The organism is Mesorhizobium sp. M00.F.Ca.ET.216.01.1.1, from assembly GCF_004010325.2.
Taxonomy (GTDB): Bacteria; Pseudomonadota; Alphaproteobacteria; order Rhizobiales; family Rhizobiaceae; genus Mesorhizobium.
Genome location: NZ_SADR02000006.1, coordinates 172,031 through 262,137 on the forward strand (window position 1 = coordinate 172,031; position 90,107 = coordinate 262,137).

The window sequence follows — 90,107 nt, forward strand, 5'->3', positions numbered from 1 at the left end:
CTTGGCAACTCGTCATCAATACCGGCACGACGATCATCACCTTCCTGATGGTGTTTCTCATCCAGAATACCCAGAACCGCGACAGTGCGGCGATCCAGACGAAACTCGACGAGTTGATCCTGGTCAGCAGAGCCAAAAACACCTTTATCGGCATCGAGCACCTGACCGAATCCGAGGTCGAGGAGATCCGCGAAAAATGTGAACAGGCAGCGAAACGGCATGACCGGAAGGTCGCCGAGACAGCGGTCAAGAAAGCCATGGCGCAAAAGCGCGGCTCGAAGACGCATGCGGCGTGAGCGTCAGACTAGCTTTCAGCCGTCCATGAATGCCGCGAACGCCTCCTTGTGGTCCGGATGCCAGCGCGACAAAGCAGGGCGGTTCTCGATGATGTCGCCGATCGCCCAGGCCATGCGCTTTTCGTCCATGGACCGTGTCGCCTCGTTGTCGGGACACAGGATGTAGAAGTCGCCACGCACCAGCGAGGCCAGCATGAAATCGATGACCTGTTCACCCGTCCAGGCGCCGGCGGGCTTTTCCGTCGCCCCTTCGGTCAGGCCGGTGTAGGTGAAGCCGGGAATGAGCAGATGCGCTGCGACCTTTGCGCCAGGCTCGTTGCGCAGTGCATGCGCCAGGCCTTCGGTGAAGGTCTTCACGCCAGCCTTGGAGACGTTGTAGGCAAGGTTGCCAGGCGGCGTGGTGATGCCTTGCTTGGAGCCGGTGTTGACGATCAGGCCCGCCTTGCCGGCCGCCAGCATGCGCGGCGCAAAGGCCTCGACGCCATGGACGACACCCCAGAAATTGACGTCCAGCAGGCGCCTCCAGGCATCGCGGTTCTCCCAAGGTTTTCCAGGGTTGTTGCCGACGCCGGCATTGTTCATCAACAGCGACACCTCGCCGAAGGCTTCGAACGCCTTGTCAGCCAGCCGATCGAGTTCGCCGGACCTCGAGACATCGGTGGCGACAGCGAGCACCGCGCCGTTGCCACCAATGGCTGCGACGGCATTGCCAGCCTCATCGAGGCGCGCGCCGCCGATATCGGCCAGCACGATCTTCATGCCCATCGCCGCCAGCCGTTTGGCCGCGGCAAGGCCGACGCCGCTGGCAGCGCCGGTGATGACGGCGACGTTGCCGAAGGCAAGGGCTGGCAAGGCTGTCTGGATCTCGGCGTCGGCGGTCATGATTTTGTTCTCCTGTTCTGGCCGCGCCGAACTTAGCGCGGGAAGGGGCCAGTGCAAGCCCGCATCAATGCCTTCGGGTTGACCGCACCGCCAGGGGCTGCGCATGCTGCCGGCATATAAAGGAGATTTGCCGATTGACCGACTGGATCCAAATCCTGAAAGAACAGACCGCCATCGGCGACCAGATGAGCCGCGAAGTGCCGCAGATGCTTGCCAATCCCGACATCAGCGAAGCGCAAGTGAGAACGCTGTTCTCGGCGCTCGAAAAGCAGGCGGAATTCGTCGAGAAGCTGCGCATGGCGCTGGAAAAATTCGGCCATGATTTTTCGGTCATCAAGGCGGCCGAGCGGCTGGAGGAGCGCTATGCCGATCTCGCCGCGTCCGTCGCCGAAAAGCTGAAGGCGATGCGGAGTTAGCGACGCCTATTTCTGTTTTTCGATCAACCGTTCGAAACGCGTGTCCGGCACGAACCAGATCATGGCCACCAGCACGTAGATCGCGACGCCGATCCAGTGATTGAAAAAGGTCAGCAGGACGGCGGCAATGTAGAGCGCGAGTGAGATTCTCCCCTTGCGGTCACTGCCGATCGCACGGGCAAAGGTTGTTTCGTGGCCGTGCAGTCGGTGCAGCGCAACGACGAGGATGCTGTAGGCAGCGGCGCAGAGCGCAAGATCGATACCGTAGACGGCAACTGGTACCGGCGCGAAATGGTTCTCGCCCATGAAGGCCGTCGTCGCCGGCATCAGCGACAGCCAGAACAGCAGGTTGAGGTTTGCCCACAGCACCCACCCGTCGACCCGCTGCACGGTGTGGAACATGTTGTGCAGATTGTTCCAGTAGATGCCGACATAGATGAAGGACAAGACGTAGCTGAGGAAAACGGGCCACAACGGCGCCAGGGCGGAAAAATCCTCGCCATGCGGCACCTTCAGTTCCAGCACCATGATGGTGATGATGATGGCGACGACGCCATCGGTGAATGCCTCGACCCTGCTTTTGCCCATGGATTCTCCCCTGTCGATGAACCGAAGTTAGGGGAGGAAATCGCCGAGCGCCATACTGCCAAACTTGTCAGGAGCGGGTTTGGGCAAGGGAACGTCTATCACTAAATAAATAGGCGCCGGGCTGGCATTTCCCGAAAAGAAAAAGAAGAGGTCGAAATGGCCATCAATGCTCAAGCCATGACGCGCGACAACGAACTCGACGGCAATGCCGCAATGGCCGTCGCTGCCGCCATGATCGCGATCCTTTTCGCCGGCAGCACGGCGCTGACGCCGCTGTATGTCATCTACAAGCAGGCGTTCGCTTTCTCGCAGATCACGCTGGCGCTGGTCTATGCCGTCTATGTGATCGGCAATCTGGCGGCACTTTTGGTTTTCGGGCGGCTTTCCGACGTCGTCGGCCGCCGTCCCGCCGCCTTGGCATCGATGACAGTGGCCGTGGTCAGCGCGCTGTGCTTCCTCTTCGCCGAAAATGTCGCCTGGCTGGAGATCGCCCGGATCCTGAGCGGGCTGGGCATAGGCGTTGGTGCGGGAGCCGGCACCGCCTGGCTCGCCGAGCTGATCGAAAACGACGACAAGTCGCGCGCTGCCGTCATCGCCACCAGCACCAATTTTCTCAGGGCTAGGTCTTGGCGCGCTGGTCTCCGGGCTGCTTGCCGAATATGCGCCCTGGCCGCTCAGGCTGACGTTTGCCGTCTATCTGACGCTGCTTGTCCTGGTCACCGTGCTGATCTGGCGCACGCGGGAGACCGTTTCGCGGCCAGGAAAACTGGCTGAGGTCTCGATGCGGCCACGGCTTTCGGTTCCCGCAGACATCCGCGCGCGCTTCGTGCGCCCGCGGTGACCGGCTTCGGCGCCATGGCACTGGTCGGATTTTACGCTGCGCTCGCGCCAAGCATCCTGGCGCAGCAGCTGGACGTGACCAATCACGCCGAAGCGGGCGGGTTGTTCTTCGAATTGTCGATCGTAGCCATTGTGGCGACGACCCGTCTCTCGAGCCGCGCCACCATGCTGGCGGCGCTGGTGCTGATGATCCCGACTGTTGCCCTGATCGTTGCAGCCCAAGTCTTCGCGTCGATGGCCGTCATGATCGCCGGCACTGCATTGTGCGGGGTGGCGGCCGCGTTCGGCTATCGCGGCGGGCTGCAAGTGGTGAACCAGCTCGCACCGGCCGGCCGCCGCGCCGAGGTGGTGTCGGCCTTCTTCGTCTGCTGCTTTTGCGGCAACGCGCTGCCGGTCATCGGCATCGGCGTTCTGTCGAGCTGGACGAGCGCGACGACGGCAAGCCTGGCCTTTGCCGGTATGATCACGGTCTTTTCGCTGGTGGCGTTGGGGTTCGGCGCGAAATACGTGCGGTGAGCCACTGAAATCCGCTCAGCCGTTCGGTGTCTCGGGCGACAGATGCGCACGCTGGCGCGGCACGCCTAATCCAGTGTCCGGCGGCTCGCCGGCAGCGGGCCGGCCCTCGATCATGTGCATGCTGCGCCAGCGGCCGAAGCGATAATAGGCGGCCGCCAGCGCCAGTGAGGTGATCGAGCCGGCCGGGAAGCTCCACCACAGCGCTTCCTCGCCGATGACGCTTCGGAAGAAATAGGCAAAGCCTGTACGCACGATAAGCACCGAGATGACCAGGATGATCAACGGCGGCATCACCGCGCCGGTGGCGCGCACAGTAGCGAACAGCACGATGGTGACGCCGAATAGGATGAAGGACCATGACGCAACCTTGTTGATGTGGGCGGCGATGTCGATCGCGGCACTATCGGTGCTGAGGAAGAGGCTGAGCACCGCACGGTCGAAGACGAAAAGCAGCGCGACCAGCGCGCCGGTCAGGACGAGGTTGAAGCCGACGCCCGAGGCAGCGACCTGTCCGATCCGGTCCCAGCGTCCGGCGCCGACATTCTGCGCCGCCATCGAGGAGACCGCGGCGCCGATGGCGAGAGCCGGCATCTGGATGTAGGTCCAGAGCTGCGCGGCGATGCCGTAGGCGGCCGCGACCTGCGAGCCATAGGAATTGACGATGCCCATCACCGTCAACGCCGCGGCCGAGACCACGATCATCTGCAGGCCCATCGGCACGCCCTTGAAGACGACGGTGCGCAGCAGCGCCGGGTCCGGCCGCAGCAGGGCGAGATTGGCGCCGGCCAGGCGCAGCGGGTGCTTGCGCGCGTAGAGCACAATGAGGATGGCGATCACGCTCACCGTCTGGCCGATCAGCGTCGCGGTGGCCGATCCGGCAATGCCGAGTTCGGGGAATGGACCGATGCCGCGGATGAGCAGCGGGTTGAGTACGATGTCGAGCAGGACGGCGAGCGCCATGAAGACAAATGGTGTGCGCGAATCGCCGGCACCGCGCAGCACTGTCATGACGAAGGAGAGCAGATTCATCATCGGCACGGCGACGAAGATGATGCGCAGATAGGAGCGGGCCAGCGGCAGCGCGTCGGCCGGCGTGCCAAGCGTGTTGAGGATGGCATCGACCCAGACCCAGCCGCAGACCGCGAACACCACAGAGACCATGAAGAAGAAGGTGGCGCTGGTGCCGACGATGCGGCGGGCCTCGGGCAGGTCGCGGGCGCCAACCGATTGCGCAACGAGGATGGTGGCCGCCATGCCGATGCCGAACACCGTGCCGAGGATGAGAAACAGCACAAGATTGGCGTTGGAGGTTGCGGTCAGCGCCGCTTCACCGAGGAAGCGGCCGACCCAGACGGCATTGATCGCGCCGTTGAGCGACTGCAGCACGTTGGAACCGAGCACCGGCAGGGCGAACAGCAAAAGCGTGCGCGGGATGGGGCCGCTGGTGAGGTCGCCGGTTCGCCGGCGCGTGGGCATCTTCTCGTCCATGGCGGGGCAGTTCGGCAAAGGGCTCAATTGAATCAGGCCCGCGATGATATCGCAGGCCTGTCTCGCATGCAGCCTTTTGCAGGGTAGGGCGGGTTGCCAAGAGCACCCGCCCGCATGGCATTGCTACTTCGCGGCGAGGGTATTTCCCGAGAGGCCGGGGAGCGTCACCTGATAGACCAGGAACATGGTGTCGACATCGGCGCCGTCCTCGGCCTTGTAGGGCGCGCCGACCTGGAAGCCGTCCTGGGTGAGGAAGTCGTTGTCGTTGGCGACGAACAGGAAATAGTCGTCGGGCAGCTTCGGATCGAGCACGCTGACCACCGACATCGCCTCCCACTTCTCCGAGAGGTTGTCGCGGTCGTTGGGGGCGCCATTGTGCAGGCCGAAGCGGGCGAGTTCGCCCTTGTCGTTGATGTCGATGAACGGCATCAGCTTCGCCGGCGTCACCGACGGGTCGAGCACGCCCTTGGGCGCGACCGGCTTGTCGGCAGCGTCGAAGCCGCTGCCGACGATGTCGGTTGCGCCAGAGAGATCGACGACGGCGATTTCGCGATGGAGCGAGGTGTCGCCCTTCAGCCCCTGGCCGTTGCCGCTGTCGCGCGCCAGCATCAGGAAGGTTTTCTCCGACAGCGCCACGATCTCGCTCTGCGCCGCCACTTTGGTCTTGCCCTTGGCGTCGGTGAACACCGGCAGCGGCACGACATATTCATGCGCCAGCTTGAGGTGGGCGGGGTCGGAAGCATCATAGACCAACGCGCGCGTGTTCTGGCGCGTCGCGGGCGAATCGCCGCCATCCTGCCTCGGCGCCGACTGCAGCACCGCGATCAGGAACTTGCCGTCTGGCGTCAGCGCCATGCCTTCGAGGCCCTGATTGTTCTGGCGGCCGGTTTCAGGATCCTTCGGATCGGGCTCGGCAGCGCCGGGGCCCGGATTGTCCGAGGCGAAATTGGGCGCGCCATGGCGCATCGGCACCAAGGCGGCAGGCGGCTGTGTGGCCGACAGGAGATGGCCGTCGGCCGAGAAGCGGTAGATGTTCGGGCCATACTCGTCGGAGATGAACATGGTGCCGTCGGGCAGCCGAACGATCGCCTCGTTGTCGAGTGCGAGCTTGCCGTTGGCCTCGGGCAGCACCGGCATCTCATCGGTGGCGGCGCGCACACCGTTGAGCGGATCGAGGCCGGTGGCGTCCGCATTCTTGTCGTCGGTCAGCAGCATGGTGTCGGCAAGCGTCGCCTTGAGGCCCGATTGTTCCTGTCCGGCGGCCGCTGCTGCACCCGGTGCCGTCGGGGCCAGCTCGATGGCAATCGTGTTGAGGCGTGGCCGGTAGTCGGTGGTGCCGCCAACATTGTAGCCGCGGTCCGGCAGCAGCCAGAGCGAACCCTTGTAGCCGTCCGCGCCATGTGTCCAGCCGGCAGCGTCAATCGACATGCCGGAGCCGGAGCCAAAGGTTTCGCCGAACTTGTCTTTCTGGCCGGCCGGAATGCGGCCGACGCCGACCAGTCCCTTATTGACGAAAGCGACGCCGACGGCTCCGCGACTGCCGGCGGCGAGCGCCGGCGTCAAGGCGGTGAACAAAGCGAGTGCGGCGCCGAGCGCGGCGGTTCGGTTAAGATGTTTCATGGATATCCCCTTGTGACGAGCATGCCGGAGCGGCGAAAAACCTGAAAGGCGCCGCATCGACGGTGCCGCCGGCGCCTTTCCGTAAAGTGGTCTAGGACGCGAACATGATGCTTGCGTGACAAGCGCCGGTTCTTCCCTTCGCCCCTTGTGGGAGAAGGTGGCCGAGCGCAGCTCGGTTGCTGGAAGATCGCCGCGCTCAAGGCGTAAGCGCTTCAAATAATTCGATGTTTTCATGCTGAGTTTCTTCCAGCACCCCTCATCCGTCTCGGCGCTGACGCGCCGATCCACCTTCTCCCACAAGGGGCGAAGGAAGAGGCGCCCCGATCAATCGCTGTCGCGCGCGATCAGTTCCAGCGGCCAGACCTCGTGGATGATCCGCGCGCCATCGGTGCCGGCGTAGGCCGGGATCGACGCCAGTAGCATTTCGGCCAGCCGCCGCCCCATCGGCTCCAGCGGAGGGCGAAAGGCGGTCAGCGCCGGCGAGAAATAGCGGCAGAGCGGCGTGTCGACGATGACGATCACCGCGATGTCGTGGCCTGGCTTGATGCCGATCTCGGCCAGCGCCTTGCAGCCGCCGAGCGCCATCGCGTCATTGTTGAAGATGACAGCGGTCGGCGGGTCCTTGGAGTTCATCACCTGCGGCATCACTTCGTAGCCGCCGGCCTCGTTGATGAAGCCGTCGGCTATCAGCCCGGGGTCGACCTCGATGCCGTGCCGCTGCAAGGCCTTGCAGTAGCCGTCCAGGAACAGATAGCCGAAATTGAGGTTGAGAGAAGGGCGGATGGCGGCAATGCGGCGATGGCCGCGCGCCACCAGACGGTCGACCGCATCGGCGCCAGCCTTTTCGAAATCGAGGTCGAGCGAGGGATAGGACTTGCCGCCGGAAAGGCTGCGGCCGAGCGTCGCGAACGGGAAGCCGACCTCGCTGAGATAGTCGATGCGTTCATCCTCGCGCCGCGTCCAGGCCAGCACCACCGCATCGGCCCGACGCGTCTCGACGACGCGGCGCAGGCGCTCCTGCTGATAGTCGCCCGGCGCGCCCATCACCACGATCAGGTCGAGCCCGCTTTCGGCGAGCCTGGCCTGCAGCCCGGTCAGGAACGGAATGAAAAACGGCTCGCCATATTGCTGGTCGCCCGGATGCGGCTGCAGCATGAAAGCGATCGAATGGGTGGCACCGCGCCGCAAGCTGCGGCCTGACTGGTTCGGTGAATAGTTCAGCTTCTTTGCCGCATCGAGCACGCGCTGGCGCGTGTCGGCATTGACGTCGGCGCGGCCGTTGAGCGCGCGCGACACGGTGCCGATCGAAATGTTCAGGTGACGCGCAAGGTCGTGGATGCTGGACGCCAAAGGACGGTTCTCCTGCTTCTTGGCTATCATCGGCTGCTCTTCAGGCCAAGGCGACAAAGACGATTTTCGCTAATGGCCAATTGACATTCTACGCCTTCGGGTGTGTTCTCGTAAACGTTTACGGAAAATGTTTACGGCCATGCCGTGAATGCCGTGACGATCGGTCTGGAGGGACCGAACGGGAGGAGTGCCGGATGATGGATGCCGTCCTGGTCGGCTGTGGAGCGATGAGCAAGGCCTGGCTCGATGCGGCCAGGCAGATTGCCGGGCTTATCATTGTCGGCCTTGTCGATCTCGACGCCGACAGGGCGCGGGCGAGGGCGCGCGAATACGACCTCTCGGGCGCCGTCATCGGAACCAGCCTCGACGCGGTCCTGGACCAGACCAGGCCGCAGGCGGTGTTCGACGTTGTGGTTCCGGCCGCCCGCCGCGAGGTTGCGTTTTCCGCCTTTGCCCATCATTGCCACCTGCTGACCGAAAAGCCGCTCGCCGACAGCCACGACAATGCGCGCGCCATCGTCGAGGCGGCCCGCCGCGCCGGGCGTATTCACGCCGTCGTCCAGAACCGCCGCTATGTCGCCAATGTCAGGCGCATCCGGCGCTTTCTCGATTCGGGCGCCATCGGCGCGCCGACCAGCATCCACGCCGATTTCTTCGTCGCGCCGCATTTTGGCGGCTTTCGCGAGGAGATGCGCCATGTGCTGCTGCTCGACATGGCGATCCACACATTCGACGCCGCCCGCTATATGGTCGGCGGCGAGCCAGCCGGCGTCTATTGCCAGGAATGGGAGCCGGCCAACTCCTGGTACCGGCAGGGGTCATCGGCCACCGCCGTCTTCGATCTCGGCGGCAAGCTGTTCACCTATGCCGGCAGCTGGTGCGCCGACGGGTTCCGCACCAGCTGGGAGAGCACATGGCGCATCGTCGCCGAGCGCGGCAGCCTGGTCTGGGACGGCGAGGACACCTTGAAGGCGGAAGTCGTGCGGCCGGTCCGTGAAGGCCTGTTCGACCGCACCGAGCCGGTCGCCGTGTCGCCGCTCGACCCCACAGACCGCATCGGCGGCCATCTCGGCATCATCGAGGATTTCATGCGCGCCGTAGAAACCGGCAGCGAGCCGGAGACGCGCGGCTCCGACAACATCAAGAGCCTGGCCATGGTCTTCGCTGCGATCGAGAGCGCCGAAACCGGGCGCCGGGTCGCAATCGCACAGGAAGGACGATGATGCCAAACCCGCTTCTCGACATCAGGATCGGCACAATGGTGCGGGCCAACCTCGATGACCCGGCCGCCTATATCAAGGCGATCCTGCCGCTCGGCTTCGAGAGCATCCAGCCGTTCTTCTGGCAGACGCTGGGCGGCAAGGACCTTCCTCGCCTTGCCGGCCAGATCCGCGAGGCGATCGGCGATGCCGACGTCACCGTCTCCTCGATCGGTGTGTTCGGCAATCCGCTGGAGGACGGCGATGTCGATCGCGGCGTGATCGAGGCCTGGGAAACGGTCATCGACAATGCGCATCTGTTCGGCACCAGCACGGTCAGCGGCTTCACCGGCCGCATCCGCGGCAAGCCGCTGCCCGACAGCCTGCCGCGCTTCCGCGAGGTGTGGGGGCCGCTCGCCCGCCGCGCTGCCGACAAGGGCGTGCGCATCGCCTTCGAGAATTGCGCGATGGACGGCAACTGGGCGAGCGGCGACTGGAACATCGCCCACAATCCGGACGCCTGGGAGGTGATGTTCAACGAATTGCCAAACGACAATCTCGGCCTCGAATGGGAGCCCTGCCACCAGCTCGTCTATCTGATCGATCCGATCCCGCAGATCCGCAAATGGGCGCCGCGCATCTTCCATGTCCACGGCAAGGACGCGACGGTGCGCTGGGACGTGATCCGCGAGCATGGCGTGTTCGGCCGAATGCCGTTCGTGCAAATGCGCACGCCGGGCTTCGGCGACAGCGACTGGACAAGGGTGATCAGCGAATTGCGGCTGGCCGGCTACAAGGGCGCCATCGACATCGAGGGCTGGCACGACCCGGTCTACCGCGACGACCTCGAGATCACCGGCCAGGCGAGGGCACTGGAGTATCTGAAGCAATGCCGGGGAGGCGCGAGGTATCTGCCGAATCCGGTGTGAGAGCAGGCCGGCGGGGGGTGCTGGCCAGCGAAGATTGCGGCGAAAAGCCGAAGCGATCGTCGAAAAACCCTCGGCTTGCGAGGACAAAAGGGAGGAACGTGCATGAGCATCGCGAAGAGAACGACACTTCTGCGCTCGACCGTCGTGGCCGCCGCCACGGCGTTCTGCGCCATCGCCACCTTGCCCGCACAGGCGCTCGACGCCCAATGGTGCAAGGACGTCCACATCCGCTTCTTCGTCGGCGGCGCCGAGGGCGACGCCTTCGGCACCATCGTCTACAATGGCGCCAAGCAGGCGGCTGCCGACCTCGGGCCGAAGGTCGACTACATCTTCTCGGGCTGGGACGTCGAGAAGATGACGCAGCAGTTGCGCGAAGCGGTCGCGGTCAAGCCCGGCGGCATCGCCATGATGGGCCACCCGGGCGACGCTGCGATCATGCCGCTGGCCGAACAGGCGCACAAGGACGGCATCAAGATGATGTACCAGAACGTGCCGGTGCCGAAGGTGGTGGCGGCGTTCGGCGGCGGTTATGTCGGCGCCCAGCAGGAGCAACAGGGCCGCGCGCTCGGCGCCGAGGCGTTCAAGCTGGCCGGGCTCAAGGCCGGCGACAAGGCGATCATGATCGGCCCGTTCGAAAACGAGAACCGCGGCGCGCGCGAGCGCGGCACGGTCGCAGCCCTCAAGGGGGCCGGCGTCGAGGTCATCCAGCTTTCCTCGCCACCGAGCGGCGAATGGGCTTCCGACCCCAACCTGGCCATTCCGGTGATCACAGCGGCATTGCTCAACAACCCCGACGTCAAGGCGGTCGGCTATCCGGGCGGGCAGATGCTCGGCAACGTTGCCACCTACATGCAGGCGGCGGGACGGAAGCCAGGCGATATCTTCAATTTCGGCTTCGACACCAGCCCGCAGATCGTCGAGGGGTTCAAGGGCGGCTGGGTGCAGCTGACAGCCGACCAGCAGCCGTTCCTGCAGGGTTACCTGCCGATCCTCAGCCTCTGCCAGCAGGTGGTGCTCGGCCTGGCGCCGATGAATGTCGACACCGGCGCCGGCTTCGTCACGCCGCAGAATTACGAGATCGTCGCCGAGCTCGCCAAGCAGGCGCTGCGCTGACCTGTAACCTCGGCATGCCGGTCGGATAGGCCTGACCGGCAGCCGGAACCAAGCGAGGATAGCCATGGCCGAACGCCTCATCGAACTGCGCGACATCAGCAAATCCTACGGTCACGTCTATGCGCTCGGCGGGGTCAATCTCAGCGTCGACCGCGGCGAGGTGGTCGGCCTGATCGGCGACAACGGCGCCGGCAAGTCGACGCTGATCAAGATCCTCGCCGGCGTGGTCAAGCCGACCAGCGGCGAGATCCTCATCCGCGGCAAGCCGGTGACCGGATGGAGCGCGGCGCGCTCGCGCGACGCCGGCATCGAGACGGTGTTCCAGGACCGGGCTCTGGCCGTGCAGCAGACGATCGTGCGCAACATCTTCATGGGCCGCGAGCTGACGGGCTGGTTTGGCTGGCTGAAGGTCGGCAAGGAGATCGAGGAGGCGAGCCGGCTGATGCGCGAGATCGGCTTCACCTCGAAAGTGTTCACGCCGCAGTCGATCGTCGGTCAGCTCTCCGGCGGCGAACGCCAGGGCGTGGCGATCGCCCGCGCCATCTACAAGCAGGCGGACCTGATCATCCTCGACGAGCCGACGACGGCGCTGTCGCTGACCGAAACCGCCAAGGTCTTCCATTTCGTGCGCCAGGTGCGGGCGAGCGGCCGCTCGATCCTGTTCATCGGCCACAACATCCATCACGTCTACGACATTGCCGATCGCTTCGTCGTGCTGGACCGCGGCAAGGTCGCGCTCGCCGCCGACCGGAGCGAAGTCAAGTCGGCCGAAGACCTCATCAATTTCATGGAAGATGTCGCGCATCCGGGCGGATTGGCCGGACTGCACGACGCCGGCAACGCGAAGCAGGCAGCACGATGAGCAAGACAATGGAGCCGGACCTGCAGAACCCGCTTGGCAACTCGCACAGCGACGCCACCCGGAAGGAGTGGAAGCACCCATCCGATCACTGGATGCGCCGCTTCGTTCTCGATAATCGCGCCGCACTCGGCACGCTCGGCGTGTTCATCGTCATGATGGCGGTGTTCATGATCGCCAACCCAACCGTCTTCACCACCTGGTATCTCTACAGTTCCGTGCTCACCACGCTGCCGGTGGCGCTGTTCGTGGTGGTGCCGCTGGTCTTCGTCGTCACCTGCGGCGAGATCGACCTGTCGTTTCCGGCGACGATGGGCTTCGCCTCTTGGGTCTTCGCGGTGGTCGTGCAGGCCGGCTATGATCCGTTCCTCGGCATTGCTGCGGCACTCGTCACCGGCACGTTGCTCGGCTTCCTGGTCGGATCGCTGGTCGTCTATGGCGGGCTGTCGTCGCTGATCGCCACGCTCGGCATGAATTTCCTGCTGCGCGGCCTGATCCAGATCATCAACGAGGGCAAGTCGACCGCGCTGACCAGCCTTGCCGACAGTTGGGCCTACAAAATCTTTTCCAGCCAGATCTACGGAATTCCGGTGCAGATATTCTGGGCCATCGCCTTCGTTGTACTGTCGGCGCTGCTCTACAACAGGCATCGCTTCGGCGCGCAGGTGAAGGTGGTCGGCGACAATCCCGACAGCGCCCAGCAGATGGGCATCGACGTCAAGCGCGTCAGGGTCAAGGTGTTCGTCTTCGTCGGCATCGGCGCGGCGATCGCCGGCACCTTCTCGGTGATGATCAACTTCACCTGGTGGCCGACGGCGGGCGACGGCTATCTGCTGCCGGTGCTGGCGTCGGTATTCGTCGGCGGCACGCCGACCTGGGGCGGCATCGGCACCGTCGTCGGCGGCGCCATCGGCGCGGTCACCGTATCGTTCATCCAGACGGGCGTCGTCGCGGCGGGCTTGAGCGGCTTTTACGTGCAATTCTTCAACGGGCTGATCATCATCCTGTCGCTGCTCGGCCACAAATGGAACCAGGCGCGCTATCGCTGAGGGCGGGCTGACGGTCACACCCCAGTGACAAACCCGTCCAGAACGCGTTTCTGGCCGGCCTTGTCGAAGTCGATGGTCAGCTTGTTGCCGTCGATGGCCGAAATGTTGCCGTTGCCGAATTTCTGGTGGAAGACGCGGTCGCCCAGCTTGAAGGCGGACGGCGTGTCAGCGACGGATTTGGCGACCAGCTCGCCGTCGATGGTGCGGCCCTTGATCGATGTACGGCCGGCGCCGAAGCCGGAGTCGGTCTCGCCATAGCCGATGCGCTCGACCTGGTGGCCGGAGCGCGTGCCCCAGTTGCGGTCGGTCGCCTCGGTGCGGTTCTGTTGCGCGCGCTGCCAGCCCGGCGTCGCATAGCTGTTGGAGAAGGCGCCGGATTTCTCGGCGCCAATGTTGTCGAAGCGCGAAGCGCCATAGGGATTCTGGCGACCGCCACGTCCGGATGCGAATGATCCACCGCCATAGCCGCCGTAGTTGTTGCCGCTTTCGGCAACGTCGACATGGGCTTCCGGCAATTCATCGAGGAAGCGCGATGGGATGGTCGACTGCCACAGCCCGTGGATGCGGCGGTTGGAGACGAACCAGAGGTGCAGGTTCTTCTTGGCGCGGGTCAGCCCGACATAGGCCAGCCGGCGCTCCTCCTCCAGCCCGGAGCGGCCGCCCTCGTCAAGCGCGCGCTGGTGCGGGAACAGGCCTTCCTCCCAGCCAGGGAGAAAAACGGTCTCGAATTCGAGGCCCTTGGCCGAATGCAGCGTCATGATGTTGACGGCGTCGAGCTCTACGTTCTGCTCGGCGTCCATCACCAGCGCGACATGCTCGAGGAAGGAGCGCAGCGATTCGTACTCCTCCATGGAGCGGATCAGTTCCTTCAAATTCTCCAGCCGTCCCGGTGCTTCCGCCGAGCGGTCGTTCTTCCACATGTCGGTGTAACCGCTCTCCTCCAGAATGGTCTCGGCGAGCTCGGTGTGCGGCGTGGTTTCCAGTGCCTTTTGCCAGCGCTCGAAATTGGCGGCGACCTCGCGCAGTGCGGCGCGCGGCTTCGGCTTCAACTCGTCGCTCTCGGCGAGTTTGGCGGCGGCCTCCAGCATCGGGATGCGGAGCGCGCGCGCGGTATCGTGGATCTGGCGGATGGTGGCTTCGCCAAGGCCGCGCTTCGGCACGTTGACGATACGCTCGAAAGCGAGGTCGTCGGCGCCTTGCGCAACGACGCGGAAGAAGGCCAGCGCGTCGCGAATTTCGAGGCGCTCATAGAAGCGCGGGCCGCCGATGACACGGTAGTTGAGGCCGAGCGTGACGAAACGGTCCTCGAACTCGCGCATCTGGAAGGAGGCACGCACCAGGATCGCCATGTCGTTGAGATTGTGCTTTTGCCGCTGATAGGCCTCGATGGTCTCGCCGACGGCGCGAGCCTCCTCCTCGGAATCCCAGGCGGCATGGACGTGCACCTTGTCGTCCTCGGGCTCGTCGCGGTCGGTGAACAGCGTCTTGCCGAAGCGGCCCTCATTGTGGGCGATGAGGTGGGAGGCAGCACCCAGGATGTGCGCGGTGGAGCGGTAGTTGCGCTCCAGCCGGATGATGGTGGCGCCGGGAAAATCCTTGTCGAAGCGCAGGATGTTGTCGACCTCGGCGCCGCGCCAGCCATAGATCGACTGGTCGTCATCGCCGACGCAGCAAATATTCACTTTGCTTTCGCTCACGGCCGCGCGCTCGCTTCGCTCGCTGGCCTCCGCGAGGGCGGCCTGACCGGCCGACGCCCGGTCGGGCTTGCGGCCTTCGGCCGATCGCAGATCTGTCGATGAAGTGCGTCCGGCGTCCGACCGCTGCGCCAGCAGGCGCAGCCACATGTACTGAGCGGTGTTGGTGTCCTGATACTCGTCGACGAGGATGTACCTGAATTTGCGATGGTATTCCTTCAGCACGTCCGGACTAGCGCGGAAGATGTTGATCGGGTGGCACAGGAGATCGCCGAAGTCGCAGGCGTTCAGCGTCTTCAGCCGCTCCTGATAGGCCTTGTAGAGCTCGCGGCCCTTGCCGTTGGCGAAGCTGCGGGCATCGCCTTCGGGAATGTCGGCGGGGCCAAGCCCCTTGTTCTTCCAGCCGTCGATCATCTGGGAGAACTGCTTGGCCGGCCAACGCTTGTCGTCCAGCCCTTCGGCCTGGATGAGCTGCTTGATCAGGCGCACGACGTCGTCCGTGTCGAGGATGGTGAAGTCGGATTTGAGCCCGGCAAGCTCGGCATGCCTGCGAAGCAGCTTCACTCCAATGGAATGGAAGGTGCCGAGCCACGGCATGCCTTCGACATTGCCATCGCCGATCAAAAGGCCAATGCGCTGCTTCATCTCGCGCGCGGCCTTGTTGGTGAAAGTGACGGCAAGGATCTGCGAGGGGAAGGCCTTGCCGGTGGCGAGGATGTGGGCGATGCGAGTGGTCAGCACGCGCGTCTTGCCGGTGCCGGCGCCGGCCAGCACCAGAACCGGCCCTTCGGTGGTTTCCACCGCCAGCCGCTGCTCGGGGTTGAGACCCTTCAGATAGTCGGGCGCATTGTTGTGGCCGCTGCGGGCAGCCATGGCGCGCGCAGCAATGCCGGACGCGGGCCGCGCGTTCGGTTCGTCAAAAAAGGGCATGTCTTCCGAAAAGCCGGACATCTGCCCCGAATGTAGTGATTCGGCAGCGAAAGGCCAGAAGTGTCTCCGTTTTGTTCTCGATCCGGGCAGTGGACTCCCAAATCCGGTCGAACATCGGTCCACGACCTATTGCACCGCACTTGCTTGACAGCCACGGCGGCCCGGAGAAAGTTGCGTCCGGGGCAGGAACGCAATGCCGGGTTGCCCATGGCCGCGTCCCGGAGCGCGCACCAGTCGAAGGAGTATCATCTTGGCTGTCGTCATCACCTCCCTCATCCTTTTCCTTGTCGGCCTGGCGCTTGGCGGCGGCGGCATCTGGCTCGCGATACTGGGCGGCAGCTGGTATTATGTCGTCGCCGCTCTCGCCTTCGTCGTCGCCGCCTGGCTGCTCTACAGGCGCAAGTCCACGGCGCTGTGGCTCTACGCGGCGATCGTGCTCGGCACGCTCGTCTGGGCGGTCTGGGAAACCGGCTTTGACTGGTGGGAGCTTGGCCCGCGCGGCGGTGTCATCGTGCTGCTGGCGCTGTGGCTGCTTACGCCGTGGGCAAGGCGAGGGCTCACCGGCCCCGACGGGCGGGCGCCGCTCATCCTGGCCGTGCTCGCCTCGCTCGCAGTGGCCGGCTACTCGATGACAGTTGACCCGAAGGACATTGCGGGCGAGCTCAACGCCGACAAGATCACCCCGACGGCCGACCTCGGCGGCAATGTGCCTACCGGCGAGTGGCACTATTACGGCCGCACGCCATATGGCCAGCGCTATTCGCCGCTTGGTCAGATCACCACCGAAAACGTCGCCACGCTGCAGCCGGCCTGGACCTACCGCAGCGGTGACGTGAAGGGGCCGGACGACATCGGCGAAACCACCTACCAGGTGACGCCGCTGAAAATCGGCGATTCGCTTTTTATCTGCACGCCGCACAATTTCGCCATCGCCATCGATGCTGCGACAGGCGAGGAGAAATGGCGCTACGACCCCAAGGTCAAGCTGGACAAGGACCGCCAGCACCAGACCTGCCGCGGCGTGTCCTATTACGCTGACGCCAAGATCACCGCCGGCCAGCCCTGCGCGACGCGCGTCTATCTGCCGACATCCGACGCGCGGCTGATCGCGCTCGACGCCGCCAACGGGCGGGTCTGTCCGTCATTCGCCGAAGGCGGCACGCTGAACCTGCTTGCCAACATGCCCTATCCCAAGTCGGGTTATTATTATTCGACCTCGGCGCCGCTGATCGTCGGCGGCAAGATCATCGTCGGCGGCGCGGTCAACGACAATTATTCGACACAGGAGCCATCCGGCGTCATCCGCGCCTTCGACGTCGACACCGGCGCCCTGCTGTGGAACTGGGATTCCGGCAATCCGGACCAGACGAAACCGCTGGCGCCGGGCCAGATCTATACCAACAACTCGCCCAACATGTGGTCGACGGCGAGCGCCGACGAAAAGCTCGGCCTACTCTACGTGCCGCTCGGCAACCAGACGCCGGACCAGCTCGGTATGGGCCGCAGCGCCAATGTCGAGAAGTTTTCCTCGTCGATCACCGCGCTCGGTATCAACACCGGGCAATTGCGATGGGTGCGGCAGACCGTGCATCACGACCTGTGGGACATGGACGTGCCGGCGCAGCCGACGCTGGTCGACATCACCACGGCCAGCGGCGTCGTGCCGGCGCTTGTCGGACCGACCAAGCAGGGCGACCTCTATGTGCTCGACCGGCGCAGCGGCGAGCCGATCATCCCGGTCAAGGAAGTGCCGGCACCGGGCGGTGCGATCGAGGGCGACCATGCATCGCCGACGCAGCCGGCATCGGATTTGAGCTTCAATCCGAAGCCGCTGACCGGCGCCGACATGTGGGGCGTCACCATGTTCGACCAGTTGGCCTGCCGCATCGAATTCCTGAAGCTGCGCTACGAGGGGCGCTACACGCCGCCTTCGCTGCAGGGCTCGCTGATCTATCCCGGCAATTTCGGCATCTTCAACTGGGGCGGTGTGGCGGTCGATCCGGTCAGGCAGGTGATGTTCGGCATGCCGACCTATCTCGCCTTCACTTCCAGGCTTGTGCCTCGCGCCGACGTGCCGCCGCCAGGCGATGCCAAAGGCAGCGAGCAGGGGCTCAACCGCAACGAGGGTGCGCCTTACGCGGTGGTGATGGGACCGTTCCTGTCGCCGCTCGGCATCCCCTGCCAGTCGCCGCCCTGGGGCTATGTGGCGGGCGTCGATCTCAGGACCGGCAGGATCGTCTACAAGCACCGCAACGGCACCGTCCACGACATGACGCCGCTGCCGTTGCCGTTCAAGGTCGGCGTGCCGGGCATTGGTGGGCCAATGATCACGGCTGGCGGCGTCGCCTTCCTTGGTGCTGCGGTCGATGATTACTTGCGCGCCTATGATGTGACAACCGGCAGGCAGCTCTGGCAGACGCGGCTGCCGGCCGGCGGGCAGTCGACGCCGATGACCTATACGGTCGCAGACGGACGCCAGTTCGTGGTCATCGTCGCCGGCGGCCACGGCTCGGTCGGGACCAAGCCGGGGGACTATGTGATGGCCTACACGCTGCCGAAATAGGGCAGTTTTAAAGCCCAAGATGGGCCTTCAGGCTGGGTACCGAGCCGAGCACCTCGTTTGTCAGTTCGGGGCCGGCGGCAACCTCGGCCTGCTGGATCAGCGTCGTGCCGGCCTGGCGGATCTGCGCCATGTCGAGGCCCGACGCCTTGAGCACGGCGACGCCGTTAATCAGCGCGCCGGTCTTTTCGCCGAGAGCACCGCCAAGCACGCCCTCCAGCGACGACAGCAGGCCGCCACCGGAGCCGGCCGCGCCGGCAGCCATGACGTCATATTTCTGGGCGAGGCCGTCGGCGCCGGGAATCCTGGCGAAGAAGCCGGAGACGCTTGTGCCTTCCGCCTCGTGCTCAAGTACCGAGAAGATGGTGCCGACGACCTTTTCCGTCACGGCCTGGTCGAGGCCGGCCTTCTGCGAAACGGTATTCACGATGTCCTGGACATCCATGGTCCCTGCCCCCCGGTTTGGGTTTCGTGGTTGGTTTTCTAACGGCTGCCAGCAGGCCGGCGCCGGTCGCTGCGCACCTTGACCATCGATCGCCGGGTGGCAGTGAAAGCGGCGGACCGCAGTGCCACCAGGGCTGCGCCGGCAAGCACGAACGCGCTTGCCAGAATCGGGGTGGGCAGGGTCATCAGCATTGTTCCTTCTTGGTCGGGATGATGGAGGCGTCAGCGAAGGCTCGCATCAAGCAGTTTTTCTTCATATGGGGGCAAGACCATCAAGACTGCTAGAAATGACCAAAATGTGATGAAGACACTATGCAGAAGGCACTGTGTATTTCAGTCATCGCCTCACGCTGAGGCGAGCAAATAGGCTTTGGCGATCGGCCGACGCTTTCACTCACTATTGACTGGACCTTACAGGCTTGAACCCTATCTTGCCCCCCGGCGGGGAAATTCCCGAAGTCGAGGAGCGTGCCATGACAACACCTGCCGGACCCGCCAACAGCCATGAAATCGCCGAGCCTGCCATTGCGAAGCCTGTGATTACCCAAGCGATGATCGATGCCTATGACGAATACACGCATCTGACGCTCGATCGCCGCCGCTTCATGGAACAGCTGAGCAGGCTCGCCGGATCGGGCGCCGCCGCGGCGGCGATCGCGCCGCTGCTTGCCGCTGATACCGCCCAGGCGGCAATCGTCGCCGAGGATGATCCGCGTGTGAAAGCCGAGAACGTCACATATCCCGGCAGCGGCGGCGAGATGAAGGGCTATCTGGTCAAGCCGGCCGACGGGACAGGCAAGCTTGGCCCGGTCATCGTCGTACATGAGAACAGGGGGCTCAACCAGCATATCCGAGATGTGGCAAGGCGCGTGGCGCTGGAGGGTTTCATTGCGCTGGCGCCGGACTTCATGTCGCCGCTTGGCGGCACGCCCAGCGACGAGGACAAGGTGCGCGAGCTGTTTGCGACGCTCGATCCGGCGCAGGTCGCCGCCAACGCGGTTGCGACAGTCGCCTACCTGAAGGGTTATACGGACGGCAATGGCAAGGTCGGCGCGGTCGGCTTCTGCTGGGGCGGCGGCACGGTGAACACGCTGGCCGTCAATGCACCGGATCTCACCGCTGCTGTCGCCTACTACGGCATGCAACCGAAAGCCGACGATGTACCCAAGATCAAGGCAGCGTTGCTGCTGCACTATGCCGGTCTCGACACCCGCATCAATGCCGGCATCGATGCCTTCAAGAAAGAACTCGATGCTGCCGGCAAGGAATACACGGTCTATATCTATGAGGGCGCCAATCATGCCTTCAACAACGACACGTCGGCGGCGCGGTACGACAAGAAGGCGGCCGATCTCGCCTGGGGCCGTACGATCGCCTTCCTCAAGGAGAAACTGGCTTGAAGAAGAGGCTGGTGTAGCCGATCTGTCGTAGGTGCAGCAGATCAGCCCGGCGCCGGCTTGTGGAAGGCAACGCCGGCGACCACCAGCGTGATGCCGAGGCAGTCGGTGAGGCTAGGGATCTGCTGCAGCACAACAACGCCGATCAGCGTCGCCGTGACCGGCAGCAGCGACAGCATCAGGGCGAAGCTCGAGCGCGGCAGGCGCGACATGGCAAGCTGGTCGCAGATATAGGGGATGACCGACGAGCAGATGCCGACGCCGATGGCCGCGAGCAGCAACTGCGGTGCCGAAAAAGCCGGCAGCGCTTCGGTGAAGCCGACGGGCAGCACGACGAGGAAGGCGATCGTCATGGCCGCACCCAGGCCGGCGATGCCATCGCCTGCGCCGGCGCGGGCGACGCGGTGGCCGAGCACGATGTAGCCGACGAACAGCGCGCCATTGAGGAAAGCCCAGGACAGCCCCACAGGGTCGCTCGACCATTTGATGTCGATCAAAAGCAAGGTGCCGGCGACGGCTACAGCAAGGGCGACCAGATTGCGCGGGCTTCTGAGGCCGACGAGCGCGACACCGATGGTGCCAACGAACTCGATCGCCGCGACCAGCGAGATCGGCAGCCGGTCGAGCGCCAGATAGAACGAACAGTTCATCACTGCCAAGCAGGCACCGAAGGCCAGGAGCAGCAGTCGTGTCGAACGGTCGGCGCGGGCGAAGACTGTCCACGGCCGGGTCAGCGGCGCAAAGATGAGAGCGGCAGTGGCGATGCGCAGCCACGCCATGCCGAGCACGCCGACATGCGGGAAGAGCAGCACGGCGAAAGCCGGGCCGAGATAATGAAACACGGCGCTGACGCAGAACCAGACATGCGGCGGCAGCGAAGTTGCCAGATTTGCGAAGGCCGGGCCGGCGAGGGCAGGGCTTGCGGTAGGTGCTTGCGTTCGATCATCCATAGGGCCGTTGTCGCAGGCAGTTTCGCCGATTTATATGGTTGATGATCGGCCGAACCAGTCATTGTTTTTCCAAAACCCAGGAGTTTCCTGTGAAACGCCTTCGAAACGAAAATTCCGATCTGGATGCGGCGGACCTGAAGATCCTGCGCCTGCTGGAAAAGGATGCGCGCACCAGCACGGCAGAACTTGCGCGCTCGGTCGGCCTGTCGGCACCAAGCGTGGCAGAGCGCATCAAACGGCTGCAGGAAAACGGTGTGATAGAGGCCTATACGGTGCGACTCAATCCGGCCGCACTCGGCATGAAGCTGTCGGCATGGCTGCGGATCAGGCCGGTGCCGGGGCAATTGGCAACGGTCGCCGAGATCATCCGCGACCTGCCGGAGATCGCGCAATGTGACCGGGTGACCGGCGAGGATTGTTTCATCGCACTGGCGCATGTCGGCTCGGTGGCCGAGCTAGAGCGGACGATCGACCGCATCATCCCCTATGCGATGACCAATACCGCGATCATCCAGTCGTCACCGGTGGTGGCGCGCTCGCCGCTTGCGGCTGCGATCAAAGGCCGGCAGTGATTCTCATTCTTCTTGTTTGGCCATGATCTTTTCCGAAAACCGGTTCCCACTTTTCGGGATCATGGCCTAGGCGTGGCCGCGCTTCGAGCGCGCCTGTTTCAGGATGGCGCGCCAGCGGATCATGGCGAAAGGGATCGGCTCGTTGTTGTTGGCGATGTGAAAGATCTCGTTGTTGAGGTTCTTCAGTGAGCGCCAGAAATCATAGTCGGTGATGCGTGGGTCGGCTGCTAGCCTGTCCGCCTCGACCTTGATGTCGGTTTTCATGCACTTTCCTCGAACCGGCTTTCCGCCCGCCGCCCCTATCGCAACGCGATGCAGACAGTTTTCCAACGCCCCACTGAGTCGTTCAACGCCTCAATTCGGCTTGTTCACGGTTAGATTTGGTTAAGGTTAACGGCTGCCGGGTCCGGGTTCAAGCCGTCTTGCGGCGTATGCCGATCGAGCGGCCGGCGCGCTCCGGCATCGGCAGGGCGGCATGGGCGGCGCGCATCGCCTCCACCCTGGCAAGCACATCGGCGGGGAAGGGCGCCACCTTCGGCCCGGACATGTCGACATGCAAGGACAGCGTTTCGGACGTGGCGGCGAGCCAGCCGTCGAGATGGCGGATTTCCTGGTAGGCCCTCAGCCGCTTGTCGTCATGATCGATGAGCTGGAAAGAGACCGTGACCTTGTGGTCGAGATGCAGTTCCTTGACGTAGCAGACATGGACTTCCGCCGTGTAGATGGTGAGCCGCCGCTCCTTCACGTAGTCCAGTCCCATCCCCATCATTTCGAAGGCTTCGTCGGAGCAGCGGTCGAACAGCACGTTGTAATAGGCCATGTTGAGATGGCCGTTGTAGTCGATCCAATCCTTCTCGATGTCCATGATGCGAGAGACGAAAGGGGCAGGGATCGGCATCGAGAACTTCCTTCTCGTCATTGCTGGACAGAGCTTCGGCTGGACAGAGCGTGGGCTGGACAGAGCGTGGCTGGTAAGACTACGCATCCTTAGATGCATAACAAGGGTGGACGCTGGTCCATTCGCGGAGGAAAACATGGCTCTAAGCGACCTCAATCCGGTCGAGCGCAATGAAGAGGGCATCGCCGCCGTGCTCGGTATCCTCAAGCAGCAGCTTGGCGAGCGATTCCAAACCGGCCAGGCGATCCGTTCCCAGCATGCGCACACCACCACCTATATCCCGACGCAGGCGCCGGACGGCGTTGCCTTCCCCGAGACGACGGCCGAGGTGCAGGAGATCGTGCGTGCCTGCGCCACGCACCGCGTGCCGGTGATCGCCTTCGGTGTCGGGTCCTCGCTGGAGGGCCACACCAACGCGCCGGGCGGCGGCATCTCCCTTGATACGTCGCGAATGAACCGCATTATCGCGGTCAATCCGCAGGATCTCGACTGCACCGTCGAGCCGGGCGTGACGCGCGAGGACCTCAACTGGCATCTGCGCGACACCGGCCTGTTCTTCCCGATCGATCCCGGAGCGAACGCGTCGCTTGGCGGCATGGCGGCGACGCGAGCTTCCGGAACCAATGCTGTGCGCTACGGCACTATGCGCGAGAATGTGCTGTCGCTGACGGCGGTGATGGCTGACGGCGAGGCGGTGACAACCGGCAAGCGCGCGAAAAAGAGCTCGGCCGGCTACGACCTGACGCGGTTGCTGATTGGTTCGGAAGGCACGCTCGGCATCATAACCCAGCTGACGTTGAAGTTGCAGGGCATTCCGCAGGCGATTTCCGGCGGCGTCTGCCCGTTTCCCAGCGTCGAGGCGGCCTGCAATGCGGTGATCGCGACGATCCAGATGGGCATTCCGGTGGCGCGCATAGAACTGGTCAACGCGCTGCAGATGCGGGCAATGAAGAATTATTCGAAGCTCGATTATCCGGAGAGCCCGTGCCTGTTCGTCGAGTTCCATGGCAGCGATGCGGGCGTGGCCGAGCAGGCCGAGACTTTTGGTATGATCGCGGAAGAGAATGCCGGCGGGCCGTTCCTGTGGACCAGCGTGGCCGAGGAGCGGACGAAGCTATGGAAGGCCAGGCATGATGCCTACTGGTCATCGCTGACGCTGCGGCCGGGCGCCAAGGGGCTGTCGACCGATGTCTGTGTGCCGATTTCGCGTTTTGCCGAATGCGTCACCGAGACCGAAGCCGACATTGCCGAGATGGGCTTGATCGCGCCGATCGTCGGTCATGCCGGCGACGGCAATTTCCATGTGCTGGTGTTGATGGATGTCGACGATCCGAAGGAGATCGCGCTGTCGGAGGAATTCGTGACGCGGCTGAACATGCGGGCGATCGCCATGGAGGGAACCTGCACCGGTGAACATGGCATTGGCCAGGGCAAGATCGGCTTCCTGCGTCACGAACTCGGCCATGGCGTCGACATCATGCGCACGATCAAGCAGGCGCTCGATCCGCTGAATATCATGAATCCGGGCAAGATCCTGCCTCGTCATTAGTCAGCGGGTGGCGGCAATCGAATTGCCTCTTTATCGACACGCTATTGCGGGTAGAGTGCGACTGATTTTCACTCAACCGTTTCGGAGCTGATGCTCGCACGCCTGTTCGTGATCTTCGGTGGCCTTTTGGTGCTGGTGCTGTGCGCGGCGCTGGTGGTGCCGTATTTTGTCGACTGGGCAGGCTACCGCGCCGATTTCGAACGCGAGGCGAGTGCCATCCTGGGCCGCAAGGTGACTGTTCAGGGAGATGCGACGGCAAGGTTGCTGCCGTTCCCCTCGGTGACCTTCTCGAATGTCGCCGTTGCCGGCGGGCCTGAGGGCCAGCCGGCCATGACCGTCGAGACCTTTTCGATGGACGCCGAACTGGCGCCGTTCCTGCGCGGCGAAGTGCTGATCTTCGACATGCGGCTGGTGCGGCCGAAGGCGACGATCGACATCGCCACCGACGGCACGGTCGACTGGGCGATACGGCCGTCCTCGCCCTTCGATCCCAGCCAGATCTCGATCGAGAAGCTGACGGTGACGGAGGGAGAGATCACCTTGCGACACGCCGTCGGCGGCCGCAGCCACGTCATTTCCGAGATCAACTCGACCATCTCGGCCAAATCGCTGGCCGGGCCGTGGCGGATGGATGGTTCGCTGTTGCTGGACGGATTGCGTACAGCGGTCGCCGCCTCCACCGGCAGGGCCGGCGGCGACGGGCAGATGCGGCTTCGGTTCAAGGCCGATCCGGACGCCTATCCGCTAATCATCGAGACCGATGGTAATGCCGGCATCGTCAACGGTGCCGTGGTCTATTCGGGCCAGTTCAAGATCGCAGGCTCCGACAAGAATGGCGCCGACAAGGATGCTGCGCAGTTGCCCGGCGATGCTGCGCAGTTGCCCGGCGCCGATGGCGAGACGGTTAAGGTCAGCGCCGGTAAGCCGGATCCGGGGTTCAGGCTGAACGGCAAGTTCTCGCTCGATCACCAGAAGCTTGGCGTCGACGAATTCCGCTTCGAGACCGGGCCGCTCGACAATCCCTACACCGCCGACGGCAAGGCTTCCATCGACCTTGGGCTCGCCCCGCGCTTTTCGGTCGAGGCCAGTGGCGCACAGGTGCAATTCGACGAAGCTGTGGGCGCTGCTGCAGGCGCCGGGCTGACGCTGTCGCAGCGTACCGCTGCGCTGGAACGGGCGTTGCTCGGTCTGCCGAAGCCGACCATACCCGGCACCGTCGAGGTCAGGCTGCCGGCGGTGGTCGCCGGCGACACGACGGTTCGCGACGTGCATCTTTCCGCCGAGCCGGCGGCAGGCGGCTGGTCGGTGAAGTCGCTCGCTGCGACGCTGCCCGGTCGCGCCACGCTAGAGGCAAACGGGATGCTCAGCGTCGAGGATCATTTCGGCTTTGCCGGCTCGCTGCTGCTGGCCGTCGCCCAGCCTTCCGGCTTTGCCGCCTGGTTGTCGAACGATGTCGACGAGGCGATCCGCCGGCTGCCCGCCGCCGGCTTCAAGGCCAAGGTCGACCTCAGCGAAAAGCGCCAGGCGTTCAGCGAACTCGAGCTCATCCTCGGCAAGGCGAAGTTTTCCGGCCGCATCGATTCCAGCCAGCCAGACGATGCCAAACCGTCGGTGCTGATGCGCCTGGAAGGCGGCGAACTCGACGTAGACGGGCTGGCGGCGTTCGCCTCGATCTTCGTCAGCGACAAGGGCGCTAGCCGTTTTTCCGACCGTGACCTCGACTTCCAGATCAAGGCCGGGCCGGTCAGTGCCGGTGGGCTGACCGCCGACACGGTCGATACGGCGCTCAGGCTGCGCGACGGGCTGCTTGAAATCGACCGGCTGTCGGTCGGCGGGCTTGCCGGCGCTTCGATCAGCGCTACCGGCCGGATCAAGGATTTTCCTGCAAGCCCGACCGGCAAGCTCGACGCATCCGTGGTCTCCGTCGACCTCAAGCCGCTGATCGACGTCGCCGCGCAGCACTATCCGGACAACGCAGTGCTCAAGGGGCTGGCGACGCGTGCGGCCGCCTATCCCGAGCTGTTCCAGGACGCCCGCATCGATATGGTGACGAGCGCGGCCGACAATGGCGATGGCACGACAGGGCTGGCGGTGAGCGCACGAGGCGACGCCGGCGGCTCGGCCTTTTCGGCGTCGCTGTCCGGCAAGGGGGCGGCCGACCGGCTTTTGGAGGCGCCGGTGACGATGACCTTCACCGCCAGGAACTCCGACGCTGCCAAGCTGCTCGCGCTCTATGGGCTGCCAGCGCTGCCGCTTGGCATGCTCGGCGAGGCAACCACCGATGTCTCGGCGAAAGGCACGCTTGGCGGCGGTCTTGCGACAAGCTTCAGCCTTGCTGCCGACGACTTCAAGGCAGCGTTCGACGGCACGGTTGCCGACACCTCGCAAGGGGCTGCCGCCAAGGGCAAGGTCAGCCTCGATGCCGCCGATATCGAGCCATGGCTGATGACGACCGGCGTCGGGCTGCCAGGCATGGGGACGGGCACCTCGGCCTCGCTCGCCGCAGATGCCGATTTCGGCAGCGGCCTATTGGTGCTGAACGGCCTTAGCGGCGCCGTCAACGAAGCGGCGGTTTCCGGCGACGTCAATATCGATGTGAAGGACGGGCTGCCGCACCTGGCCGGGGCGCTGGCACTTGACGAACTAGACCTCGACCCGATGGCGGTGGCGCTGCTCGGCGACCAGTCCTTCCTTGCAACCAACAAGAACTGGCCGACAGCACCTTTCAGCCAGAAATCCAGCCTTCCGTTCACCGCCGACCTCGATTTGACCACGGCTGCCCTTGCCGCCGGTCCGTTCGCGACGGCCTATGACGCAATGCTGACGCTGAAGCTCGACCAGGAAGGCATCCATGTCTCGGATATCAAGGCAAAGCTTCTCGGCGGCGCGCTGTCCGGTCTGTTCGAGTTGAAGAACAACGAGGGCACCGGGCTTTTCTCCGGCCAGATGAAACTTTCAGGCGCCGATCTCGCGACCGTGCTGCCCGGCCCCGGCATGAGCGGAAGCGGCGATTTCTCGATGGCGCTGTCGACAAGCGGCAAATCGGTCGATGCGATGGTTGCGGCGTTGTCCGGCTCTGGCACGGCGGCGCTGAAAGGCCTGACCATTGCTGGCGTCAATCCCGATGCCTTCGGCGCCCTCATCGTCAAGGCCGATGCGATCGGACGCGACATCGACGCGGCGAAGACCGCCGGCTTCGCACCGCAGATTGCCGCGAACGGCAGTTTTTCGACGCAGGACACGGATCTCGCCTTTACCGTTGCCGGCGGCACGCTGCGGGCCCCGCCGATCACCCTCGAAAATCCGGCAGCGACGCTGTCCGCCGACATTTCAGCGGATCTTAACGCCAGCACCGTTGCTGCGAAGGGGTCGATTACCTATCGGCCCGGCGATGAAGCACTGGTCGGCTCGGAACCGACGGTGAATTTCAGCGTCGACGGACCTTTCGGCGCCACGAAGAGGGAGTTCGACAGCGAACCGCTGGCGCAGTTCCTGACCCAGCGGGCGCTGGAGAAAGAGCAGCAGCGGGTCGAGGCAATGCAGGCGGCGCTGCTTGAAAAACAGCGGTTGCGACGCGAGGTGCGCTACTACGCAGCCCTGCAAACCGAACGCGACAAGGCGGCCGAGGAATTGCGCAGGCAGGAGGAAGAGGCGCGGCTGAAAGCCGAGGCAGAAGCCCGGGCGAAAGCCGAAGCCGAGGCGCAGGCCGAAGCGGAAGCAGCAGCGAAAGCCAAGGCGGAAGCTGATGCCAAGGCTCAAGCCGAGGCTGACGCACGGGCCAGGGCTGATGCCGAAGCGAAGGCCAGAGCCGCGCAAGAGGCCGCCGACGCGGTGGCAAAAGCCGAAGAGCAGGAACGCCTGAAGGCGGAAGAGGCGATGCGGATCGCGTCGGAAGGGAAGGCAAAGTTCGACGCTGAACGCAAGGCTGCTGAGCAGGCGCCAAAGGTCGACCGGCCGCCAGCGCCTTCCGCCAACGACAATTCGCCGCCAGCGCCGTCGAATCCCAATCCGTTCTCGATCGACAATCTGTTGAAGTCGCTGGGTGGCGGCTAGTCTTGGTGGCCGAGGCTATTTCGGATCGTTCTCACTTTCTTCGGGTAATGACGGATAGCTCCGCGCCGTCGATGGCGTAGCGGGCATAGCGGAAATCACGGATGGCCAGAAGCTTGCCACCCCTCCATTCCAGCAGGACGAAGTAAGACGGCACGCCTGTCGAGCGGTCGCAGGCAATTGCAGCGGGGCGGCCTTCGACAAAGCCGATGACGAAGCGCCAATCCTGCGTCTGGGCATAGTTGTGGAAATAAGTGCCCACTTCCTTGCGCCCATTCATCCGGGTTTTAGCCACGAGCTCCAGCCTTACCTCGTCGGCCAGCATGTCGCGTATTGCGTCGAAATCGCGAGCGTTGAAGCGATCGACATAGGAGTCGAGCAGCGAACGTTGCGGCTCGCTCAAGGCGGGAACTGGACGATCGTCGGGTTCGTCGGCAAGTTCGCGCGGGCGGGTGCGGCCACGATGCAGCGCGGCCTTGATCGTCGGAATGCTGGTATCCAGAACGCTGCCGATTTCCTGCAACGAATAGCCCAGTACATCCATCAAAATGACGCTGCTTCGCTGTGCAACGGGAAGGCGCATGAAGGTATGCAGGCCTGCGGCAACAATCTGCCGATCGCCGGTCACGTTCACGGGGTCGGCAACCATGTTCATATCCTCATCGGAAAGCGTCGTTTGACTGCGCGCGCGGCGGCGCAGGAAATCGAGCGCCGTGTTGTGCGCTATGCGAAACAGCCAGCCCTCCGGATTGGCGATCGGGCCGGCGCCAGGCAAGGCCGCGAATGCCTTGGCGAGCGCGTCCTGAAGCACATCCTCGCCGTCGATGACCGAACCGGTCATGCGCGCGCAATAGCGGTGCAGTTTCGGGCGCAACGCGGCCAAAAGACGGTTGAAGCGTTCGCGAGTTTCCGCCTCTTCGGCAATCGGTGCGTTCACGCTGCCCACCACCTGATGATGTCCCATTTGCTCTATTCGCCCAGCATCCGGTAATTCCCGACGATGGTCACGTCATTCACTACAGGAAGCTCAGCGCACCGATCCTTGATGCCGCTTTGGAAGGAGCGGAATGCCTTGAGCTCCGGTAGGGTATTCCCGTGCTCCTTGGCCTCAACCTCAACGAAGTGGACGAAAGTACCGTCGCCGAGCCTCAATGACAGGTAACGAACGCCGTCTGGCGATTTCGCGTGCAATTCCTGGAAAACATCCTTGACCAATCGCTCGTTCTCGTCAGCCGTTTCCGGTTTCGTCTTGTAGCGTATCAGGTTCCGTTTCATCTCGAATGCTCCTTTGTCGAGCGTCGGCCCGCCACAGGCCGCTCATGCCCAAGACGCAATCGGACAGCCAAAGGATTCGGCTTCCGGGAAAAATAAACTTCGAATCCTTTCCAGCATCCGGCTCGTCTCGGTTGCGTGGGCCAGCATGGAGCCTCGAGAGGCCGATGGCTGGCATATGAGACAAACAGGAGAACAAAGATGCTGCTTCAGAACAAAACGGCCGTCGTCTACGGAGCCGGCGGCGCGGTCGGCAGCGCGGTGGCTCGCGCTTTTGCCAGCGAAGGCGCCACGGTTTTTTTGACCGGACGAAACGTCGCTCTGCTGGATAAGGTGGCGGCGGATATCATCGCCGAAGGTGGAAAAGCCGAGACCGCGACGGTCGACGCGCTTGACGAGGACGAGGTGGAGAAACACCTCGACGAGACGGTCGAGAAAACCGGAGGCATCGATGTTTCCTTCAATGCGATAGGCATTCCGCAGCAAGACATCCAGGGAACACGCTTGGCTGAACTTAACGCCGACAACTTCATGCTGCCGATCGCGACCTACGCCAAGGCCAATTTCCTGACAGCCCGGGGAGCCGGGCGACGCATGGCCGAAAGGCGTTCGGGGGTGATCCTGATGCACACGCCATCGCCTGCGCGCCTCGGAAATGCCTTGGTCGGTGGCATGGGGCCTGCCTGGGCAGCGATGGAGGCACTGTCGCGTGCACTCTCCTCCGAATTCGGCCCACAAGGCATCCGAGCCGTCTGCCTGCGTTCGACCGGAATTCCCGAAACGAAGACGATCGATGTCGTCTTTGGACTGCATGCAAAGGCGTTGGATATCAGTCGCCAGCAATTCCAGTCCTTCATTGAAGGCATGAGCCACAGGCGTCGCTCCACCACGCTGGCGGAACTGGCAAATGTGGCGACCTTCCTGGCTTCAGACCGAGCCGCAGCGATGACCGGGGCGGTCGCCAATCTGACAGGCGGGCTGATCGTCGACTAGGTCTGGGATATTCCTCAAAAACAGCGCGCTTGTCCGGCGCGCCGGCATCAAGCGCCACCTCTCCGCTTCGCCCACTCCAGCACATGGAGCCTGAGCGCGGAGGAGAGGTTGGCGTCGCGGGGGCGGGTTTCATCGATTTCCGCGACCAGCGCCGCCAGCGTCAGTTTTCGCGCCGCGGCAATGGTGACGAGATCGTCATAGAATGGCTTTTCGAGCGAATAGCTGGTGCGATGGCCGCGGATGGTCACCGAGCGTTTTTCGACCGGGCTCATCGCGTTTTAGGTTTCCGGATCGCCGGGCTTTTCGCGACGATGGCCGGTGACGAACTTTTCAGCCTTGTCCGCCGTCAAGCGGTCATGGTCACGATCGGCCTTGGAGCGGCCATGCAGCGCCTGGTTCTGGTTGGCCAGGCGTTCTTTCTCCACCCGCGCCTTTTGCTTGCGAGCCTGGCGGAGATTGACGACGTCGCCCATTTCGCAGCTCGCAAAATTACTTCTTGCGGAAAGCGTCGAGAGACACCACGTCGGCGCCCTTGCCGGCGGCGTCGGCCACCGCAGGTTTCTTCTCGGCCTCGGCGGCGGCCCTCTTCTTCGTCTCTGGCTTCTTCTCGGGGACGATGGCCAGCGGTTCGGGAGCAGGCTGGGTCGCCGGCTCGTCTTCTGCAGAGTCCGTCTTCACGTCGAACTCGAGTTCGAAATTGACGGACGGGTCATAGAAGCCGCGCACTGCAGAGAACGGGATCTCCAGCTTTTCCGGCACGTCGGAGAAAGACAGCCCGACCTCGAAGCCGGTATCGGTGACTTTCAGGTCCCAGTACTGGAACTGGATGACGATGGTCATCTGTTCAGGGTAGCGCTCGCGCAGCCGCGAAGACACGCGCACGCCGGGCGCGCCGGTGAGGAAGGTGATGAAGAAATGATGGTTGCCGGGAAGGCCAGTGCGCGCGACCTCGGCCAGGACCTTGCGCATGACGCCGCGCAACGCCTCCTGGGCCAGAATGTCGTAGCGGATGTGGTCGTCGGCCATGTGACGGTCAGGTTCCGTTGAATCGTCCGCATAGCTGTAATCAAGCTTGAGCGCGGCGTAAACCGGATATAGGAGCCGACCGTATCGATGCGAGAGGGGATGCCAGCGTTTTGATTGCTCAGGCGCTGGCGAGGGCGCCCTGTTTGGTCGCGTGAGGCGCAGGCTTTTGCCTGCCGAAGGCGCGCAGGAAGGTACGCACGCCGCTTGTAGCGGACTGCAGCACCTCATCGTCCTGCGGCGTGCCGCCGAGCATGAAGGTTGTCTGCAATTCGGCATTGGCAAGGGCGAGGAACTGACGCGCAGCCACATCGGGATCCTCGATCGACAGGAACCCGGCATAGGCGAGACGGGCGAAACGGGCGGCGAGAGCCGGCCATGTCCTGCCCGGCCCTTGTTCTCGCCATTCGGCGAAAAGTTCGGGATAGCGCTCGCCCTCGGTCTGGATCAGCTTGCGCAGGAACCTCCCGTCGCGATTGCAGATGCAATTGCGATTCATGCGCACGGCGAAGCCAATCAGGTCTGCCTCGAGATCCTTCGGCTGGTCGGGGAAGGTCGCAATGGTTGCAAAGATTCCAGCGTTGCAACGCTCGGTAAGATCGCGCACGATAGCGACGAAAAGTTTCTCCTTGTCGCCATGGTGGTTGTAGATGGTCTGGCGCGAAACGCCGGCTTCGGCGGCGATCAGGTCGATGTTGGCGCCGGAGAAGCCTTCGCGGCAGAAGACCGAGGCAGCGGCGTCAACGATCGATATGCGCTTGGCCTCGTGGCCGCGTGGCGGGAAAGTGTCAGGAGAAACGCGCAGCTTCATAAAATCTATATAGAGGTGATTGACGAATTAGACAAGACTGTCTAAATTTGTGGACATAACACAAAGAGATTTCACTCCGAAGCGGAGTCGGAATTTCGCGGGATGGAACGTCCTAGGGTTACACGCCGCTTGGCGGCGGCAACCAGATTGTGAAAGAAGCCTGCTATCATGAGTCCCAAATTCCTCCGCATCGCGGTCGTGCTCGGCTTGTTGTCTGCCATCGGTCCGTTCGCCATCGACATGTATCTTCCCGCGCTGCCTTCGATCGGCGAGGACCTGCAGGCTGGCACCGCCGCCGTGCAGATGAGCCTGTTGATCTTCTTCCTGTCCATGGGCTTCGGCCAGATCGTCGTCGGGCCGATCTCCGACATGGTCGGCCGCAAGCTGCCGCTCTATGGCGGCCTCGTGCTGTTCATGATCGGCGGCATCGGTTCGGCGCTGGCGCCGAGCATCGAGTGGCTAATCGCCTTCCGCTTCCTGCAAGGGCTCGGCGCCAGCGCCGGCATGGCGGTGCCGCGCGCCATCGTGCGCGACCTGCACACCGGCACCGAGGCCGCGAAGCTGATGTCGCTCCTGATGCTGGTGTTTTCCGTGTCGCCGATCCTGGCGCCGCTGACCGGCAGCCAGATCATCGAGAACTTCGGCTGGCGCGCCGTGTTCTGGACGGTGACGGGTGCGGCGCTTCTGGCGACGGTGCTGCTCGCAACCTCGCTCAAGGAGACGCGGCCGGTCGAAGAGCGCGCCGGCTCCTCCTTCGGCACTGCGCTTTCGGGCTACCGCTTCCTGATGGGCGATCGCAACTTCCTTGGCCTGACGGCGATCGCCGGCTTCGGCATTGCGAGCTTCTTCGTCTATCTGTCGAGCTCGTCCTTCATCCTGATCGACCATTACGGGCTGTCGCCTTCGGTCTACAGCGTGTTCTTCTCGATCAATGCGGTTGCCTTCATCGGCATGTCGCAGCTGACGGGGATGCTGGCGGAGCGGTTCGGGCTGAGGCGCGTGGTGCGTGTCGCGGTGACCGGCTATGCGACGACGATGGTGCTGCTGTTCGCAGTAATGGCATCAGGCGTCGACCGGCTCGACGTGATGGCGGCATTGCTGTTCGTTGGCTACGGCTTCCTCGGCCTGGTCATCCCGACCACTTCGGTGCTGGCTATGGAAGAGCACGGCGAGATCGCCGGCACGGCCTCAGCGCTGATGGGCACGCTGCACTTCGCCATCGGTGCACTCGCCATGGGTGTCGCTGGCGTGTTCTTCGACGGTACGCCGCTGCCGATGGTGGCCGGCATCACCCTTTGCGCGGTGATCTCCTTCACCCTGGCCAAGGTGACGCTCGGTCGCGGGCGGGAAGTCATCGAAGCGCCGGCCGAGTAGACGATATCCATTGAGTGCAAGAAGGCCGGGTCACATCCCGGCCTTTTCATATCTGAACTTCATATCTGAACCCGGTTACAATCCTGTCTCGGCCAGGATGAACCGCAATCGCGCTTCGACCGGCACCTGTGGCAGCGGGACCAATTCATAGCCCAACTCCGTGTAGACACCGGTCAGTGCATAATAGGTGCGTTCAGCTTCATCGAGCATCTGTTTCCGTTCGCTGTCCTGGCGAAAGATTTCCGGCCAGGGGGTGCGATGGAGACGTAACGAAAGCGTTCGGCGGCATTGCTGACGTGGTCGGACACCGGCAGGCCGGTCAGCCTAAGATAGCCAAGCGTGTCCGGAACGCCGCGACCGAAGAAGACGGGACCGGGCTGTTCGAGAGCAGCGTGATACGAGCGCAACTCCCAGGGCAGGGCCCGCCCGGCGATCGCCGACTGGTCGCGGATGATGCCGCGTCCAGCTTCGACCGAGGTGGCAAAGCCCGCCGATCTCAGCGCCTCTATCAGCGTGGTCTTGCCGGAACCCGGGCCGCCGGTCAGCACGAAGAACCGATCGGAATCGTTTTGCATTTTTTGCCTATGGAGTGAGTGCGTTGGGCGTGCGCAGCAACTCCTGGCCGCCGGAGCGTCAGGGGCCGAGCGCGTGAAAACCCGGCCGGCGAAGCCTGCTGCTGCTTATATTGGTAAAGGGGGGAAGTATTGGTAAAGGGGGGAAGTGGAGGTTTCTGTTGCCAGGTACCTCCGAACCCCGCCTAGAAGTGCGAACCACTAGGGCTTGAATTGAAGCTATCGCACCGCTTACGCGGCGAGACGTGCTTCCGCATAGTTGTCGTTGGCAACTATAAGTTTAGCCCGATAACGGTGGTACAATGCCGGGCAAAAGTACGATCTTTACACCTTCGTCGATCCTATTTCGCCCCCAGCAAAAGCCGCTCATCATCCAGAGCGGTTTTTGGTGGAGGCGCCGGGTACCGCCCCCGGGTCCGAACGGCTTATTTCATCGCCTGTTTATCGCCATAGTCGGTCAAGCCGACAGCCTGTATATAGGCGGCGGTGATGGAAAATGAAAGGCCGCAATGACGGTTTCTGGCTGTGTCAGACAGCATCGTAAAGGGTTGACTTGTGAGCGGTCTCAACCGAAGCTTTGCCTCGGTGAGGAGTTACCGACATAGCGCACAAGTTGCGTCAGCGCGCCACAACCCTCATCGATTGGAGCCGGTGGCGCCACGAGGGAAAATCTGATGGCCGACTATCTTGCGGATGTGAAGAAATACGACGCCGCGGCAAACGCCGACGCGGTCGAAAAGATCGTGAAGCATTTGGGCATTGCATTGCGCAACCGCGATTCCTCGCTGGTATCCTGCACGGACCCGAAGGAACTTGATCGTGTCAAGGCGAACTGGGTTGCCAAGAAGCTCGGCATCGCCGACGGCAGCAAGGCGGACGCGGCCATCGAAAAGGCCTGCAAGGCGATGGCGGCCGACAATACCAAGAGCCGGGTGACCTTCTACTATCTGGTAGCCAAGGACCTGGGCAAGCTCGGCTCTCTCTGACGACCACGTTCGATCACGCAGGAGCAGGGCATGATTTTCGCGCCTTCTCATGCTGCCGGATCGGCGCGATGAATCGAGAAGCCTTGTCGCTTTGGTGTGTTCGACCGACGGCCCGTCAGCTATCATCGGCCGACAACCCGAATCAAGGCGAAGCCGATGCGCCAGTATCTCGACCTGTTGAAGCATGTACTTGAAAACGGCGCCGACCGCGGCGACCGCACCGGCACCGGAACGCGCTCGGTGTTCGGCTACCAGATGCGCTTCGATCTGGCGCGCGGCTTTCCGGTCATCACCACCAAGAAGCTGCACCTGAGGTCGATCGTGCACGAGCTTTTGTGGTTCCTGGCCGGTGACACCAACATCAAATATCTCAACGACCACGGCGTCTCGATCTGGGACGAATGGGCCGACGAGAATGGCGATCTCGGCCCGGTCTATGGCAAACAATGGCGCTCGTGGCCGGACGGCCATGGTGGTGAGATCGACCAGATCGCAAATCTTCTTAAGGAGATACGCAGGAATCCTAACTCGCGCCGGCTGATCGTTTCGGCATGGAATCCGGCCGAGGTGGAGGCGATGACCCTGCCGCCCTGCCACTGTCTGTTCCAGTTCTACGTTTCGGAGGGCAGGCTATCCTGCCAACTCTACCAACGCTCCGGCGACATCTTTCTCGGCGTGCCGTTCAATATCGCCTCCTATGCGCTGCTGACCTTGATGGTGGCGCAGGTGACCGGGCTGAAGCCGGGCGATTTCATCCATACGCTCGGCGATGCGCATCTTTATTCGAACCATTTCGAGCAGGCGCGCGAGCAGCTGCGGCGCACGCCCAAGGCGTTGCCGACGATGTGGATCAATCCGGAGGTGAAGGATCTCTTTGCCTTCCGCTTCGAGGATTTCCGGCTCGAGAACTACCTCGCCGACGCGACTATCAAGGCGCCGATCGCGGTGTAGGCCGCAATACCGGCCTCTACCTATCCCAAATCGCCAGGCTGTGGCGGCGCGATCGGGTTCGAGTGGTTTGTCGTCCGCTCAGTCGACACCGACCATGACGTCCGACGCCTTGACCAGGGCATAAGCCTGCAAGGTCGCGCTGTATCTGACGAAGTCCAGCGTAGGCCACGATAATATCGAGGTACAAAGCTGGTACTGGGCAAACAGCCTTTCCTTGTTATGTCCATACGGATATATCGATGGGTGACTTTCGAGCTGAGCGAATTTCAAACCCGGGAGAGCTTCATGCTGACGCGCAGAGGTTTTGGATTGGCGAGTGCGATCGGCGGATTTGCGGCAATGCTGTTGGCTGTGGCTCCGGCCGCTCATGCGGGAGACAGAGTGGTGGTGTTTGCCGCCGCGAGCCTCAAGGATGGGCTCGACGCCGTGAACAAGGCCTGCGAGGCCGATGTCGGTGAAGCGGTGACCATTTCCTACGCTGCAAGCTCCGCATTGGCCAGGCAGATCGAAAGCGGCGCTCCAGCCGATGTCTTCATCTCGGCCGATCTCGACTGGATGAAATACCTCTCCGACAAGAAGCTGACCAAGCCGGACACCGAAGTGAAATTGCTCGGCAACGAAATCGTGCTCGTGGCGCCTAGGGATTCGAAGGCCGAGACCAAGATCGAAAAAGGGTTCGACCTCGCCGGGCTGCTCGGTGACGGCAGGCTTGCCATGGGCGATTTCAAGGCCGTTCCGGCCGGCAAGTATGGCAAGGCCGCACTTCAATCGCTCGGCGTCTGGCCGTCGGTCGAGGGCAAGGTAGCACAGGCCGAGAATGTGCGTGCGGCGCTCAAGCTGGTCTCGACCGGCGAAGCAGCACTCGGCATCGTCTATGCCACCGACGCGCACGCCGAGCCCGGCGTCAAGGTGGTCGGCACCTTCCCAGAGGATTCGCACCCGCCGATCATCTACCCCGTTGCCCAGACGGCGGATTCGAAGGACAAGGATACGCCGGCATTCCTGAAATGCCTGCAGTCTGCCAAGGCAGGCGAGCTCTTCAAGGCGCAGGGTTTTACGGTTCTCGCACCCACCAACTAAGGCAGTGCCCTGACGCATGAACTGGCTGCTGGATCTCACTCCCGACGAATGGAATGCGGTCCGGCTGTCGATCAAGGTGGCGACAGTAGCGATGATCGTCAGTCTGCCGCCGGGCATATTGATCGCGCTCGTGCTCGCCCGTGGCCAGTTTTGGGGCAAGACGCTGCTCAACGGGCTGGTGCATCTGCCGCTGATCCTGCCGCCCGTGGTGACCGGCTATCTGCTGCTGCTGACCTTCGGCAGGCGTGGACCGGCCGGCGCTTTCCTGGCCGAGCAGTTCGGCATTGTTTTCTCGTTTCGCTGGACTGGCGCTGCACTCGCTTGTGGCGTCATGGGCTTTCCCTTGATGGTGCGGGCGATCCGGCTGTCGATTGAGGCGGTCGACCGCAAGATGGAGGCGGCGGCCGGCACGCTCGGCGCCAATCCACTATGGGTGTTCGGCACAATCACGCTGCCGCTGATCCTGCCCGGGCTGATCGCCGGCGCGATCCTGTCCTTCGCCAAGGCGATGGGCGAATTCGGCGCGACGATCACCTTCGTCTCGAATATCCCGAACGAGACGCAGACGCTGCCGTCGGCGATCTACACGTTCACGCAAGTGCCGGGCGGCGACGCCGGTGCGCTCCGGCTGACGCTGATCTCGATCGTCGTCTCGATGGCTGCGCTGGTGGCTTCGGAAGTTTTGGCGCGGCACGTCGGCCGGCGGATGGATATAGAATGACGGTTTTCGTCGACATCGGCCATCGGCTTGGCGATTTCGGCATCGACGCTCGCTTCGAGAGCGCCGGGCGGCTGACCGCGTTGTTCGGGCCTTCGGGATCCGGCAAGACGACGCTGATCAATCTGATCGCCGGCCTCATCCGCCCTGACAGGGGGCGGATCGCAGTCGACGGCCGCGTGCTGGTCGACACCGATGCGGGTCTATTCGTGCCGAAGCACAAACGGCGGATCGGCATGGTGTTCCAGGACGCGCGACTGTTTCCGCATATGAGCGTGGCCGCCAATCTGCGCTACGGCCGCTGGTTCACGCCGGCAGCGGAACGCTATGCGGATATCAATGCCGTGGTCGACCTGCTGGGCATCGGTGCGCTGCTGGAGCGCCGGCCGGCGAAGCTCTCCGGCGGCGAGAAACAGCGCGTGGCGATCGGCCGGGCGCTGCTTGCCAGCCCGAAATTGCTGCTCATGGACGAGCCGCTGGCATCGCTCGACGAGGCGCGCAAGGCCGAAATCCTGCCCTATATCGAGCGGTTGCGCGACGAAACGAAAATCCCGATCGTCTATGTCAGCCATTCGATCGCCGAGGTGGCGCGGCTGGCAAGCGACGTGGTGGTGCTGGCGCAAGGCAAGGTTGCCGCTTCCGGGCCGACCGGGGCGATCATGCAACGGCTCGACCTTCTGCCGGCGGAAGAGCGCGGCGAGGGTGGTGGCGTGCTGGATACCGTCGTGCTGCGCCATGACGAAGCCTTTGGCATGACCGTGCTTGGCTCGGCGGCGGGCGAGATTCGTGTGCCGCGGCTGGTGATGCCGGCCGGTGCGCCGGTGCGCGTGCGTATTCGCGCCCGCGACGTGATGATCGCCACCGAACGGCCGATTGGCCTTAGCGCGCTCAACATATTGCCTGGCACGATTGTGGCGATGGAGCCGGGCGAAGGGGCCGTGGTCGAAGTGGGGATCGACTGCAACGGCGCAACCGTGCTTGCACGCATCACCGGACAGTCGCGGCAGGCGCTGAAGCTGCGGCTGGGTCGAAAGGTCTTCGCGGTTGTCAAGACGGTGAGCTTCGACAGCGCCAATACCGGCGTCGGCCTGCCGATCGAGGCAGATGGATGACGCGCTGATGCCCGTCGTTATATCATTTTGAAATAGCGCCATTGCAGGAGAGCTTCTACTATGGGCATGGGTGCTACTGCGGGGAGGAAAGGGAATGCCGTCGCTGAGTTTGCGGATAAACCTCGATCCTGATGGGCGTATCGGACCGGGCAAGATCGAGCTTCTGGAGCAGATTGCTGCCTTTGGTTCGATCTCGGCCGCGGCGCGCGGCATGGAAATGTCCTACAAGCACGCCTGGGACCTGGTCGAGGACATGAACCGGGTGTTCGGCAAGCCGCTGGTCGCGGCACAGACGGGCGGCAAGAAGGGCGGCGGCGCGCAATTGACCTCGGTGGGGCTTGCCGTGGTTAGCCGCTTTCGTGCCATCGAACGAGCGGCGACCTCTGCAGCGGCAACGCATATTGAGGCATTGCAAGCGGAAATCGACGCTGGCTGAATGCGGGGGAATCCCTGCAAACTGCGATCAACCGAGGAGCTGAAAGAAACTATTCCTCCGGCTCGCCGGGCTTGCGCAGCAGATAGGTGTCCATGATCCAGCCCTTTTTCCGGCGGGCCTCTTCGCGGGTCTTCACGATCTCGTCGCCGACATCGCCGAGACGGCCTGAAATGAGGACCTCGTCAGGCGTGCCGAGATAGGCGCCCCAGTAGATAACGGCGTCCTTGTCCTCAAGCGTCTTAAAAGCGCATTTGCCGTCGAGCATGACGACCGTGCTGCCGGCATTTCCGGGCAGACCTTCCTCGGCGAGGCGGCGACCGGTGGTGATCAGGACAGAATCGCCGATGCGATTGAGCGCCATCGTGTGGCTGGCGGCGAGCGCCTGGACAGCGGTTATGCCGGGAATGACCTCCAGCTCGAACTCGACATTGCCCCTCGATAACACGCGCTCCAGGATGCGCAGCGCACTGTCGTAGAGCGAGGGATCACCCCAGATCAGGAAAGCGCCGCAGCCGTCTGGCGAAAGCTCGTCGCGGATCAGGCCTTCATAGATTGCGGCGATTGCCTCGTGCCAGTCGTCGACGGTCGAGCGGTAGGACGGCGCCGGCTCGGCCCGAACCGGCACGTCGAATTCAACACGGCGCGAGTTCGGGTTGGAGACGAAACGATCGCAGATGTGGCGGCGCAGTTCGGCGAGATCGCTCTTTGTCGCGCCCTTGTCGGGAATGAACAGCACGTCGGCGCGGTTCAAGCCATCAATGGCCTGGACCGTCATGTGGTCGGGATTGCCGGCGCCGATGCCGATGACGAGAAGCTTGCGCATGAGCGAACTCCTGCCCGATCGGAAGGCCGGTGTCCAGACAACCAAGATCATGCATGCCAGCGTCAGCGAGCCCGCGGAAGGGCTTTGAAACGCCACATTGAAACGGCTAGAGTCATGCTGGCGTTTTCGCCGAAGGGGGGTCAATGTTCCGTTATGTCCTGACCGCAGCACTGGCGTTTTCGGCCGCGCCGGCATTTGCCAATGATTCGATCGCGGAATTAGGCACGGGCGGCCTGATCCTGTCGCGCAGCGATGCGGTCGCCATGGAGAGCGAAGATCTCTACATCTCGCCGGAGAAAGTGACGGTCGACTATGTCTTCCGCAACAACACCGACAAGGCTGTCGACACGATCGTCGCCTTTCCGATGCCTGACATCGAAGGCAATCCCGAAGAGATGCCGGCAATCCCCGAAGGGCAGAGCGACAATTTCCTCGGCTTCGAGGTGACGATCGACGGCGTCGCCGTAAAACCGCAGCTGCAGCAGAAGGTCTTCGCACTCGGCATCGACATCAGCGCCGACCTGACGGCCCAGAACGTGCCGTTCTATCCATTCGGCGACGCTGCGAAGGCGGCGCTGGCGAAGCTACCACAGGCGGTTGCGAAGGATTGGGAGAATCGCGGCATCATCATCGAAGACACCAGCGACGATGGCTCGGGCATGAAAACTGTCTATACGCCGTTCTGGCAGTTGCGCTCGACCTATTGGTGGCGCTCGACCTTCCCTGCCAACAAGGCGGTCCATGTCTCCCATCGCTACAAGCCCAGTGTCGGCGGCACGTCCTCGGTCAGCTTCTTCTACGACGGCCAGTTCCAGGGCCAATATGCCAGCTACAAGGGCCGATACTGCATGGACAATGCGTTCGAGAACGCAGTGCGCAAGGCGGCCAAGGACGATCCGGACGGCTACCCGAGATATTTCGAGAACAGAATCGCCTATATCCTGACCACCGGGGGCAACTGGGCTTCGGGCAGCATCGGCAAGTTCAAGCTGACCATCGACAAGGGCAATCCCAAGAGCCTGGTCTCGTTCTGCGGCGACAATGTCAGGAAGGTCGGGCCGACGACATTCGAGATGACGGCTCAAGATTTTTATCCCGAGCATGACATCGACATCCTGCTGCTGGAGCCGTCGGATGACATCGATGGTGACGGCGGGGACGGTGAAGGTGGCGGCAGTGAAGGCGGGAACGGCGGCTGATGGACATCGCAATCTACGTCGCCATCGCCGAGAACGGCGTGATCGGGCGCGACGGCGGCCTGCCATGGCGGCTTTCCTCCGATCTCAAGCGGTTCAAGGCCGACACGATGGGCAAGCCCATCATCATGGGCCGCAAGACCTATGAAGGCATCGGCCGGCCGCTGCCGGGCAGGCTCAACATCGTAGTGACCCGCGACAAGACCTGGCGCGCCGAGGGCATCGAAATCACGCATTCGCTCGATGAGGCGATCAAGCTTGCCAATGTGCGCGGGCGCTGCATGGCCGGCGCGAACGAAATCTGCGTGGTCGGTGGCAGTGAGATCTATGCCCAGGCGCTGCCGCTGGCCGATCGCCTGCATGTCACGCATGTCCTGGCCGCGGTCGATGGCGACGCGCGTTTTCCGCCGATCGATCCCGATTCATGGCGCATGGTCAGCTCGCAGGACGTTCCGGCCGGTGAAAAGGACAGCCACGCGACGCGCTATTCGGTTTACGAGCGACGCCGCCACGTGCATTGAAGACGACAAACGGTCGCGAACGGTCCAAAATAGAGATGCCGTCAGCGGATCGCGTTGAAAGCGAGCCGTCGCGTCCCTATAGAAGAGCTACGTGGGATTTGCGCCGTAGGCCGGTGCTGAGGGAATTCCAAGCGAAAGGACATTTATGCCCTGGAATGACAAGAGCGGTGGCGGCGGCCCATGGGGCGGCGGCGGCAATCAGGGGCCCTGGGGGCAGGGACCCAAGGGGCCTAGCGGCCCGCAAGGCTCGCCTCCCGATCTCGAAGATATCATCCGGCGCGGCCAGGACAGACTGCGGCGCGCCCTGCCAGGTGGTGGTGGCGCCAGCCCCGCGGTCCTCGGACTGATCGCCGCGGCACTTGTCGTGCTGTGGGCATTCAAGGCGGTCTACACCGTGCAGCCCGACGAAGTTGCGGTCGAACTGCGGTTCGGCATACCGAAGGCCGAACTCTCGCAGCCCGGTCTGCATTTCCATTGGTGGCCCGTCGAAACGGTCGAGACGGCCAACATCGCCGAGCAGCTCGTCGACATCGGCGGCGGCGCGACCAGCAGCAGTAGCAGCTCCGGGCTGATGCTTTCCGGCGACCAGAACATCGTCAACGTCCAGTTCTCGGTGGCCTATCAGGTTTCCGACCCGAGGGCCTATCTGTTCGACGTGTCCGATCCCGACGGCATGCTGCGGCAGGTTGCCGAAAGCGCCATGCGCGAAGCTGTTGGCCGGCGACCGGCCCAGGACATCTTCCGCGACGACCGCCAGGGCATTGCGGCATCGGTGCGTGAGATCATCCAGACGACGCTGGACGGCTACAAGGCCGGCCTCACCGTCAACGCCATCTCGATCGAGGATGCCGCGCCGCCGCGCGAAGTCGCCGATGCCTTCGACGAGGTGCAGCGCGCCGAACAGGACGAGGACAAGTTCGTCGAGCAGGCCAATCAGTATTCCAACCAGAAGCTCGGCCAGGCGCGTGGCGAAGCCGCACAGATCCGCGAGGATGCGGCCGCCTATAAGAACCGTGTCGTGCAGGAGGCCGAAGGCGAGGCGCAGCGCTTCATCTCGGTCTATGACGAATACGCCAAGGCGCCCGAGGTGACGCGCAGGCGGCTTTATCTTGAAACGATGGAGAGGGTTCTGAAGGATTCGAACAAGGTCATTGTCGAGCAAGGCAACGGGCAAGGGGTCGTTCCCTACCTGCCGCTGCCAGCGCTGCAGCAGAAGACGCCGCCAGCGCCGGTGCTGGGAGGAAACCAGTGATGACCAATCGTCTGCCCATCATCGCCGTCATCGCAGCAATCATCCTGTTCCTGCTCTATTCGTCGGTCTTCGTTGTCAATGCGCGCCAGCAGGCGCTCGTGCTTCGGTTCGGCGAGATCGTCGACGTCAAGAACCAGCCGGGCATCTATTTCAAGGCGCCGTTCGCGTTCTTCGATGCCGACAGCGTGCAATTGATCGAGAATCGGGTGCTGCGCTTCGACCTCGACAACATCCGCGTCCAGGTCTCGGGCGGCAAGTTCTACGAGGTCGATGCCTTTATCGCCTATCGCATCTCGGATCCGCGCATCTTCCGCGCCGCCGTCTCCGGTCAGATCGAGCTCGCCGAGGCACGGCTGAGGACGCGTCTCGATGCGGCGCTGCGCCGTGTCTACGGTTTGCGCGACTTCGAAGCGGCGCTCTCGGAAGAGCGGGCCGTGATGATGCGGGAAGTGCGCGACCAGCTCAGGCCCGACGCTACGTCGCTCGGCCTGCAGATCGAGGATGTGCGCATCCGCCGGACCGACCTGACGGCGGAGGTCTCGCAGCAGACCTTCGACCGCATGAAGGCCGAACGCCTGGCCGAAGCCGAGCGGCTGCGGGCGCGAGGCAACGAGGCGGCACAGCGCATCAAGGCCCGCGCCGACCGCGAAGTGGTGGAGATCGTCGCCGAAGCGCAGAAGGAATCGGAGATCCTGCGCGGCGAGGGCGAAGCCCAGCGCAGCGCCACCTTCGCGGCGGCCTACCAGCGCGATCCGGCCTTCTTCGATTTCTACCGCTCGATGAATGCCTACGGCACTGCGCTGGACAGCACCGGGACGACGATGGTGCTGTCGCCGAATTCCCAGTTCTTCCGCTTCTTCCGCGATCCGGACAGCAAGGAAACGCCGACGGCGCCGCAGGCACCGGCTGCGCCGGCAGCGCAGTCAGGCACCGGACAGTAACGGACCGGCGATCGGCCTGGTTCAGGCGCATGACCCGAACCAAAGGTTCGGAAAGGATCATGCGCAAGATCAAAGTGCTACAGCGCCGTTTGCGCGTCCAAAAGGACGCGCGGGCGCTGTAGACGTCGAGGGCCTGGTCTATGGCCAAGAGCTTGCCGAGCAAGTCTTGTCGATGCCGGCAAACGCGTTGCGGATCGCCGGGTTGGTGGCGATTGCCATCGGCGTCGGCAGCATCTGGCCGGTGAGCAGCTGACGACGGCGTTGACGACTATGGTGTTGGTGTAACGGAGGATTTATCCTCTGCCGATAGCCACAGCCGCAAACGTGCCTTATTTCTTGCCAACATGGCTCGGAGCGATGCTTTTGCCGAAGCAGCTTTTTTTCACAAACACCGGGAGACCCTCGATGACATCCAACACCCTTCTGCGCGCAGCGAGGCGGACGTTCATCGCCGGTGCGGCAGCGCTTGTCGTCGGCGGCCTTGCTGTTCCGTCTTTTGTAACGCCAACGGTGGCTGCGGATGGACCGCCTTCGGTCGCCGACCTCGCCGCAGGCCTGCTCGGCGCTGTGGTCAACATATCGACGTCGCAGACGGTGAAGGGCACGGAAGGTCCAGGCGCCGTGCCTATGCCACAGCTTCCTGAGGGCTCGCCCTTCCAGGATTTCTTCGACGATTTCTTCAAGAACCGCGGTGGCGACAAGGACAATGGCGCGCAGAAAGTGCAGTCGCTGGGCTCCGGCTTCGTTGTCGATGCCGAACAGGGCATCGTGGTGACCAACAACCACGTCATTGCCGATGCAGACGACATCGAGGTGAATTTCTCCGATGGCGTGACGCTCAAGGCGACGCTGGTCGGCACCGACACCAAGACCGATGTTGCGCTGCTGAAGGTCGATCCGAAGGGACACAAGCTAACGGCGGTGAAATTCGGCGATTCCAACAAGATGCGTGTCGGCGACTGGGTGATGGCGATCGGCAATCCGTTCGGCCTTGGCGGCACGGTGACAGTCGGCATCGTCTCGGCGCGCAACCGCGACATCAATTCCGGCCCCTACGACGATTTCATCCAGACCGACGCCGCGATCAACCGCGGCAATTCCGGCGGACCGCTGTTCAACAGCATCGGCGAGGTTATCGGCATCAACACGGCGATCATATCGCCGTCGGGCGGTTCGATCGGCATCGGCTTCTCCATTCCCTCGCAACTCGCTGCCGGGGTCGTCGACCAGCTTCGCCAGTTCGGCGAAACGCGGCGCGGCTGGCTTGGCGTGCGCATCCAGCCGGTGACCGACGACATCGCCGAAAGCCTCGGCATGGCAACCGCCAAGGGCGCGCTGGTCGCCGGCGTCATCAAGGGCGGACCGGTCGACAACGGCACCGTCCAGGCAGGCGATGTCATCATCAAGTTCGACGGCAAGGACATCCACGAAATGCGCGACCTGCCGCGCGTTGTCGCGGAAAGCCCGGTCGGCAAGGCGGTGGATGTGCTCATCGTGCGCAAGGGTGTCGAGCAGACCGTGAAAGTGACGCTCGGCCGGCTCGAAGACGGCGAAAAGCTCGCCAAGGGCGAAGACGGCAGCAGCACCGACCAGGACAAAGGCGACAAGGCGCCCCCGGTTTCGACGGCTTCCGTGCTTGGCATGACCATCGGCGAACTCAACGATGAGACGCGGAAAAAATTCAGCATCGCCGCCGATGTCTCCGGCGTCGTCGTTACCGACGTCACCAAGGATTCGGCGGCCGCCGAACGCGGCATCCAGCCCGGCGAAGTGATAACCGAGATCGCACAGGAATCGGTTGCCTCACCCAAGGACGTCATGGACCGGATCGGTGCGCTGAAGGAACAGGGGCGCAAGAACGCACTGTTGATGCTGGCGTCGAAGACCGGTGAGTTGCGGTTCGTGACGATCCGCATGGATTGAGTTCGGAAGAACCTGCAGTACTCTGATTTTGAAAGAGAAAGGGCGGCTAGCGGGCCGCCCTTGTTCTTTGCTCCCAATCACCGTGCGAAAGCCGGTAAAGAACATGCCGCCTGAGCGCTGTGTGGCTGTCCGGAATGCCGGGATGGTCGAAGTCGCTGGCCGGGTCGGCGATCATGCCTAGGCGTTCCATGACGGCGGTGGAGCGGCGATTGCTCTCGACCGCGAAGGACACTACCTCGTCAAGGCCCAGCGTTTCGAAGCCATAGACGAGCCACGCTTCCGCGGCCTCGGTGACATAGCCTTTGCCCCAGTATTCGGGCGCCAGTCGCCAGCCTATCTCAACGGCACCGGCCGGCAAGAAGGGCAGATAATCGGTTCTGGTTATGCCGACAAAGCCGATGCATTCGCCGGTTGCCGCGAGCTCGGCTGCGGCGAAGCCGAAGCCATCGCGGTCAATGGCGTCCCGCAATTCGTCCATCTTGGCGTCGGACTGGGCGCGGTCACGGCGGAACGGAAAGAATTCCATGACGCGCTCGTCGGAATTGATCCGGTGGAAGAGCTCGCGGTCGCGGTCCTGCCAGTTGCGCAGGATGAGACGTTCGGTGCGGATCGGCGTCATTCGACAAATTCTTCCCGGCGGTAGCCCTGCAGATAGAGCAGCGCGGTAAGGTCGGAATGGTCGATGCGCACCTTGGCCCCGGCCGCGACGGACGGCTTGGCGTGCAGGGCGACGCCGGTGCCGGCAAGGCGGATCATGTCGAGGTCGTTGGCGCCGTCGCCGACTGCGATGGCGTCGGCGAGTGTCAGGCCGAGGCGAGCCGAAATCTCGATCAGCGCTTCGGCCTTGGCGGCGCGGCCAAGGATGGGCTCGGCGACAAGCCCGGTGAAGCGGCCATCCTGCTCTATCAGGCGGTTGGCGCGGTTCTCCTGGAAGCCGAGCATCGCCGCGATGCGTGTGGTGAAAACGTCAAAGCCACCGGACACAAGTGCTGTCCAGGCGCCATGGGCCCGCATGGTCTGGACAAGCGCGCGGCCGCCGGAGGCCAGCGTCAGGCGTTTGGCGATGATGCGGTCGACCACGGCGGTATCGAGACCCTTCAGCAATGCCACACGCTCACGCAGGGCCGGTTCGAAAGCGATCTCGCCGTTCATCGATCGCGCCGTGATGACCGCGACACGATCCTTGACGCCGATCTCGTCGGCAAGCTCGTCGATGCACTCCTGGTCGATCATCGTCGAATCCATATCGGCGAGAAGGATCTTCTTGCGCCTTGCGTCAGCCTGCTGGACGATCACGTCGACCGGTTCGCAAGCCAGGGCAGCGCGCAGGCCCGCGGCGATTTCAGCGGCTTCGGCTGCCTCGGGCAAAGCAAGGTCGCAGGCGATGCCTTCGGCCAGCCAGCGAACAGCGCTTGCGCCGACCGACCGTGACGCCATATTCGCAAGCGACGCCGACAATGCGCGGCGGGCAGGGTGGGATACAAGCGTGGCGATCAGCGGCATCGAAAATTCCGGTGGGCAGGCGGGCGAGGGCCGCGTGAAAAATGCGATCCTGATAGCCGGGCCGACCGCCAGCGGCAAGTCGGCGCTTGCGCTCGATCTCGCTCAGCGCAGGGGCGGCGTCATCGTCAACACCGATTCCATGCAGGGCTATTCGGTGCTCGACGTGCTGACGGCGCGGCCGACCGCTGCCGAGCTCGCCCGCGCGCCGCACTTTCTCTACGGCCACGTCCATCCTTCCACTGCCTATTCCACCGGCGCCTGGCTGCGCGACGTGACGAAGCTGATCGACGAGGGCTTGCTTTCGACGCAACCGGACGGCACGCTTTCGCGGCGGCCGGCGATCTTCGTTGGCGGCACCGGCCTCTATTTCCGCGCGCTTGCCGAAGGCATTTCGCAAATGCCCGATATTCCCCAGCCGATCCGCGACCGCTGGCGCTATGAGCTCAAGGAGCAAGGGGCGGCCAAGCTGCACCGCATCCTGCTGCGCGAGGATTCGGCGGTCGCCACGATGCTGAAGCCAACCGACGGCCAGCGCATCGTGCGGGCGCTGGAAGTGCTCGACGCCTCGGGCCGCTCCATCCTGGAATGGCAGGCCGAACGCGGCCGACCGCTTATCGACCGGACCAGCACGCGTTTCCTGGTGATCGAGCCGGATCGAGCGGAGCTGGTGAGCCGCATCGAGGCGCGATTCGACAGCATGCTGGACAAGGGTGCCCTCGATGAAGTCAAGCAGCTTACGGCCCTTAACCTCGACCCGGGTCTTCCGGCGATGAAGGCGATTGGCGTTCGCGAACTACGGGCCGCGATGGCCGGAGACATGAGCTTCCCCGAGGCAATAGAGCGCGCCAAGATCGCGACGCGGCAATACGCCAAGCGGCAAGCGACATGGTTCCGGCACCAATTGGGTCCGGAATGGCAGAGATTGCATCCTGGCGACGACGTAGTGTCCTCGATCTGATCTCCTGCATCAGATGCAACCAGGGAAACAAGATGCAGAAGTTGAATTTCCCGCTCAGGTTGTCCGGATTAACCCTCCGTAAGGCCCCGGCATGCCATAAAGTCGTCGGGCAGTTTTCCCGCGGGGAGCAGATGCGTTTCCATAAGGCGGAATCCGCATTTTTCGTCTTTATTTTCGTGATCCTGGCCGCCGGCCTGGTGACGCTCCACGCCTATGGGCTTCTGCAAGCCATCGCGGCGGAGATCGACACGTCCTCGGGGATCGAGGAGATCGTCTATCTCAATAAGCTGCTGTTCGCGACCGGCGTGCTTCTGGCGACGGCGCTGTTCTTCGGCGTTTTCTTCATCTATCCGCTGATCCGCAAGCAGGCGACGGAAGAGGGCAAGCTGCGCGCCATGACGGTTTCGCTCAGCGCTCGCTCGGAAACGCTGGAGCATGCAGCCCTGACCGACGGCCTGACGGGCATGCAGAACCGGCGCTATTTCGACGATGCACTGAAGGAATATCTCGAGGAGTTCCGCCGCATCGAGAAGCCCGTCGGGCTGATGATCCTGGATCTCGACCACTTCAAGCAGGTCAACGACACCCATGGCCACGATGTCGGCGACGAGGTGCTGAGGGCGGTCGCCAATTGCCTGAAGGGCATGACACGCTATCACGACGTGGTGGCGCGGCTAGGCGGCGAGGAGTTCGCCGTGGTCACGCCCAACATGGACGCCGAGCTTCTGTCCAAGTTCGCGGAGCGCATTCGCAAGGCCATCGCCAACATGTCGGTGCTATCGGGCAATGTCCGCCTGAAGATCACCACCAGCGTCGGCCTTGCCGTTTGGGATCGCAAGGAGACGGCCGAGGATTTCTACCGCCGCGCCGACCGCCAGCTCTACGAGGCCAAGCGGCAGGGGCGCAATCGCGTCTGCGCCTAAAAACCCCATCATCAAATTCGTGATGCTGGCCGTCTGATGGGCCCAGCAACAAGAGGTTAGCTTTAGCTCAGTCGTTCTGCGGGCGCAGGCCGAAGGTTGCGGGTTTCAGCCCGTAGCGCATGTCGAAATCGTCGTCCGGTTGAATGCGCGGAACGGGGGGCTTGCGGTAATCCGGATCGCCGGCCTGGCGGCCGGTATCGACGACCTCGGCGAAGGCCATCGCCTGCTGCGGCTTCGGCACATTGCGCAGCCGCTCGACAATTGCAGCAAGATCGACATCGTCGCCGGTTTCGGACGACAAGGCCTGCTCACGCTTACCCGTGCCGGGGATCAGTTCTTCGGACAGTTTCTCGAATTTCAGCCGCATGGTCGTCGCCACGCCCTCACCGAAGGCGATAGCTTCGCGCTGGCCCATGGAAGACAGGAAAGCCAGCGTCGACGCCGAGGAATCGGCGATCGCCGAGCGGATGATCGCCTGGTCCTGCTCGTTGGCCAGCCGCATGGCGAAGAAGGTCGAGCACTGTGACAGGATGGTCGGATCGAGCTCGCCCGGGCGCTGCGTGACGACGCCGAGATAGCATCCGTATTTGCGGCCTTCCTTGGCGATGCGCGACAGCGCGTGCCTGGTTGGCGCGAAGCCGAGGCGCGCATCGGCCGGCATGTAGCGGTGCGCCTCTTCGCACAGCAAGAGCAGCCGCAACCGTCCCTCGCTCCACAGCGCCAGGTCGAAGGCCAGACGCGCGAGCACCGAACAGACGGAATTGACGACCTCGGACGGCATGCCAGCCATTTCGAAGCAGGTCACCGGGCGGCCGTGGTGCGGCACCCGGAAAATATTGCCGATCGTCTCGTGGATTGTGTCCTCGATCAGGCGCGAGTTGAACATGAAGCGGTAGCGCGGATCCGAGGCCGCCGATTCGATGCGCGTCTTCAGCGATTTGAGCGTTGGGCGGTCGTTCTTGCTTTCCAGCAGGCCCATGCGTTCATCGATCTGCTTGATAAGGTCGACCATACGATAGGGCACCGGCGTGTCAGCGGTCAGTGCATCGCTGCCACGCCGCAGATAGGTGCCGGAGTTCGGGTTGCGATAAAGGTTCTTGGCGGCGGGGATGAGATCGCGCAACACGTCGACTTCTTCCGGCACGGTCTCGCGCCCACGAAACAGTACTTCGGCAAATTCCTCGAGCTTGAACATCCAGAAGGGCAGGTCCAGCGTCGTCGAATCGACTCGGACGCAGTGTTCGGGGAGTGATGCCGCGAACTCATTGTGCGGGTCGAGGATGAGGATGCGCAGGTCGGGCCGGGCGGCGATCGACTTGCGCAACAGCAGCGAGACGGCAGTGGATTTGCCGACGCCGGTGGTACCGACAATAGCGAAGTGGCGCGCCAGCGTGTCGTCGATGGCGATGTTGGCGTCGATCGCCTCATCCTGCGACAGCGTGCCGATGGTGATCGAATGACGCCCGGCGAGATCGTAGACCGCCTGCAGGTCGCGGCTTCGGATGCGATGGGCGATGGCACCGATGTGCGGATATGTGGTGATGCCGCGGTCGAAGACCGGCTTGGCACCTGGCTCGGCGCCGTCACGGACCTCGCCGATCAACTCGACGCTGACTTCTATCGGGTTCTGGCCCTCATTGCTCCAGGCGCGATCCGATTTGCCGATCTCATAGACGAGGCCAACGGTTCGCGTGGTACCGAGATTGATGGAGATCATCTTGCCGACGGTCCACAGGCCGGTGACCGTGCCTTCGACATCGTCGGCGTAGGCGCTGATGGTGGCGCGCGCGCCGTCGCACTGCACGACATTGCCCAGAATGCGTTTGTCGTTCTGCTCGGCGTTGCGGCGCTCCTGTGATGTCGGTTCTCCGACGGAGGCTTCGCGTTCGACAAACATGGATAGCCTGATCCCCATTCCCTGGAGGATCGAACCTACACAAATGGGGTTAAGGCGGCGTGAGGTCGGATGGTGTAGGGGGCGTTAAGACAACAGCGAAAATTGACTCGGCCGGCCCTTTCCCTGATGCGAGGATTCGATATATTGGACAAATGACTGATATAGCGAATGACATCTCGTCGACCATCGGCAGAAGAATACGTTCCGAACGGGCTTTGAGGGACTGGTCGCTGGCGGAGCTTGCGGACCGATCCGACGTGTCGAAAGCCATGCTCAGTACCATCGAGCGCGGCAAGACGAGCCCGACGGCAGCCCTTTTGGTGCGCATCGCCGCGGCCTTTGGCATGACGCTCTCCACGCTGATCGCCCGGGCGGAATTGCAAGGCGGCAGCCTGCTTCGCGAGAGCGATCAACCGCAGTGGCGTGATCCCGGCACGGGCTATGTGCGGCGGCATCTTTCGCCGGTTTCGGCCGACATGCCGCTCGAACTGATCAGGGTTCAACTGCCGGCGGGAACCAGGGTGAGCTTTCCTGCAGCGTCCTACGCCTTCATCAAACAGCAGATATGGCTGATTGGCGGGCAACTTCAATTCACCGAGGGCGATGTTGTGCACAGTCTAGGGCCCGGTGACTGCCTGGCGCTTGGCGCCCCTTGCGACTGTACATTCCACGCGCCGGGGCCGGACGCCGCCGACTATCTGGTCGCACTGGTCAGAGCGAGATGACATGGCACGCCGTCCGAAACGCACCGACAACGGCGGACCGCCGCTCGACGACTATGACGGCCCGCCATGGGGTGAGGGCGACGCCTACGTCTTCCTTGCCTGGCAGGCTGCCCATGCCAAGGCCTGGAAAGCGCCGAGCCACGAGGTCATGCTGATGCGGCTGGACAAGGCCGAGCGGCTGGGCCTGACCTATGAGGAGTACACACTCGAACTTCTGGAACGCGGGCGGCATCTTCAGGAAGAAGACACCGAACGCATCGCGGAAATCCACCGGGCCAGGAAGCGAAGGAGATTCAGTCATTTCGACTGACAACGGCATCGCATTTGCGGCCTTCGACCGGTGCTCACCGTTTCATAGACATTTTGCTTCGACAAAGGGCATCGCACGCATGGGATCCATCGAAATCAACGTTCTGAACCAGTCTGCTGAAACGCATGCAATGTTGGTCGACATGCTGATCGCGACGGTTGCGGCCGGTGGATCCGTCAGTTTTATGCATCCGCTGTCGCTGGAAGCGGCGAGAGACTTCTGGGACAAGTCGCTCACGGCGGCGGCGAGAGGCGAACGAGCGGTGCTCGGCGCATGGGATGGCGAGGTTCTGGTCGGCACCGTCACCTTGCTGCTCGACTGTCCTCCCAACCAGCCGCATCGCGCCGAGATTGCTAACTCATGACCCGCATCGATCATCGGGGCAAAGGCGTTGCGACCCGCCTGATGCGAGCGGCCGAGGACCTTGCCGTGCAGAAAGGCCGCAGCCTGCTGTCTTGGACACTGCGACGGAGGAAGGCGCTTCCGGTCTCTACGAGAGACTGGGCTTCACGCTCGCCGGCGAAATACCGGACTATGCGTTGAAACCTCATGGCGGGCTGACCGGCACGCTCATCTACTGGAAGCGCATCGGCCAGTCCCAGCCCGAGCCGGCCGCGCAGATTGGCCGTTGACAGCGGTGCAAAACCAATCCTATTGTCCGCCACCATGAAAACGGCACTCATTCTCGTAGTAGGAAAGCGCGTGGGCAAGGCGGTGTAACCGCCGGGCGGAAACCTCCCATGCGCAAGACACAGGCTCCCTCGGGGGCCTTTTTTATTGCCCAAAACACGTCTAAACGACCAGCAATCGCCCGATGGCGGACAGTACGGGACCAGACCGATGAGCAACAGACAGAACGAGCGGCGCGAAATGACGGGCGCCGAAATGGTGGTGCAGGCGCTGAAGGACAACGGCGTCAAGCATGTTTTCGGCTATCCGGGCGGCGCAGTACTTCCGATCTATGACGAGATCTTCCAGCAGGATGAGGTCGAGCACATCCTCGTTCGCCATGAGCAGGGCGCTGGCCATGCAGCGGAAGGCTATGCGCGCTCGACCGGTAAGGCCGGCGTCATGCTAGTGACTTCGGGACCTGGCGCCACCAATGCGGTGACGCCGCTGCAGGATGCGCTGATGGATTCAATCCCGCTGGTCTGCCTGACCGGGCAGGTGCCGACCTCGCTGATCGGCTCCGACGCTTTCCAGGAGTGCGACACCGTCGGCATCACACGCCCCTGCACCAAGCACAACTGGCTGGTGAAGGACGTCAACCAGCTGGCGGCGACCATCCATGAGGCCTTCCATGTCGCGACCACAGGGCGTCCCGGCCCGGTCGTTGTCGACATCCCGAAGGACGTGCAGTTCGCCAAGGGCATCTATGTGCCGCCGCAGACGGCGCCGCGCACCAGCTACCAGCCGAAGGTCCAGGGCGACCTGGACAAGATCAAGGCGGCGGTCGAACTGATGGCGAGCGCCAAAAAGCCGATCATCTATAGCGGCGGCGGTGTCATCAATTCCGGCTCGGAAGCGAGTCATTTGCTGCGCGAACTGGTCGATCTCACCGGCTTTCCGATCACCTCGACGCTGATGGGGCTCGGCGCCTATCCGGCATCGGGCAAGAACTGGATGGGCATGCTCGGCATGCACGGCACCTATGAAGCCAACATGGCCATGCATGATTGCGACGTGATGATCTGCATCGGCGCGCGTTTCGACGACCGCATCACCGGGCGGCTCACCGCGTTCTCGCCGAACTCGAAAAAGATCCACATCGACATCGATCCGTCGTCGATCAACAAGAACGTCCACACCGACGTGCCGATCATCGGCGATGTCGGCCGGGTGCTGGAGGATCTGGTGCGGCTGTGGCGGGCGACCGCCAAGGCCGACAAGAAGGCGCTCTATCCCTGGTGGGAGCAGATCGCCAAATGGCGGGCGCGGGATTCGCTCGCCTACAAGATGAACGACGACGTGATCATGCCGCAATACGCCATCCAGCGGCTCTACGCGCTGACCAAGGACATGGATACCTACATCACCACCGAGGTCGGCCAGCACCAGATGTGGGCGGCACAGCATTACCATTTCGAGAAGCCGAACCGCTGGATGACGTCAGGCGGGCTGGGCACGATGGGCTACGGCCTGCCGGCGGCGCTCGGCGTGCAGATCGCACATCCGGATGCGCTGGTCATCGACATTGCGGGCGATGCTTCGGTGCAGATGACGATGCAGGAAATGAGCGCGGCGGTTCAACACGAAGCGCCGATCAAGATCTTCATCCTCAACAACCAGTATATGGGCATGGTGCGGCAGTGGCAGCAGCTCCTGCACGGCAACCGGCTGTCGCATTCCTACACCGAAGCGATGCCGGATTTTGTCAAGCTGGCCGAGGCCTATGGCGGCCACGGCATCCGCTGCGAGAAGCCGGACGAGCTGGACGATGCGATCAAGGAGATGATTGCGGTGAAGAAGCCGGTGATCTTCGACTGCCGCGTGGCAACGCTCGCCAACTGTTTTCCGATGATCCCGTCGGGCAAGGCGCATAATGAGATGCTCCTGCCGGACGAGGCGACCGACGAGGCGGTGGCCAACGCCATCGACGCCAAGGGCAGGGAACTGGTGTGATTGCAGGGGCAGGGCTTGTCGGAAGAAGCCGTGCGGAAACAGAGAATTAGCGCCAAGAGTTGAAATCGAGATTCATGTCATGAACGCACAGCTACAACCGACCGGCTCCGCCTATTTCATCGCCAAGGAAACGGAAAAGCCTGAAAATCACACGTTGTCGGTGCTGGTCGACAACGAGCCCGGCGTGCTTGCCCGGGTCATCGGCCTGTTTTCCGGCCGCGGCTATAACATCGAGAGCCTGACGGTCTCCGAGACCGAGCATGAGAAGCATCTGTCGCGCATCACCATCGTGACGCGCGGCACGCCGCATGTGCTGGAGCAGATCAAGCACCAGCTCGAGCGCATCGTGCCGGTGCACCGCGTCGTCGATCTCACCGTGCGCTCGCACGAATTTGGGCAGGAACGGCCATTGGAGCGGGAACTGGCGCTGGTCAAGGTCGCCGGCACCGGCGAGGCCCGCGTTGAGGCGCTGAGGCTAGCCGATGCCTTCCGCGCCAGCGTCATCGACGCCAACACCGAACACTTCATCTTCGAGATTACCGGCAAGGGCTCCAAGCTCGATCAGTTCATCGCCATCATGAAGCCGCTCGGCCTGGTCGAAATCTGCCGCACCGGCGTGGCGGCGATGAACAGAGGACCGCAGGGAATGTAGCATCCGACGCTGTCGAAGCCATTGGATCTTCCCAAAGCCGGTTTCTGCTTTGTGTCCGAGGCCCCGGCGCCACCCACATCCGATACCTGGTAATCCTGAGTGTCTGGGTAATCCTGACTGTCTGGCCCGGCGGCCGCCTTCGGCTGGCCTTTGCGCATCGGTCGAAAAAGGACAATGATACTGACCTACTTGGGAGGAAAAACCATGTCACTCGACGCATTCCTTGCCCTGCTGGTCTACGCTTTCGTCACCTCGATCACGCCGGGGCCGAATAACTTCATGCTTCTGGCATCGGGCGTGAATTTCGGCTTCGTGAGAACCGTTCCGCACATGCTGGGCATTGGCATCGGGTTCCTGCTGCTGCTGCTTGCCGTCGGCTTCGGGCTCGGCACGGTACTGACGGCGTTTCCGGTGCTGCACACCGGATTGAAAATCGCCGGCGGCACCTACCTGCTTTATCTTGCCTGGAAGATCGCCATGTCGCGCTCGCTCGGCGCCAAAAGCGAGGTGGAGGCGCGGCCAATGCGCTTCATCAATGCGGCGGCATTCCAGTGGGTCAATCCCAAGGCGTGGGTGATGGCGATCACCGGCATAGCCGTCTACACCGATCCAGGGCGTCCGTTCCTGTCGGTGATGCTGATCTCAGCCGCTTTCGCCTTCATAATGCTGCCGAGCATTTCGACCTGGGCCGGTTTTGGCATGGCACTGCGCGGTTTTCTGTCGGATCCGCTGCGGCTGAAATGGTTCAACGTCGCCATGGGCGTATTGCTTGCGGCAACGCTGTGGCCGATGCTGCGCTAAGGTAGGTCGGTATTCCGATGATGCCGGCGTGCAAACGGCGGTTTTTCCCAAAACCGGTTCCCACTTTTGGACCCAATGCTCTGGTGCACAGCTATTGTGCACTGCACATTAAATCTTCGTAATGACCGGTTTTGGCACTTTTTCGCCTTCGGCATCCTCTATGTAACGGCGAAATCGCGGCAAAAGGCCGCGAGTTGAGCTAGACTATGACCACCGATCCACGGCGTGTCGATGGAGAGGGTCTTTTGGCGATGCCTGGAAAAGTCATACTTGCGGTGATTGCAGTGGCCTGCCTCGTCGTAGCCGGGCTCTATCTTTCGCCCACGGCGATGAGCGCCATTCAGCAGTTGCTGTCGGCGAAGCAGACTGCAGCGGACAGACCCGCCGGAGCCGCAAATGGCGCGCGTTCGACCTCCGTGGTTGCTGCCACCGCTTCGACGGCCGACTTTCCGATCCGGCGCTATGCGATCGGCTTCGTGTCCTCTCCCGCCGTGGTCAGCGTCAACGCGCGGATCTCGAGCCAGATCGTGTCGATCGCCGTCAAGGACGGGCAGATGGTGAAGGCCGGCGACCTTCTGTTCTCGCTGGACGATCGCTCGCTGAAGGCACAACTGGCCCGCGACCGTGCGACGCTCGCCAAAGACGAGGCCATGCTTGCCAGTGCCACGGCGGATCTTGAGCGCGCCAAGAACCTTGTCGCCAAGCAGGCGGGCACGCAGCAGACTTACGATCAGGCGATCGCGGCGCAGAAGTCCGCTGTGGCCACGGTCGATGCCGACAAGGCGACGATCGAAGCCGATACCGTCGAGCTCGGTTTTGCCACCATCACGGCGCCGATATCCGGCAGGCTTGGCGCGATCAGCGTCGCGATGGGCGACCTTGTCACCACCAGCAACGGCAGCAGCACCACGACGCCGCTGGTGACCATCACGCAGATGGACCCTCTGCGGGTGAGCTTCAACCTTCCGGAAGGCGATCTTGCCCTGCTGCACAAGGCGCTGGCGGCGCCGCAGGAAGGAGCAGTGACGCTGACCAATGACGGCGACACGACGCCGATCGGCAAGGGAACCCTCGATTTCGTCGATTCCAGTGTCGATACCGCCTCGGGCACGATCACGGCGAGGGCGCGCGTGCCAAATGCCGATCTTTCGCTGTGGCCGGGCCAATATGTGAATGTCGTGCTCAATGCCGGCATGATGCCGCAGATGACATCCGTCCCCACGGTTGCAGTCCAGCCCAGCCAGAGGGGGCCATTCGTCTATGTGATCAAGCCGGACAACACAGTGGAGATGCGGCCCGTGCAGGTCGCGCTGACCGAAGGCGAAAACACCGCCATCAGCGAGGGACTGAAAAGCGGCGAACGTGTCGTCGTCGAGGGCCAGAGGAGGTTGAAGAACGGCGCCCCGGTCCGCGAAGGCAAGGCCTCGGCCGGTTCCGGTGACCAGGCGTTGCCCAAGGTTGCCGAAGACGAGAAAGCCGGTGAGGTGCGCCGATGATTTCCGAATTCTGCATCCGCAGGCCTGTCGCCACTCTGCTCATGTCCTTCGCGCTCGTGCTGGGCGGGTTGTTTGCCTACAAGTTCCTGCCGGTTGCCGCATTGCCGAGCGCGGAGTTCCCGGTCGTCAACGTTTCGGCGTCGCTACCCGGCGCCTCGCCGGAAACCATGGCGACCTCGGTGGCAACGCCGCTGATCAAGCAGTTTTCCACCATTGCCGGCATTGATTCGATCACCACCACCAACTCGCTCGGCTCGACCTCGATCGCCATCCAGTTCGTGCTCAACCGTGACATCGACGCCGCGGCCGCCGACGTGCAGGCGGCGATCGCCCGCACACAGCGGCAATTACCGCCGGAGATGACCAGCCCACCAAGCTACCGCAAGGTCAATCCGGCCGACGCGCCCATCCTGCTGATGTCGTTGGTCAGCGACTCGGTTCCGCTGACCGATCTCGACGCCTTCGCCGAGAATGTCATTTCGCCGTCGCTATCGACGATCGACGGCGTGGCGCAGGTTTCGATCTTCGGCCAGCAGAAATATGCCGTGCGCGTCCAGATCGATCCGACCGCGCTCGCTGCGCGTGGCATCTCGATCGACCAGCTGCAGACGGCCATCGCTTCGGCCAACAGCAGCACGCCGCTCGGCGTGCTGCGCAACAACGAGCAGCAGCTGACGATCACCGCCAATACACAGCTGACCGACGCCGCGAGGTTTTCCAATATCATCATCGCCACCAAGAACGGTCATCCTGTGCGGCTCGGCGAGGTGACCCGCGTCATCGATTCGGTCGAGACCACGACGACGGCAAGCTGGTATGACGGCACCCGCGCCATCATCATGGCCGTACAGCGCCAGCCCGATGCCAACACCGTCGACGTGGTCGACCGCGTCAAGGCGATGCTGCCTTCCTTCGAGAGCCAGATGCCGGCGGCGGCCAACATCCAGTTGCTCAACGACCGCTCGACCTCGATCCGCCACGCCGTCGACGACGTGCAGTTCACGCTGCTGCTCACCATAGCCCTGGTGGTCATGGTGATCTTCCTGTTCCTGCGTCGGGCGACGGCAACGATCATCCCGGCGGTGGCGGTGCCGATCTCGCTCATCGCCACGCTCGGCGTCATGTTCCTGTGCGGTTTTTCCATCGACAACATCTCGCTGATGGGACTGACACTGGCCGTCGGCCTCGTCGTCGACGACGCCATCGTCATGCTGGAGAACATCTTTCGCCACATGGAGGAGGACGGGTTTTCGCCCCTCGATGCCTCGCTCAAGGGTGCCCGCGAAATCGGCTTCACCATCATCTCGATCTCGCTCTCGCTCGTGGCGGTGTTCATTCCCGTGCTGCTGATGGGCGGGGTCATCGGACGCGTCTTCAATGAGTTCGCGGTGGTGGTTACGGTCGCCATCCTGGCATCGATGTTCGTGTCGCTAACGCTGACCCCGATGCTGTGCTCGCGGCTGTTGTCGGTGTCCAAAGCCGAGCGGGGAGCATATGGCGAGGGCTCCAGGCACAATGTCTTCATGAGAGGCTATGACTGGTTGCTGACGTTCTGCCTGCGCCACAATTTCCTGGTCTTGCTTGTCTTCCTCGGGACGGCCGCACTGTCGGTCTGGCTGATCCAGATCTCGCCGAAGGGCTTCTTCCCGCAGGAGGATATCGGCCAGATTTCGGTGACGACCATCGCGCGCCAGGACATTTCGTTCGATGCCATGGTGAAGCTGCAAGGCCAGGTGGCAAATGTCTTTTCCCGTTCGCCCTATGTGTCGCATGTCGGGTGGTCCGCAGGCAGTGGTAACAATGCGCTCAACCAGGGCCAGCTCTATGTGCAATTGAAGGACAAGGACCAGCGTCCCAATATCGAGAAGGTGCTTTCGGATCTGAGACGGCAGCTAGGCGGCGTGCCTGGCATCGAAGCCTTTATGCAACCGGTGCAGAACCTGCGCCTCGGCACCCGTGCTTCCGCGAGCGCCTACCAGCTTGTCGTGCAGGGTCTCGATACCACGGGGACGAACAGTTGGGCGCAGAAGCTGACGGACGCGATGGCCGCCGATCACAGCGCCTTCACCGATGTCACCAATGATTTGCAGAACAACGCCCTGCAGGCGACGCTGGTGGTTGACCGCGACAAGGCAGCGCAACTCGGCATCGATACCGATACGCTGCGCTCCAGCCTCTATGGCGGTTTCGGTACCCAGCAGGTCTCGACCATCTTCGGCTCGGTCGACAGCTACGAGGTCATCATGGAGCTGGATCCGAAGATCGCGTGGTCACCCGAACGAATGCTGGCCATCCAAGTGAGAACGGCCAGCGGCAGCCTGGTGCCGCTCGGCGCCTTCGCTCGTGTCGAGCGGACGGCGGGGGCGCTGACCGTCAACCAGCTCGGCCAGCTTCCCGCCGTGACCATCTCCTATAACCTGCCGCAGGGCGTCGCGCTCGGCGACAGCGTGACCCACATCAATGCGCTGAAGGAAAAGATCGGCATGCCGACGGCGATCTCGACGACCTTCTCGGGCACGGCGAAAACCTTCCAGGATTCGCTTGCCAATCAGGGCCTGCTGATCGGCGGCGCAGTCCTCACCATCTATATCGTTCTGGGCATACTCTACGAGAGCTTCATCCACCCGCTCACCATCCTTACCGGTCTTCCGTCGGCCGTGCTCGGCGCGCTGATCGCGTTGCGGGTTGCGGGGATGGACCTTTCGGTGATCGCGGTCATCGGCATCCTGATGCTGATCGGCATTGTCAAGAAGAACGGCATCATGATGATCGACGTCGCGCTGGAACTCAGGCGCGAGGGGATGTCGCCGCTCGAATCCATCCACAAGGCCTGCCTGATGCGCTTCCGCCCTATCATGATGACGACGCTGGCGGCGCTGATGGGCACCATCCCGATCGCGCTCGGCACCGGCGCCAGCGCCGAACTGCGCCAACCGCTCGGCGTGGCGGTGGTCGGCGGCCTGGTCGCCTCACAGGCGCTGACACTGTTCGTCACGCCCGTGATCTACGTCTACATGGAGCACTTCTCCAGCTGGCTTCTCAGACTTTCGCCAAAGCGCCGGGCAGAACCGCGGCCGGTCGAGGCCGTCGACCAGCCTTCATTGTTCGGCCCGGAGGAAGAACCACAGGTCGAGCCGCAGAAGGAGGCCGCCGAATAGCGGCGAGCGGCTGCGAATGCGCTGGCCCAAACCGTCGCGCTTGCGGCCGGCAGTTCGCGATCGTAACTTGGGCCATGCCCCATGATCATGACCACGACAATGAGCTCGATCCCTTTGCCGCGCGCGTGCGCGCACTGGAGACGATCCTGACCCAGAAGGGTCTGATCGATCCGGCCGCAATCGACGTAATCGTCGACACTTACGAAACAAAAATCGGTCCGCGCAACGGCGCCAAGGTAGTGGCTAAAGCTTGGGTCGACGCGGAATTCGCAGCCTGGCTGAAACGTGATGCGACGGCGGCGATCGGCTCGCTCGGCTATGCCGGCCGGCAGGGTGAGCACATGCAAGCCGTGTTCAACACCGATGAGGTCCACAACCTCGTCGTCTGCACCTTGTGTTCCTGTTACCCATGGTCGGTGCTCGGCCTGCCGCCGGTCTGGTACAAGGCGCCGCCCTATAGGTCGCGGGCGGTCATCGATCCGCGCGGGGTGTTGGAGGAATTCGGGCTGACCTTGCCAGCTGGGAAAAAGATCCGGGTCTGGGATTCGACCGCCGAGCTCCGCTATCTGGTGGTGCCGATGCGCCCCGAAGGCACCGATGGCTGGGATGAGGAGCCGCTGGCCGGGCTGGTGACGCGCGATTCGATGATCGGCACCGGACTGGCGCGGGAGCCGGCATGAACGGGCCGCAGGATCTCGGCGGGCAGATGGGGTTCGGGCCTGTCGCGCCCGAAAAGGACGAGCCGTATTTCCATGCCGAATGGGAAAGACGGGCACTTGGCGTGACGCTGTGTTCCGGCGCCATGGGCGCCTGGACCATCGATGAGAGCCGGCATGCGCGGGAATCGCTGCATCCGGCAGACTATTACGCCTCGAGCTATTACCAGATCTGGATCAAGGCGCTGGAGGTGCTGCTCAAGCGCGATGGCTTCGTCAGCGACCGCGATCTGGCAGCGGGCAAGGCGGTCGATCCTGCCGCGACGCCCAAAAGGGTGCTGAAGGCCGAAAACGTGCCGGCGGCCCTGGCCAAAGGTGGGCCTTGCGATCGCCCGGTTGCCACGCCGGCGCGGTTTAGGGCGGGCGATCCTGTGCGGACCAAAAATTTCCATCCGACCGGCCATACGCGGCTGCCACGCTATGCGCGCGGCAAGCGAGGCGTCGTCGAGGCGGTGCGCGACGGCTTTGTCTTTCCCGACACCAACGCGCACGGGCAAGGCGAAAACCCGCAATGGGTCTATACGGTGGTTTTCGACGGACCGGAGATCTGGGGCGAGGGCGCCGACCCGACGCTGACCGTATCGATCGACGCCTGGGAGAGCTATCTTGAGCCGGCGTGAGGCGAAGCCGGTCGCTGCCGCGTTGTCGGCGGGTGGCGACCCGCCGGTCTTCGATGAGCCTTGGCAAGCGGAAGCTTTCGCCATGACGGTGGCACTGCACGACAAGGGCCTGTTCTCCTGGAGCGAATGGGCGAATGCATTGTCTGCCGAGGTCAAGCAGCCGGGTGCCGCAAGCGACGGCCACGACTATTACGAGCACTGGCTGGCGGCACTGGAAAAGTTGCTGTCAGCCAAGGGCGTTGCCGGCAAGAACGATGTCGATACGCTTGCTGCCGCCTGGGAACGCGCCGCGCATGCAACCCCGCACGGCAAGCCGATCCTGCTGGAGAACGATCCTGGACCGGCCGAGTAATTCGTCGCCGCCCGGGGACGGTCGTTCCCTTTATGTTCCAATCCTCTCCTGATAGCCTGCACTGGTCGGTGGCGGAACGATCGCTACCGGTATCGGGAGATGGCGGCAGTCGACCTTGTCTTTCCCTCGCGAATCCGGTCTCTCGCGCTGATGGAATTCTCTCCTCAACAGGATGAAGCGCTGCAGGCGGTCGCCCGCTGGCTCAAAGCCGGCCGGCCGCAGCTGTTCCGGTTGTTCGGCTATGCCGGCACCGGCAAGACGACGCTGGCGCGCTATTTCGCCGAGCATGTCGACGGCCAGGTGCAGTTTGCCGCTTTCACCGGCAAGGCCGCGCAGGTGCTGCGTTCGAAGGGCGCGGTCAACGCCCGCACCATCCATTCGCTGATTTACCGGCCGAAGGGCGAGGAATCGGTGGCGGACCAAGTGACCGGCAAGACCTCGATGTCGCCGACTTTTTCGCTCAACCGGCAAAGCCCGATCTCGCGCGCCAAGCTCGTCGTCATCGACGAATGCTCGATGGTCGACGAACAGCTTGGCCGCGACCTGATGAGCTTCGGCAGGCCGATCCTCGTTCTCGGCGATCCCGGCCAGTTGCCACCGATTTCGGGCGGCGGTTTCTTCACCGATCACGAGCCTGACATCCTGCTCACCGAAATCCACCGGCAGGCGCGCGACAACCCGATCATCCGTTTGGCGCTCGACGTACGCGAGGGCCGCGAATTCATGCGCGGCGACTATGGCACGGCAAAGGTGATCGGTAAGGAAGATGTCACCCAGGAGCTGGTGCTGAAAGCGGACCAAGTGCTGGTCGGCACCAACCGCACGCGCCGCCGCTATAACCAGCGGCTGCGCGAGCTGAAGGGGTTCAATGCCGACTATCCACAGGCTGGCGACAAACTGGTCTGCCTGCGCAATGATCCCGCCAAGGGGCTGCTCAACGGCTCGCTGTGGAAGGTGATGACTTCGTCGCGCGAGACGGTGAAGCCGGGGATAAATCTGCTGGTCTCGCCGGAAGAGGACGATCCGGACCGCGGCGTCGCCAAGATCAAGCTGCTCAAGGCGGCGTTCGAGGACCCGGACGCCGATATCCCCTGGCAGCAGAAGAAGCGCTTCGACGATTTCGACTATGGCTATGCGCTGACCGTGCACAAGGCGCAAGGCTCGCAGTGGAACGAGATCGTGCTTTTCGATGAAAGCTGGGCTTTCAAGGAAACCCGCCAGCGCTGGCTCTACACCGCGATCACGCGCGCGGCCGAACGGCTGACCCTCGTCAGATAGGCCAGGAAATGGAACTGCTTCCCGGCAGCCTCACGGCCGGACGATTGGTCTGGCGCCGAGCCATTCCCAGGCGGCGGCTTCGTCTTCGGCCCTGAAATGCCTGAGTTCGACGGGCAGGGAAGCAGTGAAGAGGCCCTGCACCTCCGGTATCCAGTTCGGTTCGCCGACGGCAGCGCAGCGGCCGACATGTTCCAAGGCATGAGCCGTGCCCTGTGTGACCGTCTCACCTGACACCTTGGCCCAGTCGACGCCGTCATGGTCGATCAGGCGCACTAGCACGTCGATTCTCGGATGGAGAGCATAAGCCGCCTCCAGCAGCCCGAACAGGTTTTCCGCGTCGGACGCCAGGACATGGCCGACGATGTCGACGGCGAAAAGATCGTCACGGTCAGTGGGGATGCGGCGAACCGCCGGCACGGATTCGAGCGAATTCACGGTTCTTCCTTTCGCAGAACATCGTTTGTGTTTGTGGAACACCGGAAACCCTCTGTCTGTTCCCGCCAAAGGCGCTATAGATGCGCGCCAATAAAGCGCGTCGCGTTCAATGGACGATGTGGCGCGCCCCAAGGTCTTTGTTTTACGCATGTCCCAAAACCGCTGCGCACTTTCAGCGACATGCGTTGGAGCCGGAACCCGAAACCATGCCTGCAAAGCTTTCCGTCAATCTCAACGCCATCGCCATGCTGCGCAACCGGCGCGACTTGCCATGGCCGAGCGTGACCGGGCTCGGGCGGATTGCCCTTGCTGCGGGGGCACATGGGCTGACCGTGCATCCACGACCCGACGAGCGGCATACGCGCCATTCCGACCTGCCCGAGATCAGGGCGCTGATCGACGACGAGTTCCCCAATGCGGAGTTCAACATCGAGGGTTATCCGACCGAGGATTTTCTGGCGCTTGTCGAAAAGCATCAGCCGGAGCAAGTGACGCTGGTTCCCGACGATCCGGACCAGGCGACCTCCGACCATGGCTGGAACTTCGTCGCCGAGGCCGCGTTCCTGGTACCGATCGTCAAACGGCTGAAGAAGAGCGGCTTTCGGGTGTCGCTGTTTTCCGATCCTGATCCCCAAGGGGTGAGGGCAGCGCGCGACACGGGTGCCGACCGGATCGAGCTCTATACCGGTCCTTATGGAAGCTGCCATTCCGATTCCGCCAGGGCGGCGAAAGAGTTGGAAAGATTGGGAAAAACTGCGGACGCCGCGATTGCTGCCGGGCTTCAGGTCAATGCCGGGCACGACCTTGTGGTGACCAATCTGCCGGCGCTGGCGAAGCGCATCCCGGCATTGGCCGAAGTGTCTATCGGACACGGGTTGACAGCCGATGCGTTGGAGTATGGCATGGCCGGCACGATTAGGCGGTTTCTGAAGGCTTGCGGGTGGTAGAGATGCGAGCCTCGCGTTGCCGGCATGGGAGCCATTACGTGGCGGCACTTGATATTGCACCGCAGCAAGCGTAGAGCACCGCCCGCTTATCGGAGTGTCGCCTATGGCCCTTACCAATTCTGGTAGTGAGGCAGAAGCCGTCGATCAATCCAGCCATTCTGAGGTCGAAAAGCACAGCACCAAGGTTCTGATGCTCGGCGCTCTCGGCGTGGTTTACGGCGACATCGGCACGAGCCCGATCTATGCGTTTCGCGAAGCATTGCATGCTGCGCCCGGTATCGATTCGCGCAGTGCGGTTCTTGGCGTTCTGTCGCTGATCGTCTGGGCGCTGACGATCATCGTGACCATAAAGTACGTCGCGTTCGTGCTTCGGGCTGACAATAAGGGTGAAGGTGGTACTCTGTCGCTTATGGCGCTGGCTCGGAGCGCTTACCCGGCTGGCTCCGGTATCATTCTCGGCATTGGCCTCTGCGGCGCTGCGCTGTTTTTCGGCGACGCGATCATAACGCCAGCCATCTCGGTGCTTTCAGCGGTGGAAGGCCTCAGGGTAGCGACCCCGGCATTCGATCCGTATGTGGTTCCCATTACATTGGTGATTCTGGCGGGTTTGTTTGCCGTACAACGCTTCGGAACCGGTAAGGTGGCCTCGGTTTTTGGGCCGGTGACGGCGCTTTGGTTTCTGGCGATCGGCGTTGGCGGATTGGTGCACATCCTTGACGATCCCTCGGTGCTTTTGGCCATCAATCCATACTATGCAATCAGCTATCTTGCCGAAGCCAACGCAGGTGCGTTTGTAACTGTCGGCGCGGTTTTTCTGGCGGTGACCGGCGCTGAAGCACTTTATGTCGATCTTGGCCACTTCGGGCGCCGTCCAATCGTGCTGGCCTGGTTTTCGATTGTGTTCCCCTGCCTGCTGCTCAACTACTTCGGGCAGGGGGCATTCGTCCTTGCTCACGGTGGCCTGCCCGACAACCCGTTTTTCCAAATGCTGCCGGATTGGGCATTGATGCCGATGGTCGGGCTCGCAACAGCCGCGACAGTCATCGCCAGTCAAGCCGTTATCTCTGGTGCCTTTTCGCTGACCCGACAGGCGGTGCAGCTCAATCTTCTACCCAGAATCGAGGTCCAGCATACATCCGAGATGCAGCTTGGCCAGATTTACATGCCGCGGGTTAATTTGCTCATTTCACTCGGCGTGATGTTGCTGGTCGTCGGCTTTGGCAGTTCGAGTTCGCTGGCTTCTGCCTATGGAATTTCGGTGACGGGCGAAATGCTGATGACGACTATTTTGTTGTTCGTGGTGATGCGGTGGCTGTGGAAATGGCAGGTCGCCCTCGCTGCGGCGCTGGCGCTGCTCTTTGGCACGATAGATTCCGGGTTCTTCCTAGCGAATGTCGTGAAGATCGTGGAAGGCGGATGGGTTTCAATCACCGTTGCCTGCGTCATGGGACTAATCATGTATACTTGGATCCGCGGCAGCCGCTACCTGTTCGACAAGACGCGCCGGAACGAGATTCCGCTCGATTTCCTTGCCGGCAATCTGGTGAAAAAGAAACCGCAGCTGGTGTCCGGCACGGCCGTGTTCCTGACCAGCGACCCGCAAAGCGCGCCGACTGCGCTGATGCACAGCCTGAAGCACTACAAGGTGCTGCACGAGCAGAACGTCGTCCTTTCGGTGGTGACGGCGCAGCAGCCGCTGGTGCCCGACAGCGACCGTGTCAAGATGGAAACGATCAATGACCTGTTCATGCGGGTGACGCTGACCTTCGGCTATATGGAACAGCCGAATATTCCGCGTGCGCTGGCGATCTGCCGCAAGCAGGGCTGGAAGTTCGACATCATGACAACGTCCTTCTTCCTGTCGCGGCGTTCGCTCAAGGCCTCGCCCAATTCCGGCATGCCGGTGTGGCAGGACAAGCTGTTCATCGGCCTGGCGCGCACCGCTGCGGATGCGACGGAGTATTTCCAGATCCCGACCGGACGCGTGGTGGAGATCGGGACACAGGTGGCGATCTAGACATAGGCCGTGCCTGGGGCACGGCATATGTCGCAGCGCCTGAACGGAGCCTTCAGCCTACCAAGGCAGCCTTGTTCGCCTCAAGGAACTGCTTCAGCGGTTGCGGCTTCCTGCCTGAAAGCGTTTCAACTGCGTCCGTCACCATGGCAATGCGGCCCGAGCGCGTGTTGGTATCGAAGGAAACAACGATGGGAGCGAACCCTTCGGGAACGCCTGCGGCTTTCAGCCCCTCGGTCAACGCTTCGTCCGGAAGCTGGACAACCTCGATGGGCTTGCCGGTGACCTCGGTGACCAGCGCCGCGATCTCGGCCACGGTATAGGCCTGCGGGCCCGTCAGCGTGTATGTCGTGCTTGCGGTCGCGCCCGAAGCGAGGCCGGCGGCGATTGCCGCGGCCATGTCGTCGCGGGCGCCATGGGCAATGCGCCCGTCGGCGGCGGATGTATACCAGTGCCCCGAGGCAATGGCGTGCGGCAGCGCCATGAACAGGTTCTCCTGGTACCAGCCGTTGCGGAAAATCGTGTAAGAGATGCCGCTCGCCTTGATCGCCTGCTCGGTACCGTAGTGGTCACCGGCGAACAGGATTGGCGATCCCGGTTCCGGGTTGGGCATCGACGTGTAGAGAAGGTGCGAAACGCCAGCCTTCCTGGCCGCAGCGACGGCGGTCTCATGCTGCTTCAGGCGCTTGCCACCATGAACGTCGAGCTCGCTGGTCGAGATGATCAGCACCCTGTCGGCACCCTTGAATGCACTGGCCAGCGATGCCGCGTCGTCGAAGTCGGCGGCCCTGATGGCGACGCCCCGCGCTGCCAGATCGGCAAGGTTTGCCGGATTGCGGGTGGCGGCGATGATCCGCTGAGGCGCAACCTTGAGCGTGTCCAGCAGATGATGGATGACGCCGCGGCCAAGTTGGCCGGAAGCGCCGGTGACGAGAAGGGTTTCGGTCATGAGGGGTCCTGAGGTTGCGCCAAAAGCGGCGTGCATGAATAAGTCTCAAAAAGAGACCAGCACTAAAATAGGAATTGACCGACCCTCGTAAAGAAGGCAGTTTTGCGGGAGGTAGGCACCCGCAGGGAACCAGCGATGGACAGCAAGATCGTCAATCTGAGAACGAAGCTCGAGATCTATAAAGCGGGCAGCGGTGGCGGAAATCTTGCGGATTGTCCGGTTCGCGATGTGATCCAGGGCATCAGCGGCAAATGGAGTTCGCTGCTGATGATGGCGCTGGCGGAAAAGCCCTATCGCTTCGGTGAATTGCGGCGCCTTGTGCCTGATATCTCACAGCGCATGCTGACCCAGACGCTGCACGACCTGCAGCGCGACGGCTACGTCCATCGCCAGGTGTTTGCGACCAAGCCGCCGAGCGTCGAATACAGTCTGACCGATCTTGGGCGTTCGATGTTCGGCCCCTTGCATCAACTGATCCAGTGGGCCGAGCTCAATCATGGCGCGGTGCGCACCGCGCGCGCCGCCTTCGACAACGCCGACGGCTGAGACCATCAATGCCAGGAGGCGGCTTGATTTGGCAAGATCGCTGAAGGATTGTCCGGCTTGGGCAGCATTCGGCGGGCAACGGGCATTTCTCTCGACATCGCGATTGCCGGGGCAGGCCCGGCCGGACTGGCCACCGCGCTCTATCTCAAGCGGGCCGGGCACCGGGTCACCGTCTTCGATCGTTTCGACGAGCCGAAGCCGGTCGGTTCCGGGCTGATCCTGCAGCCGACCGGGCTGACAGTGCTCGCCGATCTCGGCTTGCTTGACGACATTCTGGTGCTGGGCAGCCGCATCGACCGCCTGCATGGTGCAGACGCCAAGACCGGCCGCACCGTGCTCGGCGTCCGCTATGATGCCCCGCGCGGCCGCCGGTTCGGGCTGGCAGTGCACCGGTCGGCCCTGTTCGGCGTGCTCTTCCGTGCCGCCAAGCGCGAAGCGATCACCATGGAAACCAGCATCGAGATCGAGACGCTGGAGACCGGCGAACGAGCGATACTGGTCTGCCAAAACGGGCGAAGGCTGGGGCCGTTCGATCTGGTCGTCGATGCCAGCGGCTCACGCTCCAAGCTGCGGCGACACTTGAGAAATCCGGGCGAAGTGCTGCCGCTTGCCTATGGCGCGTTCTGGGCGTCGCTCGGCTGGCGCGGCGACGGTTTCGACGAGAAGGCATTGCTGCAGCGTTATGACAGAGCAAGCGTAATGGTCGGTGTGCTGCCGATCGGCCGGCCGGAATCCGGCGCTGAAAAGATGGCGGCATTCTTCTGGAGCCGATCTCGAACGCGTGCGGGCGACAGGTCTGAATGCATGGAAGGCGAGGGTGGTCGAGCTGTGGCCCGAATGCCAGGCATTCACCGAGCAGATCGACAGTTTCGACCAACTTTCGCTGGCGCGTTACGGCCATCACACGATGAAGCTGCCGGCCGGCCGGCGGTTGGCTGTTATCGGCGACGCGGCGCATTCGACCAGCCCGCAACTCGGGCAAGGGGCGAACATGGCGCTGCTCGATGCGGCGGCGCTCAACTACTCGCTTGCGCGGGCCGACACCGTCGACGCAGCGCTGGAGGCCTATGCCTGGGCGCGGCGATGGCACGTGCGGGTGTTCCAGGCGCTGTCGCTGATGCTGACGCCGTTCTACAAGTCGGATTCGATCGTAATGCCGTTCGTCCGCGACAGGCTGGTGGCGACGGCGCCGAAAATTCCGCCGGCGCCGCAGTTTCTCGCCGCGATGGTGGCCGGAACCGTGATCGATCCGTTCACGCGGATCGGGCTTGCGGAAGCGCTGTGGCCGGAGCGTTCCGCTGGATTATTGTCGAAAGATGCGAGCCCTTCGCCTGCAGAAAGGCATGGAGGCGTCGCGGATAGTCGGGGGTGACCGCGTCCATCACCGACCGGCGTTCACGCAATGCCTTGCGCCAGGCCTGTACAAGCGGCTTTCCGTTCAGGATGCCGAAATCGCCGATCTCGTCGAAGACGTCGAAGTAGCGGAAGATCGGCCCGTAGACCGCGTCGACCAGCGAAAAGCGCTCGCCGGCGAACCACGGCCCATGCCGGCCGGCATCCTGCGCCAGTTCCACTTCGACACGATCGAACATCGCTGCCAGGGCATTGCTTTCAGCGAGGAAGGCGCCTCCCGTCGGCGCGGAATAGAACCGGCTGATGGCGTTGAGAATGGCCGAGCCGAATTCGATCCAGGCGCGATGCCGGGCGCGGGCGAGCGGATCAGCGGGATGCAGCGGGTGGGCCTGCGTCTCCTCGAGGAATTCGAGGATGACAGCGGATTCGAAGATCACCGTTTCCTCGTCGTTTTGCTGGACGCGCAACAACGGCACCTTGCCAAGCGGCGATATCGCCTTGAACCAGGACGGCTTGTTGGCGAGGTCGATGGTGAGGCGTTCAAACGGCACGGCCTTTTCGCGCAGTGAAATCGCCGCGCGCTGCACGTAGGGACAAAGATGATGGCTGACGAGGATGAGCTTGCCGGACATTTCACTCTCCCCAGACATAGTTCAAGGCGCCGTCCTCGACGCGGGTGGAGAGGAACATGAGGCGGGAGCCTTTGGACGCCGGGCCTTCGAGGCGGTCGCCGCTCGCCATGTCGAACGAGGCGCCATGCCACTGACAGACTAGCTTGCCGTCCTTGCAATCGAGCGGCCCGCCGAAATGCAAGCAGACATTGGCAGCAGCGCGGATACGATCGCCGCTGCGATAGACATGGACCTCGCGGCCGAAGAACGGCGCGATCAGGCTGCCCGTTTCGGGAATGTCGGCGGCCTTGCAGATTTCATGCTTCATCGGTTTACCTTCCAAGATTGATGCAACCGCATCCATGTAGATGCATATGCATCGATCTGTCAAGCTTGATGCAATTGCATCTATCACCTATGCTGCAGCCATGACGGAGAAAGCCACCCCTTCGCCCGAAGCCATCAAGGCGTGGGCCCGCCTGATGCGGGTTTCGCGCCAGCTCGTGGAAAGTGCCGAAGACGCGCTGAAGGACGGCGGCCTGCCGCCGCTTGCCTGGTACGACGTGCTGCACGAGCTTGCCGAGACGGGCGAGGGTGGATTGCGACCGTTCCAGCTGACCGAGCGTACCTTGTTCGCGCAATACAACATCTCGCGGCTGCTGGCGCGGCTCGAAGCCGACGGCCTGGTCGAGAAGCTCAGGGTTGCCGATGACGGCCGCGGACAAACCATCCGCATCACCGGCAAGGGGCGCGAAACCCGCCGTCGCATGTGGGCCGTTTACGGCCCGTCGATCGCGGAACTGGTCGGCGTCAGGCTTTCGGCAAGCGAACTCGAAACCTTGTCGGGTCTGCTTGGGCGACTGCGCCATCCAGCCATCGTGGAATGACTTCTCCCGCTAAGCAGCCGATGCGGGGAAGCGGGTTGGCAAGATGGCGCGAGCTCAGACCGGGTGGCTGCCCCAAAGGAATGCCAGGGCTGCCAGCACACCAAGCGCTGCGCGAACCAGGTGCAGATTGCCCCATTTGACGATCAAGGCCCTGGCTTGCGGATTGGCGGCGGCCGCATCCATCGCCTCCAGCGATCTGTTTGTCGGCATCATCACTATCAGCGTCCACGGCCAGGGCAGGATAATCAGCACCGCCCCGACCAGATAGGCGAGACCGCCGGTCTGCCACCAGGCAATGACACCGAAAACACAGGCGACAACGGCGATCGACGCCTGCATGGCGGCGCCGCGCTTGTAGGCGGGCTGCCATTCCTGCAGCAACGCCCGGTCATCGAGCTGAAGCCGGGCTGGCTGCTCGGCGACGCTGACATAGATGGCGGCGCCCGCAAACGCGGCGGCAACGGTCAAGGCAAGCAATCCGACGAGCATCGTCTCTTCCACGACAAGCCGCCCACCACAGCGCGGCCTCAACACGAAATAAGGCTTGCACAGGTTTGGACAATACGCCATAGAAGCACAGAACCGTAACGTACGGTACGCTTTGGCTGAAACCCAAACCATCATCGGGGCAGGAAAAGAACTTTGTTGCAGGCAAGCGCCGACATCGACACCAGCGAGACGCTGACGGAACGGCAAAAGGCCGTGCTGGACGCCGCCCTTCGCCTGCTGGTCGAGGAAGGCGACCACCTGACCATGACCGCCGTGGCGCGGCGGGCGAGCTGTTCCAAGGAAACGCTCTACAAATGGTTCGGCGACCGCGACGGGCTGTTGACGGCGACGGTGCAGTGGCAGGCTTCCAAGGTGCGCGTGGCCCCCGTCGACCGCAAGGGGCTCGACCTTGCGTCGCTGACGGCGAGCCTCGAACGCTTTGCCTCGGACTGGCTCAAGGTGATTTCGAGCGACACCTCGATTGCACTGAACCGCGTCGCGGTCGGCCATGCCGGCCCCGTCAAGCGCAAAGACGGCAAGGACGATCTTGGCGCCATCGTGCTGGAGAATGGCCGCTTTGCGCTGGCGAGGCGCCTGAAGCCGGTGCTGGAAGCCGGCAGGCAGGCCGGGCTTCTCCAGTTTTCGGACGCCGAAGCGGCGTTCCGCACCTTCTTCGGGCTGGTCGCCCGCGACGTGCAGATCCGCCTTTTGCTCGGCGACCGGCTGGAATTGACTGATGCGGCGATCGGCGGCGATGCCGCCCGGGCGACACAACAGTTCCTCGCTCTCCACGGAGCAAAAACCGGGCCGCAAGGCCTCTGATCTCAAGAACGGGAAGGAAGAAAAATGCGTGTCTATTACGATCGCGACGCCGATCTCAACCTGATCAAGGGCAAGAAGGTCGCCATCATCGGCTATGGCAGCCAGGGCCGGGCGCATGCGCTCAACCTCAAGGATTCCGGCGTCAGGGATATCGCCATCGGTCTCAAGGCTGGCTCGGCGACCGCCAAGAAGGTCGAGGCCGACGGGCTCAAGGTGATGAGCGTGGCGGATGTCGCCAAATGGGCCGACCTGATGATGATGGCAACGCCCGACGAGCTGCAGGCCGACATCTACAAGTCAGAGATCGCACCGAACATTCGCGACGGCGCGGCGATCGCCTTCGCACATGGCCTCAACGTGCACTTCGGGCTCATCGAGCCGAAGGCTTCGGTCGACGTCGTCATGATTGCGCCGAAGGGCCCCGGCCACACTGTGCGCGGCGAATACCAGAAGGGCGGCGGCGTACCGTGCCTGGTCGCGGTCAACCAGGACGCTTCGGGCAACGCGCTCGATCTGGCGCTGTCCTACGCCTGCGGCGTCGGCGGCGGCCGTTCTGGCATCATCGAAACCAACTTCCGCGAGGAATGCGAGACCGATCTGTTCGGCGAACAGGTTGTGCTGTGCGGCGGCCTGGTCGAGTTGATCCGCGCCGGCTTCGAGACGCTGGTGGAAGCTGGGTACGCGCCGGAAATGGCCTATTTCGAGTGCCTGCACGAGGTCAAGCTGATCGTCGACCTGATCTACGAGGGCGGCATCGCCAACATGAATTACTCGATCTCGAACACTGCCGAATGGGGCGAATATGTTTCGGGCCCGCGCATCATCACCGCCGAGACCAAGGCCGAGATGAAGCGCGTGCTGAAGGATATCCAGACCGGCAAGTTTACGTCGGAGTGGATGCAGGAATACCGTGCCGGCATGGCGCGCTTCAAGGGCATCCGCCGCAACAATGACAGCCACCAGATCGAGGAAGTCGGCGCCAAGCTGCGCGCGATGATGCCGTGGATCTCCAAGAACAAGCTGGTCGACAAGGCCAAGAATTAGGATTTAATCGCGAGAGGGCGGCGTGATGATCGCCGCCCTATTCGTATAGCTCATGCACGAGCGCCGCTGAGCCTAGCCATAGTGCCAATGCGGCTTGGGCTCGGTGCCGGTGAACATAACGCCGATGCGGTCCTCGCGGCGCCAGCGGACCACGGCCTTGTAGGCGATGCCATCGGTCGGCACATAGAGCAGAAATTCATCCGGCACCCGCGCGTCGATCGACACTTTCAGCTCCGCACCGCCGGCATGCATGTTGCGCAGCGTGCATTTGACCTCGGAATTGGTCACGCCGGTCAGGATCGTCGCGCCCTTGAGGACGCGCTGCCTGTGCTTGTCTCTGTTTTCGTCCTGGGCCATCACACAATCCCGGGCGATCGTCGCATAGGGAGCGGTCTGATCAGCACGTTCGATAGACCTGCCTGATAAACATAGCGTTAGCATCGATGGCTACGGGCGAACTTTGCGGCCCAGAGAAAAGCTCAGAGACAAAAATGGCGCCGCGATACGCGGCGCCACAACCATTCGTCAGCCGGTGTTGCTCAACTATAGGGCGAAATGCACTGCTGGCGCGGACCATAATAGGGCTGGAACGTGTTGTCCGCAGCCCGGTAAGACCTGTAGCGGTTGTAGCACCAGCGGACATGGGCGCTCGAAAGGGTGCGATAGTAACGGCGCGGCGCATAGTAACCGTTGTTGTAGTAGCCCCGGTTGTAGTAGCCCTGGTACAGGCTGCCAAGGCCGAACCCAAGGCCCAAACCGAGAAGCGCGGCGGCGCCGTTGTCGTTGTCGTGGTAACCGCCGTAATAGCCGCCACCGTAGTACCGGCGATGGTGATGGCGCCGCCAGCGCCAGTCGTCATTCCAATTGCCGTTGTCCCAATTGCGGGAAAAATGGTGCTCGCGGAAATTGTTGTGGCGCCATCTCCAATCGTCGCCGTGCCATTGCCGGACGCCATGCCTGCGCCAACGCCAATTGTACATCTGTCTGTCATTGCCGCCGGCCCACTCGGCGCGGACCGGCGTAATTTGCGGCGCTGCGGCATTGGCCGGCACCGACAGGTCTGGTTGCAGGATCGGGCCGGCGAAAGACGGAGCCGTCAGGCCCGCCACAAGGCCGAGCGTCATCAGCCCGGATCCGAGCGAAGACAAAAAGAGCGGTTTCATTGCACTCTCCGAAGGTTCAGGCCCCACGCCCACCACTCCGAGGAAGAAACTCGACAGTGGAACTTTCCGTCTGAACGGAAGATGAACAAAAAGGTTCCGTCAACCATAACTGGCGTTAGCGCTATGCCCTTGTTTTCGGACGCGCTTGCGGGCAAAGCTCATCGCCATGTCGCTGCGCCTCGCCACCTTCAACGTCGAAAACCTGATGAACAGGTTCGATTTTTCCGGCTACCGCAACCAGCTCAACGAAGATCGCACGCTGGCGCTGTTCGACATCCGGAGCGAGGCTGAATACAGGATGCTGGAGCAGGCGCGCGCGATCGCACAGTCTGACGATACGCGCCAGCTGACGGCGCTGGCGATCGCGGCCACCCGCGCTGACATCATCTGCATGCAGGAGGTCGACAATATCGAGGCGCTGAAGGCCTTCGAATATGGCTATCTGTTCAAGATGGTCGGGCAGGGCTACCGGCAAAAATACACCACATCAGGCAATGATTCGCGCGGCATCGACGTCGCTGTGATGATGCGCAACGAGACCGCGCAGGGCCAGCCGATAGAATTCGTGCGCATGACCAGCCACGCCTATGTCACTTTCGAGCAGTTCGGCCTGCACACGCCGGAACTGGCGGCGCTTGGGCATCTGGCCAACGAGCGCGTCTTCCGGCGCGACTGCCTGGAAATCGACGTGACCGTAGGAGGCGTGCCGCTGACGCTCTACCTCGTGCATTTCAAGTCGATGGGCTCCCCCCGCAACGGTCTGGACGGGCGCGAGGCGACGATGCCGCTGCGCATTGCCGAGGCGCTGGCAGTGCGCTGCATCATCGAGGAGCGCTTCGGCAAGGATCACGCCGCCGACAAACGCTGGGCGATCTGCGGCGACATGAACGATTACCGGCAGCGCGTGAAAGTCACCGGCGATGCCGTCGACGGCTACCGCTTCGAGGTGGTCAACGAGAGCCAGTCCTGTCTCAACGTGCTTACCGCCGGCGGCTTTTGCGAAAACGCCGTCGAGCGGCGCCCGGAGATGGACCGCTGGACCTTCTACCATACGCGCGGGCCGGAAGAGCGGCATCTCTGCCAGCTCGACTACATCCTGCTGTCGAAGGCGCTGGCCAGCAAGAACGCCACAGCCGTTCCCGACATCATCCGAAACGGCCAGCCCTGGCGCACCATATTTCCGGCAGGTCAGGAAGTGGACCGCTTTCCGCGCGCCGGCTGGGACCGGCCGAAGGCGTCCGACCATTGTCCGGTGGCGGTCACTTTGGACATGGCCTGAGGACGGTCTGTTGAGTTTTGACCTGCCGCGCAACATCATCCTGCCGGTCGATGCGGTCGACGTCAGGCTCGACCCTGGTCCGCATCCGTTCGAGCGCGACAATGCGCAGGCGATCGCCGACAACTGGCAGCGCGAGACGGCGGCCAACCCCGCGCTGTTCGACGGCACCGTGGTGCTGCTTTCGGCGCTCAGCTACCGCGACAACAGCCTCGTCGGCCGCTGCCATGCGGTGCGCTACTCGACCTTCATGCTTTGGCGCGGCAACAGGCAGGTGGCCGGCGCCGAACACGCCTATGCCCATGCCATGCTGGTCGCCGGCGACAATGCGCTGGTGGCGATCCGCATGGCGTCGCACACCGTCAATCCCGGCCGCGTCTATTTCGCCGCCGGCTCGTTGGAGCCGGTCGATTTTCGCGACGGTCTTGTCGATGTCGACTTCAACATGATGCGTGAGGTGCGTGAGGAAACCGGCCTCGACCTATCAGGCGCGGCACGCGGCAAGCGCTATTACGCGATGTCGACCGCAAGCGGCACGGTGATCTTTCGCCGCTACCATGAGCCGGCATCCGCCGACGAGGTCGCGCAGCGCATCAGCGCCTTCGTCGCCACCGAGGCGGAGCCGGAAATCGAGGGACCTGTCATCATCCGCCATGCCGCCGACCTGCCGGACGGGCTGATGCCGCACATGAAGCCGCTGATCGAGTGGCATTTTTCTGGCGATCACGCCTGAGTTTGCCGTCAGACCGTTTTCGTCAGACCGGCTCACTCGTGCCGCAGCGCGTCGATCGGATCGAGCCTTGCGCCACGCAGTGCCGGGAAGAAGCCGAACACCATGCCGATCAGCGCGGAAAAGCCGACAGCGAGCAGGATGATCGCCGGGCTGGGTGCAAACGGTATTGTCAGCGTCAGCGAGGCGAGGCCGGCCAGCGCCAGGCCGATCAGGATGCCGATGATGCCGCCGAGCAGCGACAGCACCGTCGCCTCGACCAGGAACTGGATGAGGATATGCTTTTCATGCGCGCCGATGGCGAGCCTGATGCCGATTTCGCGCGTGCGCTCGGTGACTGAGACCAGCATGATGTTCATGATGCCGATGCCGCCGACCAGCAGGCTGACGCCGGCGACGGCGCCGAGCATGCCGGTCATGGCGGTTGTGGCGCTGGCCATGGCGGCGGCGATCTGGGTCATGTCGCGGATCGAAAAATCGTCCTCGCGGTCGGGCGTGATGCGTCGCGTGTCGCGCAATATGTCCTCGACGCGCGGCTGCAACTCGCTGGTCGGCGTCCTGTCATCGGCGGCGACATAGATCGAGTCGATGTCGCGGTTGCCGGCGATACGGCGCTGATAGGCGGCGAGCGGTATCAGCACGACATTGTCCTGGTCCTGGCCGAAGCCGGTATAGCCCTTCGGCTCGAGCAGGCCGATGATCTTGCAGGAGGTGCGGTTGACGCGGATGATTTCGCCTTCGGGATCGCCGGCGCCGAAGAATTGCTGGCGCACCGTCTCGCCAATCAGGCAGACGCCGGTGCCCGAGCGGGTCTCCGAGTCGCTGAACGGGCGGCCCGAGACGAGCTTCCAGTCGCGCGCGTCGAGATAGGCGCTGTCGGTACCGGTGACGCCCGAGGTCAGGCTTTCGGTGCCGTAAATGACGCGGACCTGCTTCTGCGAGGCCGGCGATATGGCGCGGGCGCCGGCGAGGTGTGCGACGAGCGCAGCAAGCTCCTTGCTGCCAAGCGGGCGGGTGGCTTGGTCGAGCCCGCCCGGCCCACCGGGCCCGGCCGGGCGGCCGGAGCGGACGACGAGCAGATTGCTACCGAGCTTGGAGATGTCGGACTTGACCTTCTCGGTGGTGCCTGAGCCGATGGTCAGCATGGCGATGACGGCGGCGACACCGATAACGATGCCGAGCAGCGTCAGGAACGAGCGCAGTACGTTGCGGCGGATGGAAATCAGCGAGAGGCGGACCGTTTCCCAGATCATGGTCTACGCCATTTCCAAATTGGCGGTGTCGGAGCCGACATGGCCATCGAGGAAGCGAACCGTGCGCTGAGCGTAGCCGGCGACGTCGGCCTCGTGCGTGACCATGACGATGGTCAGGCCAAGCCCGGTGTTGAGCTGCGTCAGGAGTTCCATGATCTCGTTCGTGCGGGCAGTGTCGAGATTGCCGGTCGGCTCGTCGGCGACGAGCAGCGTCGGCCTGGTGACGATGGCGCGCGCGATCGCCACGCGCTGCTGCTGGCCGCCGGACAGCTCGGCCGGCGTATGGTGCTCGCGGCCGACAAGGCCGACCTGGGCGAGCGCCTGCATGGCGAGATCGCGGCGCTCGCGGGCGGCAACGCCGCGATAGATCAGCGGCAGCTCGACATTTTCCGCCGCCGTGGTGCGCGGCAGCAGGTTGTAGCCCTGGAAGACGAAGCCGACATAGAGATTGCGCAGCACGGCGCGGCGGTTGCGGTCGAGCCGGCCGGCGTCAATGCCCTCGAAGCTGTAGGTTCCGGCCGTCGGCGTGTCGAGGCAGCCGATGATGTTCATCGCCGTCGACTTGCCCGAGCCGGACGGGCCCATAATGGCGACGAATTCCCCGCGCCTTATGGCAAGGTCGACGCCGGCCAGCGCGTGCACCTGGGCCTCGCCCTGGCCGTAGCTCTTCCAGACCTTGTCGAAGGTGATGAGCACGGGGCCCGACACGATGTCAGCTCCGCTGCTGCGACGCGGTGATGACTTGCGCGCCTTCGTCGAGGCCCGAAACGATCTCGGTCAGCTCGCCGTCGGTGGAGCCGATCTTGACGTTGACCGGATGCGGCCGGCCGTTCTCCAGAACGTAGAGCGTGCGGGAACCATCGGTTGGCGGCGTCGTTGCCTGCTGGCGCTGGCGGTTGCCGCCTGGACGCCCCATGCGGCCGGTAAGAAGATCGCTCAGGCTCCACGCACGGGCGGCAAGTGCCGCCGGCCGATAGCGGAAGGCCGTGGCCGGCACGGTGAGAACACCCTTGGCCTGCTTGGTGACGACCGAGACGGTGGCGGTCATGCCGGGCCGCAACAGAAGCTCGTTGTTGTCGACCTCAAGCCGCGCATCGTAGGTGACGACGCCGTCGGTGGTGACCGAAGCGTAGGAGATGTCGCGGATCTCGGCATCGAACGGCCGGTCTGGAAAGGCATCAACGGTGAAGCGTGCATGCTGGCCGGGCCTGACCGCGCCGATGTCGGCCTCGTCGACCGCCGCCTTCAATTCCATGTTCCTGAGGTCGGCGGCGATGACGAACAACACCGGCGCCTGCAGCGAGGAGGCAACCGTCTGGCCGGGATCGACCGAGCGGGTCAGGACGATGCCGTCGATGGGAGCATAAATGGTGCTCTTGGCAAGGTCCGTCTGCTGCGCCTTGAGGTCGGCAATTGCGATGGCGAGGCTGGCCTCGGCGCTGTCGAGCGCCGCCTTGGCACGGTCGCGCGTCGCGGTCGCAGCCTCGAGCGACTGGTCCGTCGCCATGCCGCGCTTGGTCAGTGCCGCTGCGCGCACGAGCGCCTTTTCGTTTTCGGCCAGGGTTACAGTGGCGTTCTCGACAGCCGCGGCCGCAGCCTTGGCAGACGCCCGGGCACGCTCGATCTGGACCTCCAGCTTGGCCGTGTCGAGCGCGGCCAGCACGTCGCCCTTCTTGACCTGCTGGTTCTCGTTGACCGAGACCGAACGGACGACGCCGGACAGTTCGCTGGAAATATCGACCTGAGTGAGCGGCTGCAACGCGCCGGTAGCCGACACCGCGACGGTGAGGTCGGCAACCGTGGCCGGCACCGTGGTGTATTCGATCTTGGTGGGAGAGCCGGCATACCACTGGTAACCGGCGAAAGCAGCTGCGATGACGATCAGCACCAGCAGGCCATAGAGCCAGCCGCGGCGGCGTTTTGTCTTCACCCCTTTTTGGTCAAGACCCAGCGCCGTCTCGATGGCGGAAGCAGATTCAACTTTTGGCAGATTGACAATCTGGTCCACGCCGGACCCCTATAACCAGAGATGTCCCCATCAGTGCACAAATCAGGCCTTATGGTTCAAATTACAAATTAAATTTCGCTCATGTTGGGATTGAGGCAGAAGGTTTTCTACAATGCTGACCCGGAACTACTTGCTCTACGACGTGTTCACCACCGAGCGGTTGGCCGGCAATCCGCTGGCCGTCGTGCTGGATTGCGAGGGACTGGATACGGCCGCCATGCAGGCCATCGCGCGCGAGTTCAACCTGTCCGAAACGGTTTTCGTGCTGCCGCCGGAAGATGCCCGGCACCGCGCCCGCATCCGTATCTTCACGCCCGACTATGAAATGCCGTTCGCCGGCCATCCGACCGTGGGCTCGGCGATAGCGCTTGCCGAGATGGCGAACGGCGGCGGCGCCGGCATCTTCGTGCTTGAGGAGAACATCGGACCGGTGCGTTGCGCCGTCAGCAAGCACGACGGCGCCATCTTCGCCGAGTTCGACCTGGCCAGATTGCCGGAGCAACTGGAACTGTCCGCCGATCCGGAGGCGATCGGCGCGGCCCTTGGCCTGGCGCCGCACGAGATCGGCTTCGAGAATCACCGCGTCTCATTTTGGTCGGCCGGCGTGCCTTATGTGACCGTCCCCGTCGCCGACCTGGAGGCGGCAGCCGACATAAAGCTGGACAATCAGCTGTGGTCGGAGCTTGCGCCGCGCAAGAGCGAATGGGCTTTGGCCAGCCCGTATGTCTATTGCCGCGAGACGGTGAACCATCACAGCGCCTTCCATGTACGCATGATCGTGCCCGGCAACCCCTCCTACGAAGATCCGGCGACCGGTTCGGCCGCGGCCGCCTTCGCCGGCGCGATCATGCATTTCGACGCCCCGACAGACGGCGTTTCCCAGCTATGGATCGAGCAAGGGCTGGAGATGGGCCGGCCTTCGCGCATTCGCCTCGAACTGAACGTGGAAGGCGGAAAACTGGCTGCCGCCCGCATCGGCGGCCATGCCATCAAGGTGGCGGAAGGCAAGCTGTTCGCCTGACAAGTGCGACACTTGGGCGATTTGACGGGAAATGATTCCGGCAGGGCTGGACATGGCGGATACCGGCAGCTATATGCCCGCCGACGCCGGTTTGCCGGCCGTGTGGGTGTGTAGCTCAGTTGGTAGAGCAGCTGACTCTTAATCAGCGGGTCCACAGTTCGATCCTGTGCACACCCACCAAGTAATTCAAGCACTTAGCCAAAAAGCCGCTGGAACAAGTGGAGAACGTGGGACGGCAAATCGCCGTCCCACGTCCCACGTGGGATTTTCCGCGGCGGCCGCCAGGCCGCCGAGCTTGGCGCTGGCCTTGTGCACCCGTTCGACCGCCAGGTGCAGCAGCGTCTTGTCTGTCCCGTTCCTCGTATCCATGCGGTTGGCTCACCGTCGGACCTCTCTTTCGGGCCGACAATGCTATGGCTTGCCGAACTTAAAACCTTACGTAATTTCCGCCGCGTCTTCCCCGTCCAAGAGAAACCGCATGACCCGCCGCTGGTCTTGCTCGCCCGCTGCCGCACCACGTAGTCCGTCCAATCACCGCTTGACAGCCAGCTGTATGATTGTATCAGTGGATACAATCATACAGCCATGAGGCGCCATGATGGTCGGTTCGGGTGCTCAATTGTTCGAAATCTCGGCGACGGCGGAAGAGGAGGCCTACCGCCACCTTCATTCCGCGCTTCGGCTTGGGCGCTATCGGGCCGGCGACAGGCTGATCCCTGAGGACATTGCTGCTGAAATCGGCATGAGCCGGATGCCAGTGCGCGAAGCGTTCCGCCGGCTCGCGGCCGACGGCCTGGTCGTCATCCGCCCCAACCGCGGCTGCATTGTCGCGGGACTGACGCTCGACGAGATCTACGAGACTTTCGAAATACGCTCGGTGCTGGAGGGTCTGGCCGTGCGGCTCGCGATGCCACACATCGACGCGGAGGTCATCGCCGAACTCGAGCGGCTGCTCGATAGGATGGAGCGCGCCGGAATATCGGGCAGCAGCGATTGGGTAGCCCGGCACCACGAATTCCACGCCACCATCTACGGCCTGAGCGGCAGGCCCAAATTGATGAAGCAGATTGCCGCCCTTCACGTCACCATCGAGCCGTATCTGCGGATTTGGTTCGACTATGTGGAGAAGCCGCTAAGCGCACGCGAAGAGCACAGCAGCCTGATCGAAGCGTTGCGCACCGGTGATGCCGCCTTCGCCGAGACTGCCATGCAGAAGCACATCCTGGGCACCGCGCCGATGTTGGCCGAGTTCGCCAGTCCGGACCGGCGCTGAGAACAATCAAGGAGAGATACCAGGCGATCATCGACCGGGGCGAAAGAGCGGGAACGCCGGATGATCCGGCACAAATGGGAGTGTTGAATATGAATTTCAGACGATTTGCCGCCATCGCGGCGGGTTGGATGGCCCTGGCTTTGCCCGCCTTGGCCCAGGATGCACCGAAGGCGATCACCGTCGCCACCGAAGGCGCCTACGCGCCTTGGAATTTCACCAATGCCGACGGCAAGCTGGACGGCCTGGAGATCGATCTCGCCAACGATCTGTGCGCGCGCATGAAGATCCAGTGCACCATCGTCGCGCAGGACTGGGACGGGCTCATCCCGTCGCTGAACGTGGGCAAGTTCGACGTCATCATGGCCAGCATGTTCATCACCGACAAACGCCTGGAAGTGATCGACTTCACGCAGCCTTATGCCGTGGACCCGTCCGGCTTCGCCGTGGCGAAAGATAGCGAACTCGGCAAGCTCGCGGACTCTGCGCAGAAGATCAAGCTCGAGGACGATGCCGCTGCCTCCGCCGCCGTGGAGAAGCTGAAGCCGCTGCTGAAGGGGAAGGTCGTCGGCGTGCAGGCGGCCACGTCGAACCTGGAGTTCCTGAAGAAGTATTTTTCCGACACCGTTGAGATACGCGAATACAAAACGACGGAGCAGCACGACCTCGACCTGGCCGCCGGCCGCATCGACGCGCTGTTCGCGCAGCAGACCGCGCTGGCCGCGACGCTGGCGAAGCCGGAATTCGCGCAGTACAAGATTGCCGGTCCGGGTTTTCTCGGCGGCGTGTTCGGGAAGGGCACAGGCGCTGGTTTGCGCAAGAACGAGACCGCGCTCAAGGAAATGTTCAACAAGGCGATCGACGAGGCAATCGCCGACGGTACGATCAAGACGTTGTCGATGAAATGGGTCAAAACCGATGTGACGCCGGTGAAATGATAGTGGGCCTGTCGGGTGGTGACAGTCCCGCGCACCTCATGGCGAAGATCCGCCAGGCGCGCTGACCGACAATGATGGAAGCGGTGCGCCTTCTCGGCTTCGGCACCGGCGGGTGGGCGGCGGCACTGCTGTCCGCCTCCGCCGTCACGTTTCTGTTGTCCATCGCGGGTTTCGCGCTGGGTGCGGTCTTCGGAGGCATCGCGGCGGCCGCGCGGGTCGGAGGCTCGCGCGCGCTGGCGTTTATCGCCGATGCGTACGGGACGGTCTTTCGCGGCATTCCGGACCTGTTGACGATCTATCTGCTCTACTTCGGCGGCAGCATGACGCTGACCACGGTCGCGCACCTGTTCGGCGCCGACGGTTTCTTTGGCCTTCCAGCCTTTGCGACCGGAACGCTGGCGATCGGCATCATCTCGGGCGCATACCAGGCGGAGGTCTATCGTGGAGCCTATCTCGCCGTCGACCGGAGCCAGGCCGAGGCAGCCTATGCCCACGGCTTGTCGAAATATCTGACGCTGCGCCTGGTGATCCTGCCACAACTGATGCGGTACGCCATACCCGGCCTGGGAAATGTCTGGCAGCTGGTGCTGAAGGACTCCGCGCTGATCTCAGTGATCGGTCTGGTCGAATTGATGCGGCAAGCGCAGATCGGCGCCGGCTCGACCCGTCAGCCCTTCGTGTTCTACGTCGCGGCCGCGGCCCTCTACTTTGCCATCGCAGCAGCGACCGGCGTGCTTTTCCGTCGCGCCGAACGTATCGCTATGCGCGGCGTCGGAAGGTCGTGATGGACCTCGCCTTCATAGCCGAGATCGTCCCGCGCCTGCTGGCCGGCCTGCCGCTGACGCTGCAACTGGCAGGAATGTCGATCCTGCTCGGCACCGGGATCGCCCTCCCGCTCGCCCTGGCCCAGCAACTGAACAAGCCGCTGCTCGGCTGGCCGATCCGCAGCTATGTTGCGGTGTTCCGCGGCACGCCGCTCCTGGTGCAGATTTTTCTCATATACTACGGGCTGGGCCAATTTCGCCCTTTTCTCCAGCAGATCGGCCTGTGGGGTCTTTTCCGCGAGCCCTATTGGTGCGCGATTCTGGCGCTGACGCTGAACACCACAGCCTACGGCAGCGAGATCATGCGCGGCGCTCTTCAGACTGTGCCGCGGGGACAGATCGAAGCCGCCAAGGCGCTCGGGATGAATCGCCTCCAGGTGCTTCGGTTGGTTGTGCTCCCGCTCGCGCTGCGTCAGGCGCTGCCGGGCTATAGCAATGAAATCATCCTGATGATCAAGGGCTCATCGCTCGCTTCGATCGTCACCCTGATGGAAGTGACCGGCATCGCCCAGGGCATCATCTCCCAAACCTACAGGGCCATCGAGGTGTTCGTCTGCGCGGGCGCGATCTACCTTGCCCTCAATTTCACGGTCAGCCGCGCGCTGGCCGCCCTGGAACACAGGCTGTCCCGGCATCTGCGTCTGGCGGTCGACCGCGCGGAGATCAACAAGTAACACTCAGCGAGGTCGATCAGAAAATGCGGGACTTTGAACAGCCAAGAAGGTCTTTGGTCGTCGCCAGGGAAGCGATGGCCGCGACGTCGCATCCGTCCGCTACGCTTGCCGCAGTCCGCATCTTGGCGGCGGGCGGCAACGCCATGGACGGCGCGATCGCAGCCAGCGCAGTGCAATGTGTCGTGGAGCCAGGCTCCACCGGAATAGGCGGCGACTGCTTTGCACTGATTTCCCGCGAAGGCTCCGACGACATCGTGGCCTACAATGGCTCCGGCTGCGCACCGGCCGCGACGCGCCCCGAATGGTTCGCCGAGCATGGGCTGACGGAGATACTGCGGCAGTCGCCCCATGCGGTCACGGTGCCGGGCGCGGTCGACGCCTGGACCAGGCTGCACGCCGACCATGGCAGATTGCCGTTCGCGGAGGTTCTGGCGCCGGCGATCCGGTTTGCCGAGGAGGGCTACGCCATCTCGCCCCGCGTTCATCGCGACTGGATCCTCGAGACCGAACTGTTGTCGGCGGACCCCGCCGCAAGGCGAATCTTCCTGCCTGGCGGACGCGCGCCGCGCGTGGGCGAGGTGCATCGCCAGCCGGAGCTTGGCGCCACACTGCGGCGCATCGCGGCGGAAGGACGTGACGGCTTCTACACCGGGGCTGTCGCCGACGACATCGTCTCCTACCTGCGCAGTCTCGGCGGCGTCCACACGGTGGACGACTTCGCCAATGCAAAGGGCGAATATGTCGACCCCATCCACACCGGTTTCCAGGGCCATCGCGTGCACGAATGCCCGCCGAACGGACAAGGCATCGTCGCGCTGATGATCCTCAACATCCTGGCGCGTTTCCAGCCTGACGGCCACCCGCAGTCTGCCGACCGACTGCACATCGAGATCGAGGCGACGCGGCTCGCTTATGCGGCGCGGGACGAGTTGCTCGCCGATCCGGAGAAGGAGGTGGTACCCGTGGAACACCTGTTGTCCGACGCGCTCGCCGACAGGCTCGCCGGCACAATCGACCTCAACCGCGCGCTAACCGACCTGCCGCCAATCCAGACGCCGGCGCATCGCGACACCGTCTACATCACGGTTGTAGACAAGGACCGCAACGCTGTCAGCTTCATCAACTCGGTCTTCGACAGTTTTGGAACCGGACTCGTCGCGCCGCGCTCGGGCATCGTTCTGCAAAATCGCGGCCAGGGTTTCGTGCTGAAGCCGGGGCATCCCAACGCCATCGCACCCGGCAAACGTCCGCTGCACACCATCATCCCGGGCATGATGACGCGCGACGGGCGGGCGGTGATGTCCTTCGGCGTCATGGGCGGCTACTATCAGGCGATGGGTCATGCGCATTTCTTGTCGAAGGTGCTCGACTTCCGCCTTGACGTGCAGGAAGCGATCGACCTGCCACGCGTCGTGCCCGTTTCAGGCACGACAGAGGTCGAAGCCGAGAAGACGCTCGATCCCGCTACGGCGGCGGAACTCGAACGACGTGGCTTCCGGATCGTTCCGTCACCCGACCCTATCGGCGGCGGCCAGGCCATCCTTATCGATTGGGAAAACGGTACCCTTCAAGGGGGCTCCGATCCGCGCAAAGACGGATGTGCGCTAGGCCTTTGAGCGCGTCTTCCTTGATTATGTCCATGAGAAAGACACGGGACCGCTACAACTATGGGTCGCGTTCGGCGACATTCCATCTTCTGAAGCGGTCGGAGAGAAACCAAACCGATGTCGTCTCGAGCCAAGGAGCGAGCATCGTCGCCTAGCTCCTGCTTCATCCAAACCTGTCTCCGCTCATTAACCCAAGGTATGGCTCGCCAGGGCCACTCATCGGTCTTGCAATCGCTGCATCCGGACACCCTCGATCGCGTAATGCGCAAACAGGAAGTCATGGATCGATACGACCTGTCCGTCGCTGAACGACAGGGCGACAAAATAGGCCGGTTGATCGAGCGACACTTCGCGGTCGTATACCAGCATAGCTGGGCGTCCTTCGACGGCACCGGCCTCGAATGCCCATTGCTCGCACGCAGCATAGCGGCCGTAATACTCGCCGACCTCGGATTTTCCTCCCCTGGTCAGCTTAGAAACGAGGTCGAGCCGCACGTCTTCGGCAAGCATGGCGCGCACCGCGTCGAAATCGCCGTTTCTGAAGCCGTCGACATAGGCAGTAAGACGTTTTCTCGTCTCGTCCGGCAGGATCGGGAGATCGATATCTTGCGGCTCGTCGGTGAACGCACGGAGGGAAGCGCGTCCACGCTGCAACGCCGATTTTGCCGCCGGCGCGCTTACGCCGTTGACCTCAGCGATCTCTTCCAATGAATGTCCAAGCACGTCCTTCATCACGACCGCGCTGCGCTGGAGGGGCGGAAGTCGCATGAAAGTGCGGATAGACGCGGCTGCGGCCTGAGGATCAGGCGCAGGGGGAGTCGCGATCATCTCAAGAGTCTCCAAATTCTCTATCGCCGGCGCGCGGCGACGTCGGCGCAGAAAGTCGAGCGCAGTGTTGTGCGCGATTCGAAATAACCAGCCGTCGGGGTTAGCTACCTCTTCGCCGCCCCAGGCGGCCACCGCCTTCAGGCAGGCATCCTGCACGACATCCTCGGCGTCGATGGTCGAACCCACCATTCGCGCGCAATACCGGTGTAGCTTTGGCCGCATTTCCGAAAGCCGCTTTTCGAGCTCGTGCTGGTGCCCGGTCATCAAACCTCCTCAATCGAGCGGCATGAGCTGCACGCCGGCGCGAATGCCATAGGCCACGCCGGTGCGGTATGCTGGGTCGTCAAGCAACTCGACAACCTGCCGTCCCACCTGCTCCGGCGCAAGGTGGGAGCCGTAGCGTCGGAGGATATGCTCATCGATCGTGATTCCTTCGGCTTCGGCATACGCCGCCGCGACTGCATGGCCAAGCTCGGTTGCGGCCATGAGTTGCGCCGGCACGAGAACCTGAAAGAGGATGCCCAGTCCGCGTTCACGGGAAACCGCATTGGCCTGGTGCGCCATGAACCATACCATGCGCTTGGCGCCGACATAGCCTCCGGACATCCGCAGATCCTCTGGCCGTATCGCCGGTAGGCTCATCACCATGGCGGCGCCGCTCGACGTGACCAGCACGCGCGAGCCAGGCCGCAAGGGCCTATTTAGCGCGGCCTGAATGCCGATAAAGGTCGCCTTGACGTCGGTGTTCCAGACCGCCGAAAAGTCGTCCCAGTTCTGGCGGTCCAACGTCTTCGCCGCGAGACGCGCCCCTGCATTGAGGATCAGGATGTCGGGATCGACAGCATCTATCTCGCGCGTGATCAGAGCGGCGTCGGTCGCGTCACCTGCAATGGCCTGCGCACCGGCATCCCGTGCCGCGGCGAGCTTGCCATCATCTCTTGCGATCACGGTCACCTCTGCACCTTGTGCGAGGAGCGATCGGACCATTTCCAGCCCGATGCCCGCGCTGCCTCCCGTAACGATCGCTTGCTTGTTCTTAAGTCCAGTCATAGCCGACCTCCCAATCACGCTGCGCGCGCGTGCACAATGGCACCCGCGATGGAGTCGAAACGGGCAAGCGCTGCAATCTTCGGGAAATAGGCGAGCATGCGCTCGTCCGTCTGCATTCCCTTGACTGCATCGGCGTCGCGCCACTGGGAGACAATGACGATCCGTGAGCCGTCGGCGGCCGCCACAAGACTGGTCGAGATCCAGCCGTCCAGACCTGAGATCACGCGGTCTGTATTCTCCCGAAGCAGGGTCAGCAGTACATCCTGATCAGCTGGTTCGCAGGTCAGCACGTTCACCAACGTAGTGGCGTCGTGTCTTAAGGCGATGTCTTCCATCTTGAACTCTCCCTTGAACGCCATGGATCGGCGTTATGTCTAAGCTAGACGTCGGGCTGGAGCTGAACGGATCGCAGTATCAAAAAAATAGATGCACCCTCTGACGGATGAATCCGCGATCGCCACCCTTTTTAGGTCCGCGAGCGTTCAGCCGATGTGATGAAGGCGAATATCTTGGGAAGGTCGAGTGGCCAGTTACCCTCCCTCTAGGCCCGCATGACTATTGGGCTTTTGCACAGGCTGGCCTCTCTCCCCAGGCGAAATAGACGCGGGCCGAGGCTCCTACGGCCTTCGGCCTTCGTGCGCCCGCACCAGCGCGCATCGATTTTCGCTTGTCCCCGCCGCTGCCCGCTCTCGGCGACGGCCAGGATTGCGGCAGCAGCTGCAACCGCAGCCGAAGGTACGGACTGAAGGACATGACGAAGGACACGGCACCCCGCGATATCTATATGCGCACGACACGAGATTGGTCGTTTAGATCGCGCCACGACTTCTGCTTTCGGGCGGAGGCGAGGCTGACCTCAATGGCTGACATGCTGAAGGGTTTCGTACGCCTGACGGCACCCGAAACCCTTCAGCGAAGCCGACATTTATTTCTGGCTGATCGACGTCAACAATTGTGATGGGTTTCGGATGCCGGCCGTCTACTGAGATGGCGTGGCTCCGAGGCCGGCGTCCGGAAGCCTCCAGGGAAGGAACCCGCGGGGTGGAGATCTCGGTTTTGAGTCTATGGGGATTTGACGGTTCGGCTTGGTCCATTGTGACCGCACCGATTGGCTTGGTGGGTGGGCAGGCGTAGCTCGACGGGCTGGCGATGGCTGTGCGCATTGCGATGCGGCCCTTGAAGAG

At 63.1% G+C, this 90,107-nt stretch carries 88 protein-coding genes, 1 tRNA gene, 1 other RNA gene and 4 pseudogenes (1 of these 94 cut by a window edge); 58 read left to right on the top strand and 36 right to left on the bottom strand.

The window, feature by feature from the left end:
- Positions 1-296 carry the 3' portion of a low affinity iron permease family protein gene (locus tag EN859_RS10650; RefSeq protein WP_189501817.1) on the top strand. Its footprint begins 133 nt before the window's first position, so only the last 296 of its 429 coding nucleotides appear in the window; its start codon lies off the left edge, out of view; it ends in the stop codon at positions 294-296.
- A gap of 15 nt (positions 297-311) precedes the next feature.
- On the opposite strand, the gene EN859_RS10655 is transcribed toward EN859_RS10650, so the two are convergent.
- On the bottom strand, positions 312-1,178 hold the full coding sequence (locus tag EN859_RS10655) for an SDR family NAD(P)-dependent oxidoreductase (RefSeq protein WP_127853315.1): 867 nt from the start codon (positions 1,176-1,178) through the stop codon (positions 312-314).
- A 134-nt stretch (positions 1,179-1,312) separates the two neighbouring features.
- On the opposite strand from EN859_RS10655, the gene EN859_RS10660 reads away from it, so the two are divergent.
- Positions 1,313-1,594: a hypothetical protein gene (locus EN859_RS10660; protein ID WP_127853316.1), complete on the top strand. Its 282-nt coding sequence runs from the start codon at positions 1,313-1,315 to the stop codon at positions 1,592-1,594.
- Between the two features lie 6 nt (positions 1,595-1,600).
- Here EN859_RS10660 and EN859_RS10665 read toward each other — a convergent pair whose 3' ends face one another.
- Positions 1,601-2,182, bottom strand: a complete 582-nt coding sequence (locus EN859_RS10665) for a TMEM175 family protein (RefSeq protein WP_127853317.1) — start codon at positions 2,180-2,182, stop codon at positions 1,601-1,603.
- Positions 2,183-2,338: 156 nt separating this feature from the next.
- On the opposite strand from EN859_RS10665, the gene EN859_RS39185 reads away from it, so the two are divergent.
- Complete coding sequence (locus EN859_RS39185) at positions 2,339-2,956, top strand: MFS transporter (RefSeq protein WP_245525521.1); 618 nt, start codon at positions 2,339-2,341, stop codon at positions 2,954-2,956.
- A 63-nt stretch (positions 2,957-3,019) separates the two neighbouring features.
- Complete coding sequence (locus EN859_RS39190) at positions 3,020-3,538, top strand: hypothetical protein (protein WP_245525522.1); 519 nt, start codon at positions 3,020-3,022, stop codon at positions 3,536-3,538.
- A gap of 15 nt (positions 3,539-3,553) precedes the next feature.
- On the opposite strand, the gene EN859_RS10675 is transcribed toward EN859_RS39190, so the two are convergent.
- The 3 genes from EN859_RS10675 to EN859_RS10685 all read right to left on the bottom strand — a co-directional run bounded on the left by EN859_RS10675 (position 3,554) and on the right by EN859_RS10685 (position 7,996).
- The gene (locus EN859_RS10675; RefSeq protein ID WP_245525523.1) at positions 3,554-5,014 is read right to left on the bottom strand and encodes an MATE family efflux transporter; all 1,461 of its coding nucleotides are present in this window, start codon (positions 5,012-5,014) and stop codon (positions 3,554-3,556) included.
- Between the two features lie 135 nt (positions 5,015-5,149).
- Positions 5,150-6,646 carry an esterase-like activity of phytase family protein gene (locus EN859_RS10680; protein ID WP_127853319.1) on the bottom strand — a complete coding sequence of 499 codons (1,497 nt, stop codon included), beginning with the start codon at positions 6,644-6,646 and terminating at the stop codon, positions 5,150-5,152.
- Positions 6,647-6,970: 324 nt separating this feature from the next.
- A complete protein-coding gene (locus tag EN859_RS10685; protein WP_127853398.1) occupies positions 6,971-7,996 on the bottom strand; it encodes a LacI family DNA-binding transcriptional regulator in 1,026 nt (341 codons plus the stop codon).
- 194 nt (positions 7,997-8,190) lie between these two features.
- On the opposite strand from EN859_RS10685, the gene EN859_RS10690 reads away from it, so the two are divergent.
- From EN859_RS10690 to EN859_RS10710, 5 genes are all read left to right on the top strand, one after another.
- Positions 8,191-9,219: a Gfo/Idh/MocA family oxidoreductase gene (locus tag EN859_RS10690; RefSeq protein ID WP_127853320.1), complete on the top strand. Its 1,029-nt coding sequence runs from the start codon at positions 8,191-8,193 to the stop codon at positions 9,217-9,219.
- Complete coding sequence (locus EN859_RS10695; RefSeq protein ID WP_127853321.1) at positions 9,216-10,124, top strand: sugar phosphate isomerase/epimerase; 909 nt, start codon at positions 9,216-9,218, stop codon at positions 10,122-10,124. The genes EN859_RS10690 and EN859_RS10695 overlap by 4 nt, the downstream gene beginning before the upstream one ends.
- Positions 10,125-10,226: 102 nt before the next feature.
- Positions 10,227-11,237 (top strand): substrate-binding domain-containing protein, encoded by a 1,011-nt coding sequence (locus EN859_RS10700; RefSeq protein WP_127853322.1) that lies wholly within the window; start codon positions 10,227-10,229, stop codon positions 11,235-11,237.
- A gap of 64 nt (positions 11,238-11,301) precedes the next feature.
- Entirely contained in the window at positions 11,302-12,099 is a 798-nt protein-coding gene (locus EN859_RS10705; protein ID WP_127853323.1) for an ATP-binding cassette domain-containing protein, read from the top strand.
- The gene (locus EN859_RS10710; protein ID WP_127853324.1) at positions 12,096-13,145 is read left to right on the top strand and encodes an ABC transporter permease; all 1,050 of its coding nucleotides are present in this window, start codon (positions 12,096-12,098) and stop codon (positions 13,143-13,145) included. The genes EN859_RS10705 and EN859_RS10710 overlap by 4 nt, the downstream gene beginning before the upstream one ends.
- A 14-nt stretch (positions 13,146-13,159) precedes the next feature.
- Here the strand turns inward: EN859_RS10710 and EN859_RS10715 are convergent, their stop codons facing one another.
- On the bottom strand, positions 13,160-15,790 hold the full coding sequence (locus EN859_RS10715; protein WP_127853325.1) for a UvrD-helicase domain-containing protein: 2,631 nt from the start codon (positions 15,788-15,790) through the stop codon (positions 13,160-13,162).
- A 229-nt stretch (positions 15,791-16,019) separates the two neighbouring features.
- Between EN859_RS10715 and EN859_RS10720 the strand changes: the two genes are divergently transcribed.
- A complete protein-coding gene (locus EN859_RS10720) occupies positions 16,020-18,332 on the top strand; it encodes a glucose/quinate/shikimate family membrane-bound PQQ-dependent dehydrogenase (RefSeq protein WP_127853326.1) in 2,313 nt (770 codons plus the stop codon).
- Positions 18,333-18,339: 7 nt separating this feature from the next.
- Here EN859_RS10720 and EN859_RS10725 read toward each other — a convergent pair whose 3' ends face one another.
- Positions 18,340-18,774 carry a hypothetical protein gene (locus EN859_RS10725; RefSeq protein ID WP_127853327.1) on the bottom strand — a complete coding sequence of 145 codons (435 nt, stop codon included), beginning with the start codon at positions 18,772-18,774 and terminating at the stop codon, positions 18,340-18,342.
- A gap of 38 nt (positions 18,775-18,812) precedes the next feature.
- On the bottom strand, positions 18,813-18,959 hold the full coding sequence (locus tag EN859_RS38070; RefSeq protein ID WP_189501821.1) for a hypothetical protein: 147 nt from the start codon (positions 18,957-18,959) through the stop codon (positions 18,813-18,815).
- Positions 18,960-19,246: 287 nt separating this feature from the next.
- Here EN859_RS38070 and EN859_RS10730 point away from each other — a divergent pair, with 287 nt between their 5' ends.
- Positions 19,247-20,173, top strand: coding sequence for a dienelactone hydrolase family protein (locus EN859_RS10730; RefSeq protein ID WP_127853328.1), 927 nt, complete (start codon positions 19,247-19,249; stop codon positions 20,171-20,173).
- A gap of 41 nt (positions 20,174-20,214) precedes the next feature.
- On the opposite strand, the gene EN859_RS10735 is transcribed toward EN859_RS10730, so the two are convergent.
- Complete coding sequence (locus EN859_RS10735) at positions 20,215-21,120, bottom strand: DMT family transporter (RefSeq protein ID WP_127853329.1); 906 nt, start codon at positions 21,118-21,120, stop codon at positions 20,215-20,217.
- A gap of 89 nt (positions 21,121-21,209) precedes the next feature.
- Between EN859_RS10735 and EN859_RS10740 the strand changes: the two genes are divergently transcribed.
- Positions 21,210-21,692, top strand: a complete 483-nt coding sequence (locus tag EN859_RS10740; protein WP_127853330.1) for an Lrp/AsnC family transcriptional regulator — start codon at positions 21,210-21,212, stop codon at positions 21,690-21,692.
- Positions 21,693-21,758: 66 nt separating this feature from the next.
- On the opposite strand, the gene EN859_RS10745 is transcribed toward EN859_RS10740, so the two are convergent.
- Together EN859_RS10745 and EN859_RS10750 are read right to left on the bottom strand one after the other, a co-directional pair.
- The gene (locus tag EN859_RS10745) at positions 21,759-21,956 is read right to left on the bottom strand and encodes a hypothetical protein (RefSeq protein ID WP_127853331.1); all 198 of its coding nucleotides are present in this window, start codon (positions 21,954-21,956) and stop codon (positions 21,759-21,761) included.
- A 148-nt stretch (positions 21,957-22,104) separates the two neighbouring features.
- Positions 22,105-22,590, bottom strand: a complete 486-nt coding sequence (locus EN859_RS10750) for a thioesterase family protein (protein ID WP_127853332.1) — start codon at positions 22,588-22,590, stop codon at positions 22,105-22,107.
- Positions 22,591-22,726: 136 nt separating this feature from the next.
- Here EN859_RS10750 and EN859_RS10755 point away from each other — a divergent pair, with 136 nt between their 5' ends.
- Positions 22,727-24,139: an FAD-linked oxidase C-terminal domain-containing protein gene (locus EN859_RS10755; protein ID WP_127853333.1), complete on the top strand. Its 1,413-nt coding sequence runs from the start codon at positions 22,727-22,729 to the stop codon at positions 24,137-24,139.
- A 90-nt stretch (positions 24,140-24,229) separates the two neighbouring features.
- On the top strand, positions 24,230-28,192 hold the full coding sequence (locus EN859_RS10760; RefSeq protein ID WP_127853334.1) for an AsmA family protein: 3,963 nt from the start codon (positions 24,230-24,232) through the stop codon (positions 28,190-28,192).
- Between the two features lie 31 nt (positions 28,193-28,223).
- On the opposite strand, the gene EN859_RS10765 is transcribed toward EN859_RS10760, so the two are convergent.
- Positions 28,224-29,153 carry a sigma-70 family RNA polymerase sigma factor gene (locus tag EN859_RS10765; RefSeq protein WP_127853335.1) on the bottom strand — a complete coding sequence of 310 codons (930 nt, stop codon included), beginning with the start codon at positions 29,151-29,153 and terminating at the stop codon, positions 28,224-28,226.
- A gap of 5 nt (positions 29,154-29,158) precedes the next feature.
- Positions 29,159-29,464 (bottom strand): hypothetical protein, encoded by a 306-nt coding sequence (locus EN859_RS10770; protein ID WP_127853336.1) that lies wholly within the window; start codon positions 29,462-29,464, stop codon positions 29,159-29,161.
- Positions 29,465-29,662: 198 nt separating this feature from the next.
- On the opposite strand from EN859_RS10770, the gene EN859_RS10775 reads away from it, so the two are divergent.
- Positions 29,663-30,454 (top strand): SDR family oxidoreductase, encoded by a 792-nt coding sequence (locus tag EN859_RS10775; protein WP_127853337.1) that lies wholly within the window; start codon positions 29,663-29,665, stop codon positions 30,452-30,454.
- Between the two features lie 47 nt (positions 30,455-30,501).
- On the opposite strand, the gene EN859_RS10780 is transcribed toward EN859_RS10775, so the two are convergent.
- The 4 genes from EN859_RS10780 to EN859_RS10795 form a co-directional block, all read right to left on the bottom strand.
- The gene (locus EN859_RS10780; RefSeq protein WP_127853338.1) at positions 30,502-30,726 is read right to left on the bottom strand and encodes a ribbon-helix-helix domain-containing protein; all 225 of its coding nucleotides are present in this window, start codon (positions 30,724-30,726) and stop codon (positions 30,502-30,504) included.
- A gap of 6 nt (positions 30,727-30,732) precedes the next feature.
- Positions 30,733-30,927: a DUF4169 family protein gene (locus tag EN859_RS10785; RefSeq protein WP_127853339.1), complete on the bottom strand. Its 195-nt coding sequence runs from the start codon at positions 30,925-30,927 to the stop codon at positions 30,733-30,735.
- 16 nt (positions 30,928-30,943) lie between these two features.
- Positions 30,944-31,480: an SspB family protein gene (locus EN859_RS10790; RefSeq protein WP_127853340.1), complete on the bottom strand. Its 537-nt coding sequence runs from the start codon at positions 31,478-31,480 to the stop codon at positions 30,944-30,946.
- Positions 31,481-31,598: 118 nt separating this feature from the next.
- Positions 31,599-32,288, bottom strand: a complete 690-nt coding sequence (locus EN859_RS10795; protein WP_127853341.1) for a TetR/AcrR family transcriptional regulator — start codon at positions 32,286-32,288, stop codon at positions 31,599-31,601.
- Between the two features lie 168 nt (positions 32,289-32,456).
- Between EN859_RS10795 and EN859_RS10800 the strand changes: the two genes are divergently transcribed.
- Positions 32,457-33,662: a multidrug effflux MFS transporter gene (locus tag EN859_RS10800; protein ID WP_127853342.1), complete on the top strand. Its 1,206-nt coding sequence runs from the start codon at positions 32,457-32,459 to the stop codon at positions 33,660-33,662.
- A 75-nt stretch (positions 33,663-33,737) separates the two neighbouring features.
- On the opposite strand, the pseudogene EN859_RS10805 reads toward EN859_RS10800, so the two are convergent.
- Both EN859_RS10805 and ssrA read right to left on the bottom strand, forming a co-directional pair.
- A pseudogene (locus EN859_RS10805) lies at positions 33,738-34,237 on the bottom strand (AAA family ATPase).
- A 144-nt stretch (positions 34,238-34,381) separates the two neighbouring features.
- Positions 34,382-34,740: a transfer-messenger RNA gene (ssrA, locus tag EN859_RS10810) on the bottom strand.
- A gap of 168 nt (positions 34,741-34,908) precedes the next feature.
- On the opposite strand from ssrA, the gene EN859_RS10815 reads away from it, so the two are divergent.
- The 6 genes from EN859_RS10815 to EN859_RS10840 all read left to right on the top strand — a co-directional run bounded on the left by EN859_RS10815 (position 34,909) and on the right by EN859_RS10840 (position 39,517).
- Positions 34,909-35,220, top strand: coding sequence for a DUF2853 family protein (locus EN859_RS10815; RefSeq protein ID WP_127853343.1), 312 nt, complete (start codon positions 34,909-34,911; stop codon positions 35,218-35,220).
- Between the two features lie 156 nt (positions 35,221-35,376).
- Positions 35,377-36,171: a thymidylate synthase gene (locus EN859_RS10820; protein ID WP_127853344.1), complete on the top strand. Its 795-nt coding sequence runs from the start codon at positions 35,377-35,379 to the stop codon at positions 36,169-36,171.
- 285 nt (positions 36,172-36,456) lie between these two features.
- A complete protein-coding gene (gene modA / locus EN859_RS10825; protein WP_189501823.1) occupies positions 36,457-37,251 on the top strand; it encodes a molybdate ABC transporter substrate-binding protein in 795 nt (264 codons plus the stop codon).
- A 16-nt stretch (positions 37,252-37,267) separates the two neighbouring features.
- On the top strand, positions 37,268-37,972 hold the full coding sequence (gene modB / locus EN859_RS10830) for a molybdate ABC transporter permease subunit (protein WP_127853345.1): 705 nt from the start codon (positions 37,268-37,270) through the stop codon (positions 37,970-37,972).
- Entirely contained in the window at positions 37,969-39,081 is a 1,113-nt protein-coding gene (gene modC / locus EN859_RS10835) for a molybdenum ABC transporter ATP-binding protein (protein ID WP_127853346.1), read from the top strand. The genes modB and modC overlap by 4 nt, the downstream gene beginning before the upstream one ends.
- A gap of 94 nt (positions 39,082-39,175) precedes the next feature.
- Positions 39,176-39,517 (top strand): winged helix-turn-helix domain-containing protein, encoded by a 342-nt coding sequence (locus EN859_RS10840; protein ID WP_127853347.1) that lies wholly within the window; start codon positions 39,176-39,178, stop codon positions 39,515-39,517.
- A 49-nt stretch (positions 39,518-39,566) separates the two neighbouring features.
- Here the strand turns inward: EN859_RS10840 and cobF are convergent, their stop codons facing one another.
- The gene (cobF, locus tag EN859_RS10845) at positions 39,567-40,340 is read right to left on the bottom strand and encodes a precorrin-6A synthase (deacetylating) (RefSeq protein WP_127853348.1); all 774 of its coding nucleotides are present in this window, start codon (positions 40,338-40,340) and stop codon (positions 39,567-39,569) included.
- A 143-nt stretch (positions 40,341-40,483) separates the two neighbouring features.
- On the opposite strand from cobF, the gene EN859_RS10850 reads away from it, so the two are divergent.
- The 6 genes and pseudogenes from EN859_RS10850 (at position 40,484) to EN859_RS10875 (ending at position 46,173) form a co-directional block, all read left to right on the top strand.
- Positions 40,484-41,539 (top strand): DUF4424 domain-containing protein, encoded by a 1,056-nt coding sequence (locus EN859_RS10850; RefSeq protein ID WP_127853349.1) that lies wholly within the window; start codon positions 40,484-40,486, stop codon positions 41,537-41,539.
- Positions 41,539-42,057 carry a dihydrofolate reductase gene (locus EN859_RS10855; protein ID WP_127853350.1) on the top strand — a complete coding sequence of 173 codons (519 nt, stop codon included), beginning with the start codon at positions 41,539-41,541 and terminating at the stop codon, positions 42,055-42,057. Before EN859_RS10850 ends, EN859_RS10855 begins: the two co-directional genes overlap by 1 nt.
- Positions 42,058-42,202: 145 nt before the next feature.
- The gene (gene hflK / locus EN859_RS10860; RefSeq protein WP_127853351.1) at positions 42,203-43,309 is read left to right on the top strand and encodes an FtsH protease activity modulator HflK; all 1,107 of its coding nucleotides are present in this window, start codon (positions 42,203-42,205) and stop codon (positions 43,307-43,309) included.
- On the top strand, positions 43,309-44,250 hold the full coding sequence (locus EN859_RS10865; protein ID WP_127853352.1) for a protease modulator HflC: 942 nt from the start codon (positions 43,309-43,311) through the stop codon (positions 44,248-44,250). Before hflK ends, EN859_RS10865 begins: the two co-directional genes overlap by 1 nt.
- Positions 44,251-44,368: 118 nt before the next feature.
- Positions 44,369-44,503 (top strand): annotated as a pseudogene (locus tag EN859_RS39195) (DUF2065 domain-containing protein); the annotation flags it as partial.
- A gap of 152 nt (positions 44,504-44,655) precedes the next feature.
- Positions 44,656-46,173, top strand: coding sequence for a DegQ family serine endoprotease (locus EN859_RS10875; RefSeq protein ID WP_127853353.1), 1,518 nt, complete (start codon positions 44,656-44,658; stop codon positions 46,171-46,173).
- Between the two features lie 46 nt (positions 46,174-46,219).
- Here EN859_RS10875 and EN859_RS10880 read toward each other — a convergent pair whose 3' ends face one another.
- Together EN859_RS10880 and serB are read right to left on the bottom strand one after the other, a co-directional pair.
- On the bottom strand, positions 46,220-46,792 hold the full coding sequence (locus EN859_RS10880; RefSeq protein ID WP_127853354.1) for a GNAT family N-acetyltransferase: 573 nt from the start codon (positions 46,790-46,792) through the stop codon (positions 46,220-46,222).
- Positions 46,789-47,676 carry a phosphoserine phosphatase SerB gene (serB, locus tag EN859_RS10885; protein WP_127853355.1) on the bottom strand — a complete coding sequence of 296 codons (888 nt, stop codon included), beginning with the start codon at positions 47,674-47,676 and terminating at the stop codon, positions 46,789-46,791. Before serB ends, EN859_RS10880 begins: the two co-directional genes overlap by 4 nt.
- Between serB and miaA the strand changes: the two genes are divergently transcribed.
- Both miaA and EN859_RS10895 read left to right on the top strand, forming a co-directional pair.
- A complete protein-coding gene (miaA, locus tag EN859_RS10890) occupies positions 47,666-48,634 on the top strand; it encodes a tRNA (adenosine(37)-N6)-dimethylallyltransferase MiaA (protein ID WP_127853401.1) in 969 nt (322 codons plus the stop codon). The two genes, serB and miaA, sit on opposite strands and share 11 nt — an antisense overlap.
- Positions 48,635-48,765: 131 nt before the next feature.
- Positions 48,766-49,557 (top strand): GGDEF domain-containing protein, encoded by a 792-nt coding sequence (locus EN859_RS10895; protein ID WP_127853356.1) that lies wholly within the window; start codon positions 48,766-48,768, stop codon positions 49,555-49,557.
- Positions 49,558-49,624: 67 nt separating this feature from the next.
- Here EN859_RS10895 and EN859_RS10900 read toward each other — a convergent pair whose 3' ends face one another.
- Positions 49,625-51,454: an ATP-binding protein gene (locus EN859_RS10900; protein ID WP_127853357.1), complete on the bottom strand. Its 1,830-nt coding sequence runs from the start codon at positions 51,452-51,454 to the stop codon at positions 49,625-49,627.
- Positions 51,455-51,606: 152 nt separating this feature from the next.
- Between EN859_RS10900 and EN859_RS10905 the strand changes: the two genes are divergently transcribed.
- The 12 genes and pseudogenes from EN859_RS10905 to EN859_RS10965 all read left to right on the top strand — a co-directional run bounded on the left by EN859_RS10905 (position 51,607) and on the right by EN859_RS10965 (position 64,184).
- On the top strand, positions 51,607-52,179 hold the full coding sequence (locus tag EN859_RS10905) for an XRE family transcriptional regulator (RefSeq protein ID WP_127853358.1): 573 nt from the start codon (positions 51,607-51,609) through the stop codon (positions 52,177-52,179).
- A gap of 1 nt (position 52,180) precedes the next feature.
- Positions 52,181-52,489: a hypothetical protein gene (locus EN859_RS10910; protein ID WP_127853359.1), complete on the top strand. Its 309-nt coding sequence runs from the start codon at positions 52,181-52,183 to the stop codon at positions 52,487-52,489.
- Between the two features lie 79 nt (positions 52,490-52,568).
- Positions 52,569-53,121: pseudogene (locus tag EN859_RS10915) on the top strand (GNAT family N-acetyltransferase).
- 208 nt (positions 53,122-53,329) lie between these two features.
- The gene (locus EN859_RS10925) at positions 53,330-55,111 is read left to right on the top strand and encodes an acetolactate synthase 3 large subunit (protein WP_127853360.1); all 1,782 of its coding nucleotides are present in this window, start codon (positions 53,330-53,332) and stop codon (positions 55,109-55,111) included.
- Between the two features lie 79 nt (positions 55,112-55,190).
- Complete coding sequence (gene ilvN, locus EN859_RS10930) at positions 55,191-55,763, top strand: acetolactate synthase small subunit (RefSeq protein WP_023668352.1); 573 nt, start codon at positions 55,191-55,193, stop codon at positions 55,761-55,763.
- A gap of 204 nt (positions 55,764-55,967) precedes the next feature.
- Positions 55,968-56,564, top strand: coding sequence for a LysE family translocator (locus tag EN859_RS10935; RefSeq protein WP_127853361.1), 597 nt, complete (start codon positions 55,968-55,970; stop codon positions 56,562-56,564).
- A 251-nt stretch (positions 56,565-56,815) separates the two neighbouring features.
- Complete coding sequence (locus EN859_RS10940) at positions 56,816-58,060, top strand: efflux RND transporter periplasmic adaptor subunit (protein WP_127853402.1); 1,245 nt, start codon at positions 56,816-56,818, stop codon at positions 58,058-58,060.
- Positions 58,057-61,218 carry an efflux RND transporter permease subunit gene (locus tag EN859_RS10945; RefSeq protein ID WP_127853362.1) on the top strand — a complete coding sequence of 1,054 codons (3,162 nt, stop codon included), beginning with the start codon at positions 58,057-58,059 and terminating at the stop codon, positions 61,216-61,218. Before EN859_RS10940 ends, EN859_RS10945 begins: the two co-directional genes overlap by 4 nt.
- A gap of 74 nt (positions 61,219-61,292) precedes the next feature.
- The gene (gene nthA / locus EN859_RS10950) at positions 61,293-61,898 is read left to right on the top strand and encodes a nitrile hydratase subunit alpha (RefSeq protein WP_127853363.1); all 606 of its coding nucleotides are present in this window, start codon (positions 61,293-61,295) and stop codon (positions 61,896-61,898) included.
- Positions 61,895-62,554: a nitrile hydratase subunit beta gene (gene nthB / locus EN859_RS10955; protein WP_127853364.1), complete on the top strand. Its 660-nt coding sequence runs from the start codon at positions 61,895-61,897 to the stop codon at positions 62,552-62,554. The genes nthA and nthB overlap by 4 nt, the downstream gene beginning before the upstream one ends.
- The gene (locus EN859_RS10960; RefSeq protein ID WP_281015603.1) at positions 62,541-62,906 is read left to right on the top strand and encodes a nitrile hydratase accessory protein; all 366 of its coding nucleotides are present in this window, start codon (positions 62,541-62,543) and stop codon (positions 62,904-62,906) included. The genes nthB and EN859_RS10960 overlap by 14 nt, the downstream gene beginning before the upstream one ends.
- 150 nt (positions 62,907-63,056) lie before the next feature.
- On the top strand, positions 63,057-64,184 hold the full coding sequence (locus EN859_RS10965; RefSeq protein ID WP_127853404.1) for an ATP-dependent RecD-like DNA helicase: 1,128 nt from the start codon (positions 63,057-63,059) through the stop codon (positions 64,182-64,184).
- 30 nt (positions 64,185-64,214) lie between these two features.
- Here EN859_RS10965 and EN859_RS10970 read toward each other — a convergent pair whose 3' ends face one another.
- Positions 64,215-64,619 (bottom strand): STAS/SEC14 domain-containing protein, encoded by a 405-nt coding sequence (locus EN859_RS10970; protein ID WP_127853365.1) that lies wholly within the window; start codon positions 64,617-64,619, stop codon positions 64,215-64,217.
- A gap of 206 nt (positions 64,620-64,825) precedes the next feature.
- Between EN859_RS10970 and EN859_RS10975 the strand changes: the two genes are divergently transcribed.
- Complete coding sequence (locus tag EN859_RS10975) at positions 64,826-65,566, top strand: pyridoxine 5'-phosphate synthase (protein ID WP_127853366.1); 741 nt, start codon at positions 64,826-64,828, stop codon at positions 65,564-65,566.
- 103 nt (positions 65,567-65,669) lie between these two features.
- Complete coding sequence (locus EN859_RS10980; protein ID WP_127853367.1) at positions 65,670-67,583, top strand: potassium transporter Kup; 1,914 nt, start codon at positions 65,670-65,672, stop codon at positions 67,581-67,583.
- A 52-nt stretch (positions 67,584-67,635) separates the two neighbouring features.
- Here EN859_RS10980 and EN859_RS10985 read toward each other — a convergent pair whose 3' ends face one another.
- Entirely contained in the window at positions 67,636-68,529 is an 894-nt protein-coding gene (locus tag EN859_RS10985) for an SDR family oxidoreductase (RefSeq protein WP_127853368.1), read from the bottom strand.
- Positions 68,530-68,664: 135 nt separating this feature from the next.
- Here EN859_RS10985 and EN859_RS10990 point away from each other — a divergent pair, with 135 nt between their 5' ends.
- Positions 68,665-69,075 carry a helix-turn-helix domain-containing protein gene (locus tag EN859_RS10990; protein ID WP_127853369.1) on the top strand — a complete coding sequence of 137 codons (411 nt, stop codon included), beginning with the start codon at positions 68,665-68,667 and terminating at the stop codon, positions 69,073-69,075.
- A gap of 57 nt (positions 69,076-69,132) precedes the next feature.
- A pseudogene (locus EN859_RS10995) lies at positions 69,133-70,447 on the top strand (NAD(P)/FAD-dependent oxidoreductase).
- Here EN859_RS10995 and EN859_RS11000 read toward each other — a convergent pair.
- On the bottom strand, positions 70,329-71,060 hold the full coding sequence (locus EN859_RS11000) for a glutathione S-transferase family protein (RefSeq protein ID WP_189501825.1): 732 nt from the start codon (positions 71,058-71,060) through the stop codon (positions 70,329-70,331). The pseudogene EN859_RS10995 and the gene EN859_RS11000 overlap by 119 nt on opposite strands.
- 1 nt (position 71,061) lies before the next feature.
- On the bottom strand, positions 71,062-71,367 hold the full coding sequence (locus EN859_RS11005) for a Rieske (2Fe-2S) protein (protein WP_127853371.1): 306 nt from the start codon (positions 71,365-71,367) through the stop codon (positions 71,062-71,064).
- Positions 71,368-71,467: 100 nt separating this feature from the next.
- Here EN859_RS11005 and EN859_RS11010 point away from each other — a divergent pair, with 100 nt between their 5' ends.
- Positions 71,468-71,926, top strand: coding sequence for a MarR family winged helix-turn-helix transcriptional regulator (locus EN859_RS11010; RefSeq protein WP_127853372.1), 459 nt, complete (start codon positions 71,468-71,470; stop codon positions 71,924-71,926).
- Between the two features lie 54 nt (positions 71,927-71,980).
- Here the strand turns inward: EN859_RS11010 and EN859_RS11015 are convergent, their stop codons facing one another.
- Positions 71,981-72,415, bottom strand: coding sequence for a DUF1772 domain-containing protein (locus EN859_RS11015; protein WP_127853373.1), 435 nt, complete (start codon positions 72,413-72,415; stop codon positions 71,981-71,983).
- A gap of 153 nt (positions 72,416-72,568) precedes the next feature.
- Between EN859_RS11015 and EN859_RS11020 the strand changes: the two genes are divergently transcribed.
- The gene (locus EN859_RS11020) at positions 72,569-73,237 is read left to right on the top strand and encodes a TetR/AcrR family transcriptional regulator (protein ID WP_127853374.1); all 669 of its coding nucleotides are present in this window, start codon (positions 72,569-72,571) and stop codon (positions 73,235-73,237) included.
- 24 nt (positions 73,238-73,261) lie between these two features.
- On the top strand, positions 73,262-74,281 hold the full coding sequence (ilvC, locus tag EN859_RS11025; protein ID WP_127853375.1) for a ketol-acid reductoisomerase: 1,020 nt from the start codon (positions 73,262-73,264) through the stop codon (positions 74,279-74,281).
- A 72-nt stretch (positions 74,282-74,353) separates the two neighbouring features.
- Here the strand turns inward: ilvC and EN859_RS11030 are convergent, their stop codons facing one another.
- Together EN859_RS11030 and EN859_RS11035 are read right to left on the bottom strand one after the other, a co-directional pair.
- Entirely contained in the window at positions 74,354-74,638 is a 285-nt protein-coding gene (locus EN859_RS11030) for a PilZ domain-containing protein (protein ID WP_127853376.1), read from the bottom strand.
- Positions 74,639-74,820: 182 nt separating this feature from the next.
- A complete protein-coding gene (locus tag EN859_RS11035; protein ID WP_127853377.1) occupies positions 74,821-75,444 on the bottom strand; it encodes a BA14K family protein in 624 nt (207 codons plus the stop codon).
- 166 nt (positions 75,445-75,610) lie between these two features.
- On the opposite strand from EN859_RS11035, the gene EN859_RS11040 reads away from it, so the two are divergent.
- Positions 75,611-76,723, top strand: coding sequence for an endonuclease/exonuclease/phosphatase family protein (locus EN859_RS11040; RefSeq protein WP_127853405.1), 1,113 nt, complete (start codon positions 75,611-75,613; stop codon positions 76,721-76,723).
- A 10-nt stretch (positions 76,724-76,733) separates the two neighbouring features.
- Positions 76,734-77,453 carry a hypothetical protein gene (locus EN859_RS11045; RefSeq protein WP_127853378.1) on the top strand — a complete coding sequence of 240 codons (720 nt, stop codon included), beginning with the start codon at positions 76,734-76,736 and terminating at the stop codon, positions 77,451-77,453.
- 32 nt (positions 77,454-77,485) lie between these two features.
- Here EN859_RS11045 and EN859_RS11050 read toward each other — a convergent pair whose 3' ends face one another.
- Genes EN859_RS11050 through EN859_RS11060 form a run of 3 tightly spaced genes read right to left on the bottom strand, consistent with a single transcriptional unit; the run spans position 77,486 to position 80,711 of the window.
- On the bottom strand, positions 77,486-78,703 hold the full coding sequence (locus EN859_RS11050; RefSeq protein WP_127853379.1) for an ABC transporter permease: 1,218 nt from the start codon (positions 78,701-78,703) through the stop codon (positions 77,486-77,488).
- 3 nt (positions 78,704-78,706) lie between these two features.
- A complete protein-coding gene (locus EN859_RS11055) occupies positions 78,707-79,414 on the bottom strand; it encodes an ABC transporter ATP-binding protein (RefSeq protein WP_127853380.1) in 708 nt (235 codons plus the stop codon).
- A gap of 1 nt (position 79,415) precedes the next feature.
- Positions 79,416-80,711: an efflux RND transporter periplasmic adaptor subunit gene (locus EN859_RS11060; protein WP_127853381.1), complete on the bottom strand. Its 1,296-nt coding sequence runs from the start codon at positions 80,709-80,711 to the stop codon at positions 79,416-79,418.
- 112 nt (positions 80,712-80,823) lie between these two features.
- Between EN859_RS11060 and EN859_RS11065 the strand changes: the two genes are divergently transcribed.
- From EN859_RS11065 to ggt, 7 genes are all read left to right on the top strand, one after another.
- The gene (locus tag EN859_RS11065) at positions 80,824-81,732 is read left to right on the top strand and encodes a PhzF family phenazine biosynthesis protein (protein WP_127853382.1); all 909 of its coding nucleotides are present in this window, start codon (positions 80,824-80,826) and stop codon (positions 81,730-81,732) included.
- Positions 81,733-81,836: 104 nt separating this feature from the next.
- Positions 81,837-81,912, top strand: a tRNA-Lys gene (locus EN859_RS11070).
- A 415-nt stretch (positions 81,913-82,327) separates the two neighbouring features.
- A complete protein-coding gene (locus tag EN859_RS11075) occupies positions 82,328-83,005 on the top strand; it encodes a GntR family transcriptional regulator (RefSeq protein ID WP_245525525.1) in 678 nt (225 codons plus the stop codon).
- Between the two features lie 89 nt (positions 83,006-83,094).
- On the top strand, positions 83,095-83,940 hold the full coding sequence (locus EN859_RS11080; RefSeq protein ID WP_127853383.1) for a lysine/arginine/ornithine ABC transporter substrate-binding protein: 846 nt from the start codon (positions 83,095-83,097) through the stop codon (positions 83,938-83,940).
- Positions 83,941-84,011: 71 nt separating this feature from the next.
- On the top strand, positions 84,012-84,725 hold the full coding sequence (locus tag EN859_RS11085) for an ABC transporter permease subunit (RefSeq protein ID WP_127853384.1): 714 nt from the start codon (positions 84,012-84,014) through the stop codon (positions 84,723-84,725).
- Positions 84,725-85,438, top strand: coding sequence for an ABC transporter permease (locus tag EN859_RS11090; protein ID WP_127853385.1), 714 nt, complete (start codon positions 84,725-84,727; stop codon positions 85,436-85,438). Before EN859_RS11085 ends, EN859_RS11090 begins: the two co-directional genes overlap by 1 nt.
- 23 nt (positions 85,439-85,461) lie before the next feature.
- The gene (ggt, locus tag EN859_RS11095) at positions 85,462-87,054 is read left to right on the top strand and encodes a gamma-glutamyltransferase (protein WP_127853386.1); all 1,593 of its coding nucleotides are present in this window, start codon (positions 85,462-85,464) and stop codon (positions 87,052-87,054) included.
- A gap of 207 nt (positions 87,055-87,261) precedes the next feature.
- Here ggt and EN859_RS11100 read toward each other — a convergent pair whose 3' ends face one another.
- From EN859_RS11100 to EN859_RS11110, 3 genes are read right to left on the bottom strand one after another with little or no spacing between them, the layout of a single operon-like run.
- A complete protein-coding gene (locus EN859_RS11100) occupies positions 87,262-88,137 on the bottom strand; it encodes a sigma-70 family RNA polymerase sigma factor (RefSeq protein ID WP_127853387.1) in 876 nt (291 codons plus the stop codon).
- A gap of 9 nt (positions 88,138-88,146) precedes the next feature.
- On the bottom strand, positions 88,147-88,923 hold the full coding sequence (locus EN859_RS11105) for an SDR family oxidoreductase (protein ID WP_127853388.1): 777 nt from the start codon (positions 88,921-88,923) through the stop codon (positions 88,147-88,149).
- Positions 88,924-88,937: 14 nt separating this feature from the next.
- Positions 88,938-89,258 carry an antibiotic biosynthesis monooxygenase gene (locus tag EN859_RS11110; RefSeq protein WP_189501829.1) on the bottom strand — a complete coding sequence of 107 codons (321 nt, stop codon included), beginning with the start codon at positions 89,256-89,258 and terminating at the stop codon, positions 88,938-88,940.
- Between the last annotated feature and the right edge of the window lie 849 nt (positions 89,259-90,107).

Bases quoted from the DNA above. Each gene is read 5' to 3' on its own strand.
- EN859_RS10655 (WP_127853315.1), bottom strand. From the start codon at position 1,178: ATGACCGCCGACGCCGAGATCCAGACAGCCTTGCCAGCCCTTGCCTTC.
- EN859_RS10665 (WP_127853317.1), bottom strand. From the start codon at position 2,182: ATGGGCAAAAGCAGGGTCGAGGCATTCACCGATGGCGTCGTCGCCATC.
- EN859_RS39185 (WP_245525521.1), top strand. From the start codon at position 2,339: ATGGCCATCAATGCTCAAGCCATGACGCGCGACAACGAACTCGACGGC.
- EN859_RS10675 (WP_245525523.1), bottom strand. From the start codon at position 5,014: ATGCCCACGCGCCGGCGAACCGGCGACCTCACCAGCGGCCCCATCCCG.
- EN859_RS10680 (WP_127853319.1), bottom strand. From the start codon at position 6,646: ATGAAACATCTTAACCGAACCGCCGCGCTCGGCGCCGCACTCGCTTTG.
- EN859_RS10690 (WP_127853320.1), top strand. From the start codon at position 8,191: ATGATGGATGCCGTCCTGGTCGGCTGTGGAGCGATGAGCAAGGCCTGG.
- EN859_RS10695 (WP_127853321.1), top strand. From the start codon at position 9,216: ATGATGCCAAACCCGCTTCTCGACATCAGGATCGGCACAATGGTGCGG.
- EN859_RS10700 (WP_127853322.1), top strand. From the start codon at position 10,227: ATGAGCATCGCGAAGAGAACGACACTTCTGCGCTCGACCGTCGTGGCC.
- EN859_RS10705 (WP_127853323.1), top strand. From the start codon at position 11,302: ATGGCCGAACGCCTCATCGAACTGCGCGACATCAGCAAATCCTACGGT.
- EN859_RS10710 (WP_127853324.1), top strand. From the start codon at position 12,096: ATGAGCAAGACAATGGAGCCGGACCTGCAGAACCCGCTTGGCAACTCG.
- EN859_RS10715 (WP_127853325.1), bottom strand. From the start codon at position 15,790: ATGTCCGGCTTTTCGGAAGACATGCCCTTTTTTGACGAACCGAACGCG.
- EN859_RS10725 (WP_127853327.1), bottom strand. From the start codon at position 18,774: ATGGATGTCCAGGACATCGTGAATACCGTTTCGCAGAAGGCCGGCCTC.
- EN859_RS38070 (WP_189501821.1), bottom strand. From the start codon at position 18,959: ATGACCCTGCCCACCCCGATTCTGGCAAGCGCGTTCGTGCTTGCCGGC.
- EN859_RS10730 (WP_127853328.1), top strand. From the start codon at position 19,247: ATGACAACACCTGCCGGACCCGCCAACAGCCATGAAATCGCCGAGCCT.
- EN859_RS10735 (WP_127853329.1), bottom strand. From the start codon at position 21,120: ATGGATGATCGAACGCAAGCACCTACCGCAAGCCCTGCCCTCGCCGGC.
- EN859_RS10745 (WP_127853331.1), bottom strand. From the start codon at position 21,956: ATGAAAACCGACATCAAGGTCGAGGCGGACAGGCTAGCAGCCGACCCA.
- EN859_RS10750 (WP_127853332.1), bottom strand. From the start codon at position 22,590: ATGCCGATCCCTGCCCCTTTCGTCTCTCGCATCATGGACATCGAGAAG.
- EN859_RS10755 (WP_127853333.1), top strand. From the start codon at position 22,727: ATGGCTCTAAGCGACCTCAATCCGGTCGAGCGCAATGAAGAGGGCATC.
- EN859_RS10760 (WP_127853334.1), top strand. From the start codon at position 24,230: ATGCTCGCACGCCTGTTCGTGATCTTCGGTGGCCTTTTGGTGCTGGTG.
- EN859_RS10765 (WP_127853335.1), bottom strand. From the start codon at position 29,153: ATGGGACATCATCAGGTGGTGGGCAGCGTGAACGCACCGATTGCCGAA.
- EN859_RS10770 (WP_127853336.1), bottom strand. From the start codon at position 29,464: ATGAAACGGAACCTGATACGCTACAAGACGAAACCGGAAACGGCTGAC.
- EN859_RS10775 (WP_127853337.1), top strand. From the start codon at position 29,663: ATGCTGCTTCAGAACAAAACGGCCGTCGTCTACGGAGCCGGCGGCGCG.
- EN859_RS10780 (WP_127853338.1), bottom strand. From the start codon at position 30,726: ATGAGCCCGGTCGAAAAACGCTCGGTGACCATCCGCGGCCATCGCACC.
- EN859_RS10785 (WP_127853339.1), bottom strand. From the start codon at position 30,927: ATGGGCGACGTCGTCAATCTCCGCCAGGCTCGCAAGCAAAAGGCGCGG.
- EN859_RS10790 (WP_127853340.1), bottom strand. From the start codon at position 31,480: ATGGCCGACGACCACATCCGCTACGACATTCTGGCCCAGGAGGCGTTG.
- EN859_RS10795 (WP_127853341.1), bottom strand. From the start codon at position 32,288: ATGAAGCTGCGCGTTTCTCCTGACACTTTCCCGCCACGCGGCCACGAG.
- EN859_RS10800 (WP_127853342.1), top strand. From the start codon at position 32,457: ATGAGTCCCAAATTCCTCCGCATCGCGGTCGTGCTCGGCTTGTTGTCT.
- EN859_RS10815 (WP_127853343.1), top strand. From the start codon at position 34,909: ATGGCCGACTATCTTGCGGATGTGAAGAAATACGACGCCGCGGCAAAC.
- EN859_RS10820 (WP_127853344.1), top strand. From the start codon at position 35,377: ATGCGCCAGTATCTCGACCTGTTGAAGCATGTACTTGAAAACGGCGCC.
- modA (WP_189501823.1), top strand. From the start codon at position 36,457: ATGCTGACGCGCAGAGGTTTTGGATTGGCGAGTGCGATCGGCGGATTT.
- modB (WP_127853345.1), top strand. From the start codon at position 37,268: ATGAACTGGCTGCTGGATCTCACTCCCGACGAATGGAATGCGGTCCGG.
- modC (WP_127853346.1), top strand. From the start codon at position 37,969: ATGACGGTTTTCGTCGACATCGGCCATCGGCTTGGCGATTTCGGCATC.
- EN859_RS10840 (WP_127853347.1), top strand. From the start codon at position 39,176: ATGCCGTCGCTGAGTTTGCGGATAAACCTCGATCCTGATGGGCGTATC.
- cobF (WP_127853348.1), bottom strand. From the start codon at position 40,340: ATGCGCAAGCTTCTCGTCATCGGCATCGGCGCCGGCAATCCCGACCAC.
- EN859_RS10850 (WP_127853349.1), top strand. From the start codon at position 40,484: ATGTTCCGTTATGTCCTGACCGCAGCACTGGCGTTTTCGGCCGCGCCG.
- EN859_RS10855 (WP_127853350.1), top strand. From the start codon at position 41,539: ATGGACATCGCAATCTACGTCGCCATCGCCGAGAACGGCGTGATCGGG.
- hflK (WP_127853351.1), top strand. From the start codon at position 42,203: ATGCCCTGGAATGACAAGAGCGGTGGCGGCGGCCCATGGGGCGGCGGC.
- EN859_RS10865 (WP_127853352.1), top strand. From the start codon at position 43,309: ATGACCAATCGTCTGCCCATCATCGCCGTCATCGCAGCAATCATCCTG.
- EN859_RS10875 (WP_127853353.1), top strand. From the start codon at position 44,656: ATGACATCCAACACCCTTCTGCGCGCAGCGAGGCGGACGTTCATCGCC.
- EN859_RS10880 (WP_127853354.1), bottom strand. From the start codon at position 46,792: ATGACGCCGATCCGCACCGAACGTCTCATCCTGCGCAACTGGCAGGAC.
- serB (WP_127853355.1), bottom strand. From the start codon at position 47,676: ATGCCGCTGATCGCCACGCTTGTATCCCACCCTGCCCGCCGCGCATTG.
- EN859_RS10895 (WP_127853356.1), top strand. From the start codon at position 48,766: ATGCGTTTCCATAAGGCGGAATCCGCATTTTTCGTCTTTATTTTCGTG.
- EN859_RS10900 (WP_127853357.1), bottom strand. From the start codon at position 51,454: ATGTTTGTCGAACGCGAAGCCTCCGTCGGAGAACCGACATCACAGGAG.
- EN859_RS10905 (WP_127853358.1), top strand. From the start codon at position 51,607: ATGACTGATATAGCGAATGACATCTCGTCGACCATCGGCAGAAGAATA.
- EN859_RS10910 (WP_127853359.1), top strand. From the start codon at position 52,181: ATGGCACGCCGTCCGAAACGCACCGACAACGGCGGACCGCCGCTCGAC.
- EN859_RS10925 (WP_127853360.1), top strand. From the start codon at position 53,330: ATGAGCAACAGACAGAACGAGCGGCGCGAAATGACGGGCGCCGAAATG.
- ilvN (WP_023668352.1), top strand. From the start codon at position 55,191: ATGAACGCACAGCTACAACCGACCGGCTCCGCCTATTTCATCGCCAAG.
- EN859_RS10935 (WP_127853361.1), top strand. From the start codon at position 55,968: ATGTCACTCGACGCATTCCTTGCCCTGCTGGTCTACGCTTTCGTCACC.
- EN859_RS10940 (WP_127853402.1), top strand. From the start codon at position 56,816: ATGCCTGGAAAAGTCATACTTGCGGTGATTGCAGTGGCCTGCCTCGTC.
- EN859_RS10945 (WP_127853362.1), top strand. From the start codon at position 58,057: ATGATTTCCGAATTCTGCATCCGCAGGCCTGTCGCCACTCTGCTCATG.
- nthA (WP_127853363.1), top strand. From the start codon at position 61,293: ATGCCCCATGATCATGACCACGACAATGAGCTCGATCCCTTTGCCGCG.
- nthB (WP_127853364.1), top strand. From the start codon at position 61,895: ATGAACGGGCCGCAGGATCTCGGCGGGCAGATGGGGTTCGGGCCTGTC.
- EN859_RS10965 (WP_127853404.1), top strand. From the start codon at position 63,057: ATGGAATTCTCTCCTCAACAGGATGAAGCGCTGCAGGCGGTCGCCCGC.
- EN859_RS10975 (WP_127853366.1), top strand. From the start codon at position 64,826: ATGCCTGCAAAGCTTTCCGTCAATCTCAACGCCATCGCCATGCTGCGC.
- EN859_RS10980 (WP_127853367.1), top strand. From the start codon at position 65,670: ATGGCCCTTACCAATTCTGGTAGTGAGGCAGAAGCCGTCGATCAATCC.
- EN859_RS10985 (WP_127853368.1), bottom strand. From the start codon at position 68,529: ATGACCGAAACCCTTCTCGTCACCGGCGCTTCCGGCCAACTTGGCCGC.
- EN859_RS10990 (WP_127853369.1), top strand. From the start codon at position 68,665: ATGGACAGCAAGATCGTCAATCTGAGAACGAAGCTCGAGATCTATAAA.
- EN859_RS11000 (WP_189501825.1), bottom strand. From the start codon at position 71,060: ATGTCCGGCAAGCTCATCCTCGTCAGCCATCATCTTTGTCCCTACGTG.
- EN859_RS11005 (WP_127853371.1), bottom strand. From the start codon at position 71,367: ATGAAGCATGAAATCTGCAAGGCCGCCGACATTCCCGAAACGGGCAGC.
- EN859_RS11010 (WP_127853372.1), top strand. From the start codon at position 71,468: ATGACGGAGAAAGCCACCCCTTCGCCCGAAGCCATCAAGGCGTGGGCC.
- EN859_RS11015 (WP_127853373.1), bottom strand. From the start codon at position 72,415: ATGCTCGTCGGATTGCTTGCCTTGACCGTTGCCGCCGCGTTTGCGGGC.
- ilvC (WP_127853375.1), top strand. From the start codon at position 73,262: ATGCGTGTCTATTACGATCGCGACGCCGATCTCAACCTGATCAAGGGC.
- EN859_RS11030 (WP_127853376.1), bottom strand. From the start codon at position 74,638: ATGGCCCAGGACGAAAACAGAGACAAGCACAGGCAGCGCGTCCTCAAG.
- EN859_RS11035 (WP_127853377.1), bottom strand. From the start codon at position 75,444: ATGAAACCGCTCTTTTTGTCTTCGCTCGGATCCGGGCTGATGACGCTC.
- EN859_RS11040 (WP_127853405.1), top strand. From the start codon at position 75,611: ATGTCGCTGCGCCTCGCCACCTTCAACGTCGAAAACCTGATGAACAGG.
- EN859_RS11050 (WP_127853379.1), bottom strand. From the start codon at position 78,703: ATGATCTGGGAAACGGTCCGCCTCTCGCTGATTTCCATCCGCCGCAAC.
- EN859_RS11065 (WP_127853382.1), top strand. From the start codon at position 80,824: ATGCTGACCCGGAACTACTTGCTCTACGACGTGTTCACCACCGAGCGG.
- EN859_RS11075 (WP_245525525.1), top strand. From the start codon at position 82,328: ATGATGGTCGGTTCGGGTGCTCAATTGTTCGAAATCTCGGCGACGGCG.
- EN859_RS11080 (WP_127853383.1), top strand. From the start codon at position 83,095: ATGAATTTCAGACGATTTGCCGCCATCGCGGCGGGTTGGATGGCCCTG.
- EN859_RS11085 (WP_127853384.1), top strand. From the start codon at position 84,012: ATGATGGAAGCGGTGCGCCTTCTCGGCTTCGGCACCGGCGGGTGGGCG.
- EN859_RS11090 (WP_127853385.1), top strand. From the start codon at position 84,725: ATGGACCTCGCCTTCATAGCCGAGATCGTCCCGCGCCTGCTGGCCGGC.
- ggt (WP_127853386.1), top strand. From the start codon at position 85,462: ATGCGGGACTTTGAACAGCCAAGAAGGTCTTTGGTCGTCGCCAGGGAA.
- EN859_RS11100 (WP_127853387.1), bottom strand. From the start codon at position 88,137: ATGACCGGGCACCAGCACGAGCTCGAAAAGCGGCTTTCGGAAATGCGG.
- EN859_RS11105 (WP_127853388.1), bottom strand. From the start codon at position 88,923: ATGACTGGACTTAAGAACAAGCAAGCGATCGTTACGGGAGGCAGCGCG.
- EN859_RS11110 (WP_189501829.1), bottom strand. From the start codon at position 89,258: ATGGAAGACATCGCCTTAAGACACGACGCCACTACGTTGGTGAACGTG.